Source organism: Novosphingobium sp. (assembly GCF_965228995.1).
Taxonomy (GTDB): domain Bacteria; phylum Pseudomonadota; class Alphaproteobacteria; order Sphingomonadales; family Sphingomonadaceae; genus Novosphingobium.
The window spans coordinates 1,077,123-1,189,197 of sequence record NZ_OZ245852.1 but is presented as its reverse complement, the minus strand read 5'-3'; the positions used below and the strand labels follow the sequence as shown (position 1 = coordinate 1,189,197).

Here is a 112,075-nt window from a genome sequence, read left to right as displayed (position 1 = left end):
CATGGCCTTCGCCAGCAGGCGCGGCGCGGTTGCATCATACAGGTGGCGGAATGCCCGATGATCGCCCCGGCAAACGCGCAGCATCAGCAACTCGATCGCTTCGGCCCGGGGAACCGGAGGCACAGCGCGCGCCGGTGGGGACGGCGGGCAGATACCATCTTCGGTCAGCGGCTCGCCTGGATTGGTCAAAGAAGTATCGTCAAACATGGCCTGCCCTCTGCGTTGACGTTGCGCTGCACGAAGGCCACCGACCGACTCATGCTGTAAGTGCAGCAAACTCTATGTAGGTTATACTAACATGAATTTAGACATGGTCAATCCGATTCTGTGAAGTGGGCCCAATCGCTTTTGGAATCCCGCTTGGCGCGCTATGGAGCGGCCGATGGGTTGGGATGTCTCGGCGGGGGGCTGGCCGAATGCCGCAGTTGGCGTTGCGTATTGGCCGCGTGGCATTGGCGTCCATTTGCGCCGTGGCCGCGCAGGGCACCGCGCTTGCCGGCACACCAACCACCGCCGCAGCGCCGGAAGCTGTCCCCCCTGCAGCCGAAGCTACGGCGGCCCAGGGCGAACTCGTCGTCACCGCGCGCAAACGGCCCGAACGTGCGGTCGATGTTCCCGTCGCCCTGTCGATTGTCACCGGCGATCTGCTCGAAAGCCGCCGCCTCTATCAGATCGAGGATCTGAAACAGCTCTCCCCCGGCCTCAACATCAGCTACTTCAATCCGCGCGGTAACTACGTCTCGATCCGCGGCATTGGCCGCAATCCGGCCAGCGACGGCCTTGAGCCTGCGGTCGGCATTTTCGTCGACGGCGTCTACCTCGGTCGACCGGGAATGGCCGTCTACGATCTGGCAGATATCGACACCGTCCAGATCCTGCGCGGGCCCCAGAGCACGCTGTTCGGCAAGAACACCACGGCAGGGGCCATCGTCATCACCACCCGCGCGCCGGACTTCCGCAGCGAAGGTGAGGCCGAAGCGACGATCGGCAGCAACGGTTATGTCCAGCTCCGCGGAAGCGCATCGGGCGCGCTGATCGACCAGCGGCTCGCGGTGCGGCTGTCCCTCTATCACACCGGGCAGGCCGGATGGGTCGCGCGGTTGGGCGGCGGCCCCAAACTGAACGGCAGCGATCGCACTGGCGGCCGCCTCCAGTTCCTGCTCGAACCCTCCGCGACCATAAAACTGCGGCTGAGCGCGGATTACCACGAAGAGAGCGACAGTTGCTGCACACTGGTGGCCGGTTCGTTCGGGCCAGCTTCGGCCACTTATCTCGCACGGGTGGCAGCGGCAGGCGGCGCGGCGGTGCTGGGCGGCCGCGATTATCTGACGACCGCCGATGCGCCGACGTTCCTGAAGGTTCAGCAAGGCGGGGCTGCCGCCAACCTCGTCGCCGACCTCGGCGCGGCCGAGCTGACCTCGATCACCGCCTACCGCAAGTGGCACTACCGCGCGGGCTTTGACGGCGATCTCTCAAGCGCGGATGCCTATGTCTCCGCCGCCGTCCCCACTGACGACTGGCAGTTCAGCGAGGAACTACGGCTCGCCAACCACAGCGGCAGCAGTGTCGATTGGACCGCCGGCGCCTATTATCTCCGCCAGTCGCTGGAATCGGCGCTCCGGCTGGCTTTCGGTGGGCAAGCGGCAAGCTTCCTCGGCAACACCTCCTCGCCCCCCGCCGGGCTGCGTGTGTTCAACAACACGGTCAGTTCAACCGGGTTCAACCTTAATGGCGAGACGCTGGCCGCGTTCGGGCAGCTCACCTGGCATATCGATCCGCGCCTTGCCTTCACCGTCGGCGCACGCGGGACGTATGAACGCAAATGGGGGATCATCGATCGCCCCTCCAACCCGGCGCAGCCCGCGTACCGGCAGGCGCTTTCGATCAGCGAGGTCGATCCGGCGGGAACGATTGCGCTGGCCTACGCAGCAAATGCCGATCTGCACTTCTATGGAAGCTTCTCGCGCGGGAGCAAGGCGGGCGGGATCAATCCGATCGTCGCAACGTCCACCGACGACCAGATTGTCCACCCCGAACATACCGACAGCTTCGAACTTGGGCTCAAATCAGCATTGCTGGGAGGGCGCGCGCATCTGGACCTCGGCCTGTTCTACACCCGCATCAGCGATTATCAGGCCACACTCAACCGGCTGTTCAGGGCGATCCTGACCAACGTCGGGCAGGTTTCGACACGCGGCGTCGAATTGCAGGCGGACTGGCAGCCGTCCCGCGGGCTCGGCTTCGCCTTCAATGGATCCTTCAGCGACGCCCACTACGATCGCTACCCGAACGCCCCCTGCCCTCCCGAGCGCACCGCAGCGCCCAGCTGCGATCTCAGCGGACAAGCGCTGGCCGATGCGCCGCGCTGGATCATCAACGCATCCGCGCGCTACCGGCACCGGCTGGGAACCATTGGCGACATCTCGCTGGCGGCGGACTACAGCTACAAGTCAGCCTATTTCGGCAATATCGACAACAGTTCCTATTCCCGCCTCGGCGATGTCGGGATCGTCAATGCGCAGCTGGGGCTGGATCTCAAACGCAGCGGCACAAGTCTTCTGCTCTGGGTCAAGAACCTCGGCGATGCGCGGTATCTCCAAAGCTACCCGCTAGGCGGGGGCACCATCTACGGCGCCTATTTCGGAACCATCGGCTTGCCGCGCGCATTCGGGCTGACTGTCAGCAACCGCTTCTTCTGAGGCGGCTTGCCGGGCGCGTGTTCACGCCAAACCAGCCGCCTTGATCCCGGCCAGCGCAGCGAGTTCGTCGTTGTCGCTGGTATCGCCGGTCACGCCCACTGCGCCGATCACCGTGCCCTCCGCATCCTTCACCAGCACGCCGCCTGCTGCAGGCACGATCCCTGCCGGATTGAGCCCGGCCGCCGCGTTGATGAAAGTCGGCCGCTCGATCGCCATCTCGCCAATCGTGCGCGAGGAAACCCCCAGCGCCAGCGCGCCGGAGGCCTTGGCCGTCGCGATCTGCGGGCGCAAGTTGGAAGACCCATCCTCGCGCGCAAAGGCGATCATGTGGCCGCCGGCATCGAGCACGGCAACGCTGATCGGCTTGAGGCCAAGCGCACGCGCTTCCTTGAGCGCGCCGGTAACGATGGCCTGGGCCTGATCGAGCGAGATACGGGTCATAGGTGTTACTCCTGGGGAAGATGACTGAGATTTGCCGGTTTCGGGCCGCCAGTGGCCCAATCGAGCAGTTCGATGGTGTGGACGACGGGCAGGCCCGAATGCCGCGCGATCTGCACCGCGCAGCCAACATTGCCGGTAGCGATCACGTCGGCTTCCAGCGCGCTGAGCTGCTCGGCCTTGCGCGCGCCGAGCTGGCCGGCAATCTCGCTCTGGAGGATATTGTACGTGCCCGCCGAACCGCAGCACAGATGCGCGTCCGCTGGCAGGCGGACGGTAAATCCAGCTTCCGCCAGCAGCCGTTTCGGCGCCTCGGTCACTTTCTGCCCGTGCTGCAAGGAGCAGGGCGGGTGATAGGCCACAGTAAGCCTTGGCGTAAGCCCGCGCGGCGTGGCCGTTGGCAGGCCCACCTTGGCCAGATACTCGCTCACATCCATCGCCAGCGCGCTCACCCGCGCCGCTTTCTCCGCATAGGCGGGATCGGCGCGCAGCATATGGCCATAGTCCTTGATCGTGGTGCCGCAGCCCGAGGTCGTGACGATCACCGCATCGAGGCCCTTCCCCTCGATCTCGGCCATCCACGCATCGACATTGCGCCGCGCCGCCTCCAGCGCATCGCCCTCGCGCCCCATATGGTGGACCAGCGCGCCGCAGCAGCCCTCGCCCTTTGCAAACACCACTTCATGCCGCGCGCGCTCCAGTAGCCGCACCGTCGCCGCGCGTACCTCAGGGCTCAGCACCGGCTCCGCGCAGCCCTGCAGCAACGCCACACGGCCCTTCGGCGCCGCCAACCGCTCCGGCTGCACCAGCACTGGCGCAGGCACCCGCGCCGGAGCGAGCGAGACCATCGCCGCCAGCGGCCGCAGCGCCTTGATTCGCTGCATCAGCGGGACAAACGGCCGCCCCAGCGGTGCCAGCTCCAACGCCAGCCGCATCCGCCCCGGATAGGGCAGCACCGCAGCGAGCAATGAACGGACCCAGCGCTCATGCCAGGGCCGCCGGTGATGTTCCTGGATGTAGGCCCGCGCGTGATCGACGAGGTGCATGTAGTTCACCCCCGAAGGACACGTCGTCATGCAGGCGAGGCACGATAGGCAGCGGTCAACGTGCTTGACCGTCTCCGGACCCGGCTTGCGCTGGTTTTCCAGCATGTCCTTGATCAGATAGATCCGCCCGCGCGGGCTGTCGTTTTCGTCGCCCAGCAGCACATAAGTCGGGCAGGTTGCGGTGCAGAATCCGCAGTGGACGCACTTGCGGATCACGCTTTCCGACGTCGCCATCGCCGGATCGGCGAGCGCGCCTGCGTCAAACCGCGTCTGCATGTGCATCCTCCGCGAACCGCCCGGTGGCGAACACGTCCTTGGGGTCGAACGCCCGTCGCACCCGCGCCTCCAGCGCCAGCACGCCCTGCGCGCGCGGCTGGAAGGCCGGAACCCGCGCCCGCATCGCCTCGGGCGCCAAGACCAGCCGCGCCTCGCCGCCCAGACTCGCCGCAGCCTCTCGCACGGCCTCGTCTTCGCGGTCCGTGCCGATCCAGAGCCGCCCGCCGCCCCAGTCCATCGCCCATTCGGCCCCCACAGGCAGCGCAGCAATCAGCTCCGGCGCGTGGCGCGGCGGCGTATGCACATCCCAGCGCACCGCCCCGCGCAAGGCCTCGCCCGTCATCGCCTGCCGCCACAAAGGCGCGGCTTCCTCCTCGGCCATGGCCTCCAGCGCGCAATGCCCCGCCAGCAACCCCGGCAAAACGGCACAACGCGCCGCCACCGAAGGCGCAAAGCCCGCCACGCGCAGCAGCACCGTCCCATCCGGCAAGGCAGCTGCGGCCGAGACATCCGCCCGGCTCCCCAGCGCACAAGCCATCGCCGCATGCGCCGCAGCTGGCGCGAGCCCACGCGCCGCCATCGTCACCACATCGCGCGGGGCGGGCAACACCTTCAGCGTCAGCTCGATCATCGCCCCGATCCGCCCCCACGATCCCGCCATCAGCTTGGGCAAGTCATAGCCGGTCACATTCTTGACGACTTTAGCGCCTGCGACAAACACCTCCCCGCGCCCGGAAACCGCCGTCAGCCCGAGCAGATGATCGCGCGCGCTCCCTGCTGTCACCCGGCGCGAACCGGCAACACCTGCCGCGACAGTCCCGCCAATGGTCGCGCCCGGATCGCCCCAGGGCTCGAAGGCCAGCATCTGCCCTTCGGACGCCACCAGCGCCTGCACATCGGCCAGCGGCGTTCCCGCCCGCACTGTCAGCACCAGCTCGGCAGGATCGTAATCCACCACGCCCGTCAGCCGCGCCAGCGACACCACCTCGGCCTCGCGAGGCGCACCAAACCCGGACTTCGTACCCCCGCCGCGCAGTTCCAGCTTGGCCCCCCGCGCCGCCGCATCAGCGACCATCGCGGCCAGCTCCGCCGCATTTCCGGGCTCCAGCATCAGAACCTCGGCAGCTCGGGATGCGGCAGCGCGCCGTGGTGGACATGCATCCGCCCCAGCTCCGCGCAGCGGTGCAGCACCGGAAACACCTTGCCCGGATTGAGCAACAGCTCCGGATCGAACGCGCATTTCACCCGCTGCTGCTGCTTGAGGTCTGCCTCGCTGAACATCTCGGGCATCAGATCGCGCTTCTCGATCCCGACGCCATGCTCGCCCGTCAGCACGCCGCCCACCGCCACGCAGAGCCGCAGGATATCCGCGCCAAACGCCTCCGCCTTGTCGAGCTCGCCCGGCACATTGGCATCGTAGAGGATCAGCGGATGGAGATTGCCATCACCTGCGTGAAAGACATTCGCCACCCGCAGGCCATATTCGCTCGATAGCTCCTCCATCCGCCGCAGCACATCGGGCAAGCGGCGGCGCGGGATCGTCCCGTCCATGCAGAGATAATCCGGCGAAATGCGCCCAACGGCCGGAAACGCCGCCTTGCGCCCCGCCCAGAACGCCATGCGCTCGGCCTCGTTTGCCGAAACCCGCGTCGTCACCGCGCCATTCGCATCGGCAATCCGCGCGATCTCGCCGATCAGGAAATCGCACTCCGCCGCCGGCCCATCGACCTCGACAATCAGCAGCGCCCCCACATCGAGTGGATAGCCGACCTGCACAAAGGCCTCCGCCGCATGGATCGCGGGCCGGTCCATCATTTCCATGCCCGCCGGAATGATCCCCTCGGCAATCACTTGCGCAACGCAGGCCCCCGCCTGTTCGGCATCGGGGAAGCCCACCAGCACCGCACGCGCCGTCTCGGGCTTGGGCAGGATGCGCACGGTCACTTCGGTGACCACGCCGAGCAGCCCCTCCGATCCGACCACGACACCCAACAGATCGAGCCCGCACGGATCAAGGTGCCGCCCGCCCAGCCGCAGGATCTCGCCGTCCATCATGACGATCTCGACCCCGAGCACGTTGTTGGTCGTCAGCCCGTATTTCAGGCAATGCACCCCGCCCGAATTCTCGGCGACATTGCCGCCGATCGTGCAGGCAATCTGGCTCGAAGGATCGGGTGCATAATAGAAGCCCCGGCCCTCCACCGCCTGTGTGATCGCAAGATTGGTGACGCCGGGCTGCACCACCGCCACGCGGTCCTCGTAGTCCACTTCAAGGATACGCTTGAACTTGCCCAGCCCCAGCAGCACCGCATCGGCCAGCGGCAGCGCCCCACCCGAAAGCGAGGTCCCCGCCCCGCGCGGCACGACCTTCACCCCCTCGGCATGGCACCACTTGAGCACGGCGGAAACCTGCGCCGTCGTCTCGGGCAGCACGACCATGAGCGGCGGCTGGCGATAGGCGGTCAGCCCGTCCGATTCCCATGGGCGCAGCGCCTCGGGCGCATCGATCACGCCCTCCCCCGGCACGATCACCCGCAGCGCCCGCGCGATCCGCTCGCGCTTGGCGAGCGTTTCGGCATCAGGCACCGGCATGGCAATCGTCATCGGGCGGTTCTCCGGCTCAGCCCGCCGCCTTCACCTTCTGGCGGAAGGCGTGCAGCAAGGGCTCGGTATAGCCGCTCGGCTGCGATACGCCATCGAACACCAGCGCGCGCGCCGCCTGAAACGCGAGGCTCCCTTCCGGATCGCTCGCCATCGGCTGATAGAGCGGATCGCCTGCATTCTGCGCATCGACCTTGGCCGCCATGCGCAGCAGTGCCGCGTCGACTTGGCTTGGCGTCACAACCCCGTGCAGCAGCCAGTTGGCGATATGCTGGCTCGAAATCCGCAGCGTGGCGCGGTCCTCCATCAAGCCGACGTCGTTGATATCGGGCACCTTGGAGCAGCCGATCCCCTGATCGACCCAGCGCACCACGTAGCCCAGGATGCCCTGCGCATTGTTGTCGATCTCGGCCTGAATGTCCGCCTCGGACCAATTCTGCCCCGCCGCCACCGGAATGGTCAGCAAGGCATCGAGGCTGGCGATCCCTTCCGCGCGCCGCTCGACCTGCCGGGCGAACACATCCACCTTGTGGTAATGCGTCGCGTGCAGCACCGCCGCCGTCGGCGAAGGCACCCATGCGGTGTTGGCGCCGGTCTTGGGATGGCCGATCTTCTGCACCAGCATGTCCGCCATGCGATCAGGCATCGCCCACATGCCCTTGCCGATCTGCGACTTGCCCGAAAGCCCGCAGGCAAGGCCGATCTGCACGTTGCGATCCTCATAGGAGATGATCCAGGGGCTCGTCTTCATGTCGCCCTTGCGAAGCATCGCGCCGGCCTGCATCGAGGTGTGCATCTCGTCGCCAGTGCGGTCGAGGAAGCCGGTGTTGATGAACATGATGCGGTCCTTCACCGCATGGATGCAGGCAGCCAGATTGGCGCTCGTGCGGCGCTCCTCATCCATCACCCCGATCTTCAGCGTATGGCGCGCAAGGCCCAGCACGTCCTCCACCGCATCGAACAGATCGTTGGCGAACGCGGCTTCTTCCGGCCCGTGCATCTTGGGCTTCACGATATAGACCGAACCTGCCCGGCTGTTGGCCCGCGCACCATTGATGTCGTGCATCGCGATCAGGCTGGTGACGATGCCATCCAGAATCCCCTCCGGCGCCTCGCCCCCACCCGGCAGCAGCACCGCGGGGTTGGTCATCAGGTGCCCCACATTGCGCACCAGCAGCAGCGAGCGCCCGGGCAGCGTCAGCGTCGAGCCATCGGGCGCGGTATAGACGCGGTCCGGATTGAGCCGCCGCGTCATCATCCGCCCAGCCTTCTCGAAGGTGTCCTCCAGATCGCCCCGCATCAGCCCGAGCCAGTTGGCATAAGCCGCCACCTTGTCTTCGGCATCGACCGCCGCAACCGAATCCTCGCAGTCGCAGATCGTCGAGATCGCCGCTTCGAGCATGACATCGGCGATCCCCGCCGGATCGTCCTTGCCGATGGGATGCGTGGGATCGATCACCACTTCGATATGGAGCCCGTTGTGCGCAAACAGCAGGTTCGCGCCGGCCCGGCCGGCCAGCTGGCCTGCGTCCTTCAGCGCCGGCTCGCCGCCGGTCCAGTCCGCCCACGAACCCGCCGCCAGCGGCACCGCCTCATCCAGAAACGCCTTGGCCCAGGCAATCACCTGCGCCCCGCGTACCGGATCATAACCCTTGCCCGCGGCCGCTCCCGGAATGGCATCGGTGCCATAAAGCGCATCATACAGGCTGCCCCAGCGCGCATTCGCGGCATTCAGCAGGAACCGCGCGTTGAGGATCGGCACGACGAGCTGCGGCCCGGCGACCAGCGCCAGCTCGCGGTCGACATTCTGCGGCGCAACCGTGAACGGCGCGGGCTCCGGCACCAGATAGCCGATCTCGCTCAGAAACGCCTTGTAGGCGGCCATGTCCTGCGGCTGCCCTGCACGCGCCTTGTGCCAGGCATCGATCTTCGCCTGCAGGTCCTCGCGCTTGTCGAGCAGCGCAGCATTGCGCGGCGCAAACCGGGCGAAAATGTCCGCCGCCCCGGCCCAGAAGGCCTCCGCCGAAAGTCCCGTCCCCGGCAGTGCGCGCGTCTCGATAAAGTCCGCGAGGACCTCCGCCACCTGCAGCCCCGAACGCTCGACATATCCGCTCATCGCAACCACTCCCAAAATCGGATGCCTCTCCCCTAGGCCCCCGCGCCGTCTTCCGGTAGAAGGAAATAATTCAACGCAGCTTCTCCCTCAGGGAAACAATGTTCGATCCCGATTACGATCTTTTCCTGGCCATCGTCGAAGCCGGCTCGATCTCCGCCGCCGCCCGCGCGGCTGGGGCGTCCACCGCCGCGCTCTCCAAGCGCCTGGCCCGCCTGGAGGAACGCCTTTCCGCCCGCCTCGTCCATCGCACCACGCGCCGCCTCGCGCTGACCCCGGCCGGGCAGGACCTGCACGATGCGCTGCTCCCGCTGCGCTCCACCCTCAAGGCTGCCGAGGAGCGCGTCAGCGGCCGCCACGCCCATGTGCGCGGGCCGCTGCGCCTCACGGCCCCCACTTCGTTCGGCCGCATGCATGTCGTCCCCCATGTCCCCACCTTCCTCGCCGCCCATCCGGACGTGCGCCTCCAGCTCGATCTCTCCGACGAATTCGCTGACCTGCTCGATGGCAGCTGCGATCTGGCCATCCGCATCGGCGCGCGGATCGGTGCCGGTCTGGTCGGCCACCGCCTCGGCACCAGCCACCGCGTGCTCTGCGCCGCGCCCGGCTATCTCGCCGCGTTCGGCACACCCGAGACACTGGCGGACCTCAAGCACCACCGCCTCCTCGCCACCACCAGCCAGCTCCCCTGGCAGCTCGACGGCCCCGAAGGCACCGTCACCCACCACGGCCAGAGCCACGTGCGCACCAATTCGAGCGAAGTCGTGCGCGAACTGGCGCTTGGCGGTTGCGGCATCGCGCTGCGCTCGTTGTGGGATGTGCATGAAGCGTTGGCTTCCGGCGCACTCGCCCGCGTGCTGCCGCAGTATCAGGGCTCGCAGGATGTCGGCATCTACGCCGTCCATGCCCCCACTCCGGCGCTTCCGGCGCGGATCGAGGCCTTTATCGCGCACCTTGGCGCGCATCTGCAGGCGGGCAGTGGCCTCGCCTAAGCGGTCACTTTGAGGCAGGCGATGCCCCGCGCCGTCAGGCGGGAACAGATTGCATGGGCATCCCGCCCCGAAGCGCGCAAGCGGTAGACCTGCATCTGCCGTACCACCGCCGGGATGATCACCGGCTCCAGCGATTGCAGTTCTGGTTGATTGGCGGAAAGCTCATGCCACAGTGCATCGGCGCCGGCGATGTTGGCCGCTGCCGCCAGCTGGATCGTCTGCACCGGCCCCTTCACGGGCACCGCGGGCGCCTGCGGAGGAGGAGGCGCATAGGCCTGCCGCACTGGCGCCGGCTGCTGAGGAACAGGCACGCCCAGCGCCGCGCTCTTCGCCGCATCGGCATAGTCCAGCGGCTGGCGCAGGATCACCACCGAGGTCGAGGCCGGATTGGTCAGCGCATAGAGTTGCCGCGCGAAATCCCACGGCAGGCGGATGCACCCGTGGGAGGCTGGCGCCCCCGTCACATGCCCCGCATGAAGCGCCACGCCGCCCCAGGTCAGCCGCTGCATATAGGGCATCGGCGCGTTGTCATACGTGCGCGAGCGGTGCTTCACCGCCTTCTGCAGGATCGTGAACGTCCCCGCCGGCGTGCCATGTCCGCGCCGCCCGGTCGAAATCGTGGTGGAGCCCCACTCCGCGCCGTCCTTGAACACAAAGAGCCGCTGCGATGAGATGCTCACCACGATCAGCACGCCCTTGTGCGCTGCCGATAGAGGCGTGGGCGGGGGCGGTCCTCGCGGCGCATCATCAAGCGCCGGATCGGGTCCGCATTGTGCTGCGGCCGAAGCCAGTTGCACCGGCGCGGGCGGCGGCGTGAACCGCTCCGCAAAGGCGCCGCGTGCCAGCACACCGCATCCCAGCAGCGCCACCAGCAATCCTGCCAAGACCGAGACTCGAACCCCAACCCTACCCATGCGGTATGGTTAACGGATCGTTACCTGACAGAACACCGCTTTCTGGTGCCCCATGTACAGCAATCGCAGTCCCTCAGCGGGACACCGCGAGCTGCGCTTCGCCCGATTGCCAGCCGCCGCCGAGCGCGCGGAAGGCGGCAACGCCCGCCCGCGCCGCTTCGGCCCGTGCAGCAATCGCCTCGTCCTCGGCATCGAGCCGCTGCCGCTCGATCCCGAGCGCCTCGACCCGGCTTACCGCACCGGCCTGAAATGCTGTCTCGATCCGCTGACGGCTGTCTGCCAGCCGCGCCGCGACGGTGCCTGCCGCATCGGCCTGCTCGCTGCGCTTGGTCAGCGCGAGCAAGGCGTCCTCGCTTTCCGCCGCCGCTTGCAGCGCGGTCTGCTGCCATGCCGCAACGGCCTCGCGCAGCCGGCCCTCGGCCGCGTTCTGCTGCGCGCGTAGCCGCCCGCCGGTGAACAAAGGCACGCTCAGCCCACCGCTCGCGCCCGTCTGCACTGCGCCGCCGGTGAAGAAATTGCTCATCCCGCTCGCGAGAAGCCCGGCAAAGCCAGAAATCGTGAACCGCGGATAGCGCACCGCGATCGCCTCGGCCACGCGCGCATCGCTGGCCGCAACGACCCGCTCCGCCGCAACGACATCGGGCCGCCGCGCCAGCAGCGACGCTGGACCATCCGGCACCGCCGGCGCGCGCACCGCAGGGATGGCGCCTGCCCCCATCTCGTTCGCAGCCTGCCCCGGCGCATGCCCCATCAGCACATCGAGCCGGTTGCGTTCGACTTCCAGTGCCGCTTCGAGCGCAGGCACCACTTGCGTGGCCCCGGCCAGTTCCGCGCCGCTGCGGTCGGTCTCGGTCAGTGCCGCCACGCCGCGCTCTGCGCGCTGGCGCAGCAGCCGGTCCGTATCGCGCGCCGCCTCGACCCGCGCCTTCGCCACCGCCAGCCGCGCCTCGAGCGCGCGCACATCGATGTAGGTGTTCACCACTTCCGCCGCGATCGTCAGCCGCGCACCGGCAAGCCCTGCATCCGCCGCCCCCGCCTCGGCCCGCGCAGCCCGGGCACCCGCTGAAAGCCGCCCGAACAGATCAAGCTCCCACGAAGCTGCGCCGTTGAGGCCATATTGCTCGACCGTCCGCTCAAAGCCGGGAAAGCGCGAAAAGGCACGGCCCTGCACATCCTCGAGCGATTGGCGCTTCACTGCCGCCGAACCATCGAGCGAAGCCTGCGGCAATAGCGCCCCCTTGGCGGCCTTGAGCCCAGCCGCGGCCTGTTCGAGCCGTGCTGCGGCCGCCGCAATATCGAGATTGCCCGCCAGCGCGGTCTCCACCATGCGATCGAGCACCGGATCGCCGAAGCTCTTCCACCAGCCATCGGCGAGCGGGACTGTATCGGCGGCCAGCGGCGCATTGCGGAAGTGATCGGAAAGGGCCGGCGGCGCGGGCCGCACGCGCGGCGCGGCTTCGGCGGCAGGCGTCGCTGCGCCAAGCAGCAGCGTGGCCGCAAGACCGAGAGCAAGCGGACGCATGGCATGGCTCCTTGACCTGTGAATGGTGAAAGAATATATCCTTTTTCATGAAAATCAACCCCGCCGTTTCAGAAAAGCGGAAGGCCGGGCGGCCCACGGTGGACCGGCGCGACGAGATTCTCGACGCGGCCGAGCGGCTTTATGACGCGCTGGGGTTCGAAAAAGTGACCGTGACCGATGTCGCCCGCGCGCTCGGCATGTCTCCCGCCAACCTCTATCGCAGCTTCGCCAATCGCCAGGCGATCGACGAAGCCGTCACCCGGCGATCGCTCTCCGTGATCGAGGATGCCGCCTGGCGGGTGGCGCGCACAGCACATGCCGATCCGCTTCAGACGTTTGAGCAGCTGTGCATGACAATTTCGCGCGAAACGCGCGATCTCCTGTTCAGCCGCGGCCGCGCGAGCGACTTGTGCCTCGCCGCCACGCGCGGCCACTGGCCGCCGGTGCGCGATTTCATGGATACGCTCCACGGGGTCATTCGCCATGTCATCGCCGAAGGCCAGCGCCAGGGCGTAATGCGCCCCGAACTCCCGCTCGAAGAAACGGCGGCCTCCGCCGTCTGCGCGATGGCCAAGGTCTGGCACCCGATCATGCTCGATACGTTCGGCGTCGAGGCGCTGGAGGAAGAGACCGCCGGGCTTGCTCGCCTCGTGCTGGAAGCCTTGCGAAGGAAAAACTGAAAACCGAAAAGTTTTTTCATCTTTCGGATAAATTTCGCTCAGCGTATAGACGAGTCGACTGTCCCCCGCGAAGGGGTTGGAGGCTCGCATGGAAGTTCCCGCCCGGTTCCTCATCGCCGCAACGCTTGTCGGCACCGCGCTGCTTGGCGGCTGCTCCGGGTCCGCGCCCAGCCAGCCTGCCGAACCGCTTGTCGCCACCGCACTGGCTCTGGGCGAAGCTGAGGGTGCCGGTGCAAACGCCGGCGATGCCTACACCGGCACCATCCACGCCCGCACCGAAAGCACGCTCGCTTTCCGCGTCCCCGGCAAGATCGTGGCCCGCCTCGTCGATGCCGGTGCGCATGTCCGCGCCGGGCAGCCCCTGTTCCGCCTCGATGCGCGCGATCTCGGCCTTGCTGCCTCCGCCGCTTCGGACAAGGTCCGCGCCACCGAAGCCGATGCCGCGCGCACTGCGGCAGACGAAGCCCGCCTGCGCCCACTCGTCGCCACCGGCGCCATTTCGCCTTCCGCCTACGACGGCGCCCGCGCCGCGCGCGATGCCGCTGCAGCCACGCTCTCCGCCGCCCGCGCCGCCGCCGCCAACGCCGCCAACGAACGCGGCTATGCCCTCCTCACCGCCGATGCGGACGGCGTGGTCACCGAAATCCTCGCCGAAGCCGGGCAGGTTGTCGGCGCCGGCACGCCCGTGCTGCGCCTTGCCCGCAGCGGAGCGCGCGAAGCGCTCGTCGCCGTGCCGGAAACGGCATTGGCCGCTCTCCCCAAGTCCGCGCAGGCCCTGGTCTACGGCCGCCCTGCGCCAGTCTCTGCCACCTTGCGCGAAGTTGCCGGCGCCGCCGATCCGCTGACCCGCACGTTCGCCGCGCGCTACGTCCTCGCCGGCGCACCGGATGAAGCGCCGCTCGGCGCCACCGTGACCGTGCGCCTGCCCGGCGCTGCTGCGGGCACCACCCGCGTCCCCCTCGGCGCACTGGTCGATCTCGGCGCAGGTCAGGGTGTCTGGGTGATCCAGCAAGACCGCAGCGTCCGCTTCCGGCCCGCGCGGCCCGTGCGCCTCACCGAAGAGGAAGCGTTCCTGCCCGCTTCCGCCCTGCCACCCGGCACCCGCGTGGTCGCGCTCGGCGGCCAGCTGCTCCATGCCGGCCAGAAAGTCCGCCTCGCCGAAAGCGCCGGCCGGTGAAGGGCCCCAATCTTTCCGCGATCGCGGTCAAGGAACCCTCGGTCACGCTGTTCCTGCTCCTCGCCGCGATGGCTGCAGGGATCTTCGCCTTCTTCCAGCTTGGCCGTGCTGAGGATCCCAGCTTCACGCTCAAGGTGCTCACCGTCACCGCCGCCTGGCCCGGCGCCACGGCGCAAGAAATGCAGGATCAGGTCGCCGACAGGCTCGAAAAGCGCCTCCAGGAGCTGCCGAGCTACGACCGGATCGATACGCAGGCCCGCCCCGGCCTCGTTACGCTGACGGTCATCTTCGGCGACAGGGCCTCGTCCAGGGACGTGCCCGAACTGTTCTATCAGGCGCGCAAGAAGATGAGCGACGAAGCGCTCAATCTCCCGCGCGGGGTGATCGGCCCGATCGTCAACGACGAGTATTCCGAGGTCTACTTCTCGCTCATCGCGGTACAGGCCAAAGGCCTCCCCCACCGCGCCCTGATCGAGCGCGCGGAAGCGATGCGGAGCGAACTCCAGCACGTCGAGGGCGTCAAGAAAGTCGCCCTGATCGGCGAACAGCGCCCGCGCATCTATGTGGAGCTGTCCAACCGCAAGCTTGCCACGCTGGGCATCGGCGCCGATGCCGTGCTCGGCGCGCTCGCCAACCAGAACCTGATCCAGCCCGCCGCCCAGTTTGAAACGTCCTCGCGCCTTGTACCCGTGCGCGTCACCGGCGGGTTTGACGATCTCGAGGCGGTGCGCGCCACGCCCATCGCCGCGGGCGGGCGCGTGCTGCGTCTGGGCGATATTGCCGATGTGAAGCGCGGCTACGAAGACCCGCCCAGCTATCAGGTGCGCCATCAGGGCAGCGAAGCGGTCATGCTTGGCGTCGTCATGCGCGAAAACTACAACGGCCTTGCACTCGGCAGTGCGCTGAGCACAAAGTTGGGCGAGATCCGCGCGCAATTGCCCCTCGGCGTGACTGTCGCCGAAGTCGCCGATCAGGCCGCCAACATCGCCGAGGCTTACGGCGAGTTCATGCTCAAGTTCGCCGTCGCGCTGAGCGTGGTCATGGTCGTCAGCCTCATCGCGCTCGGCTGGCGCGTCGGCATAGTCGTCGCGTTCTCGGTGCCGCTCACGCTCGCCGCCGTTTTCGTGATCATGCTGATGACCGGCCGCCAGTTCGACCGTATCACGCTGGGCGCGCTCATCCTCAGCCTCGGTCTCCTCGTCGACGATGCGATCATCGCGATCGAAATGATGGTGGTGAAGCTGGAAGAAGGCCTCACCCGCGCAGAATCCGCCACTTTCGCCTGGGGGGCGACTGCCGGGCCGATGCTGGCGGGCACGCTTGTCACCATCGTGGGCTTCCTCCCTGTCGGCTTTGCCCGCTCCACGGCGGGCGAATACGCCGGCAACATCTTCTGGATCGTCGGCTTTGCGCTGCTCGTCTCGTGGGTCGTTGCGGTCTATTTCACGCCCTATCTCGGCGTGAAACTGCTGCCCGAGATCAAGCCGGTCGAAGGCGGGCACGATGCGATCTACGATACCCCCCGCTACCGCCAGCTGCGCACATGGGTGACCCGCAGCGTGGCGCAGCGCGGCCGGCTCACCATCGGCGTTGTGATTGCCATGGTGCTGGCGGGTGTGCTGCTGGCCGTCGCCATCCCCAAGCAATTCTTCCCGGTGTCGGACCGCCCTGAGCTTCTGGTCGAGGTCTACAATCCCCACGGCTCCAGCATCGCCGCTACGCGCGCCGTGGTCGAGAAGATCGAGCAGGATCTCCTCACCCGGCCCGAGCTCAAGTCCGAAGTCCGCTATGTCGATAGCTACCTTGGCGGCGGCGCCCCGCGCTTCTTCCTTTCGCTCAATCCCGAACCGGCCGACCCGTCCTTCGCCAAGCTCATTGTGCTGACCCATGGTCCCGCCGCGCGCGAACGGCTGCGCCTCGCGCTGCAGAAGCTCGCCGCCGAAGGCCGCTATCCCGGCGCCCGGGTGCGCGCACTCAGCCTGCTGTTCGGCCCGCCCGTGCCCTACCCGGTTGCCTTCCGCGTCACCGGCCCTGATCCGGACCGCCTGCGCCGGATCTCCGCCGAAGTCGCCGAAGTGGTGCGCGCCAACCCCCATATCGTCGGCGTCAACACCGATTGGGGCGATCGCAGCCCGAATGTAACGCTCCAGTTCGACAATGACCGGCTGCGCCTCCTGGGCCTCGATCCCACCAGCGTTGCCCGGCAGGTTTCCGCGCTGATCTCGGGCACAACCGTTGCTCAGGCGCGCTACGGGGACCGCACCACCGATGTCGTCGTGCGCACGCCGGGAGCCGAACGCCACGCGCTCGGCGATCTCGGCAGCCTCGTCATCGGCACTGCGAACGGCAGCGCCGTCACCCTCGCGCAAGTCGCGAAGATCGTCCCCTCAAGCGAGGACCCGCTGCTCATCCGCCGCAACCGCGTGCCGACGATGACCGTGCGCGCCGATATCGTGAAAGGCGTTCAGGCGCCCGACGTCACCGGCGCGATCCTGCCCAAGCTCAAGCCGCTGATCGACAAGCTTCCCGCCGGTTATGCCATCATCACCGCTGGTTCGGTCGAGGAAGCCGGCAAGGCCAACAACGCCCTCGCTCCGCTGTTCCCGGTCATGATCGGGTTCATGTTGCTCGTGCTGATGCTGCAAACGCGCTCGTTCCGGATGACCGGCCTCGTCTTTGCAACAGCGCCGCTCGGCCTGCTCGGTGCGATCCCGGCACTCATAATCACCGGCTTTCCGTTCGGTTTCAACGCGATCCTTGGCCTGATTGGCCTTGCCGGGATCCTCATGCGCAACACGCTGATCCTCGTCGACCAGATCGATTCCGAACGCGCCCGCGGCCTCGGCCTCGAAGCCGCGGTGATCGAGGCGACAGTGCGCCGCGCACGGCCGGTGCTGCTCACCGCGCTCGCCGCCGTGCTCGCATTCCTGCCGCTTACGCTTTCCAGCTTCTGGGGGCCGCTGGCGGTGGTGCTCATCGGCGGCACCCTCGTCGGCACCGCGCTCACGCTGTTCTTCCTGCCGGCGCTCTATGCGCTGTGGATGGTGCGGCGGGAACGCGGTGCCTAGGGTCAGGACCTATTAACCGCGCCTTCGAGGCGCTGGAATGGCCCATTGCTTCGTCAGGAAGCCTTGAAATATTGACATATTCCTGCGGCTTCCTTCCTAGCACTGAGCCATTTTGCCTCAAACCTCGAAGGCGCGGTTAATAGGTCCTGACCCTAGAAAGCCCTCTCCCCCTTCGGAGAGAGGGGACTTCCTCACCAGGTTCCGGTGTTCTCCATGCTTGCCCACGGCTCGGCCGGTTCGAGATGGCCATCCTGCAGCAGCTCGATCGAGATGCCGTCCGGGCTCTTCACGAACGCCATATGCCCATCCCGCGGAGGGCGATGAACGACGTGGCCCGCCGCCATGATCTTTGCGCAAGTCTCGTAGATATTGCTCACCCGGTAGGCGAGGTGGCCGAAGTTGCGCCCGCCGGTATAGACTTCGCCCGCGCTGCCATCCTCGGGCGGCCAGTTGTAGGTCAGTTCGACTTCCGCGACGTCCTCCTGCCCCGGCGCTGCAAGGAAGATCAGCGTGAAGCGGCCCTTCTCGCTCGAGAAGCGGCGGACTTCCTTCACCCCGAACAGTTCGAAGAAGGCGATGGTCGCCTCGGGATCGGTCACGCGGATCATCGCGTGGAGAAACTTGGTCACGGGGAGCAACTCCTTTGGATGTTCAAACTCGGTTCATCGACAGAAATGCACAACTCACCGCAGGGTTGAACGCCCCTCAGGGAGACCATGCCGTGTCAGAATCCGATCTTGCTACCGATAGTGAGCCTGCCGCCAATTCCCAATCGTTTCTTTCCCGCCTCACCCCAACGGGCTGGCCCAAAGGATGGGTCGGCCCGATGCTCGCGACCGCCGGCGTCCTCGCGCTGGGCATGGTGGCTGGCGGCTACCTGCTCGGCGATGGCCTCAGGCGCAGCCGGGAAGCGGACCGCGCCGTCACCGTGCGCGGACTGGCCGAGCGCGAAGTGACCGCCGACCTCGCCACCTGGACGATCGCCTATTCCGCCACGGCTGAAGACATGGGCAGCGCGCAGGCCAGCGTCGATCACGATAGCCAGGAAATCCGCGCCTTCTTCGCCGGGCTCGGCTTCCCGGCTGAAACGCTGCAACCCACCGGCGTCAACGTGAGCACCAGCACCGACAACGGCGTGACGCGCTTCACTGTCCGCCAGCGCATGGCGCTGCGCACCACCGACATCAAGCGCGCGCAGGATGCGGTGCGCCGCCAGTTCGATCTGGTGCGCCGCGGCGTGATGCTCGAGGAAGGCTCAGGCATGGCCTATACCTTCACCGGTCTCGACAAGATCAAGCCGGCGATGGTGGCCGAAGCGACCAGGGATGCCCGCCGCTCGGCCGAACAGTTCGCGCAGGATAGCGGCACCGGCGTCGGCGGGATCAAGAGCGCGACGCAGGGCTACTTCGAAGTCACCGCCCGCGATGGTGATGGCGGCGGCGGCTGGGGTGTCTCAGACACGCCGTTCAAGAAAGTCCGCGTCGTCACCACGATCGACTTCTACTTGCGCTGAAGCCCAAACAGAAAGGGGCGCGCCGCAGTGCGGCACGCCCCCTCCCCCCTGCAACCGGGTCCGCTCAGAACGAGGCGGTCAGCGAAATAACGCCGACCGGCTTGGTCGTGCGGTAGAAGGCATTCGAGCAGACATCGATCGCACCGACCGAACCTGCTCCGCTGCACAGGCCGCTCTGCGCGAAGTCGCTGCGGGTCATATTGGTGCCGACTACTGAGGCATCGAGCGCAAGGTTCTTATACTTTGCGGTAATCCCGACGTTGTAATCAAGGTACGGCTTCGGAAGGTCGAAGCCGCCGCCGGTGTGCGCGAGGTGCGAATGGATGCTCAGCGGAGTGCCCGGAATTGCGCCGCCCAGCTCACCGTAGACATAGAGATTGCCGCGATGGGTCGAGGTGAAGTTGTAGTTGAACACCTTCTGCGCGGGCGCGAAGTTCGCGCCGAACTTGGCCGTGACCGGGCCCAGCGTCTTGGCGAGCGAGCCGTAGACTTCCCAGTAATTTCCGGTGGTTGCACCCGGATAGATGTAGCCGTAGAGGCCGCCGTCGATGACGAAGCCGGTCTTGCCGATGGCATGGGTGTAGCCGCCGTAGACGTCGATTTCGGTACCGCCGATGTTGATCGGGCTCTGGCCGGCCGAAGCGCTGGAGGCCCAGGTCGAGATATAGAAGCCCGAGCTGTGCGCGATGGTGAAGGTGCCCTGCACGACGGGCTTGTTGTCAGACTGCGCAACGCCGCGGAACCTGTACTGGCTGGCAATGGTTGCCCCGCCGGTGATGGTGATGTCGCTGGGCGGAGCGGCTTCGTCGGCAAACGCGGGTGCAGCAGCGGCGAAGCTCAAGGCGGCAAAAGTTGCGGCCACGAGGGCCTTGCTGGACGTACGCATGGGAAATCCTTTGTTATTGGGTTTGCGTCGTCCCACCTGCACAGACCGTGGCGACTCGATTTTTGCGGTCAGCCTTCGTTCTGTAACGTTTTGTTGCCGGATCATGCTGCGTTGCACAAGAGAGGGACAACGGCTGGTCGCGGCTTTCCCACGCTCTGTTGCAATTCCGCACCACGCGGGCCGGCAGCCTTGTATGGGGGCTCTGCAGGCCCATATAACTTTAGTCAGGCCAATTATTGATGCTCAAGCTGCTGCGTTCCCTTCTTGATGCCCGCCCCGAGCCCGAGGTTATTCCTACGGTGCCCGAGGGTCAGCGTGTTTATGCCATCGGCGATATCCATGGCCGTTACGACCTGCTGTGCCGGATGATCGCACGGATCGAGGCAGACGAAGTTAGCCGCCCTCCCGCCGACACCACCGTCATTCTGCTTGGCGATCTCGTCGACCGCGGGCCCGATAGTGCGCGCGTGATCGCCACCGCGCGCGAATGGGCCAAGCGCCGCCGCGTGCGCATCCTTGCCGGCAACCACGAGGAAATGTTCCTCGGCAGCTTCGAACGTGAAGACACGCTGCGCCATTTCCTGCGTCATGGCGGGCGCGAGACACTGCTGAGCTATCCCATCGAACCGGAGGTCTACAGCCGCGCCACGCTCGAAGAACTGCGCGTGATCATGAACGAGGCCGTGCCCGAAGAGGACATCGCCTTCATGCAGTCGATGGAAGACCGCATCCAGATCGGCGACTACGTCTTCGTCCATGCCGGCGTGCGCCCGGGCGTCCCGCTCGAGGAGCAGAAGGTCTCGGATCTGCGCTGGATCCGCGGCGAGTTCATCGAAGGCCCGGAAACCCGCAATTTCGCGGTCGTCCATGGCCACACGATCCTCGATGCCCCGCACGTCTCGGCGCTGCGCATCAGCCTCGATACCGGCGCTTATGCCTCGGGGCTGCTCACGGCCATCGGCCTTGAAGGGACAGGCCGCTGGCTGATTTCGGTGCAGGGCGAACCAGCCGCCGAAGCCGCTTAATCGTCGAACAGCACCGTCCGGATCGCGCCATCGGCGCGGTAGACCGGTGCCTCGCGGCTGACCTCGTACAACCGGTTCCACGTCGCCGTTGGCCCCAGGCCAACCAGAGCATCGCGCATTTGTGCGTAATACGTGTGCTGGAAGTGCGCGATGAGCGAGGCGTGGTCTTCCCACAACTCGTGCACCGTCACCCGATTGGCCACGCAAGGATCAGCGGCGAAACAGTATTCGAGGCAGCCCGGCTCCTCGCTCCGCGTCTTCCACTGGATCGGGCCGGTCAACCGCACCGCCTCGTCACGCGTGGCCTCGTCGGCGAATTCAAGATAGGCGTGGATGACCACCTGCGGCATGACGGGCTCTCCTTCAAGGGCCCCAATCAAGCACAGCGCGCGCGCCCCCGCCCCTATTGATAAACGCAGGTATCGTAGTCCGCGCGTACTGTGGTCACCCGCCGGGCGATAGCATTGCCGTGCCGCAAGGTGGAGCCAGTCGCCCCGGTCACTGCGCGCACCTTGGGCTGCGGAAAGGCCGCCGCGATTCGCGCTGCTTCGACCCGGCTCAATTGCGCCGCCGGCTTGTTGTAATAGCGCTGCGCCCCGGCCTCGACGCCATAAGTGCCGATCCCGGTCTCTGCGACGTTGAGATAGACTTCCATGATCCGCCGCTTCCCCCAGATCGCCTCGATCAGCACGGTGAACCAGGCCTCCAGCCCCTTGCGAATATAGCCGCCGCCCTGCCACAGGAACACGTTCTTGGCGGTCTGCTGGCTGATCGTGGAGCCGCCGCGGATGCGCCCGCCTTCCTGATTGCGCTCCCACGCTTTGAGGATCGCGTCCTGATCGAACCCATGGTGCTGGCAGAACTTGCCGTCCTCCCCGGCAATCGCGGCATCGACCATGTTGCGGTCGATCTTCGAAAGCGGCACCCATTCCTTGGTGATGCCGTTGGGATCGAAGATCATCGTCAGCGTCACCGGCACCGGCACGAACCGGTAGACCACGACCATGGACACGCTGAGGAACAGGAACGCCGCCACCAGCCGCGTCAGCAGCCAGCCAACCTGATGGAGCCGCCCGGGCTGGCGCGCGCGGGCGACTTGCGGGTTCTTGAGCTTGAGCAGTTCATCATCCATGCAAACAGGATATTACCCGCCGGGGCGCGGCTGGCAATCACCCCCGCGCGTCGAACGCAGCCATCACCCCCGCAAGCACAGGATTCGCCCCCATGAAGCCCTCAGGCAACACCATCCTTCTCTCTGGCGGCGGCACCGGCATCGGCCGCAGCCTCGCCCAGCGCTGGCACGACGCCGGCAATGTCGTGATCGTCACCGGCCGCACGCTCGCCAGCCTTGAGGAGACCATCGCCGGCCGCGCCAATCTCCACGCCCGCGTGCTCGACGTGACCGATCCCGCCGCCATCGCCGCCTTCGCCAGCAGCATCACTGCCGAGTTCCCCGCGCTCAACGTGCTGGTCAACAACGCGGGCATCATGCGCTTCGAGGACCTCACCGCCCCGCGCGACCTGGGCGATGTCGAGGCGACCATCGCCACCAACCTGCTCGCCCCGATCCGCCTTACCGATGCGCTGATCGCACACCTCAAGGCGCAGTCCGATGCCGCGGTGGTCATGGTCTCGTCCGGCCTTGCCTTCGTGCCGATGGCCGTGACCGCGACTTACAACGCCACCAAGGCCGCGATTCATTCCTACAGCCAGTCGCTGCGCCACCAGCTCGCAGGTTCGGTCGAAGTGATCGAACTCGCCCCGCCCGCGGTGCAAACAGACCTCACCCCCGGCCAGTCGACCCGCGCCAACTACCTGCCGCTCGAAACGTTCATCGACCAGGCCATGGCCCTGTTCGAGCAGCAGCCGACTCCGCCGGAGATCCTCGTCCCCAACGTGCTGTTCCTGCGCAATGCCGAAGCCGAAGGCCGCTACGCCGCCGTGTTCGAGATCCTGAACCGGGATTTCGGGCACAACTGAGGCCAGCCCGCGCGCTGCGCTCACACCCCCACCCCCTCGTCATCCCAGCGAAGGCAGGGAGCCAGAGCGGGCGCAGCGCTGCATGGCCCTGGATCCCCGCCTTCGCGGGGATGACGAATGCTGGTGCACGCGCGCAAAAACACAAACGGCCGGGGTCGCCCCCGGCCGCTTTTGCATTCAACGTTGCCCGCCCGATCAGGCCGGCAGCAACCGCCGCTCGCCGGCGATACGCTGCATCGCCTTCTGCAGCTTCTCGAAGGCGCGCACCTCGATCTGGCGCACGCGCTCGCGGCTGACATTGTAGACCTGGCTCAGTTCCTCGAGCGTCTTGGGCTCGTCGATCAGGCGCCGGTCGGTCAGGATATGCCGCTCGCGGTCCGAAAGGCCGTCCATCGCCTCGACCAGCAGAGCATGGCGCAGATGCGCTTCTTCGGCGTCGGCCACGGTTTCGTCCTGCAGCGGGCTGTCATCGACCAGCCAGTCCTGCCACGAACCCTCACCGTCCTCGCGGACCGACACGTTGAGGCTGGCATCGCCGCCCATCATCATGCGCCGGTTCATGTTGACGACTTCGGTCTCGGACACGCCGAGGTCGGTCGCGATCTTGCGCACGTCTTCGGGGTGCAGGTCCGAATCCTCGAACGCCTCGAGGTTCTTCTTCATCCGCCGCAGGTTGAAGAACAGCTTCTTCTGCGCCGCCGTGGTGCCCATCTTCACGAGGCTCCACGAGCGCAGGATGTACTCCTGGATCGAGGCCTTGATCCACCACATCGCATAAGTCGCCAGACGGAAGCCCCGATCGGGCTCGAACTTCTTGACGCCCTGCATGAGGCCGATGTTGCCTTCGGAGATCAGCTCGCTAACGGGCAGGCCATAGCCCCGGTAGCCCATGGCGATCTTGGCCACGAGCCGCAGGTGGCTCGTCACCAGCTGCGCGGCAGCCTGCGGATCGGCATGCTCCTGATAGCGCTTGGCGAGCATGTATTCCTGCTCGGCCGTCAGCACCGGGAACTTGCGGATCTCGGCGAGATAGCGATTGAGCCCGGCTTCACCGCCGCCAAGGGCAGGAACCAGTGCGCTCGATTTCTTCTCAGACACCTGAACACATCCTTTCGCCGCGCCCATCAAGAGGAGGCGCGAACCTCACAGGCCAAATCCTGCAATGGCTGTGTCGCGAAACGTTCGCGGCTTGTTCCGATATATCGGAGCCGCCCGAGTCTCGCCACACAGCAAAACTATTCGCCCGCGAAGCGCCATTCGATACAGCGCGTTTTTGGGGCATTGCACCTTTGAGCCATGGCGCGCGGTCAATCATTCCGCCCTCCCAGTTCGACGATAAGCGTCCTGAGATCGACCGGCGTCGGGCTGGCGAAACGCACCGCCTCGCCGCTGGCCGGGTGGATGAAGCCCAGTTCCGCAGCATGAAGCGCCTGCCGGCGAAAGCCGAGCCGGGCAAGCAGGGGCCGATGCTGGGAAGACGCGCGTCCATAGACTGGGTCTCCCATTAGCGCATGGCCGATTGATGCAAGGTGAACGCGCACCTGGTGGGTTCGCCCGGTCTCGAGCTGGCACTCGACCAGCGCGGCACCCTGCAGCACCTCGATCGTGCGGTAATGGGTCACCGCATGCTTGCCGCGTCCCTCGCTCACCATGGCCATCTTCTTGCGGTCGCGCTCGCTGCGCCCGATCGCGCCGCGAACCGTGCCCGCTGCGGGCACCGGCACGCCGGTGGTCACCGCCTGATAGACGCGGTGGATCGAATGATCGGCAAACTGCCGCGCCAGCCCTTCGTGCGCCGCATCGCTCTTGGCGACGACCAGCAGCCCCGAGGTATCCTTGTCGATCCGGTGCACGATCCCCGGCCGCGCCACCCCGCCGATGCCCGAAAGCTGGCCCCGGCAATGATGGAGCAGCGCGTTGACCAGCGTGCCGTCGAGATTACCCGCCGCCGGATGCACCACCAGCCCCGCCGGCTTGTCGACGACGATCAGATGCGCATCCTCGTAGACCACGCTGAGCGGAATATCCTGCGCCGCCGCAGCGGCCGGCACGGCTTCGGGCACACGAATGGTGAAGGGCGTGCCTTCCGCCGGCTTGAACGAAGCCTGCGCCGCCGGCTTCCCCGCTAGCGCCACGCGCCCATCGTCCATCAGCGCCTTGATCCGCTCGCGCGAGAGACCGGAGACATCGGCAAGCGCCCGGTCAAGCCGCAGCCCGCCGGCGGGAATGGTTCCCTCGATGATGGTCTCGCATGCCCCCATGGTTCGTCCGATATGGGAATTGCGAGGCAGGGCGGCAAGGGTGGGCCTGGATCGGTTGTGAACCGACTGCTGCGCACGCATCTTTCGACCGTTCGACAAGCTCAGGGCTCAGGGCTCAGGGCTCAGGGCTCAGGGCTCAGGGCTCAGGGCTCAGGATGAGTGGGGTGAGTACTATCCAGAACAAAACAAAACCCGCTCGTGCTGAGCTTGTCGAAGCACCCCGCACAGCGCTAGCCACACAGCATGGACTTTCACGCCTACCTCCTGCGCTGTTCGGATGGCTCCTACTACGCGGGCCACACCGACAATCTTGAACAGCGTATGGGGCAGCATCAGACAGGCATCCTCGGTGGCTATACTGCGCGCCGACGCCCGGTAACGCTGGTCTGGTCAGAGCGCTTCCCCACTCGGGATGAAGCCTTTGCAGCGGAACGGAAACTGAAGGGGTGGAGCAGGGCGAAGAAAGAAGCTCTGATTGCCGGGGATTGGGCGCTTGTGTCTGAGTTGGCCCGCAATCGGCAGGGTGATCGCGAGCGCGGCGCCAGCATCCTTCGACAAGCTCAGGATGAGCGGGGTAGGAGAGTGGACTCGGTTGAGTTGGCAACGCCGGATAAGGAAATAACCGCTCGTGGTGAGCTCATCCTGAGCCTGTCGAAGGGCGAACCACCGGTCGCAACACCAGCCAAATACTCGATCACACGCGCTGCCCACGCCGCCATTCTCGCCGCCGCCGCCACGGCCGCTCCCAACGAAGCCTGCGGCCTCCTCCTCGGCACCGCTGCGCACATCGAAACCGCGAAAGCCGCCGCCAACGTCCACCCCGAACCGCTGCGCCATTTCGAGATCGATCCCGCCGAGCTGATCGCCGCGCACAAGGCGGTGCGCGATGGCGGACCGAAGGTCATCGGCTATTTCCACTCGCATCCAAATGGCCTGCCTCGGCCTTCAGCCACCGATGCCGCAAGTGCCTCGGGCGATGGCCGGATCTGGGCGATTGCCGCAGCCGGCGCGGTCACCCTGTGGTGCGATGCCCCATCCGGGTTTGAACCGCTTTCCTACGGGATCAAGGAGGGTTAAGGCAGGGCTGTGACGTCACACCCGGCCCAACCTCGCACGCTTCCTACCGGACCTGCACGCGCCCCCGCCCGGGCCGCCGCCCGGGCCGCCGGAAGTCTGCTCAGGACTGTGTCAACTGTGTCAACTTCATTCATCTAAAAGGCCGATATCCTGAACATGACCGCCCCTAATCCAGCAGCCGTTCCCGATCTCGCCAGCCTGCTCTGCTCGCGCCTGTGCCACGACATGCTGTCCCCCGTCGGCGCACTCTCCAACGGCCTGGAACTCCTCGCCGAGGAGAAGGACCCCGAGATGCGCCAGAAGTGCTTCGAGCTGCTTGAACAGAGCGCCCGCATTTCCGCCGACAAGCTGCGCTTCTTCCGCCTCGCCTTCGGCGCTGCCGGCGGTTTTGGCGAAATGGTCCCGCTCGATGAACCGCGCGCGCTGATCGATGCGCTCGTCGGCAACAATGGCCGCATCCAGGCCAACTGGGCGCTCGCCGGCAACAGCCTGCCCAAGCCCGCGGTCAAGACGTTGCTCAACCTGGCGCTTATCGGGATCGAAGCGCTGGTGCGCGGCGGCACGCTCGATATCGCTGCCGAGCTCAGGACGGATGGCGCCACGCCCTGCAGCGAGATCGTGATCCGCGCGAGCGGCGCGCGCGTCGTGTTCGATCGCAACGTCGGGCTCGCGCTCGAAGGTGCGCTCCCTCCCGAGGAGCTCTCCAGCCGCACCGCGCCCGCCGCGATGCTGCACCAGCTCGTCGCTGGCCTTGGCGGCACGCTCCAGTATCACGCCGCGCCCGAAGCGCTGGTCATGGGGGCGATGCTGCCGGTCGCCGCCTGAGGAACCGAGAACGCACATGAACCGCTGGCTGGTCCACCGCGAGGTCCTCTCGCCCAACTGGAACGAGCGAAAGCTGCCTGTTTCCATGGTGGTCCTGCATTACACGGGCATGCGCACCGCCGATGAAGCGCTCGCGCGGCTCTGTGATCCGGCCGCTGAAGTCTCGGCGCACTACATGATCGACGAGGACGGCACCGTCATCCGCCTCGTCGATGAACGTAAGCGCACATGGCACGCCGGCCGTTCCTACTGGCGCGGAGTTACCGACGTGAATTCGGCCAGCGTCGGGATCGAGCTCGTCAATCCCGGGCACGAATTCGGCTATCGCCCCTTCCCCGAAGCGCAGATGGAAGCGCTTATCCCGCTCCTCGCCGATATCATGAAGCGCCACGACGTGCCGCGCGCCAATATCGTCGGCCATTCGGATATTGCCCCGGCGCGCAAGGAGGATCCGGGCGAGCTGTTCCCGTGGGATCTCCTCGCGCGCTACCGGCTGGCGCTGGCCAAGCCGCAGCTGTCCATGCGCCTCGTCTACGACAACCCGAGCGCCTTCTACCTCGCGCTCGAACGCTTCGGGTATGACATCACCGACCCCGTCGCCGCGGTCCGCGCCTTCCAGCGCCGCTGGCGCCCTTCGCGCATCGACGGCGAGATCGATGGACAAATCGGCGCGCTGCTGTTCGAGCTGCTGTTGGAACGCGATCTCGGGCGTGCTAGATGATGGATCGCCAGGGGGCCGGGCAGCCGCGTCCTTCGACAAGCTCAGGATGAGCGGACTCGAAGGCCGAGGAAAGTCCGGGCTCCACGAAACAAGGGTGGCGGGTAACGCCCGCCGGTCACGGACCTGGTCCGGGGCAAGGGAAAGTGCCACAGAGAGCAGACCGCTAAGCCCCGCGTGTTGCAAGACAAGCTGGGCCAGCAAGGGTGAAAGGGTGCGGCAAGAGCGCACCGCGCGACTGGCAACAGGAGCGGCATGGCAAACCCCACCCGGAGCAAGACCGAATAGGGACTGCACGCCCCCGAACCTCGCAAGAGCCAAGGGGCAGGCCTGTTTCGGGCCAGCAGTCCGGGTTGGTCGCTTGAGCGCGCCCGGCAACGGGCCGCCTAGAGGAATGGCTGCCGGCGGGGATACGGTCCACAAGTGGGATACCGTCCGCGTCACAGAACCCGGCTTACAGGCCCCCTGGCATTTCGGGCCCCTGCAATCAAAGCATTTTCCTAGTCGAGACGAAGGCGCTAGGAAGCAGCCCATGTCCGGCGCGCACCACCATCATCACGGCAACGATCATGGCCATGCCCATGGTCACCACCATCACGCGCCTGCCAGCTTCGGCCGCGCCTTTGCGATCGGCATCGCGCTCAACAGCGCCTTCGTGCTGATCGAGGCAGGCTACGGCATTGCCGCCGGCTCGATGGCGCTTGTCGCCGATGCCGGGCACAATCTTTCCGACGTGCTCAGCCTCGCCATTGCCTGGGCCGCCAGCGTGCTCACCGCGCGCCCGCCTTCGGCGCGGTTCACTTATGGCTACAAGTCGAGCTCGATCCTCGCCGCGCTGTTCAACGCCTCGCTGCTGATGGTCGCGCTCGGGGCGATCCTGGTCGAAACGATCCACCGCCTGATCGCGCCGCAGCCCGTCGCGGCCGGCCCTGTCATGGTCGTCGCGGGCATCGGCATCGTGATCAACACGCTCACCGCGCTCCTTTTCCTGCGCGGACGAGAGCATGACATCAACATCCGCGGTGCCTACCTCCACATGGCCGCAGACGCTGCGGTTTCCGCAGGCGTGGTCGCGTCCGGTGCACTGATCGCGCTGACCGGCGCCTGGTGGATCGATCCCGTCACCAGCCTTGTCATCGTGGCCGTGATCGCTGCGGGCACATGGGGCCTTGCCAAGGATTCGCTCAAGATGGGCCTCCACGGCGTTCCCGCCTCGGTCGATGCGAGCCGGGTCGAGCAATTCCTGAGCGGCCTCTCCGGAGTCAGCGCGGTGCACGATCTCCACATCTGGCCGATGAGCACCACCGAAACCGCGATGACCGCGCACCTCGTGGTGCCCGCCGGCCACCCCGGCGATGAATTCCTCTCCAGCCTGGCCCACGCGCTTGAGCATGATTTCAGCATCTGCCACGCCACCGTCCAGATCGAGACGACCGATCACGCTGGCCATGCCTGCGCCCCGGCCTGCCAACCCATCGGAGTCGCGGCGAAAAAAGCCGTCAGCCTGACCCTTTGACCTACCCGCCCGATGATCTTGCGCCGCTCGCGCGCGCCATCTTGCGCCTCGGCAGCGGCGATGATTCTGCACTGCCTGTGATCTACCGCGCAACTTCATCGAAGCTGTTCGGCATAATCCTGCGTATAGTAGGTGATCAGGCTGAGGCAGAGGACGTGTTGCAGGACGTTTATATCAATCTTTGGCAACAGGCCGCGCGCTTCGACAGCACGCGCGGAAGCCCGATGGGCTGGCTTGCCACTTTCGCGCGCAATCGCGCGGTCGATCGGCTGCGCCGCCTCAACACCGCGGGTGCAAGTAAACGCGCGCCGATGGAGGCGGCCGATCTGGTGCCGGACCCGACACCCGATGCCGAACATCAGCTGATCGGAGCCGGAGAAGCGCACGCCCTGCAACGCTGCATCGATACGCTTGGTTCGCACCAGCGCGAGGCAATCCGCGCCGCATGGTTCGATGGCCTCAGCTATCCCGAGCTCGCCGCTCGCGCCGAAGTCCCGCTCGGCACGATGAAGAGCTGGATCCGCCGCGGCATGCTCCAGCTCAGGGAGTGCCTGGAGCAATGACCGAGAGCGAACGTCTTGCCGCTGAACATGCGCTCGGCCTGCTTGAAGGCGAAGACCTCGCCGAAGCCCGGCGGCGCATGCTTGCCGACCCTGAATTTGCCCGCAGCGTGGCAGATTGGCAGGCGCGGCTCGCCCCCATGCTCGACGATGTCGAGCCGGTCGAGCCGGATCCCGCGGTCTGGTCACGGATCGAAGCAGCGGTCGCCACAAGCCCGCGCGGCGAAGTGATCCAGCTGCGCCGCGCCGTGCGGCGGTGGCAGATCGGCACCGGCTTCGCAGCAGCGGCGTCGGTGATCCTCGCGCTGCTTGCGATACGCCCGGCCCCGCCCACGCCCGCCATGAACCCGGGTCTGATCGCCGCAGGCAGCACGGCCGAAAGCAGCGCACAAGGCAAAGTCCTTGCCGTCACGCTCGCGCCGGGGCCGCAAAGCGGTCCGGTCATGCTGGTCTATATCCCCGCGCAGCGGCGCATGCTGGCGGTGGGCAGCGGCTTCGCCAAGAGCGCCGCACACGATTACCAGCTCTGGCTGATCCCGCCCGGCAGCAAGCCGCTCCCGCTCGGCATCTTGTCCGGAGACGGCGTGCAGACCATGGAACTGCCCAAGGCGCTCGTTCAGACGATCGACCACCGAGCCAGCATCGCGGTTTCGCTCGAACCCAAGGGCGGCTCGCCCACGGGCCTGCCAACCGGGCCGGTGCTGGCCAGCGGCAAGGTTACCGCGACCTGATCGAATGCGCCGGTCCGGGCAGGCCCGGTCTGGCGCAAGGGTCTGATTTGTGTGAGATTGCGCGCTCCCCGTTCTGGTAGGAAGAGACGCATGTCGATCGATCGCCGCACCGCCCTGACCGCCGCCCTGACTGCTGCTGCCGCCAGCGCATTGCCAGCAGCCGCGCAGACCGCCGCGCCCCCGGCACCGCAGGGCCCGGTATTCACCCCTGCCCCGGCCCCGTTGCCGTTCGATCCTGCCACAATCCCCGGCCTCTCCGCCAAGCTCCTCACCAGCCACCACGACAACAACTACGTCGGTGCGGTGAAGCGCATCGGCGCGATCAAGGGCGAACTCGCCAAGCTCGACATGGCGACCGCCCCCGGCTTCATGCTCAATGGCCTGAAGCGCGAGGAACTGCTCGCGTGGAACTCGATGATCCTGCACGAAGTCTACTTCTCGTGCCTCGGGAGCGGCGGCAAGCCAGGCGCCAGGCTCGGCGCGGCGATCGAGCGCGATTTCGGCAGCATGGCACGCTGGGCCGCCGAGTTTTCCGCGATGGGCAAGGCGCTCGGCGGGGGCTCGGGCTGGGTGCTGCTGCAATGGTCTCCCCACGATGGCCGCCTCACCAACCAGTGGGCGAACGACCACACGATGACGCTGGCGGGCGGCACCCCGATCCTCGCCATGGATATGTACGAGCACGCCTACGCGATGGACTACGGCGCAAAGGCTGCGGCCTATGTCGATGCCTTCATGGGTGCCGCAACGTGGACTGCCGCGGATGCGCGGTTTGCGAAGGTGGCGCGCTGACCAGAACCTCCCTATCTCGCAGGAATGGCGAGGGGCACACAACCAGTGAACTGGAACAGAACCCACATTTGTGGTACCACGCGGCTATGAGCAGACTGTCCATCGACCTCACCGAACAGCAGCACAAGAGCCTCAAGGCCATTGCTGCGCTGCAGGGCAAAACGATCCGGCAGTATGCTGTCGAGCGTCTGTTTCCCTCCGATAGCCCCGGCGCGGGTATGACCGAAGACGAAGCATGGACGGAGCTTTCGAACCTCCTGCAGGAACGGATCGCTGCAGGTCTGGCTGGAGAGGTATCGACGCGGACTGTCGCGGATATCATGAGGGCTGAAATCGAGCGCGACGAGGCCAATTGACCCGGCGCTACGTCCTCAGTCGGTCGGCCGATTCCGATCTTGAGAGCATTTTGCGCTACACGCGCCTACAATGGGGCCTCGAACAGGCTTCGCAGTATTCTACGTCCATCGAACGGGGCATCGAAAGACTTGCAGCCGGTGGGCCGGCGGTCAGAAACCTTGACCGGGTCTATGTCGGATTGCGGAGTTTGCGCTGCGAACGCCATTTCATTTTCGGGTTGCTGCGGTCGGATGCTCCGCTGCTTGTTGTAGCCATTCTCCATGAGCGCATGGACTTGCTCACTCGCGTCGCATCACGTTTGCAATAAAGTACAACGCCCGCTGAATGGCTCCAGCGGGCGTTCAAATCCTGGTCGTTCTGAAAGGTCGTCAGGCCGCCTGTTCCTTGCCCTTCAGCACCTGAACCGGCTCCTTGCGGCCGTCGACGACATCCTTGTCGACCACCACTTCGGTGACGCCTTCCAGCGTCGGCAGATCAAACATCGTATCGAGCAGCAGCCCTTCGACGATCGAGCGCAGGCCGCGCGCGCCGGTCTTGCGTTCGATGGCCTTCTTGGCAATCGCTTCCAGCGCCTCGTCAGTGAAGGTCAGCGCCACGTCTTCGAGGTCGAACAGCTTCTGGTACTGCTTGATCAGCGCGTTCTTGGGCTCGCGCAGGATCTTGACCAGAGCCTCTATGTCGAGGTCGTTCAAGGTCGCGATCACCGGCAGACGGCCGACGAATTCGGGGATCAGGCCGAACTTGAGGAGATCTTCCGGCTCCGCCTTCTGGAGCAGCTCGCCCACCTTGCGCTTGTCCGGATCGGCGACATGCGCACCGAAACCGATGGAACGCTTCTGCAGGCGGTCCGAGATGATCTTCTCGAGGCCCGCGAAAGCACCGCCGCAGATGAACAGGATGTTGGTCGTGTCCACCTGCAGGAATTCCTGCTGCGGATGCTTGCGCCCGCCCTGCGGCGGCACGCTTGCTGTCGTGCCTTCCATCAGCTTGAGCAGCGCCTGCTGCACGCCTTCACCAGACACGTCGCGCGTGATCGAGGGGTTCTCGGCCTTGCGGCTGATCTTGTCGATCTCGTCGATGTAGACGATGCCGTGCTGCGCTTTCTCGACGTTGTAGTCCGAGGCCTGCAGCAGCTTGAGGATGATGTTTTCGACGTCCTCGCCGACATAGCCCGCTTCGGTCAGCGTGGTCGCATCAGCCATGGTGAAGGGCACGTCGAAGGTCTTGGCCAGCGTCTGCGCCAGCAGCGTCTTGCCCGAGCCGGTCGGCCCGACGAGCAGGATGTTCGACTTCGAGAGCTCGACATCGCCGCCCTTGCCGCTGTGCTTGAGGCGCTTGTAGTGGTTGTGCACCGCCACCGAGAGCACGCGCTTCGCGCGGTCCTGCCCGATCACGTAATCGTTCAGCGTCGCGAAGATATCGCGCGGCGTGGGGACGCCGCCGTCCTTCTTTCCGGCGAGACCGGCCTTGGTCTCCTCGCGGATGATGTCGTTGCACAGCTCGACGCATTCATCGCAGATGAACACGGTGGGGCCGGCGATGAGCTTGCGCACTTCATGCTGCGATTTGCCGCAGAAACTGCAGTACAGCGTGCTCTTGGTATCCGATCCGGAAAGCTTGGTCATTCTTACATCCCAGACGCCCCTCCACGAGGGGCGGGCCCGGTTATCCTACTACCCGGAGGGCATTAATCAACCGGACACGAAAATAGCGAATAATCCCTGACCCAGCACCCTGTCATTTTTGTGCAAGATGCTGGGATCAGGCCGAAATTATGCCGAAGGGGCGCCGCCCGAACCTTCTTCGCCGCTGATCTGGTCACCAGCCGGACGTGATTCGTAGACCTTGTCGACGATTCCGAACTTAAGTGCCTCATCGGCTTCGAGGAAGGTGTCACGGTCCATCGCCTTCTCGATTTCCTCGAGCGTGCGGCCGGTGAACTTGACGTAGAGGTCGTTCATCCGCGCGCGCATGCGCAGGATTTCGCGGGCCTGGATCTCGATGTCGGAAGCCATGCCGCGCGCGCCGCCCGAGGGCTGGTGGACCATGATCCGCGCATTGGGCAGCGCGATGCGCATGCCCGGCTCGCCCGCCGCCAGCAGGAAGCTGCCCATCGAGGCGGCCTGGCCGATGCACACGGTCGAAACGCGCGGGCGGATGTATTGCATGGTATCGTAGATCGCGAGACCCGCCGTCACCACGCCGCCCGGCGAGTTGATGTACATGGCGATATCTTTCGAGGGGTTCTCGGATTCGAGGAACAGCAGCTGCGCCACGATGAGCGAGGCCATCTGGTCCTCGATCTCGCCCGTCACGAAAACGATGCGTTCGCGCAGCAGGCGCGAGAAGATATCGAAGCTGCGTTCACCCCGGCTGGTCTGCTCGACCACAACCGGCACGAGCGCCCCGGTAATGGGATCGCGGCCGAACTTGCCCTGATTGCCGTAAACCGATGCGCCGTGGGCGCCGTAAAGATCGAGCATAGAGTCCTCTTGGATGTGCAGGGCCTATGTCGCGTGCCACGACGGGATGTTCAAGGGCGTTAACCTCGCATCCGCGCTGTCCCACGCGAAAAGTGGTGCAAGATCGGGGAAATCCGCAAGTTTGCCCCTCGGTGCGCTTGCGCGGGGCCAAGCTTGGCCGCAGCTTCCGGCCCGATTCATGAGGGGTTGATCGATGTTCCGAGGTGCCGCCAAGACCATTTCTGCCGTTCTGCTCGCCGCGACCGCGCTCGGCGGCACCGCGCTTCACGCGCAGGAAACCGTCGCCACCTATCTTTCGCGGATCAAGGCGATCGACAAGGCCGGGCCGAAAATCAACGCCGTGATCGCGCTCAATCCCGATGCCGCCAAGGCTGAAGCGGCCGCGAAGGCGCTGACCGGGCCGCTCGCGGGCAAGGTCATCCTCGTCAAGGACAACGTCGAAACCGCCGATCCCATGCCGACAACCGCGGGCAGCCTGCTGCTCAAGGACAACCGTACCGGGCGCGATGCCCCCTTCATGATCGGCCTGCGCGCAGCGGGCGTGGTCGTGCTGGGCAAGACCAACCTCTCCGAATGGGCCAACATGCGCTCGAGCCAGTCCTCGAGCGGCTGGAGCGCGGTCGGCGGGCAGACGCGCAATCCCCATGCGCTTGATCGCTCGCCCTGCGGCTCCTCCTCGGGCAGCGGAGCGGGTGTGGCAGCGGGCCTTGCCTGGGCCGCGATCGGCAGCGAGACAGATGGCTCGATCACGTGCCCCGCCTCGCTCAACGGCATCGTCGGCTTCAAGCCTACGGTCGGCATGATCAGCCGCACCCATGTTGTGCCGATCAGCCACAGTCAGGATACCGTCGGCCCGATGACAACGAGCGTACGCGATGCCGCGCTCATGCTCAGCGCGATGGCCGGCAGCGATCCGGCGGACCCCGCCACTGCCGATGCCAATGCGCACAAGACCGATTTCGCTGCAGGGCTTGCCACTTCCAGCCTCAAGGGCGTGCGCCTCGGCGTGCTGCGCAAGGCGGTGGGGAGCAACCCCAAGGTTATCGCCCTGTTCGACAAGGCGCTGGCCGATCTCAAGGCGGCGGGCGCCACGCTTGTCGATATCGACTATACCCCGCCGTCCGAAATGGGCCGCGATGAATATACCGTGCTGCTCTACGAACTGCGCACCGATCTGGCCGCCTATCTCCAGTCGGTTCCGGCATCCTCGTTCAAGGATACACCGCCGGCGCGCACGCTGGCCGATGCCATCGCCTTCAACAAGGCGCATCCTGAAGAACTCAAGTGGTTCGGGCAGAACGAGTTCGAGGAAGCCGAGGCGATGACCGATACGGCGGTCTACCAGAAGGCGCGCGCAAACTCGCTCCGTCTCGCCGGGGTGGACGGGATCGACAAGTTGCTCGCCGATAACGCCGTTTCGTTTCTCATCGCTCCCACCGCGCCGCCGGCCTGGTCGATCGACCTCGTCACGGGCGACCACAGCATCGACGTCGGCATGGGCAGCCTTGCCGCCATCGCGGGCTATCCGCACCTCACCGTGCCGATGGGCGCGGTCGAAGGGCTGCCGATGGGCCTTTCGTTCATGGGCACCAAGTGGGACGACAAGCGCGTGCTCGAAGCCGGCGCAGCCTATGAACGCGCGCGGACGGTGGCCGTGCCCAAGCCCTCGCTGAAGCGCTGGGGGGAGTGACCCGCTAAACCTTCGCCCGCCTCAGCGCATCGAGCGCTTCCAGTTCGCGCTGAAGATTGATCTGCTGCGCCTCGGCCTGGCGCAGCGCAGCCTGCTCCGCGCGCGTCTGGTGCCGTCGCGCCGACCAGCGCGCAAGCCGCCGTCCCGAATCGCGCAGAAGGAAGGCGATCACGTCGACCAGCCCCTGACGCCGCACCGGGACCAGCGCCCGCGCGCGGGGCAGCGGCGCAACGGCGAGCGCGGTGGCCGGCTCCGGTTCGGCCGGTGCAGCAGGCAATTCCACCAGCGGCTCCGGCTTGGGCGGCAGCAGGAGCAGCGGCACTGGCGTCTCCACCGACGGTTCGAAACGCACCGGAAGCGCGAGCGCCGGCACCGGCCGTTCGGCAATCACTCTGACAGGCGGGCTATAAGTCCCCGAGACCAAGCTTGCCGCCGGAATCGAAGGGAGCTGCTGCGGCCCTGCAGCTTTGCGCCGGGTGGTCTTGCGCTGCGCCTTGGGCCTCGCGCCCCCCTTCTTCGCCGCCGGCTTCACGCTGCGCGGCGGTTCGGTGACTTCGCATGGGACCGGTTCCAGCGCCCGCGCCTCCCGCACCGCGGCCATCCGCGCCGCAGCCTTTCGCGCCTTTTTGCCCTTGGGATTGCGCCGCTTCTGCGGGCGCTCCTCGATCAGCCCGCTTTCGTCCGGAATGACAAGCGGTACGGCCATCGAGCCGCGCTGGAGGTAGGCCAATTCGTGCCGCGTGGCGGCGAGGTTCGGCGCCTTGCTGCCAGCCGCGATGGGCTTGGCAACCGGAGGCCGTGAAGCGAGGCGATTACGAACGGTATGCATCGGGTGTCCCTCCCAGGAACCGAGCCTGCCCGAATCTCTCACGCGCTGATTCGCATGGTCAATCCGCGCGAATACGGATGCCCTGCGCATGCGAAGAGGGGCGCCCCGTTACCGGAGCGCCCCTCTTGTTTTTCAATGCCTTGCGGCCAGAATCAGGCGTCAGCAGCCTTCTTCTTGGGGGCAGCTTTCTTCTTGGGAGCAGGCGCTTCCTCGGCCGGAGCAGCTTCGGCGGCAGGCGCTTCCTCGGCGGCCTTCTTCTTCGCCGGAGCCTTCTTGGCAGGCTTCGCTTCGGCTTCGACCGGAGCCGCTTCCTCGGCAGGAGCCTCTTCGGTGGCTTCAGCCTTCGCCTTCTTCGCGGCCTTCTTCGGCGCAGTTTTGGCAGGCTGCACTTCGGCGGGCTTGCCGGTCTCGTCGGCTTCGATCACCGCCTGCAGTTCCTCGCGGGTCACGTTGCGCTCGGTGACTTCGGCCTTGTCGAACAGGAAATCGACGACCTTGTCCTCATAGAGCGGCGCGCGCAGCTGTGCGGCGGCGAGCGCATCCGAACGGATGTAGTCGATGAAGCGCTGGCGGTCCTGCTCGCGGTACTGCTGCGCAGCCTGGCGCATCAGCATTTCCATTTCCTGGCTACTGACCTGCACGCCGTTGGCCTGGCCGATTTCCGAAAGCAGCAGGCCCAGACGCACGCGGCGCTCGGCGATCTTGCGGTAGTCGTCCTTCTCGCCCTCGATCTCGGCGAGCGCGGCGGCGGGATCTTCTTCCTTGGCGGCTTCGCTGGTCAGCTGCTGCCAGATCTGCGCGAACTCGGCTTCGACCATCGACGGCGGAACCGCGAAATCATGGCCTGCAGCCAGCTGGTCCAGCAGCGAGCGCTTCATCGCGGTGCGCGTAAGGCCACCGTTTTCCTGCTCGATCTGGCCCTTGATCAGGCCGCGCAGCTGCTCGATGCTCTCGAGGCCGAGCGACTTGGCGAACTCGTCGTCCGCGGTGAATTCGGCAGCCTGCTTGACCGCCTTCACGGTGCACGCGAACTGGGCTTCCTTGCCGGCAAGGTTCTCGGCCGGATAGTCAGCCGGGAACGTCACGGTGATCGTGCGCTCGTCGCCCGACTTGACGCCGACAAGCTGCTCCTCGAAGCCGGGGATGAAGCGGCCCGAGCCAAGCTCGAGCGGCTGGTCTTCGGCGGTGCCGCCATCGAAGGCAACGCCGTCGACCGAACCGGCGAAATCGATGATCAGCTGGTCGCCATCGGCAGCGACAGTGCCCTCGGGCGCGTCGTTGTAGCGCTTCTGGCCCTGGGCGATGCGACCGATGGCCTCATCGACTTCGGCATCGCTCACTTCGATGATCAGGCGTTCCAGCTTGATTCCGTCGATCGCAGGTGCGGCGATCTCGGGCAGCACTTCGAGCGCGACGGTGAGCTCGGCGTCCTTGCCTTCCTCATAACCCTCGGCGAGCGAGACATCGGGCTGAGTCGCGGGGCGCAGGCCCTTTGCAGCGACGAGCTTGTCCATCGCCTCGCGGATCGAGGTTTCCAGCGCCTGCTGGTGCAGCGCCGGGCCATGCATCTTGCGCACGAGATTGGCGGGAACCTTGCCGGGGCGGAAGCCGGGCATGCGGACCTGCGGCGTGATCTTCTTGACCTCACCCTCGACAAGCGCGGCGATATCGTTCGCGGCGATTGTCAGGGCGTAGGCGCGCTTGAGGCCCTCGTTGCTGGTTTCGACGATCTGCATCTGTGATCCAACTTTCTCGTACGACGTCGTGGTGCCCGTAGGGGCGTCATCAACAATTCTGGCCGCACCACGCAAATGGCACGGCCAAGCTGCCGGCCAGGCCGGGCGGGTCTGGTGCGGGCGAAGGGACTCGAACCCCCACATCTTGCGATACTGGAACCTAAATCCAGCGCGTCTACCAGTTCCGCCACGCCCGCGTCCGGCGAAAAGCGAGCGCCGCCCCTATCGCAGCGCCGGGCAAAGGGCAAGCCTTGCCAAAAGGGGCGACGGGCGAAGCGCTATCCCTGTCCGGCAATCCGCGCGAGCAGCGCGAGCCATGTGCTTGCGGGCGGCGTGGCCTGCGGCTCGGCAGGCGGGGTCAGCCCGGCGCATTCGAGGCAATAGACCTGCGCTCCCGCCCCGCCCAGCAGGCGCGAAAGATCGCCAACAAGCTGCTGGGCAAGCGCCCCTTGCCGCTGGGCTGCGAGCGCCGCGAAATCGCTGCTCCCGCCTTTCGCGCCAAGCACATGCGAGCTGTCCGCGCCGCCTTCGCTATCCGCCAGCTGATCGAGCAGCGCCCCGAACGGATCCGCATCCGCACCGAGGTAGACCGGATGCCAGGTCTTGGCACCCGCCGCCTTGGCCGCCCACGCCAGCGCCGCATCGATCCCGCCGAACTCATCGACAAGGCCCAGCTGCCGCGCGGTGCCGCCATCCCAGACGCGCCCTTGCGCGATCTTGTCGATCTCCGCCGGGGTCTTGTGCCGCGCTTCGGCCACGAGGCCGATGAAGCGCGCATAACCCGAATCAATCTGCTGCTGGATCACCGCCTCCGCGGTCGGCGAGAAGCCGCCGAACAGATCGGGCTGGCCCGAAAGCGGCGTGGTCCACACGCCGTCAGTCCCGATCCCGACTTTGCCCAGCGCTTCCTCGAAGCTCGGGATGATCGCGAAGATGCCGATCGAGCCGGTGATCGTCGCCGGTTCGGCAAACACCCGGTCCGCCGGCGTCGAGACCCAATAGCCGCCGCTCGCGGCAAGGCCGGCCATCGAAACGGCGACGGGGATCTTCTTCGCCTTCATCCGCGCGATCGCAGCGCGGATGCGCTCCGCCCCGGTCACCGATCCGCCCGGCGAATCGACCCTTACCACCAGTGCCGCGTAGTCTCCGCTTGCTGCCGCCTTGTCGACAAGCTCGGCGATCCGGTCGCCGCCCGCGCTGCCGGGCCCGGCATCGCCATCGACGATATCGCCCGCCACCGTCACCACGGCGATGGCCTTGCCATCGATTGAAGGCGTCTGATCGGCAAGATAGGTGCGCAGCGCCGTGCCCTTGAAAGCACCTTCGCCGCCTGTGGGATCGGCGCCGACGATCTCGGCCACGCGCTTGCCGAACGCCACCTTGTCGCCCACCCGGTCAACGAGCCCTGCTGCCACTGCCGCTTTGGCCGCATCGCCGCCCGATGCCGCGATCCACTTCACCGGATCGCTGGTCACCAGCTTGATATCCGCCTTGGGCCGGGCTTTCTTCACATCCGCCTGCCAGGCTTCCCACAGCGCGGAATAGACCGCGCCCAGCGCTTCCTTCGCCTCTGGCGAGGCGTTTTCGCGCGTAAAGGGCTCCACCGCGCTCTTGTAGGTGCCCACCTTGAACACGTGCGCCTTGATCTTGAGCCGGTCGAGCAGCGCCTTGAAATAGAGGTTGGTGCCCCCCGGACCCGCCACCAGCGCGCCGCCCAGCGGATCGACCCACGCCTCGCTCGCATGCGCCGCGATCTGCACGCTATCATCGGTATAAAGCCCCGCGCGGACCAGCACCGGCTTCTTCGCCGAGCGCACCTTGTCCATCGCGGCGCCGATATGCGTCATCGCCACCTGGCTGCCGCCGCCAAAGCCTTCGAGATCGAGCACGACGGCCTTGATCCGGCTATCCCCCGCTGCAGCTTCGATCGCGCGCACCAGATCGCGCTCCTGCACCGCCTTGGAGGGCCCGCTGCCCGAAAGCAGTTGCGAGGGCCGCAACCGCGCCCGTTCCTCCACCACCGGCCCATCGAGCGCAAGATAGAGCGCGCCGGGCTGCACCGAGCCGGGCGCAGGCCGCAGGGTGAGCAGCGCGTAAAGGCCCCCGAAGAACAGGAGCAGGAGGAGCAGCACGAGGCCGTCCTTGATAGCGACGAGGATCTTCCAGACCGAGCGGGCAAACTTCATGGGGGATATCTAGGTCTCACGAGGGGCGGATGCCAGCCGAAACACTTGAGCCGCCCAAAGAGGCGCACTAGAGCCTGTCCAGATGAGGTGGAAGCGTTGGCACGGAGCCGACTTTGGCCCAGCGCGAGGCGAGAGGAGGGAGCTATGCTTGCCCATAGTGACCGACGATCAACGCTGCGATGGGCCAAAAGCGGCCCGCCCCTTCGGGGTCGCCTCAGGAAGCCTCTCGGACAGCGTCGCGCCGCTTGCACGGGCTACCAGCCCGCACTGCGCGGTGCTCCTTGCCGAGAAGCTTCCTGAGGCGATGACAATGCTTCCACCTCATCTGGACAGGCTCTAAGGCATGGTTTCGATGACAGAATCGAACCAAGTGGCCGAAGGCCGGTACCCCGCAGGCGGTCTCGCCTTCCCGCACCGTGACCTTACCGGCATTTCGCACCTCGCGCGGCACGAGATCCTCTACCTGCTGGACGAGGCGGAGCAGTGGCTCGCGCTCAACCGCCAGCGCCACAAGCGCGCCGAAGTGCTCTCGGGCCTCACCATCATCAACGCCTTCTTCGAAAACTCCACGCGCACGCTGCTGTCGTTCGAGATCGCGGGCAAGCGCCTTGGCGCGGACGTCGTCAACATGCACGCCGCGACCAGCAGCGTGAAGAAGGGCGAAACGCTGATCGACACCGCAATGACGCTCAACGCCATGCGCGCCGATGCCATTGTCATCCGTCATGCCAGTTCGGGCGCGGTGCAGCTCATCGCCGACAAGGTCGATTGCCCGGTGCTCAACGCGGGAGACGGCAGCCACGAGCACCCGACCCAGGCGCTGCTCGATGCGCTCACCATCCGCCACGCGCTCGGCCTTGCCCCGGGGAGCGATCTCAACGGTCTCAAGGTCACGATCTGCGGTGATATCCTGCACAGCCGCGTTGCGCGCTCGAACATCCTTTCGCTGACGGCGCTGGGCGCTGACGTCACCGTCTGCGCCCCGCCCGCGCTGATGCCTGCGGAAATCACCGCAATGGGCGTGACGCCCACCCACGATTTCGATGCAGCGCTGCAGGGAGCGGAAGTCGTGATGATGCTGCGCCTCCAGCAGGAGCGCATGTCAGGCCAGTTCATCCCCAGCCCACGCGAATACCGCCATCTCTACGGGCTCACGCTCGAACGGTTCGGCAAGCTGCGCCCGGATGTTTTCGTCATGCACCCCGGCCCGATGAACCGCGGGATCGAGATCGACAGCCAGGTCGCAGATCATCCCACCCGCAGCCTCGTGACACGTCAGGTCGAAAGCGGCGTGGCGATCCGCATGGCCTGCCTCGATGTGCTCACCCGCCGTGCGCGGGGCGTGCCCGGTTGGGTCCCAGGTACCGGAACTCCGGAAGGAGCCGCGGCATGACCCCCCGTTCGCTCACGATCACCGGCGGCAAGCTGGTCCTCCCCACTGGCACACCGCAGGCGGGCGCGCTGCGCGTCGCCGATGGCCGCATCGTCGCGCTTGGCGACATCAGCCCCGAACACGGCGATGATGTGCTCGATGCAAAGGGCGCGCTGGTCACGCCCGGGCTCGTCGATCTTGGTGTCTTCGCCATCGACAAGCCGGCCTTCCACTTCGGCGGCATCACCCGCGCCGCGCTGATGCCCGATCAGGGCCCGCCGCTCGATCACCCGGCCCGCGTCCGCTTTGCTGCGCAATCGGGCAAGCCGGACATGTGGGTCCACCCGCTCGCCGCAGCGACGCGCGGGCTCGAAGGCACTGAGCTGGCCGAACTGGCGCTGATGCGCGATGCCGGGGCCAAAGCGGTCGCCACCGGGCGCCGGTGGATCGCCGATTCGGGTGTGATGCACCGCCTGATGGGCTACTGCGCGATGCTCGGCCTCGTGCTCGTGACCCATGCCGAGGATGCCGGAATCGCCGGAAGCGCCGTCGCCACCGCAAGCGAGATGGCGACAAGGCTCGGCCTCCCCTCGGCTCCTGCCGAGGCCGAAGCCCTCGCCGTCGCACGCGATATCGCGCTTGCCGAACTGACCGGCTGCCGCCTCCACTTGCGGCAGGTCACGACTGCCGCCGCGCTTGAACTGGTCCGCGCGGCCAAGGCCCGCGGGGTCAAGGTCACCGCGGGCGTCACCCCGGCGCACTTCATGCTCTCCGATCTGGAACTGGCGCATTTCCGCACCTTCTGCCGCCTTTCGCCGCCCTTGCGCAGCGATGCGGACCGGCAGGCGGTCATCGCGGCCATCGCCGACGGCACGATTGACGTCATCGCCTCGGGCCACGATCCGCGCGGCGCGGAAGACAAGCGGCTGCCCTTCGCCGATGCCGAACCCGGCATGGCCGGCGCTGAAACGCTGCTCCCGCTCACACTCACGCTCGTGCGGGATGGCCAGATCGATCTGCCGCGCGCCTTCGCGCTGCTTGCGGGCAATCCTGCAGCGCTGCTCGGAGTTCCGGCCGGAAAGCTTGCGCTCGGCCTCGAAGCCGATCTCGCGCTGGTCGAGCCCGAACGGCCGTGGATCGTCGACCGCAGCAAGATGGCGGCCACCGCGGGCAATACCCCGTTCGACCGCCGCCCGGTCGAAGGGCGCGTCACCGCGCTGTTCAAAGGCGGCGCACGAATCGCCTGAGCGCAAACGAAACCGGCCCGCCCCCCGGTCAGGGAGCGGGCCGATTGCACTTCTCGTTCGAAAAGCTCAGCGCTGCGCCATGCGCGTCGGTGTCGTACGGCCCTGGGGCGAAACCATCGCCGGGTCGGCCATCACGAGGCAGACGCCGCCCTTGGCCTTGACCGACTGGCACATCTGCCGCGCCGAAGCGAAGCCGCTGAAGCCCACCGCCTGAACGCGCCAGAACTGGCGGCCATTCACCGCTACTTGCGTGATCTGGCTGTGATAGCCGGCAAGGCTGCGGTTGCGGGCAGCAAAGTGCCGCCAGGCGCGCTGCGCGCCATCAGCCGAGGAGAACGAGCCGAGCTGGACCACATGGCTGCCATGCGCGGCGACCGGCGCCGCAGCGGCGGCCTTGCGCGCTTCATGCACCGGCTGGACCACCGGGTGCGAAACCATTTCCTGCTGCACGACCGGAGCCTGTACCAAAGCCGGAGCCGGTGCTGCCGGGGGCGGAGCGTCGAGCGCGGCAAGCTTGGCCGGAGCGGGCGCGGTCGAAGCATCGGCCAGCGCCGGCTGCGGCGTTGCAGGATCGGCTTGCGGCGCAGGGATCGCGGTCGCCGCGGCCTTGGCCAGTTCCGCCGCATCGCCGGTCGCGGTCTGCTGCGTCGCCGCCTTGGCAGCCGCTTCGTCGGCCAGCTTTGAAGGTTCGGGGAAATTCGCCAGCGCCAGCGCGGTCGGCTGGTCGCCATTGGCCTCAGCCGGCGCGCCGAGCAGGCTGGCGACGCGGCGGCGGGTATCTTCCGGCCGCGCCATGACGGCCCAGGTCTGCAGCCGCTCGTTGAGCTTGTCCGCCGGAACATCCTGCTGCGCCATCAGCTTGGCTTCACCCCAGCTGCCATCGAGCGCGTAGGCATAGGCGAGGTTCTGGCGCACCTTCGGGGTGTTTTCGCCATTGCGCAGAGCGTCGGTCAGCGTGGAGATACCGGTCTGGGTCTGCCCGGCCATCGCCATAGCAAGGCCATAGTCGGACGCGGGAAGGCTATCGCGATAGGTGTTGAGCGTATCGACCGCATCGTTGCCACGCCCCAGCGCGATATCGGCAAGCGCGAGGCTCAGCGCGGCCTTGCTGCCGTCCTCACCAAGCTGCATCGCTTCATCGAAAGCCTGACGCGCTGCCTCGAACCGGCCTGCGCGCAGATAGGCTGAGCCCAGCAGCGTGCGGTAGGCCGCATTGCGCGGGCTGGCGAGCACGGCCTGTTCGGCCAGAGCGACGGCCTTGTCCGGGCTGCCCTTGCCAAGCTCGGCCTGCGCGCTTGAGGCAAACTTCGCGTGGTTCGGTCCGCCCGTGGCGCAACCGGAAAGGAGGCCTGCCGCCAGCGCGGTGGTCAGGCAGATCCGGGCAAGGCGGTAAGCGGCCTTCCGGTCAGTCTTGCTGTCGTGTGCGGTGGTCATGGCGTGATGTCCCGGTTGAAAGGCGTCGTCAGGAGCGAAGGGCACGGCGGGCAAGGTCGTCGAGACCAGGCTTCGCTTCGAGGAAACGGTCGAGAGCCTCGACCACGAGTTGCTGGGCGCTGCGGTTGTCGATGGTGCAGGCAAGGCGCAGGCGCAGGTGGCGCGCCGCATCAAGCCGCAGCGTAAACGCAGCCTTGCGCCCTTCCTTGAGCGCAGTGCCGCGCTCGCGGCGGCGCGCGGAAGCCGCTGCGGCAGGAACACCCAGCACATCGGCCAGCGATTCGAGCCGCCGCAGCACTTCGGGCTGCGAAGGTTCGGGAACCGGATCCGCCGCAATCGCGACAACGTCGGCCGCCTGGGCAGGAGCTGCGGGGGCGAAATCCTCGCCGTGATCGTTCCAGCCGAGATCGTCTGCATCGGCAGCGGCAAGATCGGCGGGTTCGGCTGCCAGCGCGGCCGGACCGAAGCCCATGCGCTGGCGGTCTTCCTGAGTCATCGGCAGGAGCTGCGGGCGCATCGCCGGGCGCGCCGCACCCTTGCGGGCGAGCAGGCTCGGGCTCAGCGAGGCGAAGGGCTTGGGTTCGCTCATGATCGCCGTCCTTCGCTCAGGAGCCGATCACGCGGCGGCCGAAGCCACCAGCGGGACGGGACGCACCGGCCAGGCCAGGCCCGGCGTGGCCGGGCTGCGGCACCGCGAACACGGTGCGGCGGAAATTCTTCTCGAGCCGCTCGGAAACATAAGTCCACAGCGCCTCGACTTCGGCGGCGGACTTGCTCCTCGGATCGACTTCCATGACCGTCCGGCCATCGATCATCGAAGCGGCGAAATCGGTGCGGTGGTGCAACGTGATCGGTGCAACCGTGCCGTGCTGCGAAAGCGCGACGGCGGCTTCGGACGTGATCCGCGCCTTGGGCGTCGCGGCATTGACCACGAAGATCAGCGGCTTGCCCGCGCGCTCGCACAAGTCAACCGTAGCGCCCACGGCGCGCAAGTCGTGCGGGCTCGGGCGGGTCGGCACCACGATCAGCTCTGCCACCGAGATCACCGACTGGATCGCCATGGTGATCGCGGGCGGGGTATCGATCACCGCCAGCTTGAAGCCCTGCTGGCGCAGCACCACCAGATCGCTGGCGAGCCGGGCAACCGTGGTCTGCGCAAAGGCGGGGAACTCGGCCTCACGCTCGTTCCACCAATCGGACAGCGAACCTTGCGGATCGATGTCGATCAGAACGACGGGGCCAGCCCCGGCGCGCTGCGCCTGGACGGCAAGGTGACCGGACAAGGTCGTCTTGCCGGATCCACCTTTCTGCGATGCCAATGCCAGTACGCGCAAAGTAACCCCCCTATGGGCATGACGAAAAGACTGCATGGTCTCCCGCAGGGGGATCGCAGAAGACCCTCAAATTTTGGTTAACATCCGTTCGTCCGATGCAGGTGTTTTTGCGCAAGGCATCCCGGGATACTGCGCCAAGATCCTGTCTTTCCGGCATTAACCATCTGCGCTAATCTCCCGGGAGGTGATGACACGCCATGGGCATGCGCAGTTCAACTTGCGCTGCGCACGGCTGCACGGCATCGTTAACTCTGCTTTTCAGGCAACGGCTTTTGGGGAGATTCGACCGATCATGCGCGGATTTGCCCTCCTCACGGCAGCAGCCCTTGGCCTTGTGGGCCTTACCGCGCCCGCTTCGGCGGCTCCCAAGTCGTTGCCTACGCTTCCCCCGGCGCCCGATGCAGCCAGCGCTGCAGCCGTGCGCGCAGGCGTCGATGCGTGGTCGGCGGGTAACTATGAGACCGCGGTAAAGGCCTGGCAGGGCCCCGCTGCGAAAAACGATCCCGATGCGCTGTTCAACCTCGGGCAGGCCTACAAGCTCGGCCGGGGCGTGGACAAGGATCTGGTCAAGGCCGAAGCCTATTATGGCAAGGCCGCCCGCCTCGGCCATGTCGCGGCGGCGGACAACTACGGCATCCTGCTGTTCCAGACGAACCGCCAGCAGGCCGCGTTGCCCTGGCTCCAGTCGGCTGCGGATCGCGGTGAGCCCCGCGCCATGTATGTGCTCGGCATCGCGTCCTACAACGGCGACTATGCGCCCAAGGACTGGGTACGCGCCTATGCCCTGATCACGCGCGCCGCCGCTGCCGGCTTGCCGCAGGCAACCGCAAGCCTTGCCACGATGAACCAGACGATCCCGCTGGCGCAGCGCCAGATGGGCGTCAGCCTCGCCAGCGACCTCGATCAGAAAGCTGCCGATGCACGCGGCCGCGAACTGGCGGCGGCTGACCTTGGCGGACCCGCCGCACCCAAGCCGACGTCGCGTGCGCTCGAGACGGTCGATATTCCGCCCTCAGCGCCCGGCCAGCCCGCGCAAGGCTACCTGCCCCCGCCGCAAGTGGAACCTGCCCCTCCGCCGCAGCCAAAGCCGGTGGCGGTGAAGCCCGCCCCTGCCAAACCCGCGCCCCCCAAGGCTGATACGCCCAGGCTCGCTGCGCCCAAGCCTGCACCGCCAAAGCCTGCTGCTCCGCCGGTCGGCGGCGGCTACCGCATCCAGCTGGGCGCTTTCGGGGTCAAGTCCAATGCCGATGCGCTATGGGCGCGCGTGCGCAGCCGCCCGGAAATCGCCGGCCATGCCCGCCAGGACCTGCCGGGCACCGTCACGCGCCTGCTCGCCACCGGCTTCAGCGAAGCCGGGGCCGCGCGGGCCTGCGCTGCGCTCAAGGCCGAGGGTCTTGCCTGCCTCGTGGTCGCGCCCTGATTCCAATGCCTGAACGGATCGGCGCGCTCGATTTCGTGCGCGGGGTGGCCGTGCTCGGCATCCTCGCGATCAATGTCACCGGCTTCTGGGGGCCACTGCTCGCCACCTTCAACCCCGTGCTGCCCCATGCGGAGCCCGGCGGCGCGTTGTGGTTCAGCGCCGCCTACATCCTGTTCGAGGGCAAGATGCGCGGGCTGTTCACGCTGCTGTTCGGCGCGAGCATGATGCTGTTTGCAGATGCGGCCGAGCGGCGCGGCGCCAATCCGGACCTGATGCAAGTGCGCCGCCTGCTCTGGCTGATGCTGTTCGGCTATGCCCATTATGTGCTGCTGTGGTGGGGCGATATTCTCCTGCCCTATGCGGTTTGCGGCATGCTCGCCTTTGGCTTGCGCCGCCTTGCGCCAGAGCCGCTCGCCGCGGCCGCGCTGCTCCTTTTCCTCGTGAGCCACGGGTTTGAAATGGTAGGTGATATCGCCGGGATCGCCACCGAAAGCCGCGTGCTCGCAGGCCACGGCACGCCTTCCGAAGCGGCCGAACAAGCCGCGATGATGGGCCGCATCGCCGCCTCGATCGCCGCCGACGGCCGCGTGCTCCACGCCCCCTTCCTCGAGGCACTGCGCATCCGCCTCACGACCGCGCCCCTGCTTCCGCTCGAAAGTCTCGGCGCGACCTTTGTCGAGACTTTCCCCCTCATGCTGCTCGGCATGGCGCTGCTGCGCATGGGGCTGTTCACCGGCGAATGGGCCGATAGCACCCTGCGCCGCATGGCGGTGATCGGCATCGGCACAGGCGGCGCGACGAGCGCGGCACTGATCGGCTGGGCGGCCCTGCACCAGTTCCCCCCCGGCGCGATGTTTGCGATCATGGGCTCGCTTGCCGCGATCCCGCACCTTGCCATGACACTGGGTTATCTTGCCGCGCTGCTCCTGCTGTGGCCGCGCATCAAGGACAGCGCCGCCGGCAAGCGCCTTGCCGCTGCGGGCCGCTGTGCCTTCACCAACTACCTCGGCACCACCTTCGTGATGAGCGCGCTCTTCGCCGGCTGGGGGCTGGGACTTGGCGGCGTAATGCCCCGCGGCGCGCTGCCGCTGGTTGTCCTGAGCGGCTGGGCGCTGATGCTGGCCTGGCCGCAGTGGTGGCTGGCCCGCTTCGGACAGGGCCCGCTCGAAGCGTTCTGGCGCCGGCTTACCTGGTGGGGACCTGCTCGACCTGCGGCTTATGAGGGCTGAGGATCAGCACCCCGTCCTCCACCCGCCAGCCCTTGAGCCGCGTCAGGAAGTTCATTCCCAGCACATTCGGTCCGCCCTCGGCCGGGAGGACAATCGCATCGAGATCGCGCGCCACGATCGAACCGAAGCGCAATTCGTCGATCCGCGCCGGCGCGGCCGTGACGCTGCCGTTCGCGGTTTCCACGGTCGCTTCGGGCCGCATCATGTCGGGCTCGATCCCCGCCGCATCTGCCACATCGCCGGAGAGCGCCGTCACCGTGGCACCGGTATCGACCATCAGCCGCAGCGGCACACCGTTGAGCTTCGCCTTGATCCAGTAGTGCCCGTCGGCGGCCAGCGGAATGCGCGTCTCCCCGCCGGAAACGGTCTGCGCGGGCCCGCCAATGCTGTGGAGCGCTGCGTCGAAACTCGGGTCCATCTGCACGAAGCGCATAACCGCCAGGCCGAACACCGCCAGCATCAGCAGATTGCCGGCAAAGCGCACCGCCCCGCCGATCCGCCCCCCGCGTGAAGCGATTACGCCGCCAACAACGACCAGCAACAGCGCCAGGCAGGTCGCGGCAAACAGCGGCGATAGCTGCCCCAGCCAAGGGGCCCCGCGCTCCAGCCAGGCATAAATTTGCGTCATGAGGGAGCCTTTACCCATGCGAATCTTTCATGGTGCTGAAAGCCATCCTATTCCCCTATTCCAACCTTCTTCCTCAGGGGCCGTCATGGCCTCCGCCCAGGGCACCCCATGTACCTTTCCATCACGACCCGGCTCGGCTGGCACTGCGCAGAGCCAACCGACAGCCTTCTCCAGATCGAAGCCGCGGCGACGGCAGGCCAGCGCCTGCTGGCGAGTACGCTCGATAGCACACCCGCTGGCAAATTTGCCCGTGTGCCCGCGCAAGACGGGATTGGCGAGCGGATCTGGTTGCATCAGGAAGGCGATTGCACGGTGACCTATTCGGCAGAAGTCGAAGTGCTGGGCCAGCCGGTGCTGCTGGACACGCTCACCGCGCTGCCCCCGCACCACCTGCCGGGCGAGACTGTGGCGTACCTGATGGACTCGCACTATTGCCCGGCCAATCGCTTCTCCCCCTTCGTCGACGAGGAATTTGCCGCGTTCGAGGGCGGGGCGAAAGTAGCGGCGATGCGGGACTGGATCGCGGCGCACTATCGCTACGTGCCCGGGGTGAGCAATGCCTCGACCACCGCGATCGACAGCTTTGTCGAGCGCCGGGGGGTGTGCCGCGATTATGCACACACGCTGATCTGCTTCGCCCGCGCCGCCGCGATCCCGGCGCGCTTTGCCAGCGGATACGGGGCCAGAGTCAAGCCGCAGGATTTCCATGCAGTGGCCGAAGTTTGGCTGGCGAATGCGGAAGGGTCGGGCGGCTGGCATCTGGTCGATGCGACCGGCATGGCCGACGCCGCCTCGTTCGCCCGGATCGCTGTGGGGCGTGATGCGGCGGACACCAGTTTCCTCACCAGCTTCGGCCATGCCGATCTGCGCGAACTGGTGATCGAGGTGCGCGCGGGCCGCACCGGTTAACCAGGCTCGTTAAGCGCTGGAACCTGCGCCGTCCCTCGTCGGGACGCGGCGGTAATGCCGCTCGCCAACCCCTTCGTTTACGCTATCTTGCGAGGGGAAAGGAGCGCTGTTCATGTCCGGCCTGAAGTCCCCCCTCGATCTCGTCCGCACCCGCTGGGTGAGCGCGCCGTTGGGCTTCATCGCGATGTCGCTGGGCTGCCTGCTCGCATTCAATGTCGGCAAGGACGTCGCGCAGGTCCTGTTCGGCGGATCGCAGGCCGAAGCTCATGTCATCGCCGTGCCGCCCCGCGCGCCGATCGCCAGACCGATCGTGCACAGCCCCGCGCCCGCCCCCGCAAGCATGGCAGCCGCAAACAGCCCTTTCGTCGTCAAGTCGATCCTCAAGATCGATGAACCCATCAAGTTCGGCCAGTATTTCTGGGACGAAAGCGCCGCCGCCAGCGGGCCTGTCGTCGTCACCGTCGATCTCGAAGCGCGCACCATCTCGGTCTTCCGCGACGGGCACGAGATCGGCGCCGCCGCCATCCTCAAGGGCTATGGCACCAAGCCCACACCCACCGGCGTGTTCCCGATCAGCGAGAAAGACGCCGATCACGTTTCGAACATCTACGACGCGCCGATGCCGTGGATGCTGCGCCTCACCAGCGATGGCATTACCATCCATGGCAGCAAGGTTGAGCGCGGCTATGCCACCAATGGCTGCATCGGCGTGCCCGATGGCTTCGCCAAGCGGCTGTTCGGCGTCGCCAGCCTTGGCGACAGGGTGATCATCACCGATGGCAAGCGGCTCGGCGTCGGCCAGCCGATCATCGAGAATCAGGCCGCCGCGCCCACCGGCCCCACCGCCGTCGCCAGCCGCGATTCTTGATCCAGGTCCTTTTTCGCCTGTCCTTCCAGTGCCATGAAGGCCATGGACTGGATGAGGAGAAAACCGGATGCGCACCCACGATGAACGCCACCTCGTCAGCCGCATCGGCTGGCTGCGCGCCGCCGTGCTCGGCGCGAACGACGGGATCGTCTCCACCGCCAGCCTGATCCTCGGCGTTGCCGCCTCGGGCGCGGAACGACAAGCGCTGCTGGTCGCGGGCGCTGCCGGGCTGGTTGCGGGCGCGATGTCGATGGCGGCTGGCGAATATGTCTCGGTCTCCAGCCAGTCCGATACCGAAACCGCCGATCTCGCGCGCGAACGCGCCGAACTCGCCGCCGATCCGGTCCATGAGCACGCCGAACTCGCAGCGATCTACGAGGAACGCGGCGTCGATCCGGTAACCGCCAGGGAAGTCGCCCGCCAGATGATGGCGAAGGATGCCCTCGCCGCCCACGCGCGCGATGAGCTCCATCTCAACGAGACGACCGCCGCCCGCCCCGTCACCGCGGCGTTTGCCTCCGCGCTCATGTTCACCGGCGGCGCGTTCCTGCCGCTGCTGCTCGCCGCAATCCTGCCGATGGGTCTGATGGTCGCGGGTACGGCGACCGGCTCGATCCTCTTCCTCGCCCTCCTCGGCGCACTCGGCGCGCGCGCTGGCGGCGCGGCGATGGGGCGGCCCGTGCTGCGCGTTGTCGTCTGGGGCGCGCTTGCCATGGCCATCACTGCCGGGATCGGCCGAATGGTGGGCACGGCCGTCTAGGTGCCAGGCACGCTCAATCTCACCGGCTTTGCAGCTGCGGTCCTGCTCATAGAGCTGACCCCGGGCCCCAACATGGCGTGGCTCGCCGGCCTCGCCGCCACGGAAGGCAAGCGCAGCGGGCTGGGAGCCGTCGCAGGTGTGGCGCTCGGTCTGCTTGCCAACGGCATACTCGCCGCGCTGGGCTTGGCGACGATGCTCAGCGCCATGCCGGCGCTGCTCCATGGCTTGCGCATCGCGGGCGCGGCGATGATGGTCTGGCTCGCGATCGAGGCGTGGCGCGGCGCGGGAAAGGCACCGCCGCCCACCGCCACGCGCCGCGCCTTCGCCACCGGCGTGCTGCTTAATCTGCTGAACCCCAAGGCCTACCTGTTCTTCGTGGTAGTCGCGCCGGAGTTCCTGAATGACCGCACGCTAGGCCTCACCGAAGCGCTCACGCTCGCCCTCGTCAGCACGGCCATCGCCACCGCGATCCACCTCGCCATCGTGCTGGCAGGCAGCCACGCGCAGGCCTGGCTGGCAGACCCCGCCCGCACCAAATGGGTGCGCCGGGGCTTTGCCGTGGTCATGCTCGGCGTCGCCGCCTCGTTCCTCGCGATCAAGGCGGGTTAGAGCCTACTACACCGCCTCACCCCCAAACCCGCCTACCCTGAGCTTGTCGAAGGGCTGTTCTTCCTTTGCGGCGCTGCGCTTTGCCTCAAGAACAAGGGCAGCCCTTCGACAAGCTCAGGGCAGACGGAGTGGGTGGTGGAAAGGCCTCAACGCGGCGCCATTCTGATCCCGCCATCCAGCCGGATCGCCTGCGCGTTGAAGTAGGAGTTGCGCACCAGCTCCATCGCCAGGCTGGCAAACTCTTCCGGCAGACCGAGCCGCTTGGGGAACGGCACCGAAGCATTCAGCCCCGCGCGCACCTTCTCCGGCACGCGGCCCAAGAGCGGCGTATCGAAAATGCCCGGCAGAATCGCATTCACGCGGATGCCAAGGTCCATAAGATCGCGCGCCATCGGCAGCACGAGGCCAACCACGCCGGCCTTGAGCGAACCATAGGCCACCTGCCCGATCTGCGCATCCTGCGCCGCGACCGAACCCGTCAGGATGATCGTCCCGCGTTCGCCGTCGCCTTCCAGCGGCTCGGCATGCGCCATGCCCAGCGCCGAAAGGCTCGCCACGCGGTAGCTGGCGATCAGCACGCCGTTCGCGGCAAAGGCATAATCCTCGGTCGAAAGGCGGGTGAACTCGCCGGTTTCCTTGTTGCGGCCCACGGTCTTGCCCTTGCGGTGCACCACCGCGCAGTGGACGGTGATCCGCTCCTGCCCATGCGCGGCGCGGGCCTTGGCAAAGCCTTCGACCACCGACTCTTCGCTCGTGATATCGACATGGCAGAACAGCCCGCCAATCGCCTTGGCCACTTCCTCGCCGGCCTCAGCGTTCACATCAAAGATGGCAACCTTCGCGCCCGCCGCCGCCAGCGCATAAGCGGTCGCCCGCCCCAGCCCCGAAGCCGCGCCGGTCACGACGGCAGCCATACCCTGTTCGATCTTCATGGCATCGTTCTCCTTTAACCGCGCGATTAAGCGGGAGGAGACGCACACGCAAGTATCACTACCGCTAAAAGCCCTCTCCCCTTGGGGGAACGATGACGCACCGGATGCTGCTTTGCCGTAGAACAGGGCACCACTCCAAAATCCGCCAGTACCGATACGACCTGCGTTGCGGACATCCGGAAAGCAGCTATGCTCTCCGGCAAGGCGATTTGCGCCATTACGGAACGTACTACACTAAGGCCGGAGAATGATTTGTTACCATTGATTTTTCTAGCGTCGGCAGTCGTCGCGGTCCCGCAAAGCGACCCCAAAACTTGGATCACCGCTGATGATTATCCGGAAACACTTCTCACGTCTGACAAAGAGGGCGCGCTAGCGGTCGCACTCGAGATTGACGAGAAAGGGCAGCCATTCGCCTGCAAAGTCGTCGAGACATCGGGAGAGGCTGATCTGGATGCCACGACCTGTTCGCTCTTGACGAAGCGTGCCCGGTTTTCACCCGCAAGGGACAAGGCAGGACGCCCCATCAAATCAACGTACACACAAAGCGTCTCGTGGAAAATTCCGCGCGAAAAGCTGATTACGCAGGGTTTCAAGGTAACCTTCGCTGTTGAAAAGACAGGTGAATTGACGAACTGTCAGCTTGATAACTATGGATTTAACGACGATAGCATAAGATGCGATCCTGAAATGATCGACACGATCGCAGCAAAAATGCTCCCCAATCCCTTGGTCAGCTATAGAAGCCTATCATTGCTCTTAGCGGTAGAAGTCGATCAGGCTCAAATCTCTATTCCCCGTCGCAGCGATGACGAGCGCGTGATAATTTCTCGCGCATTGTTCGACGTTTCGCCGAACGGCGTCATTGCTTCATGCAAGTCCGATATAGCTCTTTCGTGGATGGGCAAACCCGTGGACCTCTGCCACGGCCCAATTGAAGTAGGCTCGAAGGATTTTGACCCTGCACCGGATGGCCGGAGACGTCAGGCAACCGTCACTTTCGAACTTGCCGGCACCAAGAGATAGCCACCCCCCCCCTAAAGCACATCAAACTCATCCCCCAGCGCCGCCCGCAGCTTATCCAGCGCCTGCGCCTTCAACTAATGCACGCGCGGCACGCTGACGGAGAGCACCTCCGCGATCTCCGCAAGGTTCAGTTCCTCCACGAAATAGAGCTGGATCACCCGCTGCAGCCGCTCCGGCAGCCCCGTGATCGCCGCGACAACCGAGGCGCGCGATTGCTCGTCCGCAATGATCTCGAAGCTGTCCGGCCGGTCGTCGGCGAAAGCCATGTCGCTGTCCGAATAGGTATCGTCGATGGGCTCGAAGCGCATCGGCTCGCTTGAAGCGCGCAGTTCGCCGAGTGCGGCAGTGGTCATGCCCATCGCTTCGGCCAGTTCCTCCTCGCTCGGCGGGCGGCCCAGCGTGGTCGTCAGCGCCTGCGCAGAGCCTGCCAGCAGGCGCCGCCGGTCGCTGGCGCTGCGCGAAAGGGGGGTGGAGCGCCGCACCAGATCGACCATCGCGCCGCGCACGCGCAGCTTGGCATAGGCGGCAAAGCCGTCCTCGGTCGGCGCGTTGTGCTTCTGCGCGCATTCGGTGAGCGCGACGAGCCCGGCCTGCACCAGGTCCTCGATCTCGATCCCGGCGCGGCCCGAGCCGTGGACGTGCCAGGCAAGGCGGCGCACCATCGGCAGGAAGCGGCGGATGCGGTCGGCCGTCCCGCCCTGATAGGCGCGCGCGGCGGCGAAGCTGCGGTGATCATGGTTCATGCGGCAAGATCCTGTGGCGGGTTGGCCATGGGGTCGGAGTCAGCTGCGCCGACCACCTCGATCACTTCGATCGGCTGGCTCGGCGGCAGTTCGGAAATCGAAAGCACCGCGCATTGCGGCGCGCGGGCGCGCAGCAGCGCGGATAGTGCGCGGCGCGCGCGCGGCTGAACGATGAGCGCAACGGGGGGCGCGGCAGGGCCGCGTGTCGCGATGATCGCGGCAATCCGCTCGCCGATGGAGCGCGCCAGATCGGGCTCGATCACCGGCTGCCCGGTGACGGGATCTTGCATCCCGCCCACGATCATCTGCTCGAGCGCGCCGTCCAGCGTCAGCACCGCCAGCCGCTCGCCCGGACCGCAAATGCGCGCCACGAGCAGCCCGCCAAGGTCCGCGCGGACAAGGTCCACCAGCCGCTCGTGATCGGTCGTCTGCAGCACCGCCTCGGCCAGCGCGGAAAGGATCGGCAGCGGATGTGCGATGCTCACGCCATCCTCGAGCAGCGCGTGCAGCAGCCGGGTCATCGCCCCCAGGGTGATCGGCGCGGGATGCACTGTCTCGACCAATCCCGGCGAGCGCTCTCGTACGCCCTCAAGGATCGCACGGACTTCATCCGGCCCGAGCAAGGCCTGCGGCCGTTCGCCCAGCAGCTGGTTGAGATGCGTCGCGACGACCGTGCTCGCATCGACGGTGAGGAACCCTTCGCCAATCGCATGATCGCGCTGTCCGGGCTCGATCCACAGCGCCGGGCAGCCGAAGCTGGGGTCGGTCGTCGGCTCGCCGCGCAGGGCATGATCGGGATTGGCCTCACCCGCATCGATGGCCAGCACTTTCTCGGCCTTGATGCTCGCCCCGCCGAGCGCCACCCCGCCGAGCACGATACGATAGGCATCGGGCATCAGGTCAAGGCTGTCGCGCACGCGGAACTGCGGCACCACGAAGCCGAAGCTCTGCGAAAGCTGCTTGCGCACCCCGGTGATGCGCGCCACCAGCGGCGCGCCGCGCTTCTCGTCGACCAGATGGACAAGTCCGTAGCCCAGCTCGATGGTCACCAGCGTGTGGTCGGAAACGTCCTCCAGCGTGATTTTCGCAGGATCGACCTGCTCCACCACCACCGGCGGCGGCACGGCAAGGCGCGCCTCGCGCTTCCTCAGGCTCCACCAGATCCACCCGGCCATGCCGGCGGCGGGCAGGAACACCATCTGCGGCATCGCCGGGATCATCCCGATTGCACCCAGGATCGCTGCGACCGGCAGCCAGGTGCCAGGGGCGGCAAACTGGCCGCCGATCTGCCCCGCAAGATCGCGCGTATCCGAAACACGCGTCACGATCACGGCGGCGGCGATGGACAGCAGCAAGGAAGGCACTTGCGCCACCAGCGCATCGCCCACCGCCAGCGTGATATAGCGCTGCGCCGCTTCCTGCGCGGTCAGCCCGTGGCTGAGCATACCAAGGCAGAAACCGGCGATGATATTGACGCCCAGAATGAGCAGCGCCGCCACCGCATCGCCCTTCACGAACTTGCTGGCACCGTCCATCGAGCCATAGAAATCGGCCTCGGTCGCCACTTCGCGGCGCCGGGCCTTGGCTTCGTCAGCGGTGAGCAGGCCTGCCGCGAGGTCCGCGTCGATCGCCATCTGCTTGCCGGGCAAGGCATCGAGGGTGAAGCGCGCCGAAACTTCCGAAACGCGCCCAGCACCCTTCGTCACCACCATCAGGTTGATGATCATCAGGATCATGAACACGAACAGACCGACCGCGAAATTGCCGCCGATCAGGAACGCGCCGAAGCTCTCGATCACATGCCCCGCCGCCGCGCCGCCTTCGTGGCCGCGCACCAGCACGATGCGGGTGGAGGCGACATTGAGCGCGAGGCGCAGCAGCGTCGCGAAGAGCAGCACCGAAGGGAACGAGGAGAAATCCAGCGGCTTCAGCGCGTTCATCGCCGCCATCAGGATCGCGACCGAAAGCGCGATATTGAGCACGAAGAACCCGTCGAGCATGAACGAGGGGATCGGCATGATCATCAGCGCGATCAGGATGAGGATGCCGCCGGGAAGCGCCATCGCGCCGGGCTGGCCGAAGCGTTTCAGCATGGCTCGTCAGATCCCCAGAGACCGCAGCTGGCCATAGGCCGCGCGAACATGCGCAGGGGCCGCGCCCGGCTGCGCAAGCGCAAACGCCTCACGCAGGGTATCGGCCATCGAGCGCGCTGGCGGCGTGTCGGGCGCTTGGGCTGCGGCGCGGAATGCCTGCTGGATCGGCCCGCCCTGCGCTTCCTCCGGCGGAGCGGCATAAGCGGGCAGCGGGCCATCGGGCGCGTTCATCGCCTGCCCCATCCGGCCGCGCAGCAGCTCCATGACTTCGCCCACCGAGCGCGCACCGGATTGCCCGAAGAACACGCCCCGGTTGGCCGCCGCCGCGCGTGGCAGCAGCGCCGCCGCGCTCTGCGCCGGGTTGCTCCCCAGCGCGCCAAGGAACCGCCCGGCCCCTTCCGCACCGAGGAAATGCGCAAGGTACAGCTCGCTCGCATCGGGATCGCGGCCGAGCACGCCCGAAAGGAAGTCGCGGTTGTCATTGGCAAGCTGCCCCGCCATCAGCGCGGAAAGTTCGGGATCGGAGCGCAGCGCCAGCAGCTGCGCGCGCGAGGCGGGGTTGCCCGCGCCCGAAACGCCAAATGCCGCGCCGTGCTTGTCCAGCATCGAAAGCCAGGTCTGGCCGGTGAACTGGTAAAGCCCCGCCGCGCTTGAGGTTGCTGCGCGTGCCTGCGGGTCGAGCCCGGATTCGAGCCGTGCCTGCGCCATGAGATAGGAAAAGTCGGTCCCGGTCGCCGCCGCCGCGCGCGCAATTGCGCCTCGCACGTCTGGCGCCGGACGCGGCTTGGCCGGTGCGGCAATCGTCGAAGGTTCGCTCACTTGGGTCCCTTTCCAGACTGCCGTCGCGCGGCAGCCGGAAAGGGTTCAGCAAACAGCGTGCCAAATGGATCTTGTTTGCGAAACGCGCGCGAGAGCGCGCTTCGCAGCGGTACCGGCCAGCTCCCCCGCCCGGCCACCCACAGAGTACAATTCCGTTGGGTGGCCGGGCGGGGGAGCGGGCCGGTACCGCAAGCCCTCCGCGGAGGCGGAGGGCGCACTTCAAACTAGCGCGCGCGGCTGATCCGGGCATGGGGCGCATGCGCACGATACAGCGCCGGTTGGCCGGTCAGCGCATCCAGACGCGCCGAAACATTGGCTGCAATCAGGTTGCGCACGCGGCGATTGGCCTCGTTCACGCGGCGCGCAGCCTCAAGCAGGCCGTGGCATTCCTCGTCGATTGCCTCGGGCGCGGTCGTGTCGAGGCGGCCGCACAGGGCGTTCTTGTCCACCGCGCAGCCCATGATCGCATCAACGTCGAGCCCGGCAAGCGCCTGCCGCTCGTCTTCCAGAACGGCCAGCATCTGCCGCAGCGTATCGCGCAGCTGGGTGGGGCGGCGGATCGGCTGAACCGTCTCGATAACTGCGCTCGCGTCAGGCGTCACTTGGGGCTCCTCAGCAGCATTCCGGCCGCGATCATCGCGTCGGCGATCTTGGCGGGGACGATGGGGTATTTGCCGGTCTCGACGGCGTGGCGGATCGTCTCGACCCGTTCCTGGTCGACCGGAGCCGCACCCGCCTTCACCGCATCGCTGGTTTCCACCTGCGGCGCAGCGGCAGCGGCCGGCACCTTGGGGGCATCACCGGCCGTTTCGGTCTGGACCGGCTTGCCGCCTGCCGCGACAGTGGTGACCGGCCCCGTATTTGGCACCGCGCTGACCGGGCGCGACGCACCGATTTCAAAGGATGACATGGTCCGCTCCTCGCGTTTCCTGCAAACCAGAACGGCCCTTGCAGGCAGAGTTTAAGCGGGGGCGGAAAAATTTTGCCGCGGGCGGCAGCAGCGCGCAGGATCTTGCCGGGTGCGGCCTCAATCCGCCGGTAGCTCGACCAACCCCGGACGCACCACCCGGGCGCGCAGCGGATCGGCCTTGGCCGCCGTCCGCACGCGGATCCACGCCCCCACCGCGCCCGCATCGAGCGCTTCCCCCGGCTGCGAGACGGTGAAGCCATCGCCCGCCACGGTCACCGTCACCCCTTCGCCGCGCGCGACGGCAATCGCTGCGGGCGCCTCTGGCGGCGCGGCCCGCGCCACGCTCACCGGCACGAACACGCGCCAGCCGCCCGCATCGGGGCAGCGCACCAGCACGCTCGTCTGCGCCGTGCCATACCAGGCCAGAGCCAGCGGCGCGCTGCACGCCGCCAGCCGGAGCCGCCGGTCGACGGGTTGGGCCGCACCGCCCGGAACGCCAATCTGCTGCCCGGTAAAGGCCGCAACCGCCCTGTCGATCACGGCAAGATCGGTAGGCGGCGAGGCCAGCGCCGGTAGCGGCACCAGCATCAGCGCCGTGACAAGAGCAGGACGGAAAGCTGCCATGGCAGAGGGCTTTCGCAAGAGGGGACAAGGCCCGCATCGCTGCAATCATCGTGCCACCTCACTGCGCATCATAGGCCAGCACGACGCTCGCGCCGTTCTCGCTGCCCGGTTCGATCACGATCCGTGCCCCCGCGCCGCGCGCACCTGCCCTCACCATGAGCTTCTCGGCCCGCGCCAGCGCAGCCTGCTCGTGCCCCGCCGCATCCCGCACGAGGATCGAGACCCTGAGCCGGGGATCACGCGCTTCCTGCGCCAGCCACGCGGCGAGCCCGGGCGAGCCCGGCCCATCACGCCAGACGCCGACCGGCTCTCCCCGCACCGATGGCACCGGCGGGGGTATTGGCCGGGGTGCTGGCGCTGGCACAGCCTTCGCCGCAAGCGGTGCGCTCGGCAGGAAGGGCCCATCGGGCGCATTGGCAAGCGCGGCCGCAGTCATCATGAACAGGATCAGCGCAAGGTCGGCCAGGATCGTCTGCCACGGCATCGCGATTGGCGCGCCATAGAGCCCGTGCGGCGGCGCGGTCATGGCACCTCGCGCAGATAGGCACGGCGGACGGACCCTCTCCCCGCCTGCACCGGCGGACAGGCCGGGGCGAGCTTTGCGATCAGCCAGTCGGCAATCTCGCGGCGCGCGGCTTCCTCGGCTTCCACCCGCCGCTCCACCGCGCGCGACAGCGGCGCGAGCAAGAGGTTGCCCAGCAGCAGACCATAGAGCGTGGTGAGCACCGCCATCGAGATCGCGCCCATGAAGGCCCCGCGCGCGAGGCCTTCTGCCGGCAGCTGGCTCAGTGAAACGAGCGTTCCCGCCAGCCCGAACACAGGCGAAAGCTCAGCCCCCAGCGCGAGCGTGCGCACGGCGCGCAGCGCACGCGCCACGCGGGCTTCACGCGCACCGTCGTCACTGCTCACGAACGCGCGAAGGTTGCGCGTCTGGATCAGCACGGAAAGCGCCGCATCGATGTCCGCATCGCCGCTCGGCCTCGGGCTTGTCCGCATCAGCCCCTCACGCTCCGCCTGCGTGACCAGCGGCGCGAGCGCGCCTCGTACCAGACCGCCGCGAAAGCGCGGGCGCCCCAGCGTGCCCAGCGCCGCCAGCACGGCGCGGCAATCCGCCACCCCGCTGCGCAGCGCGGTCGCGCCCAGCGTTCCGCCAATGACAATGCCCGCCGCCAGCGGATCGAGCATATGCGCCAAGTCCATCGATGCCTGCCTCGCTTCTTCGTCCCCCAAGAACGGCAGGCCGCGCCGGGAGTTCAGTGCCGCCGGCAGCAATGTGCGGCAGCGATTTGCCGCCGACCGGCACGCGCTTGCCGGTCTGGACCCGGCCGCACGCCCGAACCTCCCGCATTTGCGCGCTTGGCACGCCCCTTGCTGAACCGGGGCCAGGAAAAACCGTCTTCAAGGCCATCAACCATGAGCGACACTCTCTTTGGCATTCACGGCGCGGCGCTCGAATTGCGCTCGCAGCGCATGGGCCTCCTCGCCTCCAACCTCGCGAACGCGGGCACGCCCGGTTTCAAGGCCAAGGACATCGATTTCGCCGCCGCGCTGAAAGCCCGCACCGCCGGCGCGAGCGAGGCGCAGGCCCTGTCCGCCGCCACGCGCTACCGCCTGCCGGTCACGCTCGAGGTCCACGCCGTCGAAGACGTGATGGACCACGCGATGAAGACCCATTTCCACGAAATGAGCGAGCCCCAGCACGCGCTGCAAAACCTTGCCGATGCGCTGCCCGCGCTCGGCATCGTCGCGGCGGTGCTCGGCGTGGTGAAGACGATGGGCTCGATCGACAAGCCGCCCTCGATCCTCGGCGCGATGATCGGCTCGGCGCTCGTCGGCACGTTCATGGGCGTGCTGCTCGCCTATGGCATCGTCGCGCCCTTGGCGGGCCGGCTCAAGCAAGTGCTCGATCAGGATGAGATGATCTTCCAGGCGGTCAAGCAGGTGATCATCGCCAGCCTCCACGGCTGGCCCCAGCCCCTCGTCGTCGAAAGCGCGCGCTCGGGCCTTGGCCATTCGTTCCGCCCCGGCCTTTCCGAACTGCTCGACGCGCTGCGCGGAAGATAGCCCGTGGCGAAGTCTCCCAAGGGCAAGAATGAACCCGTCCGCCCGATCATCGTCAAGAAAGTCACCGTCGTTGCCGCCGGCCACCACGGCGGCGCGTGGAAGGTCGCCTATGCGGATTTCGTGACCGCGATGATGGCATTCTTCCTGCTGATGTGGCTGCTCGGCGCGACCACCGAAAAGCAGCGCAAGGGCATTGCCGATTACTTCACCCCCACGCTCGTCAAGATGAAGGAAGGCAGCGCCGGGTCCTACGGCCTCCTCGGCGGCTCCTCGCTAACCGATACCGACAGCTACCAGTACCGCGCCGGCCAGACCGGCACCAAGACGCTGACGATCCCGCGCGATGCCACCGGCGGCCCCAAGGACGGCGGCACCAAGGCCAAGCGGACCGCCAACCTGCAGCAGCGCCTCCAGCAGAAACTCACCGCGAACGCGACCTTGCGCAAGCTTGCGCATCAGGTTCACGTCTCGCAGACGCCCGAGGGCATCCGGCTCGATCTGATGGACGATGCCAAGTTCTCGATGTTCCGCCTCGGCACCACGATCCTCACCCCCGAAGCCGCCGAACTCGTCCGCGCCATCGGCCAGGCGATCGCCCCGGATGCCTCCGGCCTCTCCGTGCGCGGCCACACCGATGCGCTGCAATGGAGGCCGGGAGACCCCGCCAACAACTGGTCCCTCAGCGCAGGCCGAGCGGAGGCCACCCGCCTCGCCCTGATGAAAAGCGGCGTCACCGAAGGGCGCTTCCGCCGCATCGAAGGCGTCGCCGATCAGGAGCCCCTCGTCACAGGCAACCCGACGGACCCGCGGAACCGGCGGATGAGCATTCTGCTGATGGACTGAAATTCCTCCCCGGAACGGGGAGGGGGACCGCCGCGAAGCGGTGGTGGAGTGGTCGGCGCGGCTAAGACGGGGATGGCAGTTATGCGCCAGATTACAGCAAAAGCAGTCTTTCCGGAGACGACAACATTGCGGACATTGTCCGTAGTGAGATTTGTGGCATGGAGATGCATATGCGCCTGCTAATCTCCACCATCGCCTTATTGCTTTTTGCAAACCCAACGCGTGCTGACGAAAAGCAGTCTCTAACGGTTATGCCGGACCGGACTGCCGCACTTGCGTTAATCAATTCAATCAGTCAGCAAATCAAGCCGTTCTGGCTTGCGCCAAGTGGACCAGAAGGCGACAAACTGGTCACGACTTTGAGGTGGGACATTAATGGTGCGGGTGAAGTGGTCGGCCAACCACAAGTTGTCTCCGTGGAAGGCGTGACAGAGAAAAACCGAAAGCTGATTAAGCGACATATTGCTAATGCAATCAAGGCGGTATTGAGCGCAGCGCCTTTCCATCCACCACCGGAATACCGACACATACTAATGTGGAGAGGGATCACTGTGCGATTTGACAGAAAGATTCCAATTGAGAAAGAGCGTTCTGTTGATGATCCGATCGGCAGCTAGCCACCCAACTGCTGCCATCCACTCCAATCGCCTGGCTCCCCAAAACCCGCCATCACATTCCCACCCCCAAATCCCTTGCACCCGCGCCCCCACCCCGCCTAGCCTGCACCGGGGCTCAGCAGGGGGAACACGGCAATGCGGACAGGATTTGCAAGGACGGCCATCGCCGCCCTGCTGGCGCTCGCCACACCCGCCGCCGCCTCCACTCTCATCACCGGCGCGGCGGTCTATGATGGCACCGGCGCCCCCGCCCGCAAGGTCGCTGTCCGCATCGAGGGCGATCACATCCTCGCCGTCGGCACGCTGAAGCCGCGCAACGGCGAAACCGTCATCGCGGCCAAGGGCCTCGCCCTCGCGCCCGGTTTCATCGATGCACACAGCCATCACGATGCGGGCGACTACAAGGATCGCGGCATGCCCACGCTGCTGGCGCAGGGCGTCACCACCATCGTCGTCGGGCAGGACGGCGGCAGCGCGGGTCCCTTCGCCGAAGTCGCCGCGAAATATGCCGCTCGCCCCGCCGCCATCAATGTCGCGGCCTATACCGGCCACGGCTGGCTGCGCGATCAGACCATGGGCGCTGACTACAAGCGCCACTCCACCCCCGCCGAACTCGCGAAGATGCAGGCGCTCCTCGCCGCCGATATGAAGGCCGGCTCGCTCGGCCTGTCCAGCGGCCTCGAATACGATCCCGGCATCTATTCCGATCACGCCGAACTCGTCGATCTTGCCCGCACCGCAGCCCCGGGCGGCGGGCGCTATATCAGCCACATACGCAGCGAGGACGTCGCCTTCGATGCCGCGCTCGATGAACTGCTAGATATCGGCAAGCAGACCGGCATCCCGGTGCAGATCTCGCACATGAAGCTCAGCATCGCTGACCGCTGGGGCGAGGCCAAGGCCGTGCTCGCCAAGCTCGACGCCGCCCGTGCCAGCGGCATCAAGGTCACCGCCGATGTCTACCCCTACGAATACTGGCACTCGACGCTGACGGTGCTGTTCCCCAAGCGCGATTTCACCGATCTCGCCGCCGCCCGCTTCGCGCTCACCCACCTCACCACGCCCGAGGGGATGCTGCTCGATTACTATGCGCCCGAGCCCGCGTTCGAGGGCAAGACCATCGCCCAGATCGCCGCCCAGCGCGGCGAGGAACCTGCCGTCACCTATCTCTGGCTGATAGGCCGCGCGCAGGATTGGGAAAAGGCCCACCCGGACGCAGGCGAAGCGGAATCCGTCATCGGCACAGCGATGGCCCCCGCCGACATCGCCGCTTTCCTCGCGTGGAAGCACACGGTGGTCTGCTCCGACGGCGTCATCGGCTCCCGCCACCCGCGCGGCGCGGGCGCCATGGCCAAGATCCTGCGCTACTATGTCCGCGAGCAGCATCTCCTGACGCTGCCTGAAGCCATCCACAAGATGACCGGGCAGACCGCCGAGCAATTGGGCATCGCCGGGCGCGGCGTGATAAGGGCTGGCTACAAGGCTGATCTCGTGCTGTTCGATCCCGCCACGATCACCGATCACGCCAAAGTGGGCGATTCCGCCGCGCTTGCCACCGGCGTCTCGCGCGTCATCTTGAACGGCCAGACGGTTTATGCCGATGGCAAGCCCACCGGCACCTGGCCTGGCCGGTTCCTCAAGCGGGGTCAGCCGTGATGCAGCGGCGCGACTTTCTTGCCGCCGGAGCAGCCGGCACCGCGCTTGCCGCCACACGCGCCCTTGCCGCGCCGATCCTTTCGGCCGCCAATTTCGGCCTCACCCTCGCTCAGGCGCAGCGGCGCAACGGGTGGATCGAAGTCGATGCCGCAGCGTTTGAGGCAAACGTTGCCACCTTGCGCGGCATGATCGGCCAATCGCGGATCTGCGCGGTGATGAAGGCCGATGCGTATGGCAACGGCATCGGGCTGCTCATCCCGTCCGTGATCAAGGCCGGGATCACCGATGTCGCGATCACGTCCAACGACGAAGCCCGCGTCGCGCGCCAGCTCGGCTATCGCGGCCGGCTCTACCGCATCCGCCTCGCCGCGCCGGAGGAAATGGAAGACGCGATGGGCAGCGGCCTTGTCGAACTCATCGGCAATCCCGAAGCGGCCGTCCGGCTCGAAGCGCTCTGGCGCCAGCGCCGCCCGCGCTTTCCGCTCCCTGTCCACCTCGCGCTCAATGCGGGCGGCATGTCGCGCAACGGGGTCGAGCTTTCCACCGACTACGGCAAGGCCGATGCCCGCGCGATGCTCGCCCTGAAGGGCCTGCGCATCGCCGGCGCGATGACGCACTACCCCAGCGAGGAAGCGCCCGACATTCTCGGCCAGCTCGCCCGCTACAAGGAGGACCTCGCCTGGCTGCAGGGCGAAGGCCTCAAGACGGACAGCTTCACGCGCCACACCGCCAACACTTTCGCCACGCTGACCCAGCCCGACACCCGGCTCGACATGGTCCGCGTCGGCGGCGCGATCTATGGCGATCCCGGCTCGGTCAAGACGACTGCTTTCACCCCGGTGCAGACGATCAAGTCGCGCGTAGCGGCGGTGAACCACTACCCCGCCGGACAGACGGTCGCCTATGATCGCACCTTCCGACTGGAGCGCGAGAGCTGGCTGGCGAATGTCCCCATCGGCTATTCGGACGGCGTGCGGCGCGGCTTCAGCCATGCCAACCGGCCCGAGTTCCCGGCGGAAGGCAAGAACCACACCGAAGTCCTCATCCGCGGCCGCCGCGCGCCGGTCGTGGGCCGCGTCACCATGAATACGCTGATGGTCGATGTCACCGATCACCGCGATGTGGCGCTCGACGATGAGGTGGTACTGTTCGGTGCGCAAGGCTCCGATCGCATCACCCAGGCCGAATTCGAGGCCAATTCCAGCGGCTACGCTCCGGAAATGCTCGCCGTCCTCGGCGCCACGCTCCCCCGCGTCCTCAAACCCTAATTCCTCCCCGGAACGGGGAGGGGGACCACGAAGTGGTGGAGGGGCACCCTCGGCTGGAACACAACCGTTCTGCAACGCCGCACCTGCCCCTCCACCATCCTGCGGATGGTCCCCCTCCCCCGCCGGGGGAGGAATCAAAAACCCGGCGATCCACCAAAGGGATCGCCGGGCAAGATGCGCGCCCGGTGGAGAACGGGCTTGCGGGGGGAGCTCAAACCTAGCGCAGCAGCGAGAGCACGTTCTGCTGGCTCTGGTTGGCCTGCGCGATCATCGCGGTCGAGGCCTGGCTGAGGATCTGGGCCTTGGCCATCGCGGTCGTTTCGGCCGAGTAGTCGGTATCCTGAATGCGCGAACGGGCGTCCGACAGGTTGGTGATGTTGTCGTTGAGGTTGTTGACGGCCGATTCCAGACGGTTCTGGCCGGCACCGAACGTCGCACGGGTCGAGTTGACGTTGGCAAGCGCGGAATCGACGTTGTCGATCGTGGTGGAGGCAGCGGTGTCTGACGAGACGTCGAGGGCCTGCGTAGTCGAAGCCGAGTCGTAAGACGTGGCGGTACCGCCGAAGAGCTTGGTGCCGTCGAAAGCCTTCGAAACGATGTCGACCGTGTCGGCGCTGTTGGCGCCGGTCTGGATCGCGACCGTCTTGTCGTCCGAACCGTCCGTAGCCGGAGCCGCACCGACCACCGAGAACACCGCGTTGCCGTTGAACTTGGTGTTGTTCAGCACGTCCGAGATCTGCGCGTTGAGGTTGCCGACTTCCGACTGCATCGCATCGCGGTCAGACTGCTGGTAAGTGCCCGACTTCGACTGCACGGCCAGTTCGCGGACGCGCTGCAGCATGTTGGTCACTTCGTTGAGCGCGCCTTCCGCGGTCTGCGCCATGCTGATACCGTCGTTGGCGTTGCGCACGCCCTGGCTCATGCCCTTGATCTGCGAGGTCATCGTGGTCGCAATGGCAAGGCCCGCCGCGTCGTCCTTCGCACCGTTGATGCGCTTGCCGGTCGAAAGGCGCTCCATCGCCTGACCAGCCATCTTGGCCGCGCTGTTCGAAGCGTTCGCCGCCTTGATCGCGCTGATGTTGGTATTGATTACCGCCATGGTCTGTCTCCGTTAAGAGGGGTCGTTCCCCGGTTGACGCCGGTCGGGGATCGACGCGGCAGCCACGGCAAAGACCGGCAAAAGGCTGCCGGGTTTAAGGGGGCGCTCGGCAGCGGCCTGCCGCACCAACGTACTAGCCCTTAGGGTACGCCCGGAGCTTAAAGTTTCGGGGCGCTTGACGTTTTCGCGCGAAAAACAGCCTGTCTCGATGGTTAAGACGCTGCTTAGGACAGGGCTCAGAAAAATGAACATGGATCAGGCAGAGCGCAGGACCGGAGGAAGCGCCGCCGCCTTGGGAAGGCCCAGACCCTCGTCACGGCGCCCATCGCGAGCGAGACCACGCCCGTCGGCGCAGGTACGCTCACCTTGCGCTTCGGCTCTGTCAGCGGCGGCACGTTCACCGCCGATGCTGCGCGGGCGCAGGTCGATCTCGTGATCCCCACCGGCGCCACGCTCGCCACCGTCGCCAGCGCCATCAACGGCAGCGGCGCGGGCGTCACGGCCTATGTCGCCACCGGCACCGATGGCGCGCAGCTTGTGCTCAAGGGGCGGGACGGCGCGGCGAACGGCTTCGTCCTCGAGGCCGCCGAAAGCCCGACCGAACCGGGCCTTGCCGCCCTCGCCTGGGATCCATCGGGCGATGCCACCCGCCTCAAGGCTCCCGCAACCGATGCCGCCTTCCTCCTCGATGGCGTCGCGCGCACCGCGGGCACCAACACCGTCACCGATGCGGCTCCCGGCCTCTCGCTGAAACTCACCGGCACCAATCCCGGCGCACCGACCACGATCAGCTACGGCGATCCCGGCAGCGCGATCACCAGCGCGATGCAGGACCTCACCTCCGCGCTCAACGAGATGGTGTCCGAGCTCAACAAGGATACCGATCCCAACTCCGGCTCGCTGGGCAGCGACCCCGGCGCGCGCACGCTGCGGCGCCAGCTGACCACTCTGGCAAGCACGCAAGTCATGCCCTCGAACGCCAGCGGCGCGCCCACCACGCTCGCCGAGCTCGGCCTCAAGATCAACCGCGATGGCACCTTCACGCTCGACGACAAGCGCCTCACTGCCACGCTGAAGAGCGATCCCATCGGCACCGGCGCGATGTTCACCAATGGGCTCTACGGTGTCTACGCCACGTTCGACAAACTCGCCCGTACCGTCAGCTCGAGCAGCGATGCGTCCTCGCTCGGCGGCTCGATCGCGCGGCTCACCAAGCTGCAGACCACGCTCGGCACGCAGAAGAGCGATATCGCCACCAAGCAGGAAGACTTGCGCCAGCGCCTCCTTTCGCGCTTCGCCAAGCTCGATTCGAGCGTCAGCGATTCCAAGTCGACGCTGTCGTTCCTGCAGGCCCAGATCAGCGCGTGGAACGGGAAGAACTGATGCTGCTCAGCCGCGATCCCGGAGAAACCTACCGCCGCGTCGATTTCGATGCCCGCGTCAAGGGCGCCAGCTCGCTCCAGCTCGTCGCGCTATGCCTCGAACAGGCCGCCGGCTCGCTCGGCCGCGCGATCTATGCGCAGGAGCATGGCGACAATTCCGCCAAAAGCGCAGCGCTGACCCGCGCCGTAGCCGCGATCACCGCGCTTGAACTGGGCGTCGACAGTGCACACCCCGCCGGCCAGCCGCTCCTCCAGCTCTACCAGGCCGCGCGCCGCACCATCCTCGACAACGCCCTGCGGTTCGATGCAGCTCAGCTGGAAACGATCCGCACCGATCTCCTCGATATCCGCGAGGCGATGCTGGGCACGGCGGCGAGCTGACTCAAGCCCGGTCTGCCGGATCGGTATCACTGGTCGCCGGCAAGGCGGGATCGATCAGATCATCGAGAAACAGTGCAACCAGGGAGGAATGGCTGCTGACCCCGGACTTGGCATAAATCCGTGTGAGCTGCGCGCGCACCGTGCCCACGGCTGCGCCGCGCAGACGGGCGATTTCAGTTATGTCCGCGCCCTTGATCGCAAAGAGCGCCACATCAGCTTCAGCGGCGGTCAGTCGCCATTCGGCAAACCGCAGGCGGATCAGGTCTGCGACTGCGCGCCGCGCCAGTGCCACCGCCAGATTGTCCTGCCGGGCCTGCTCGATCAGGCCCCGCACCTGCAGCGCGCCGACTGTCACCGCCGCCACCAGCGCAATCGCCGCAGCGCCTTCGGCGATGAGGTGCCCGGTCCAGCCTTCGTCCGCCACATCCGCCATGAAGTCGATCAGGAACAGGCCCGCGGCGAGCGCCTGCAAGGTCACCACGATTGCCATCATGGCGGCCTTGCGATGCAGGCGCTCCTTGCGTTCCGAGACCATTGGCGAAACCTAACGGCCTCCCGGAAGCATGGCCAGTGCAAGGTTGCGGCGCTGCCGGCGGCTTTCGAACACCACCCCGCCGATGTGGAGCAGGATCAGGCCATAGAGCAGGTTGACCGCTGCTTCGTGCACTTCGCCCAGCGGACCTTCCTCGCGCTCACCATTTTCCGCGTCACCGGCTTCCCGCTCGCCAGCCTCTTCGCCCGCCAACATGCCAGCGGTCACAGCTGGGCGTTCACTGGCTCGGCCAGACGGTAGACCCGACATGCCGATGCCGGTGCCGATAATCACCAGCAAAGTCCCCCAGATGGCGTAGACCATCAGCGCGCCAAGCGGATTGTGCGATCGATGCGCGCCCGTCTTCCCTGCTGCAATCTCCCGCACATGGGCAACCGCACGCGCGGGGCTTGGCGGAAAGGAGCGAAACCGCGCCTCGACAGGGCCGACCAGCCCCCACAGCAAGCGCAGCGCCAGAATTCCCGCCAGCGCATAGCCGACCCAGACATGCGTGGAAGAGCCGCCTTCGGTGAACAGGGCATTGGCGAGAACGGCGAGCGCGACGGACCAGTGGGTGAGCTTCACCAGCGGATCCCAGCGGCGATGGGTGGTTGCGTCAGTCATCGCCGCGCTCCGAAACCTTTGGTGCTTCCTCACCGACCGGCGCCGCAGCCAAGGGCGGGGCGAGACCTGCCGCAAGGGCCATACCCAAAACAAATGCCTTCGTGATCATGATTGTCTCCTACGCATGGTTGGAGACATTGAGGTGGGCCGCCAGCAGGCCCTGCGCCATTGGCGCCGCGCTTAGCGGGCCGCCGATAAGCGGACGCTTATGCCTCGCGCTTGGCCAGAGTCAGACGGCAAATCGCGCCCACGCGCCGCCCCTTCAGTCCGCGATCTTCAGCGCGATCTCGTCAAACAGCTTTTGCGCCATCAGCACGGCCGCCGGAGCATTGGCCGCAGTGCCATCCGCGCCGACTTCGAGCGCGAGCGCGGGATCGGCGGTAAACAGCGGCCCGCCTACCATCACGCCGATCATCTGGTTGCGCGAATGCCGCCGGATCAGCCGGATCGTCTCCTCCAGCCGGGGCAGTGATCGCTCCGAGCCAACCGTCAGCCCCGCCACCGCAAACCACTGCGCATGAGCCGCCTGCGCGATGTCCTCGGCGCTGCGGTCAAACGCGGTCTCGACGCCCCAACCTGCTGCCGAGAGAAACCGCTCGACCATGCTTGCGCCGAAATAGTGCTGGTCCCCCGGCGTCACCGCCATCAGGACCTGCCGCCGCGTATCAAGCCCGGGCAGCAGGTGCGATCCGTTGAACGTCGCCAGCAGCTTCTGGAGCCGCGCCACGCCCAGCGTCACGTCGATGAAATCGCATTCGTCCTCGTCCCACAGCTGGCCGAGATAGCGCGCCGCCGGCTCGAGCAGTTCGAGGAACAGCGTCTCCATCGAAAGCCCGCGGTCGCGCAGGACCAGCACATAGGAGACCGCTGCCTCCAGATCGCTGCCCAGCACGATATGGGCGAGGGCGGAAATATCCGAACTGCTTGGCGCCAGCGCCTCGACCACGAGTTCGACCGGCGGTGCCTCGGGCAGGACCTCGGTGTGGAGCCGCAGTAGCTGCGGAATGATCCGCCCTGCCACCACTTCGGCAAGCCGCGCCTGACGCACGGCAACGTCATCACGGCGATAGAATTCCGGCGAAACGAAATGTGTTTCCAGCCGCTCAAGACCTCGCCGGTCCATCGCCGGCATTGCAACCCTTGCCGCCCGCACCATGGCGAAATTCCCCCAACACCCACAACTGCTTACGAGTCGCTAAGCATAAAGACACCACATTGGCCCGAAGCTGTCGAGTGCTGTTTCCGCCTATCCCCTGCCCTTACGTGTCAGGGCTTTGGTCACCGCATGCAGCGGCGTCCTTGCGATGGGGTGGAGGAGCCATCTGGCTCCTCCACCCGCGAAGTGCGCAGGCGGGGGGGGCTTGCCTGCGCTTCGCAAGGAATATCGAGCCAGATCAGAAGTTGATCGAGGCCTGGACGCCAAACGTGCGCGGCGGGTTGAAGTTCCCGTAATCGCCCAGCACGCCCGAATAGTTCAGCGAACCGTCGTTGTTGACCGTCGGCGAACTGTTGGCGTTCGAGCGGCGATAGATGTGGTCCTCGTTGAACAGATTGCGGGCCCACACGCTGAGCGTCGCCTTGGTGCCGTTTGCCGTCAGCGGAATATCGCCCAGCGCCAGCCGCGCGTTCACGATGAAGGCCGATTCGGTCTGCACGTTCTCGTTCTGGAAGCTGTAGGTGGGATCCGAATAGTTGGCGTCCAGGTGCAGCATGAGCGACATGCTGTTGGCCCCGATCGGCAGCTCGTAATCGATCGAGCCTGCCGCGGCGTTCTTGGGCGTGTAGACCGTGAACACCTGATAGGGGATGCCAAACAGCGGCCCCGCCAGCGGGTTCGGCGTCGCCGGCACCTTCACATCGGTATAGGCATAGCTCGCGCCGAGTGTCAGGCCCGCCATCGGCTTTACAGTCAGCTCGGCTTCCACGCCGCGGATCGGCGAATTGCCCGGGGCGTTCGCGGTTTCCTCGGTGTGCTTGTTGAAGAACGGGTTGGCCGTCACGCCATCGGCGAGGAAGCGGTTGGTATCGACGAAATCGAAGTCGATCTGGGTACCGCTGCGGTCCATGATGTACCCGGCAAGGTTCAGGCGCACGTGGTGATCGAAGAAGTCGGTCTTGGCGCCGATTTCGTAGGACTTCACCGCTTCAGGCGCGAACTGGCGGAACGATCCCGAGCGCGAGTTGGCGCCGCCGGCACGGAAGCCGGTCGAATACTTGGCGTAGAGATTGATGCCGTCGGCCGCATCCCACGCCAGCGTCACCATCGGATCGAAGCGGCTGTTCTTGTAATCGAGCGCACCGCCGAGGAACGGCGCATTGTTGATCAGCGTCAGCGCGCCCTTGCGGGTTTCGTGCGTATAGCGCCCGCCAACCGTCAGGTGCAGCATGTCGAAACTGGCCGGCGTCCAGGTGGCCTGGCCGAAAACGCCATAGCTCTTGCCCACGGCCTCGCTGTCACGCTGGATGAACCAGTAGGCCCGGTCCCAACCCTGATTGCCCGAAGTGATCGGCGCGTTGGGATTGGCGGGCACCTGATTGACGAAGGTGTAGGCGGTACCATCCGCGTTCCACTGCAGCGGGTTCGGCGTCGCCGCGCGTTCGTTGACATGCTCGTTGAAGTAGTACCCGCCGAGCACGAAATCGATCTGCGGGATGCTGCCAACCAGCTGCAGCTCCTGGCTGAACTGGTGCTGGAAAAGCTCGGAAAGGCTGTAACGGCCAAACTGGGCGTTGGGCGAGAACGTGCTGCGATGCGCGCCGGCCGAACCGTCCCACTGGTGCGTTTCCACCCCGCGCCATGCGGTGATCGAGCGCAGCTCGAGGTCGGGGGTCAGCTTGTACTTGATGTTCGCGCTGAAGCCGTGCGTCTGGTCGACGCTGGGCTGCTGTATCACGCCGAGATCGGCGACATCCATGCGGTGGTTCCCGCTGACCTGCACCAGCGGCGCCTTGGGGGCGATACACGGGCCGCTGCCCGGGCAAACCAGCTTGCTGCCGACGAACGTGCCCACGTCATAGCCGTTGGGGTTGTAGTTGAGCAGCTGGCTGTAGAACGGCGTATTCTCGTCCTTGGCCTGATCGTAAGTGAGGTCCACCGTCAGGCCCGAGATCGGCGTCCACCGCCCGGCGATGCGGCCGCCCACGCGGTTGTGGTAGTTCCAGCCATACTGGCCGCTGGCCGGGTTCCTGGTGGTGGCATCCTGATGATCGATCAGACCGTCCACCTTCACCGCGAAGTTGGCGAAGGCCGGCAGGTTGATGTGGAACGAGCCGTTGTAGGAACCATAATTGCCCACGCCCGCTTCGACCCGGCCGCCGAATTCGCCGGTGGGCGCCTTGGTCACGAGGCTCAGCGCGCCGCCTTCGGTGTTGCGGCCAAACAGGGTGCCCTGCGGCCCGCGCAGCACTTCGATCCGCTCGACATCGAACAGCGCGGCATTCAGGCCCTGCGAGCGGCCGAGGTACACGCCGTCGATGTAGACACCGACGCCCGGCTCGCGCGCGACCTGATTCTGGTCGAACGGCACGATGCCGCGGATGCCGACCGTCAGCGCCGACTGGCGGGCTTCGAACGTGGCCACGCGCAGCGAGGGAACGCCGCCGTCGGCGAGGTCCATCAGGCTCTGGACGTGGCGCTTCTCGACGATGTCGGCGCCGATCACCGAGATCGAGATCGGCGTCTTCTGGAGATTCGTTTCGCGCTTGGTCGCGGTCACCACGATCTCGGTCAGGCCCGATTGGCTAGTACCGGCAGCTGCCGCGCTATCGGCCGGTGCGGGCGCGGCAACTTCTGCAGCTTGCGCCGCTTCGGCGGCATGAGCGGAACTCGCCAGCGCCAGCCCGGAAGCGGCCAGCATCAGAGTCCAAGGCTTGGAAACAGTCATTCGTGGGGTCCTCCCTGGCAACGGGCAGGGCAGCGCTCTTCGCTGCCACCTGCACCGTCCGATGAGGGCGCAATTGACTTTGGTTAGTTACAGAACGGAGACAATTCCGTGGCGATAGCTAACTTTTGTAGAATGTGTGGCAGTCCGAACGTTTCGCGGTTGCCAGTCGCCCTGGCTGGACGGACCGCCCCGCCATCATCTCGGGCTGGTCTCTATCCGCGAGCGGCCCTTGGCCTTGGCGAGAAACAGCGCCAGTTCGGCATTCTTGACGGTATTGTCGGATGAGAGCGCAATTTCCGCGATCCCGACACTTGTCGAAACCGCGAAATTGCCGCCCAATGTGGCCCGCCCCGCCTGGGCGAAAGTTTCGACGATCGGCACGCAGGCTGCCGCTGCCGCCTCGGGCAGCAGTCCGGGCATGATCACCCCGAAGCGCTCGCCCGATACCCGCGAGATGATGTCGTCGCTCCGGGTCATGGCGCGCAGCAGCCCGGCGAAAGCGACCAGCAGGTCATCCCCCGCATGCTGCCCGAAGCGCATGTTGAGCTTCATGAAATGATCGATATCGAACAGCGCGAGCGCGGCCTGCTGGGGTGTCGCCACGAGGTGTTCGAGCATCGCGACAAACGCGATGCGGTTGGTCAGCCGAGTCAGTGGATCGGTGAATTCGGCAGCGAACAGGCGTTCTTCCAGCGATTTGCGCTCGGCGATGCAGCGCATGACCACCAGCGCGCCATAGATCTTGCCGAACTGGTCGAACATCGGGCGAATCTGACACTCGAACCATTGCCCGTTGCCACTCTCGTGCGCCGCGCGAAGTTCAAGCCAGGCGCCGTTGTCCTGACCGGCGATGGCGGCGCGGTGTTCATCCTCGATCAGATCGCGGTAGTCGGGGTGAATCAGATCGCGCAGGTGCGGCCCGATCAGCAGCGCCGGCAGCGCCAGCCCAAGCTGCCGGAGCCCCGGCGAGGCCGCGAGCACGAAGCCGCGGCGATCGGTCTTCAGGATGATATCCGTGGAATGGTCGGCAAGCAGACCATAGACTGCCAACCGTTCCCTCGTCGTGAACTCGACCCGCATTCGCCTTGCGCCCCTCAAGACCGCGCACCCGGTCACGCCGCCAAGTACCCTTGGCTGGCCCGGGCGAAACGATCGCCTTGCTCCATGATCCCCTCCCTGCCGGCGGGGTCGGCCAAAGTTAGGCGGGTTACTTAACCAGACTAAAATTTGGCTGTTAATTCAATGGAATAACCGCGAATCGGGGCGATGAAAAGTGGTTAATTCGGGGTGAAGCGATTCTCTGTTCGTTGTGCCGGATTCAGAGCTCGATCGAGACTTTCACACGGCTCGGATCCACGCCAAACGCCTTGGCGACGACGTTGCGCGCCTGGCTGAGCGCATTGGCCAGCGCCTCGCCGTCACGTCCGTTGATGAGTTCGTCTTCAGCCACGCCGAGCAGCTGCGCCAGCGCAGCAATACGCTCCTGAGTCGGCCTGCTCTTGCCTTGCTCCCACGCCCACACCGTCGGCTTGCTGACATTCACCAGCGCGGCCAAGGCCTCGAGTGTCAGGCCCTGCTCCTTGCGCAGCCGTGCGATACGAACCGGCAAGGTATCGCCCGGCTCGACCGGGACAGGAGCCGCCGCCGCCTGCGAATAGAGCTCCAGCGCGCCTAGCGCACCGGTGGATAGCGGTGTCTCAAACCGGCAACCGTAAAAGTTCTCGCTCATCCAGACGACATGCGCCGAGGCCGTGCCGATTTCGGGCAAGGCAATCTCGATCCGTTCGTCCGCAGTCAGCTCGACCGCGCTTTCGATGAGCAGACCGGTGACCGAGACGTTGTGGATCAGCACCCGTGCGGTCTGGCCGGTGGCCGTGGAACCTTCGGATTCAACCCGCAACTGGCGCCGTGCGGCGCGCGGGCGAAGCGGATCGACGGGGAGGTCTTCAAAGTGAGCGGGGATCGGCATGACGTTGGGCATTCTCCTCATGCCAACATCGCTGCCGAAGCCGTTAAGATCGCGTTACCGGCCAAGTTGCGGGTAAGGCTTCAGGTAAATATTCCGGTGAGCCCGTGCTCTCCCCGGCCACCCCGAAAAGAAAAGCCCGGAACCGCAGGGGGGCGGTTCCGGGCTCGAGTCAGGCGTTCCAGGGGGGATCAACGCCTCGGGGGAAACGCATCAAACGCCTCAACCGATGCCGCATGCCTTCAGCACTTCAGCGCCGAGGTCGCCGAGGCCGACTTCGCGGGCCGCGCCGCCGGCTTCGATGGCAGCCGTCGGCGCTTCGGCGACCATCGCGGTCGCGCGGTCCTGCACCAGGGTATCCTGCCCGGCGTCGCGCATCAGCCTGAGCCCGCGCGCACCGTCGGCGCCCATGCCGGTCAGCACCGTGCCCACCGCCGGCACCGCGCCGCGCGCAATCGAGCCGAACAGCAGGTTGGCCGAAGGCCGCGCGCCATCGACCGCATCGCGCTCCATCAGGCGGATCCGCCCGGGCTGGCCGGGTTCGACCACCACGTGGCGATCGGGATCGGCAGCGATGTGGATCGTGCCCTGCGCCAGGCTCGCGCCATCCTTGGCCGCGCGCACGTTGCACTTGAGATCGGTGTCGAGCCGCTTGATGAACGTTTCGACCACCATCGGCTCGGCCTGCAGGCACACCACCGTCGGCGGGCAATTGGCGGGAAACTGCGAAAGGATCGTCGTCAGCGCGTCGATCCCGCCCATCGAGGCGCTGAACGCGGCGATGCGGCCGTTCCACGTAAAGGGCACGTCGCCCGCGCTCTTGGGCTCGGCACGCGCCTTGCGGTCATGCACGTTGCTGTTGGCGGCAGCGAGCACGATCTTGCCGAGCTTGCCCACCGTCTTGCTGAACTGCTCCGGCGTCGCTTTCAGCGGCTTGGGAAAGCATTCCACCGCGCCCAGTTCATAGGCCTTGAGCGAGGTTTCCGTCCCCGCCTGCGTGAGGCTGGAGAGCATCACCACCGGCAGCGGATTGGTCTCCATGATCTCGGCGAGGAACTCGATCCCGCTCATTCCCGGCATCTCCACGTCGAGCGTGATGACGTTGGGCTTCAATTCGGCGATCTGTTCGCGCGCTGCGCCTGCGTTGGCGGCGACACCCACGACGCGGACATTCTTGGCCTCGTCGAGAATATCGGAGAAGAGCGCGCGCATCGCGGCGGAATCATCGACCACGAGGACCCGGGCTTCATGCATGGGGAGGCTGACCTTCCTGTTGGCGCGCCGCAAACCGGGCGCTGTCCCTTGCGTGATACCCGGCGGCCTCCCTGCAATTCCTCCTCACCGCGTTAGGTATCTCACCGTAAGCCCCGCGCAAGGCGACCTTTGCCGCTTCCCCTCTAAGCCATGATGGAAAGCGTGCCCCCTGATGCGGGGCCAGCGAGGGAAGCTGCCTCTATGCCGACGATCACCCTGCCCCCCCGGTGCGACCGCGCCGCAGCCGAAGCCCTGCTTCCCGAAATGGTGGCGGGGCTCGGTTCGGGCGTGCTTCATATCAATGCGCGCGATTGCACCCAGATCGGGCAGGCCATGCTCCAGCTCCTCGTCAGCGCGCGCCGCACCGGTGATGGCGCGGTGATCGAGCCATCCGGCCACTTGCTCGAAACCGCGCGCCAGCTCGGCCTCGAAGCCGAACTCTTCGATGGGGCTGCTGCATGACCTCCGAGGAAATCCAGGCCATCTTCTTCGCCGAGTGCGAGGAATCGCTGGCCGCTGCCGAATCGGGCCTCGCTGCCTGCAAGGCCGGCACGCAAGACGATGATACCGTCAACGCTGTGTTCCGCGGCGTCCATTCGATCAAGGGCGGCGCGGGCGCGTTCGGCTATGTCGCGCTGCAGGCCTTCACCCACACCTTTGAAACGCTGCTCTCCGATGTGCGCGAAGGCGCCGTCCCCGTTACCGAGCCGCTGGTCGACCTGCTCCTGCGCGCGCTCGATACGCTGAGCGACCACGTCGGCGCCGCACGCGGACTTGCCGATGTACCCGATGATGTCGGCCTCCTCGCCGAACTCACCGCAGCCCAGGCGGCCAATGCCGGAGCAGCGCCCGCCCCGGCCCCGGTTCCCGCACCCGCACCCGTCGCCACAGCCCCCGCTACACCTGTCGACGATACCGACGACGCCGGCGATCCCTTCGATCTCGACGCGATGCTCGATGACATCACCGGCGCGATGGATGGCCCAGCCCCCGCCGCCAGCTGGCACCTCAAGGTCCGCCCCCATGCCGGCGCCATGCGCAATGGCGGCGAACCGCTGCTCCTCCTGCGCGAACTCACCGCACTCGGCGCGCGCTGCATCGAATGCGATTGCGGCGCCGTGCCCCCGCTCGATACGCTCGATCCCGGCACCGGCTATCTCGGCTGGACCTTCTCGCTCGATGCCGAAGTCAGCGAAGCTTCCGCGCGCGATATCTTCGAATTCGTCGGCGACGATTGCGGCCTTGCCACTGGCAGTGATGCGCCGATGCCCGCCGTGCGCCTTGCCCCCGCTCCGGCCCCGGTCGCGTCCCCGGCCGCACCCGCCCCCGCCGCCGCGGCCGCGCAGACCGGCGCCGCGCCTGCCCCCGCAGCTGCCCCGCCCGCACCGCCTGCGCTCGGCCAGTCGATCCGCATCGAACTGGGCAAGCTCGACAAGCTGATCGACGCGGTCGGCGAACTCGTCATCGCGCAGGCGATGATGGCGCAGCGCCTCGCGGGTGATGGCCTCGCGGTGAAAGAAGAGCTCACCATCCTCGAAGGGCTCACCCGCGATATCCAGGAATCGGCCATGTCGATCCGCGCCCAGCCGATCGGCTCGGTGTTCAGCCGCGTGCCGCGCATCTTGCGCGAACTCACCACCTCGACCGGCAAGCACGTCCGCCTCGAAGTCTCGGGCGAAAGCACCGAGCTCGACAAGACCGTGATCGAGCGCCTCGGCGAACCGCTCACCCACCTCATCCGCAACGCAGTCGATCACGGCATCGAAAGCGCGGAAGTTCGCATCGCCGCCGGCAAGCCTGCCGAAGGCACGCTCACGCTTTCCGCCGAACACCGCTCGGGCCGCATCCTCATCCGCATCGCCGATGATGGCGCGGGCATCAACCGCGAACGCGTGTTCGCCAAGGCGGTCGAGAAAGGCCTCATCGCCCCCGATGCGCAGCTTTCCAAGGAAGAGATCGACCACCTGATCTTCGCCCCCGGCTTCTCCACTGCCGCCGCGATCACCAATGTCTCGGGCCGCGGCGTCGGCATGGACGTGGTCCGGCAGAACGTGAAGGAACTCGGCGGGCGCATCACCATCGATAGCGAACCCGGCTCCGGCACCACCTTCACGCTCACCCTGCCGCTCACCCTCGCCATTTCGGACGGCATGGTCGTCAACGTCGGCGATCAGACGCTTGTCGTGCCGCTCGCCAACGTCGTCGAAAGCCTGCGCCCCACCCAGACCGAAGTGCAGGGCCTCGGCGCGCACCGCGCGATGATCAACGTGCGCGGCAAGTTCATCCCGGTCCTGCCGCTCCACGCCGCGGTCGGCGCGCAAGGCGCGATCGAGCAGGCCCACGAGGGCGTGCTGATCGTGGTCGAAACCGAAGGTGCCGGCCGCGCCGCGCTGCTCGTCGATGCGATCTACGATCAGCGTCAGGTCGTGATCAAGAGCCTCGACACGCACTACCGCTCGGTCGAAGGCGTCTCGGGCGCCACCATCCTTGGCGATGGCATGGTCGCGCTCATCGTCGATGTCGACAGCCTCGTCGCGCGCAGCTTGTCCGGCCAGAGCCCCGGCCCCCTGCCCGGCCCCGTGATCGCAGAGGCCGCATGAGCGCGGCGCTCGCCCCTGCTGAAACGCTGCCCGGGATCAGCCCCGGTGTCTACAGCGCGGCGGACTTCGCCGCGGTGAGCGATATCGCGCACCGCGAGGCGGGGATCGTGCTGGCTGAAGGCAAGGCGATGCTGGTCTATTCGCGCCTCGCCCCGCTGGTGCGCGATTCGGGCTGCGCCACGTTCGGCGCCTATATCCTGCGCATCCGCGAGGACGCTGCCGAGCGCAACCGCGCGATCATGGCGCTCACCACCAACCACACTTTCTTCTACCGCGAATCGCATCACTTCGAGCATTTCGCCAGTGTCGTGCGCCCCGGCCTCATCGAAGACCTTGCGCGCGGCGACAAGGTGCGGCTGTGGTCGGCCGGCAGCTCGAGCGGCGAGGAAACCTGGTCGCTGCTGATGACCCTGCTGGGGCCCGACCGTACCGCCGGCGAACGCGTCGCGCGCGGCGACGTGCGCCTGCTCGCCAGCGATATTGCAGCACATGCGCTGCGCAAGGCTGAGGCCGCACGCTACCGCACCGAAGAGCTCAAAGCCGTGCCCGAGCAGCTCACCCGCGCCTGGACAGTGCCTGGGGGCGAGGAAACCGAGATCGCCCCCACAGTCCGCTCGCTTGCGCGCTTCCGCACGCTCAATCTGCTTGGCCGCTGGCCGATGCAGGGCAAGTTCGATGTGATCTTCTGCCGCAACGTCATGATCTACTTCGACAATCCCACCAAGGAGCGGCTCGTCGCGCGCTTTGCCGAGGCGCTCGCGCCCGGCGGCTGGCTCTATGTCGGCCATAGCGAACGCGTCACCGGCCCCGCCCTCCAGATGCTCGCCAATGCGGGCCCCACCATTTATCGTCGGAGCGAGGCATGAGCCGAGTGAGCAAGCCTATCCGCGTCGTGATCGTCGAGGATTCGCCGACGATGCGCGCCATCCTTCAGGCCCGCTTCGCGCGCGAGGACGATATCATCGTCGTCGGCGCGGCGGCCAATGCGCAGGAAGGCCGCCAGATGATCCGCGAGCTCGATCCCGACGTGGTCACGCTCGATGTCGAAATGCCGGGCATGAACGGGCTCGATTTCCTCGAGAAGATCATGGCGCTGCGCCCCACGCCCGTCATCGTCGTCTCCGGTTCGACGCACGAGGGGGCCGAAACCACAGCCCGAGCGCTGGCGATCGGCGCGGTGGGTTGCTACGCCAAGCACGAAGGTGCCGGCAGCTCCGCGTTCGACGATCAGGGCAAGCTCGCCGATCTGATCCGCGATGCCTCCAAGGTGCGCTTCGTCACCCGGCCCGCTGCCGCGCCTACTCCTCCCACGGCAGTCGTTGCCCCGCTTTCCTCCGTCCCGCCGCGCGCGGCCACTGCGCTGCGCAGCCCCGGGCCAGTCGAACGCCCGCGCCTGATCGCCATCGGTTCTTCGACCGGCGGGGTCGAAGCGCTGCAAGTGCTGCTCGGCGGCTTTCCGGCCGATTGCCCGCCCACGGTGGTCGTCCAGCACATTTCCGCGCGCTTTGCCCCCGCGGTTGCGCGCACGCTCGATCAGTCCTGCCCGCCGCGGATCGTGATCGCAGAGCCCGATCTGCCGCTGCTCGATGGCCATGTCTACATCGCGCCGGGCGATGACCGCCACTTCTCCGTCAGCGGCCGAAGCGACCAATTCTACCAGCGACTGCGCCGGGGCGAGCCGGTCTCCGGCCACATCCCCAGCGTCGATGTGCTGTTCCACTCGGTGGCCGAAGTGGTCGGCGCGGGTGCGGTCGGCATTCTCCTCACCGGCATGGGCACCGATGGCGCGGAAGGGCTGCTGGCTCTCGCCCGGTCCGGCGCACGCACCATTGCGCAGGATGAGGCGACCTCGACCGTCTTCGGCATGCCGCGCGCGGCGATCGCGCTCGGCGCCGCCGGGGTCGTCGCGCCGATCAGCACGATCGCCCGCCACGCCTTCAGCAAGGCAGCCTGATCCGATGTTCGAACGCCACATCCCCGGATCCGCCGACCGCCCGATCGAACGCGTGACCGTAATGCAGGGTCAGGCGCTGGTCAGCAGCGAGCCGCACATCGAATTCTCGACCGTGCTCGGCAGCTGCGTCGCTTCCTGCCTGTTTGATCCCGAAGCGCGGGTGGGGGGCATGAACCACTTCCTGCTCGCCGAGCCGCCCGCCGGCCTGGCCGCCGCGACCGCCATCGACGAGCACTACGGCGTCTACCTGATGGAATTGCTCGTCAACCAGATGCTCGGCTTCGGCGCGCGCAAAGCGCGGCTGCGGGCGCACCTCTATGGCGGCGCCAACGTCAACCGCAACATGATGCGCATCGGCACCGCCAATGCCGAATTTGCGCAGGCCTTCCTCCGGCGCGAAGGCATCATGGTGATGCGTGAGGATCTTGGCGGCACCAATGCCCGCCGTGTCGATTTCCGTCCGGCCTCCGGCCAGATCCGCTGCCGCACGGTCGAGGATCGCCTCGCTCCGCCGGTCAATCCCACCACTCGCCCGGACCGTGCGTCCGGCGATGTCGAACTGTTCTGATTGCAAAAAGCGAGCCCCAGCATGACCCAATCCACCCGAATTCTGACGGTAGACGACAGCCCGAGCATGCGGGCTCTTCTGAACCATGCCCTCAAGTCGCAAGGCTTCGAAGTGGCGCAGGCCGAGGACGGCCTTGCCGCGCTCGATTGGCTTGCGCTCAACGAGGTCGATGTCGTCATCACAGATATCAACATGCCGCGCCTCGATGGCTTCGGCCTGATCGAGCGCTTGCGTGAGGGCACCCGCCACCGTGACCGGCCGATCCTCGTGCTCACCACCGAAAGCTCGGACGAAAAGAAGGCCCGCGCCCGTGAAGCCGGTGCGACCGGCTGGATCGTCAAGCCCTTCGATGCCGCAAAGCTTGTCGCAGCGGTCCGCCGCGTCGCCCACTGACCCCTTCCGCACCCAAGGAACCCCCACGATGATCCGCGAACTCATCACTTTCGAGGTCGAGGGCCAGGTTTTCGGGCTCGACATCATGTCGATCCGCGAAATCCGCGCCTGGACGCCGACAACCCGCCTGCCGCGCGTGCCGCATTATGTCGCGGGCGTTGTCAACTTGCGCGGCACCGTGCTGCCGGTGGTCGATCTCGCCGCCCGCCTCGGCTGGCGCGCGACCGAGCCGACTCCGCGCCACGCGATCATCGTCACGCAGCTGGGCCAGCAGGTCGGCGGCTGGATCGTCGATTCGGTCAGCGACATCGTGACCGTGCCCGATCAGACCCTGCAGGCCCCGCCCCCGGGCGTCGGCAACGATAGCGTCGTCCCCTTCCTCGAAGGGTTGGCCGCGATCGAGGACAAGATGGTCATGGTCCTGAACCTCTTCGCGCTGAGCGATGGTGCGCACCTCGCCGCTGCCGCCTGATCCGGCCGTCCTCTCCCCGCTCGCGCCGCTGCTCAAGGAACCCGCGCCGATGGTCCCCGCCAACACCGCCTCGCACCGCCAGATCGCGCTGGTGCTTGAGGAACTGTCGCAGGAAGTCGAGGCACTCGGCGCCTCGCTTTGCGGCGATATGGACGTGGCCATGCGGCACATGGACAGCCTGCAGGCCATCGACCTGATCGCGCAGAAGCAGCGCAGCCTGGCCCGGCTGCTCCACGCCGATTGCCTCGAAACCGAAGTCGAGCAGATCGGCCTCGATATCCTGCGCGAACGGATGCGCATGCTGCGCTGAGCGGGCGCCGCACCCGCCGTCCCGCAGGGAGACGCCCCGCAAGGAGAGCGATTGCGATTTCCGCGCGGATGATCACAATACCCGCACACCACACGAATGGCGGGAACAATGGCGGTCATCGCAGTCTACAGCGTAAAGGGCGGCGTCGGGAAAACCACCCTTGCGGTCGACATGGCCTGGCGCTCGGCCGTCCACTCCCGGCATTCCACGCTGCTGTGGGATCTCGATCCGCAAGGCGGCGCGGGCTGGCTGCTCGGGCTTCCTGACGCCCACGAAAGCAATGCCGCCTCTGTGTTCCGCAAGGACGTGAGCCCCGCCGATCTCATCGTGCCCAGCCGCTATCCTGGTCTCTCCGTGCTCCAGGCCGATGAAAGCATGCGCACCCTGCCCACCACGCTCGCCCGCATCGGCAAGCGCAAACGCATGGCCCGCACCGCCGCCTTGCTCTCCGCCGATTACGCCCGGATCATCGTCGATTGCCCGCCGGTGCTCAATGAAATCAGCGAGCAGGTCTTCGCCGCCGCCGATCTCCTCATCGTGCCGCTGCCGCCCTCACCGCTTTCGGCACGCGCGCTGCCGATGATCCAGGCCGAGATTCTCACCCATCATCCGCGCCACCCGCCGATCCTGCCGGTGCTCTCGATGTACGACGGGCGGCGCAAGCTCCACCGCGATGTGCTGTCCGGCTTCGCTGCCGGCTGGCCAGTGATCCCCATGTCGAGCGTCATCGAGCAGACCGCCGCCCGCCGCGCCCCGATCGGCACGTTTGCCGCCTCAAGCGAGGTCAATGCCCGCCTCCAGCGCCTGTGGGAAGGCATCGAGGCCAAGCTTGCCCTGCAGCAGGTCGCCCTCAGTTCATGAAGGCATCCAGCGCCTCGCCCGCCTCGATCCAGCGCGCTTCCGCCGCCGCGAGCTGATCCGCCGCCTCGCGCCGCTTGCGCCCCAGTTCAGCCATGTTCAGCCCGGCGAGATCCGCCGCCGCCTTGCCCGAACCCGCCAGCGCCGCATCGATCGCCGCAAGCCGCGCTTCGGCCTTGCCGACCGCGCTTTCGGTCTCGCTCACCGCCTTCTGCAGCGCCTTCATTTCCTCGCGGTTCTTCGCCCCGCCCTTCACCTTTGCGCCGCCAGAGCCATTCTTGCCCGCATCGCCCTTGGGCTGGTTCCGCCCGAGCACGAAGTCGATGTAGTCCTCGATGCTCCCCGGATAGTCCTTCGCCGTCCCGCCATCGACGAGCACCAGCCGGTCCGCAGTCAGCTCTACCATGTGCCGGTCATGGCTGATCAGGATTACCGCGCCCGCATAATCATTCAGCGCCTGCACCAGCGCCTCGCGCGCGTCGACATCGAGGTGGTTGGTCGGCTCGTCGAGGATCAGCAGATGCGGCGCATCGCGCGTCACCAGCGCCAGCGCCAGCCGCGCCCGCTCCCCGCCTGAAAGCGTGGCTGTTTTCGATTCGGCGCGCGGGCCCGAAAAACCGAACCGCCCCAATTGCGCGCGCACTGCCGCCGGGGTCTTGCCCGGCATGGCCCGTGTCATCAGTTCGAGCGGCGTCGAATCCGAAGGCAGTTCCTCCACCTGATACTGCGTGAAATAGCCGATCTTGAGCTTGCCCGAAGCGGTCATCCCGCCCTCGCTCGCCGCCAGCTGCCCCGCCAGCAGCCGCGCGAGCGTCGTCTTGCCGTTGCCGTTGCGCCCCAGCATCGCGATCCGGTCATCGGGATCGATCCGCAAGTTCAGCCGCCGCAGGATGGGCTTCTCCGCGACATACCCCGTCGCCGCGAGATCGAGCGTGATCAGCGGCGGGCGCAGTTCTTCCGGATCGGGAAACCCGAAGCTCAGCGTCGGGTCTTCCATCATCGCCGTCACCGGCTGCATCTTCGCCAGCATCTTGGCACGCGATTGGGCCTGCTTGGCAGTCGAAGCCCGCGCCGAATTGCGCGCCACATAATCCGCCAGCTTCTTGCGCTGCGCATCCTGCGCCACCTTCGCGGCAGCGATCTGCGCCGCCCGCTCGGCCCGCTGCCGCTCGAACGCATCATAGCCGCCCGCATAGAGCGCGATCTTCCCGCCCTGCAGGTGCAGGATCGTATCGACGACGTTATTGAGCAGGTCCCTCTCGTGGCTGATCACCACGATGGTGCCGGAATAGCTCTGCAAAAAGCTCTCCAGCCACAAGGTCGCTTCCAGATCGAGGTGGTTGGAAGGCTCGTCGAGCAGCAGCAGGTCGGGTGCCGAAAACAGCAGCGAGGCCAGCGCCACGCGCATCTTCCACCCGCCCGAAAAGCTGTCGAGCGGCATGGCCTGCATTGCCTCGTCGAAGCCCAATCCGATCAGGATCCGCGCCGCCCGCGCGTCCGCCGTATAGGCATCGATCGCGATCAGCCGATCATAGAGCGCCCCCAGCCGGTCCGGATCCTCGCAGGTCTCGGCTTCCGCCATCAGCGCCGCGCGCTCGGTATCGGCGGCCAGCACGGTTTCAAACGGCGTTGCCGAACCCGCCGGCGCGGACTGCGCGATATAGCCCAGCCGCGTGCGCTTGGGCATCTCGATCCCGCCCTCGTCGGGCTCGAGCTCGCCGATGATCGCCTTCATCAGCGTTGATTTGCCCGCACCATTGCGGCCGATCAGCCCCACCTTGGAGCCCGGCTGGATCGTCGCACTGGCGCGGTCAAGAATGGTGCGCCCGCCCAGTCGAACGGTGAGGCCCTGAATTGTTAGCATTGCGCGCCCCTAGCAGGCAGGCGGCGTCGTTGGAACCCGGCGAGAAGGAAGAAGAAGGTGTTTCGCGCAGAGAGCGCAGAGGTCCGCAGAGACGCAGAGGCGTAGTGATCGCGGCGAAGCCGCTTTCGCATCCTGATGATGCGTGTGGCGCACCCTCAGCCAGAGGAGCGCGGCTTCGCCGCATCAGCGGCCTCTCTGCGTCTCTGCGGACCTCTGCGCTCTCTGCGCGAAACAGCTTAATCCCTTTCTCCGCGCCTCCGCGCCTCTGCGCGAAACCTCTTGTCCTTCTCAGCTATCCTCCGAAAATTCCACCACATCGCACCCGCCCGCACTGGACTTCGCCTCGCCCCCGCGTACATGCAAACGGATCATGTGGCAGATTTATCAATTCCCGCTGTGCCCGTTCAGCCGCAAGGTGCGCCTGCTCCTCGCCGAAAAGGGCGTGGCCTACGAACTCATCCGCGAAAACCCGTGGGAACAGCGCGAGGCGTTCCAGAACCTCAATCCGGCCGGCCGCACTCCGGTGCTGCACAACCCGGAAAAGCAGATCACCCTCGTCGATAGCCGCGCGATCTGCGAATATTTCGAAGAAACGGTCGACAAATCGCCGATGATCAACGGCACCGCCACCGGCCGCGCCGAAATCCGCCGCCTCGTCGCGATGTTCGATGAAAACTTCTACGCCGCCGTCACCCAGCCCCTGCTGGAGGAACGGATGAAGAAGCGCCTCGTCTACCGCCAGTCCCCGGATAGCCGCGTGCTGCGCGAAGCGATGCGCCTCGCCAACGATCACCTCTACTACATCGACTACCTGATCGATAACCGCCCCTGGCTCGCCGGCTCGACGATGAGCCTCGCCGATCTCACCGCCGCCGCGCAGATCTCGGTGGCCGATTACCTCGGCGGGATCGATTGGTCGCTCCACGAGCAGGCCGCCAGCTGGTACTCCGTGTTCAAGAGCCGCCCCAGCTTTCGCCCCCTTCTTACCGAGCGGATGGACGTGATCCAGCCTCCTTCGCACTACGCGGATGTGAACGCCTGATGAGGAGCCCGCGCTCCATGAAACTCCCATGGCTCTGCCTTGCCCTTGCTGTCTCCACAGCACTGCCGGCACAAGTCGGCGCACAAGCCGGTCCGCAGCCCGGCTCGATGAGCGTCGCCACGTTCCTCGCCAAGGCCGAAGCGCTCAAGGCCAAGGGCCTCATGGCGGCGTTCTCATCCGATATCGGCCTGCTCAAGGCCGAAGTCACCGGCTCTGCCCAGGCCTTTCGCCGCCAGCTCAAGGCAGAAGCTGCCAGCGGCAAGCCCAGCGCCTGCCCGCCAGAACGCGCCGCGCTGACCAGCGACGAACTCATCGCGCATATGCAAAGCTATCCTGTGGCGACCCGGCCCCGCATTCCGGTTTCGGCAGCGGTCAGCGATCTGTTCCGCAAGCGCTTCCCCTGCCCTGCGCGTTGACGGTTCACCCCCTCACGGCGCAAACCCGTAGGGCGTGAACCGGTCCGCGATCTCCGCGTCGTTCTCCTTGGCGGCCGCGAAGTCCGCTTCCGCAAGCTTCAGTTGTGCCGCATCCCCTTTGGCGTTCGCCCGCCGCGCCCAGCCCCGCATATAGAGCGATGCGGCCTGCTTCGGCTCCTTGGCGAGGACATCGTCATAGTCGGCCACCGCTCCGGCCAGATCGCCCATCCGCACTTTCACCATGGCCCGGCTGTCAATGATCGCCGGAATGGGGCCCAGACGCTTGATCGCGCCGGTGCAATCGGCCAGCGCCTTTGTGAGCTCGATGTTGGCCAGCGCCCGGCTATAGCAGCGCGTGTTGAGCAAGCTGCCCAGTTCGTTGTCGTTCTTGTGCAGCGCAATGATCGGATCGATCAGCGCCAGCACCCGGTCCGTGCGGTGCAGGCGATCGTAGAGCGCGACCACGGCCAGCCGATCGAGCGACCCTTCATGATACCCGGCCAGCGCCGTTTCGGCATCGGCCAGCGCGCCTTTCTCGTCGCCTTCCTTCAGGCGCACGAACCCGCGCCGGATAACGAGGTCCGGGTTGTTCGGCGTCAGCGTGATTGCCTTGTCGAAGTCGGCGCGCGCGCCCTTGGCATCGCCGGTGCGCTCCCGCGCGTCGGCGCGGCCGAGCCAGTATTCCGCCTTGCCAGCCTCCAGCCTGATCGCCTCGTCGTAGTCGGCCACCGCCGCCTTCCAGTCGCGGCGCGCGGCAAAGCCGCTCGCGCGCCGGGCAAAGCCCGCGGCATCCTTGGGCGTCTCGGTGTTGCTGACGGCCCAGTCGCCCTCGGTCCGCGTCTTGCGCGCGCCGATCTCACCGTCCGTCGTCAGCGAAAAGATCGGCCCGCCGTTGTAGGTCAGGAACATGTGCCCGGTGGCCGGAGAGACAAACAAGCGGTGCGAGAGGAAGAAATCGGCCCCGACGAGCACGTCTTCGTCATGGTCGTCGCCCTTGTCCTCCCGCACGCGGATCGGCGTGTTGCGGATCTCCTCGCCGCCAACCTCGAAGCTCTTGAGAGTCACGATCCAGGTCCGGCGGAATTTCGTGCCAATGCCCGAGGTGCGCTCGGAGGCGACCACGCCAGGCCCCGAAAGATCGATTCCGAGCCGCGCAGCCGCCGTGCTTGTGAGCGTGGTGGCCGGCGCGCCGGTATCGAACATCAGCTTCACCGGTTTACCATTGATGGTGCCCTTGGCGAAGATGTGCTTCGTCAATTCGTTCTCGGGCGGGATCAGATCGGCCATGCCCGCAGCCTTGCCATCTGCCCAGTAAGCCAGGTTCACGCCGCGGCAGTCCTTTGTCTTGACAAGGTTCACGTGGCCATTGGCAAGGTCGTACTCGGTATCGAAAATGGCGAGGATGTTCTGCCCGATGACAGCGGTGCCGAAATCGCTGCCGCCCACCAGGAACTGCAGGTTCTTGAGCTCTTGTCCCACGATCTTGAATGATTTGATCGTGGCGAGTTCTGCGCTCGCATTGCCGCCGATGCCGGTGATGTAGAAGCCGGGCGGCAGGCTTGTCGTCTGTAGGTCCAGCGCTGCGGCCTGTGCTTTCGACATGAGGCTGAAGAACGCCCCGCTATCGAGCCAGAAGATCGTCTTCTTTCCGTTGACCTCGACCGGAACCGTCGCGCGCAACCCGTCCATCGTCACCGGCAGACGCGCCGCCATGCCGATCGTGCACTTCGCCGCGGCCGGCTGCGCCAGACTGCAAAGAGCCAGGATCACCAAGCCCCCAAATACACGCCAGATCCGCCGCACTGCCGTCCCCCCGACAAAGTTCACTGAGTCATCAGTTCATCCTGAGCCAAAGCTGCCACATTCGGCCAGCGGGTATAAGGGGCTTCCTGTCCAGGATGGGCGTATCGCCGGCCCGCCGCACTTTCCTACCTTGCGCAAATCTGCGATTCGTCCCGGCCCTGCCTCGTTCGCCGGAACCAAGCCGCCATGCCAGCAGACACTTGCGCACGTCCGCAGCCCCTTGATCGACTGGAGCGATCAAAAGCGCGCAACTGATCGATTGGAATTATTCCTCAGGACAGTGTCAACTGTGTCAACCGTAAGGAATCCCGACAGGTCCGGGCACCTTCCTCAGGCTGGCGCTTCAGGCCGCCGTGGTCCGCGTCCCGAATCGGCCATGCTTGCGGAAACGGGTCATCCAGCGGTCGAGGAACAGCCCGAGCGGCCGCGCCTGCACGCCAAGCTCGGCAAGGCCCGGCAGCGTGCCGCTCGCCACGTTGCCCTGGCGGAGCAAGGTCCATTGGTCGCGGCTCATCGGCGCGCCGGGCAGCCAGCCGGTCAGCGTGGCGAACGCGGCCGAGATGCCATCCGGCAGTTCGATAAACCGCGTCGCGCGGCCCGCCGCCTTGGCGATGCGGCGGTTGAGATCGCCGATGGTGATCACTTCGGGCCCGCCCAGCTCGAACGTCTTGCCGGCAAAGTCTGCCGGCGCGGCGATCGCATTGGCCACGGCATCGGCAACATCGTCCACGAACACCGGCTGGAAGCGCGAATCGGGTGCGAACACCGGCATCACCGGCGCGCTGGCGATCAACCCCGCAAAGAGATTGATGAAGGCGTCATCCTCACCGAACACGACCGAGGGACGCAGCACAATGGCCTCGGGGAACGCCGCGAGCACCGCTGCCTCACCCGCAGCCTTGGTGCTGGCATAAGCCACGGAAGAACCTGCATCGGCACCGATCGCGGAAACATGGACGAAAGCCTTGGCACCCTTGGCGCGCGCAATGGCGGCAAGCTGCCCGGCGCCCGAACCCTGCACCGCATCGAGCTTGCCGGTGAACGCTCCGACAAGGTTCACCACCGCGTCGCAGCCCGTCAGCGCCACTTCGAGCGTGTGCGGCTTGGTCACGTCGACCGCAACGAGCTGGATCTTGCCAAGCCCACTGAGCGTCTTCAGCCGGTACCCGCGCTCGGGATGGCGGCTGCACACCCGCAGCCGCGCACCGCGCGCCAGCAGCGCCTGCGCCGCATGCGTGCCGATGAAGCCGCTCCCGCCCACCAGAGCGATCAGCTGCCCTTCGAGATCGTGCGCCATGTCCTTGCTCATGCGTCCGGTTCCATTTCCAGTTCGCGCGCCCCTTGCCACACCCGCGCCCCCCGGTTCAATGGTTTACGCCGCCTCATCGGTGCAAATGCAGACCGCGGTTGACAAGGGGGCAGACCGTGCCCTATCGGCGCGCTCCTACCCGGCGGTTGGCGCAGATGCCTCCCGCTACCGTGCCCAGATGGCGGAATTGGTAGACGCACCAGCTTCAGGTGCTGGCGCTCGCAAGGGCGTGGAGGTTCGAGTCCTCTTCTGGGCACCATTTTTTCGTAATTTCAATGATATAACCGGCCTTGCCGGAAGCGGTCACGGATCCGGAGAGATCAGGGTCAGGCGCGTCTCGCGTCCATCGATGAAGCGGACGGACTTGCCGTCGAAGAACGCATTCTCCTCGGCGCGGAAATCGACGCGCTGGTCGCCCCATTCGGGCACGGGTGCATATGTTGTCAGCTCGATCGACCATGCCGTGCTCGCATGGATCGCCGCCTCACCGCGCGGATCCGCGTTCTGGTTGTCCCAGAAGCCGATCGAAGGCCCCGCGCCGTGGCCGTGGAGGCCGATGGGATGCGAATAGATCGAAGGGTCAAGCCCGGCAGCCTTGGCCTCCACCAGCGCCCGGGCCAGCACCTCGTTGCCGCTGCGCCCGACCGCGAATTGGCGAAGGAGGATGTCCTGCAGGCGGTTGCTGTTCGCAAGGCCCTGCCTCAAGCCCGCCGGCGCCTCGGTCTCGCCCGGCTTCAGGACGTAGGCGAGGTGCTGGGTATCGGTGTTGAGCCTGAGGTAGGTGATCCCGAAATCAGTCCACAAGAGGTCACCGGGCCGGATCACCTCCGCGCCTTCGAGCATGCCCTTCACGCCCTGGCGCTGGATGCCAATGGATGGATGGAACCATGCATCGAGACCGAGTTGCAGCAGCCGGTCGCGATACCACCATTGCACGTCTTCAGCGGTCGTGACGCCGGGCGTGATGACCTTGCGCGAGAAAGCCTCGCCGATCACTGCGTGGGCCGTGCGCTCGATCACGGGATAGAGCGCCATCTCGGTGGGGGTGCGCGTCTCCAGCCAGCGGATGGCAAGCCCCTCGCCGCTGACGATCCGCTGGCGCATCGCGGACGGAAGGGCGGCGGTGAACTTGTCGTGCTGGCTCACCGTCATGCCATCGGCAAACTGGTGCAGGTCCGAAATGTTGACCGCGATCTTAGCCGGATTTTTCGCGGTGATGATGTCTGCCGCCGCCTGCCACTGGTCGGGCTGCTTCGCCGGATCCCATGCGGGCGCGAAAAGTCCGCCAAGGCCATAGCGGCTGACGGTGAGCCGCTCGACGGGCTTGCCGCCGCCCGGATCGTGGAAGATCAGGATCGTCCGCCGCCGCGCGTGCATGTTCTCGGCATCGAGCATCGAGGCGACGACCGGTTCCTCGAAATACTCGCGCGCGACCAGCAGCCACAGGTCGATGCCTTCCGCGCGCATGATCGCCGGGATCACCGTATCGAGCCGCTCGGCGAGGATGCGGTTCTCGGTCGCGGCCCGTTCGCGCGCAGACAGGATTGGGGGCACGGCGGGCGCCTGCTGTTCCGTCTCGCTCATGCCAATCGGAGCGGGCGCGCCAAGCGCCGGGACAGCAAGGAGCGCTGCCGCGGCTGCGGCGAGCAGAACCTTCACCCGGCCCGCTCCAGCGCGGCGCGGATCGTCTCGGCAATGCGGCCCATATGATCAGGCTCGATGATCAGCGGCGGGGAGAGCGCGATGATGTCACCCGTGACACGGATGAGCAGGCCCGCGCGGAAGCAATCGGTGAACACGTCGTAGGCGCGCGCGCCCGGCGCACCATCGCGCGAGGCCAGCTCGATCCCGCCGACGAGGCCGATGGTGCGCACGTCGATCACATGCGGCGCATCGCGCAGTCCGTGGAGCGTATCGGCCCAAAGCGGCGCCAGTTCCGCGCCGCGGGTCAGCAGGCCTTCGCGGGCATAGATATCGAGCGTGGCGATACCCGCCGCGCAGGCGACCGGGTGGCCGGAATAGGTATAGCCGTGGAACAGCTCGATGAGGTTTTCCGGCCCCTGCATCATCGCATCATGCACCGCGCGGCTGGCGAAAACGGCGCCCATCGGCAGGGTGCCGTTGGTGATGCCCTTGGCAGTGGTGATGAGATCGGGTGTCACGCCGAAGTAGTCCGCGCCGAACGGGGTGCCGAGGCGGCCGAAGCCGGTGATGACTTCATCGAAGATGAGCAGGATGCCGTGCCGCGTCGCAATTTCGCGCAGGCGTTCGAGATAGCCCTTGGGCGGCGGCAGCACGCCGGTGGAGCCCGCGACCGGTTCGACGATCACCGCCGCGATGGTCTCCGCGCCGTGGAGCTGGACCAGCCGTTCGAGATCGTCTGCCAGCTCCGCGCCGTGTTCGGGCAGGTCGCGGGTGAAGCGGTTGCGCGCCGGATCGTGGGTGTGGCGCATGTGATCGGTGCCGGGCAGGCTGGTGAACACGCGCCGGTTATTGAGAATGCCGCCGACCGAAACGCCGCCGAAGCCGACGCCGTGATAGCCCCGCTCGCGCCCGATGAAGCGGGTGCGGGTGCCCTGTCCGATCGCGCGCTGGTAGGCGAGCGCGATCTTGAGCGCGGTATCGACCGACTCAGAACCCGAGCCGGTGAAGAACACGCGGTCGAGCCCGGCGGGGGCGATTTCGGCAAGGCGGGTTGCGAAATCGAAGCCGATGGGATGGCCCATCTGGAAGGCCGGCGCGAAGTCCATCGTGCGGATCTGGTGCGAGACGGCGTCGGCGATCTCCTCCCGCCCGTGCCCGGCGTTGACGCACCACAGGCCCGCGGTGCCGTCCAGAATCTCGCGGTCGTCTGCCGAACGGTAGAACATCCCGCGCGCTTCGGCGAGGAGGCGGGGGCTGGACTTGAACTGGCGGTTGGCGGTGAAGGGCATCCACCAGGCGGCAAGGTCGGGCGTGTTCATCTGGGAGGGCTTTCCGGACGCGGTAAAACAAACCGGTGCACGGTGGCACGTTCCGCGGCAGTGTGGAAGCCTCAGACCAGTTTGTAGATCGCGAGCCGCACCGACGGCGGCTTGCTCTCCCCGGGCGCGACCGTTCCGGCAAAGATCAGCTGGTTGAGCCAGCCGTACTTGCCCATCGGTGCCTCGTAGCGCGGCGTGGTCATGGCATAGCGCTTGCCGTCCGCGCCCGGCACGGTCTGGATCAGGCCGCGGTTGGTGACCTTGATCTGGACCTTGTCGTCAGTCTCCATGCAGTAATCGGCGACGAGTTCGAGATAGCCATCGGCGCGCAGGAGCTGCCAGTCCGCGCCGCCGGGGAGGATGCGGCCGCGCAAGTCCTGCCCTTCGAAGCTGCCGCCGATGATCGGCACGAGGAACCGTTCGCCATAAGGCGTGGTGCCGTGGGAGACGCGCTCTTCAAGCAAGGCGACGGCGGTATAGACGAGGACCGCGCGCGGGCCGGCCGGGAGGTCTGCCGCCCGGGCAGCAGCGCCGCCTGCCAGAGCCGCGCCGCCCGCCGCCAGCCCGCCGAGCAGACCGCGCCGGTTCATCAAGCCACTTCGCGCAGCGCCGGCAGAGCGCAGACCGCATCGAGACCGAGCACATGGGCAACGCGCCCCAGCCCCATCCACACCGCGACGCAGAAGGCGAGATCGACGATCTCTTCATCGCTGAGCGCGGCCTTGTAGCGCGCCCAGAAGTCTTCATCCGCGGCGAGGCCCTGCGGATCGAGGCCGACTTTCTCGGCATATTCGATGGCGAGCTTCTCACGCTCCGAAAGGACGGCCGAGGTGCGCCATTCGTGCACGGCGGCGTAGAATGCCTCGTCCGGCGCGGGGCCGTTTGTGCGCTCGATATCGGGCCGATCGCGCAGCACGCGGAAGTTCTGGCAGAGCTGGCACCCGTTGATCAGCGCCGTGCGCATCCGCGCGCCTTCGAACAGGCGGGTGGGCAGCTTCGACATGCGGTAGGTGACATCGGAAAAGCCGAAAGCGGCGTTCACGATCTCGGGCGCATAATGCTCGGACAAGTGGCCGAGCGGGTTCTGGTGGTGGGCCTCGGGCAGAGCAACACGCATGGCATTCTCCTTATCTTATCGCCGCCATGAAACGCTGCGACGCGCCTCGCGACCACTCCTCAATCTGACAGGCGGCGCGGGGCCAAGTTGACACAGTTGACACAGTCCTGAGGAATAATTGCAATCGATCAGTGCGGAGGCATTGATCGATTGCAGCGATCACTGGGCGGCGGGATTGGGCGAAAAAGTGCGGCAAAGCGGGCGATTCCGGCTGCGGGGGACGGGCGGGCAGGATCATGCCGCAAGGGGGTGGCTGTAGGACAGCGATTTATAAATAACAGACGCGTCTGTTATTTATTTTCGGAAAAGTGCTTGTCTGTGGGGTTGATGGTTTGAGAATGGGGGTCGGAATGCACGGAATTGGGTTGGGCGAACAACATGGAGTGGTGGTGCTTATGGGATTTGCACGTGTATTGAAGGGCAAACGCAATCTGATGGCGGAGCGTGATCGACATGGCCAAGGGTGTTTTCGTTCATCGAACTGACTCGATCTATGACGACAGCCCTGCCGAGCGATATCAGTTCCCCCGTCAATATCTCAGCCGAGCCAGCGCCTGCATTGGCGACTGGATTATCTACTACGAGCCGAGCAAAGTTCGCGATACGCGCGGATACTTTGCAGCGGCGAAGGTAGCAAATGTTGTAGCGGATCCAACCGGCAAGGATATGTTCCTCGCCCTGATCGAACCCGGCACTTATCTCGATTTCCCAAACCACGTCCCCTTCAACGGTTCGCTAGGGCTCGTCGAACGCGGCGTCTTGAACGATCAAGGCAAGATTTCTGGCAGAGCTCAGTCTGCGGTCCGCCCGCTATCGGCGGCAGACTTCAACCTCATCATCGATATTGGGCTTGCTGAAGATGAGGACTTCCTGCCGAGGATCGACGAAACTGTCGACAACGTACTGCACGAAGAACGCGCACCGTTTGAGTTCGAGATCGAACGTTCTCGTGTAGCCAATTTAGGTTCGCGGCTGGTCCGAGACCGATTGTTCCGCCGACGCGTGGTCGAAGCTTACGATGCACGCTGTGCCTTGACCGGATTGAAGCTGATTAACGGAGGTGGTCGCGCGGAGGTAGAAGCAGCGCATATCCGGCCGGTAGATCGGGGTGGGCCCGATATTGTTACCAACGGGATTGCACTTTCAGGAACCGTGCATTGGATGTTTGATCGGGGGCTAATTGGTCTCTCGGACGATCTGCAGATTCTTGTGAGCCGCCAAGTGAACGACCCGCACGGTATCAGTTCCTTACTCAACAAATCCGGCTTTGCGATCCAGCCAAAGCGTCCGCTCGATCGACCGCATCCGGCATTCCTCGCGTGGCATCGCGAATATTGCTTCAAGCACTGACCTCGCTGCATCAGTGCGTCTAGGGTCAGGACCTATAAAGCGCGCCTTCGAGGCGCTGGAATGGCGAACATATCAGGCGGAAATTCACGCCGGGAAGGCTGGTTGCCTTTCCAAGTGAATTTCCGTCTGAGATGGAAGCCATTCCAGCGTCCTGCAGGATTTGACCAAAATGGCCCATTGCTTCGTCAGGAAGCCTTGAAATATTGACATATTCCTGCGGCTTCCTTCCTAGCACTGAGCCATTTTGCCTCAAACCTCGAAGGCGCGGTTAATAGGTCCTGACTCTAGCTTTGCGCTCCCTTGCCCCCCCTTCGTCAATGGAATGACGGGGTGGTTTTGTGAGGCCTCAGAAAGGACTGGGGTTGCAAAGGCAATCGCTCTTGCCAGCTGAAGGTTCTCTTTCTGGCTTTGGCTGGGAGCTCACCGGGCTCGCTCCTCTGACCTTCAATATGTTCACAATGAGCGGGTGCCATCCCCTTGGCCGGGAAGAGATCACCCCTCCGTCATCGGCTGCGCCGATGCCACCTCCCCATTTGTGCGTTCCGCAAAAATGGAGAGGATCTGTTGGGCGGCGCAAGCCGATTAGCGCAATTCCAACCCCGCCTTCGCCGCCAGCCTGCGCGATCTTCAGGTTTGCAAGGCTTCATTAGCCATACCTTAGTGACATCCAGCTACCACTGCGGCGGTAGACCACCGGTGGAATGAGGGCCTAGTGTAGTGAGAGACGTCAGCACCGGGGGCAATGTCGCGGCATTGCGGGATGGCGCGCCGCATACCGCTGCGAGCTGGCCCTGGCTTGTGCTTGCGGTGTGGCTGGTGATGGCGGTTCTGCTGCTCATCGTCAGTGCCGGGGCCATTGCGGCGGTGCGGTTTACCGATCCCGACGATGCGCTGCGGCTGGTGCAAGTGCGCGACTGGCTGGGTGGGCAAAGCTGGTTCGATGTGCATCAGTACCGCATTGCCGCGCCCGAAGGCGTGCTGATGCATTGGTCGCGGCTGGTCGATGTGCCGCTGGCCGCGATGATCGTGCTCCTGCGGCCGCTGGTGGGCACGGCGCAGGCCGAGCTGATCACGCTGGTCACGGTGCCGCTGCTCACCCTGCTGATTACCTTGATGCTGGTCGGGCGGCTGACGGCGCGATTCTACAATGGCGAAGCGGTTGTCATGGTCTGCCTTGTCACCAGCTTCGGATTGCAGCTGCTGTTTCAGATGACCCCGCTGCGGATCGATCATCATGGCTGGCAAGTGGTGCTGGCGCTGGTCGCCGTGAACGGGCTGGCGGCGCGCGATGCGGTGCGTGGCGGGCTGATCATCGGCATCGCGCTGGCGGCGCTGCTGGCCGTCTCGATCGAGGGCCTGCCGATCACTGCGGTGTTTCTGGGCGTGCTGGCCTTGCGCGGGCTGTTTGAACCGGCGCGGCGCCCGTTCGCCGGTTTTGCGGCGGCGGCTTCCGCGCTGGCACTGGCCAGTGGCGCGATCTTCCTCGGCACGCGCGGCATGGCCGATCTCGTCACGCATTGCGATCAGATTTCACCGGTGCATCTGGCGCTGCTTGCGATCGTTGCGCTGGGCGGCGCGGGGCTGGCGCTGAAGGCGCCGCAGCGCTGGCCCGCGGTGCTGGGAGCGTTCGCGGTGATTGGCGGGGTGACACTGGCGAGCGCCTGGCTCAGCCTGCCGCAATGCCGCGGCGGGGCTTTCTCCATGCTCGATCCGCTGGTTTACCGGTTGTGGTACGGACATGTGACCGAGGGCCTGCCGGTCTGGGAACTGCCGCTGCCGATGGCGCTCGAAACCGTGGGTTTGCCGCTGGTGGGCCTGTTTGCCTCGGCGCTGTTGTGGCGTGATGCGGCCAGCGCCGCCGAGAAGGCGTGGTGGCGCGATCACGCGCTGCTGGTGGCCGGGGCGCTGGCGATCGCGATCCTGTTTCAGCGCGCATCGGCCACGGCTTCGGGCATTGCCGCCTTGTCGACCGGGGTGCTGATCATGCGTTGGCTGATTGCCTTGCGCACGCAGCGGCCGCTGCGCCGCGGTGCGGGCTATCTGGTCATTCTGGCGATGCTGTTGCCGCCGATGCCGCTGCTGGCGTGGACTTTGCTCTCCGCCCCGTTTGCGCCGGCCGCCGGACCAGCCGCGCGGCAAGCGCCCGGGGGCAAATGCGACTATGCGATGGCGGGGCGCGCGCTCGACACGCTGCCTGCGACCGATATCCTGATGCCGCTCGATATCGGCGCGTTCATTCTGGCCCGCTCACACCAGCGGGTGGTTGCCACCGACCACCATCGCGGCGCGGCTGCCATGCACGATGTGGTGAGCGCGTTCGTGGGCAGTGCCGACGAGGCCCATGCGATGATCCGCCGCCGCCAGGTCACGCTGATCGTGGTCTGCCCCAATGTGGGCGAACCGGCGACGTACCGGCTCTACGCCCCGCACGGCTTCATGGCGCAATTGCTGGATAACCAGACCCCGGACTGGCTGCAGAAGGTTGATCTGGCACCGGGCAGCAACATGCTGTTCTGGAAAGTGCGCGGTTGAGGATCGAACGGATCAGCCCCGCGTCTTGAGGCGGAGGCTGTCCCAGCTGATATCGCCCGTCCAGCCGCCGTCTACGGGGAGGCTGACGCCGTTGATGAAGGCGGCGGCGCCTGAGGCGAGGAAGGTGATGGCCTCCGCCACATCTTCGGGCATGGCGAAGCGGGCCATCGGCACACGGTTCACGATATCGGTATCGTCATAGGCGCCCGAGCCCATGTCCTTGACGTCCATCTCGGTCTTGATCCAGCCGGGGCAGACCGCGTTGACGCGCACGCCCCGGCCGCCCCATTCGCCCGCGAGAGTGCGGGTGAGGCCGATGAGGCCGTGCTTGGAGGTGTTGTAGGCCGAGCGGTGGATCACGCCGCCAAGGCCCGCGACCGAGGCGACGTTGACGATGGAGCCCTTGCCCGCGGAGAGCATCTGGCGGCCGAACGCGCGGCAGAGGAGGAAGGGGCCCTGCAAGTTCACCGCCATCATCTTCTGCCACTGATCGAGCGTGGTATCTTCCGCCGGCTGAATCAGGCTGATGCCGGCGTTGTTGACGAGGACCTGCGCGCCGCCGAAATCGGCGGCGACGCGGGCGGCCATGTCTTCGACGAAGGCTTCGCTGGAGACATCACCGCTGATGCCGATGGCCGCCGCGCCGATGGCGGCGGCCTGCGCGGACACGTCCTGCATATCGGTAAGGACGACGCGGTAGCCTGCAGCGGCGAGGCGGCGGGCGGTAACAAGGCCGAGGCCCTGCGCGGCGCCGGTGACGATGGCGGTGTTCATTTGGATTCCTTTGTCGAGAAGAAGGCGGGATATTCCGAGCGCCAGAAATCGCAACGGTACTCGGCCCAGGCATCGACCGGGCGGACGGCGCCGGGTTCGAAGCGCATGACCTGGCCGGACGGCCAATCGGCGGCGGGCGGTTTGCCGCGCATGAAGGCGGCCCATGTCGTGACGATGGCATCTGCCAGCGCCTGCGAGGCGGGGGCGAGATCGGGGGCAGTCACGGCGGCGGTGTTGGAGAAATTGGGGAACAGGGCGTTGAGCTCGGCCGAATGGACGGCGCCGAGGTTGAAACCGGGTTCGGGGAGGATCGGGATCGAAACGCCGCGCACGGGGGCAGTGCGATCCGCATATTCCCACTGGAACGCGCCAAGCAGGCGGCCGCTTTCGATTTCGAGGCAATGGGTGATGCCGAGGCCGGGCATGAAGTCCGTCATCAGCGAGCCCAAGGTTTCGGCGGGGTGTTCGCCGGGTTTGAGGGGGTAGCGCGCGAGGACCCTGTCCGCCTTGTCGCCATAGATGGCGCGGACGGCAGACGGGTAGGTTTCGGGGGTGATCTTTGCGCCGCCCTGCACATCATAGCCGACGTAGAGGCGCATTTCGTCGCGGGTGAAGCCGTTGAGGACGGGGACGCGGAGGAATTGGCCCGCCTGCAGGGCAGCGAGGGTGGGACGCGGGACAGTGGGGTTGCCGGTGAAGGGGGCGAAGGCGAGGAGTTCGCCGCTCGCCGCGCGGGCACCGGCAGCGATCAGGGCCTGCGCGTCGATGGCCTTGAGGCAGGTGAGCGCTGTGGCGGAATCGGGGCAGCCGGCTTCCTTCGCGACTTTGGCGGCGAAGGCTTCGGCCTCGGGAAGCGTGCGCAGGGGTGTGCCGCAAGCGCCGCTCTGGATGATGGCGCGGTGGAACAGGCCACGCGTTTGCTCCGGCGCCATGAGCTGCATGCAAACCGAAGCGGCACCGGCGGATTCGCCCGCGAGCGTGATGTTCTCAGGGTCGCCGCCGAAGGCCGCGATGTTGGCCTTGATCCAGCGCAGGGCAAGGCGCTGGTCTTCAAGGCCGAGGACATGGCCCGCGCCCGATGTCCCAGCAGGCGGGGCCATGAAACCGAACACGCCGAGGCGGTAGTTCACGCTGACGACGACGGCATCCAGCCCACGCGCGAGCCGGTCCAGCCGGTACAGCGAGGCAGCGCCGCCGACAAAGGCGCCGCCGTGGAGCCACACCAGCACCGGGCGCGGGGCGGCGGTTTTGGCGGTGGGCAGGCTCACGTTGAGCGTGAGGCAGTTTTCCGCATCGCTGCGTTCGGTAATGCCGTAGCGTGCGGCCTGCGGACAGGCACCGCCGAAGTGCATGGCGGGGAGGACATTGGTCCAGGGGGCGGCAGGTTGTGGCAGGCTCCAGCGGGCATCGCCGGAAACGGGGCCGGCATAGGGGATGCCGCGAAATTCGAGCGCGCCATTGCGGACGAAGCCTTCGACCTTGCCCGAGGCGGTGCTGACAATCTCGCCCTGCGGCGCGGACTGGGCAGCGAGCGGGGCAGCGCCAAGCAGAAGCACAGCGAGAGCGACAAGGGCGCAGCCAAGTTTCCGGATCATATTCCCCCCACGCGTTTCGCGCCTGTTGGTACGCACGGGGGCCGGAGTTGCAACCCTTGCCGATTGCGCTGTCATTTTTGAGGGCCGCCAATTTGAGGCAGGTCAAAGCCTGCGCGGGGCACGGTGCGTCATCATCCACATCGGAAGAGGAGACGGCACATGGTCGAGACGCTGACGGGGACGAACCGGTCCAAGGGCATCACGTATGACGCGCTGCTGGACATGGATACCCACGCGGTGCCGGCGCGGCTGCGCGAGGAGAGCCCGCTGCCGCCGGGGCCGACGATTGTCGATCCGAGCATCTACCATTCGCGCGATTTCTTCGATCTCGAGGTCGAGCGGCTGTGGAAGCGGGTGTGGCAAATGGCCTGCCACGAGGACGATATCCCGAACGTGGGGGACAGCCATGTCTATGACATTGCGCATCTTTCCTACATCGTGGTGCGCACCGGGCCGGACGAGATCAAGGCCTTCCCCAACGCCTGCCTCCACCGCGGGCGCGCGCTGCTGACGGAGAACAGCGCCGGGATGCACGAGTTCCGCTGCCCGTTCCACGGCTGGGCGTGGAAGATCGACGGCGCGCTCAAGGAAGTGCCGTGCCAGTGGGACTTCCCCTCGGTCAGCGCGAAAACGCACAGCCTGCCGCCAGTGCGGGTGGGGCGCTGGGGCGGCTGGGTGTTCATCAACCCGGATGACAACGCACAGCCCTTCGCGGACTTCCTCGGCGATATCGACCGGCACTTCCAGCCGATCCCGTTCGAGCGGCGCTACAAGGCGGTGCACGTGGCGAAGAAGCTGCGCTGCAACTGGAAGGTGGCGCAGGAGGCGTTCATGGAGGCCTACCACGTGGTGGCGACGCACCCGACGCTGCTCGACGTGATGGGTGATGCCAATTCGAAGTACGATGTGTTCGGCAACATGTCGCGCGCGATCTCGCCCAATGGCCTGCTCAGCCCCCACGTGAACCCCGCGCTGGTGGCAGACCCGCTGGAGGGCGCCAAGACGTACGCCAAGGTGCGCCATGCGCTTTCCGGCGATGTCTATGAACGGCTGGGCGAGGACCGTGTGCAAGTGACGGCGCGCGACGGGCGCGTCGGGATCTTCGACCATCAGGCGCACCATATCGAAGGCGCGCTCGATCATGCCGATGTGCAGCTGTGCGACTGGGTCGGCGGGCGGCTGCCGGAAGGGTGGGAGCTGCAGGAGGACCACACGACGTCCGGCCCGGTGCCCGACCGCCGCAAGGCCATGGCGGACGCGGCGCGCGAGCATTGGCGGGGGGTGCTGGGCGACGAGGTCGACACGCTTTCGGACGCCGAGTTCGTCGATACGATCTACTACAACCTCTTCCCCAACATCAGCCCGTGGGGGTGCCTCAATCCGATCTTCTACCGGTTCCGCCCGCTGGGCGACAATCCGGAGGAATGCATCCACGAGACGATGTTCATGATGCCGGTGAAGTTGGGCGAGGCGCGCCCGGCCCCGGCGAAAGTGCACTGGCTCGATTTCGACGACGACTATTGCGACGCCGAGGAGCTGGGCATGCTGGCCAAGGTGTTCAACCAGGACGTGGTCAACCTGCCGCACGTGCAGCGGGGCATGAAATCGATCAAATCGAAGGAGATCGTGTTCGCGAATTATGGCGAAACGAAGATTCGGCATTTCCACATGCTGCTGAACGAGCAATTGGCGAGATAAGCCGCGACAAGCAAAAATGACAATTGCAGGCAGGGCTGCCGGAGATCACTCTGACACGGAAAATGCCTGCCCCGGGATTCGAGGATAAGACCATGTCACGTGAACAGCTGATCGAAATGACCCGTTCGCTTATCGCCCATGGCGATGCCGGGACGATGGAACTCGCAGACGAAGTCGTGCGCATTCCCGCCTCGACCTACACCGATGAGGCGCTGTTCGAGCGCGAGAAGAAGCAGATTTTCCGCCGCCTGCCGCTGATGGTCGCGCCTTCGTGCGAGATCCCCAATCCGGGCGACTACAAGGCGATGGACATTGCCGGCGTGCCGCTGCTGCTCACCCGCCAGCGCGATGGCAGCGTCGGCGCGTTCCTCAACATGTGCACGCACCGCGGCAACCCGGTTGCTTCGGGCAGCGGCAATGCCAACCGGTTCACTTGCGGTTACCACGGCTGGACCTTCAAGAACGACGGCGACCTGATCGGCGTCGCCAGCCCGCAGGACTTCGGCGCGGTGGACAAGGCAGCGCTCTGCCTCACCCGCTTCCCGGTCTACGAAAGCGCAGGCCTGATCTGGGCGACGCTTGATCCGGGTTCCAAGCTTTCGATTGCCGACTACCTGTGCGGCTATGACGAGCTGCTGAAAGCCTTCGGATTCGACGACTGGTACCTGTTCAGCCAGCGCACGCTTTCGGGGCCGAACTGGAAGACCGCCTATGACGGCTACCTCGATTTCTACCACCTGCCGGTGCTCCATGCGAACACGTTCGGTTCGGATTTCTACAACCGCGCCAACTACTTCGAGTTCGGGCCGCACCAGCGCCTCTCGACTCCTTCGAAGTTCGCGATCAAGGTTTCCTCGGGCGATGACCGCCAGATCGACCTCAGCCAGCTGAACGACGACGAGATTTCCGACGACGTGCTGGTACAGGGCGTGTGGACGATCTTCCCGCACATCTCGATCGCCAGCTTCTACGGCGGCGGCCTGCGCGGCGCGATGATCAGCCAGCTGTTCCCGGGCGACAAGGTGGGCGAGAGCTACACCACCCAGTTCTACGTGATGGAGAAGAAGCCTTCGGACGAAGTGGCGATCAAGGCGGCGCACGAACAGTTCGACTTCCTCGAGATCGTGGTGCGCGACGAGGACTACAAGACCGGCAAGCGCCAGCACGAGGCGCTGCAGAGCGGGCTGATGAAGGAAGTGCTGTTTGGCCGCAACGAGCGGGGCGGCCAGGTCTTCCACACCTGGGCGGCAAAGCTGCTGGATGCCAGCGACGATGACCTGGTGGAGATCTTCGCCCGCGAAGCGCAGCGCGAAGCAGCGGAATGATCCTGATGGCTGCGGCGATTGCGCCGCAGCCGCCGCTGCCATAGGCTGACCCTCCTCGGGGCACGAGGGGGGACATCATGCGCATCTATCGAATACTTGGGCTGGCGCTGCTGGCAGGTGGAGCGGCCACGGCGGCGACCACGCTGCACCGCGTGCCCGCCTCTGACGCGGCTGCGCTTGCCATGCTCGATCCCTCGCGGCTCGCGGCGGCGGCTTGTGCGGAGCGGGCTCGGTCCAGCCCTCCGATCCTGCTGCGGCGATTGCAGCAGGCGGCAGCGCTGATAGGGCCAGAATCGAAAGCGGTCGTGCCGGGCAAGTTCCCGCTCTATGGCGGGGTGCCGCGGTCTGCGCTGGAGCCGGGCGGGCTGACCGCCGAGGCGCGGCCGTGGTTCGATCAGGGCATCGAGATGGCCTACAACTTCAACCATGCGGCAGCGGTCGCCTCGTTCCGCAAGGCGCAGGCGCTCGCGCCGGGCTGCGCGCTGTGCTTCTGGGGCGAGGCACTGGTCCAGGGGCCGAACATCAACGCGCCGATGGAAGCCAAGGCGCTGGCGCCGACGCTGAATGCGCTGGCCAAGGCGCAGGCTTTGGCCGGGAATGCTCCGCCGCTGGACCGGGCGCTGATCGGGGCGCTGGCGGCGCGCTATTCGGCTGATCCCAAGGCCGACCGCGCTGCGATGGATGCGGCTTATGCCGATGCCATGCTGGGCCTTGCGGCGGCGCATCCGGGCAATGACGAGATCGCCGTGCTCGCGGCCGAGGCGGCGATGGACACGAGCCCGTGGAACTATTGGCAGCCGGGCCGCAGCGAACCGCGCACGCGGATCGACAAGGCGGTTGCGCTGGTCGAGGATGTGCTGGCGCGGCATCCCGGCCATCAGGAAGCGGCGCATCTCTATATCCACCTGATGGAAAACTACGTCAGCCCCGCGCGCGCGGAAAAGGCGGCGGATGCGCTGGCGATGAGTGCGATGCCCGAGGCGGGGCACCTCGTGCACATGCCGGGGCACATCTACTACCGGATCGGGCGCTACAAGGATTCGATCCGCGCAAACGTGGCCGCGGCGAAATCGGACGAGGCCTATCTGGCGCGGGTGCCGGACGACGGGATGTATCGCTACGGATACTACCCGCACAACGTCCACTTCATCGTGACGTCGGCGCAGCAGGCGGGGGATCTCGGGCTGGCGGTGGCGCAGGCGCGCAAGCTGATGCGGATCATCCCCGAGGACAAGGCGGTCGAGCTCGGCTGGATCCAGGCCGTGGTCGCCGCGTCTTCCTTCGCCTTCGCGCAAGGGGGAACTCCGGCGCAGATCCTGGGCCTGCCCAAGCCCACGCCGCGCCTGCCCTATGTGCTGGCGATGTGGCACTACGCGCGCGGGGTGGCCTATGCGCGGCTGAACCGTCCGGCGGCTCTGGAGGCGGAACTGGCGGCGATGGACCGGCTGACCGCCGATCCGGGGATCAAGGTGCTGGAAGGCACGGGCGTGCCGGGGACGGACCTCATCCATCTGGCGCAGCACGTGATGCGCGGACGGCTGGCCTTTGCCCGCAAGGATTTCGGCAAGGCCGCCGAGGAATACCGCGCCGCGCAGGCGATCGAGGGGACGATCCCGTATCAGGAGCCGCCTTACTGGTACTATCCGGTGGGCCAGTCGCTGGGGGCGGCGCTGCTGGCGGGCGGCAAGGCAGCCGAGGCGCGCGATGCGTTTCATCAGGCTCTGCTGGTGGCGCCGGGCAATGGCTGGGCGCTGTGGGGTCTGGCGCAGAGCGAATTGGCGTTGGGGCACAAGCTGGAAGCGCGCGCGGCGGAAGCGGCGCTGGACAGGGCGTGGCTGGGGGACCGGCGGTTGCTGACGCTCGAGCGGCTATAGGCCCCTCCGACCCGCCTGCGGCGAGGATCTGAGTGCGCAAACGGTTCGTCACCCCTGCGAAGGGGGGGGGGGCCAGAGCAGAAGGACGCAGGTGTTGCGACTGGCCGCTCTGGATTCCCGCCTGCGCGGGAATGACGAAGTTGATGGGGTTTGGTCGGGGCTCAGTCCGTCCTAGCCGTCCTTGTAGTAGTAGCTGTAGCCGTTGATCGCGGGCGCGCCGCCGAGGTGAGCATAGAGCACCCGGCTGCCTTCGGGGAAGAAGCCCTTGCGCGTCAGGTCGATCATGCCCTGCATCGATTTGCCCTCGTAGACCGGATCGGTGATCATGGCTTCGGTGCGGGCGGCGAGGCGGATGGCCGCGTTGGTTTCTTCGGAAGGGACACCGTAGGCCGGGTAGGCGTAGTCCGGGTTGATGACGATCTCGTCCTCGCGGATGGGGCGGCCGAGGCCGACCAGTTCGGCGGTGGTGTCCACGATGGAGCGGACCTGATCGCGGGTCTGCTCGAGCGTGCCGGACGCATCGATGCCGATGACGGTGTGGGCGCGGTCCTGCGCCGCGAAGCCGACGATCATGCCGCCTTGTGTGGAGCCGGTGACGACGCAGACGACGATGTAATCGAACCGGAAGCCAAGCGCCGCCTCTTGCGCCGCGACTTCCTCGGCAAAGCCGACGTAGCCGAGTGCGCCGAACTTGTGGACCGAGGCGCCGGCGGGGATCGGATAGGGCTTGCCGCCTGCCGCCTTGACGCTTTCGATCGCGTCCTCCCAGCTCTGGCGGATGCCGATGTCGAACCCGTCTTCCACCAGCCGGCTGTCCGCGCCCATCAGGCGCGTGAGCAGGATATTGCCGACGCGGTCGTAGACGGCGTCATAATGCGGCACCCACTTTTCCTGCACGACGACGCACTTCATACCGAGTTTGGCGGCGGTGGCGGCGACCATGCGGGTGTGGTTCGATTGCACGCCGCCGATGGAAACCAGCGTGTCCGCGCCCGAGGCGATGGCATCGGGGACGATGTATTCAAGCTTGCGCAGCTTGTTGCCGCCGAACGCGAGGCCGGAATTGCAATCATCGCGCTTGGCCCAGATCTCGACCTTGCCGCCGAGTGCCTCGCTGAGGCGGGGGAGATGCTCGATGGGGGTGGGGCCATAAGTGAGCGGGTAGCGTTCGAATTTGGCGAGGAGGGACATGGTGGCTCCGGGTGGCGTTTGATTCGGACCGGAAGCTAATGCAAAGTCTGCGGAAGGTGCTTGCAATCTTGGGGACTTGATTGACTTCAATCGGGATTGATTACCTGTTTGTTTCGCAATTTATCCGCTATCAGCACATATCATGAAAGAACCTTCCATTGAGCTTGACCGGATCGACCGCAACCTGCTGCGTCTGCTGCAGGCGGACGGGCGGCGGTCCAACCAGGAACTGGCCGAGGCGGCCAACGTGAGCCCGGCGACCTGCCACCGGCGCGTGGCGCGGCTGGTGGAAGCGGGCGCGATCACCGGGTTCCGGGGCGCGGTCGATCCGGGCGTGGTGGGGCTCGGCACGCTGGTTATGGTGGGCGTGGTGCTGGATCGTTCGACGCCGGAAAGCTTCGCCGCGTTCGAGGGCGCGGTGGTGGGGATGAAGGAAGTGCTCGATTGCAATCTGGTGGCGGGGGACTTCGACTATCTGCTGAAGATCAGGGTGCGCGATATCGCCGATTTCAACGCGCTCCACGGCCAGCGGCTGCTGACACTGCCGGGGGTGCGCCAGACGCGCACGTTCTTCGTGATGAAGGAAGTGAAGGAGAATGCGCCGCTGGGGTTTTAAGGGGGGGTGCCTGCGCTGTGCGGAGAGCCACCACCCCCAACCCCCTCCTCTGAAGAGGAGGGGGCTCTCTTGTGAAACACGGCATTTGACAGCACGGCAGCGCCGCTTATCCCTATGCGGGGTTCAACCGAGGGGATTTTCGTGGGCGCAGTAGGGATCGCAGAGGCCACTCCGGCGGGGGGTGTCGAGCTCAGCCGCACTTTGCTGCCGCGCCATGTTTCGATGATCGCGATCGGGGGGATCATCGGCGCGGGGTTGTTCGTCGGTTCCTCGACCACGATTTCGCTGACCGGGCCGGCGGCGGTGATTTCCTATCTCATCGCCGGGCTGCTGATCCTGCTGGTGATGCGGATGATCGCCGAAATGGCGATCGTGCTGGAGGGCGTATCGAGCTTTCCCGATTTTGCGCGGGCGGGGCTCGGGCACCTTTCCGGGTTCCTTTCGGGCTGGCTCTACTGGTATTTCTGGGTCGTGGTGGTGGCGGTCGAGGCGATTGCCGGGGCCAAGATCATTCATGGCTGGCTGCCAGGCGTGCCGGAATGGGCCATCGGCGGCGCGCTGACCGCGCTGATGACCGGGGTGAACCTCCTTTCGACGCGCAGCTACGGCGAGTTCGAATTCTGGTTTTCCTCGATCAAGGTGGCCGCGATCCTCGTGTTCAGCCTGATCTGCGGGATGTGGGTGATGGGGATCACCGCACCGCAGGGCGCCTCGATCAGCAACCTGACCGCGCACGGCGGATTTGCGCCGCATGGCTGGGGGCCGGTGCTGGCGGGTGTCGCCTCGACCATCTTCTCGCTCTGCGGGGCGGAGATCGCGACGATTGCGGCGGCGGAATCGCCTGACCCTGCCAAAGTGATCGCGAAGATGACCGTCTCGGTCGCGTTCCGGATCGTGGTGTTCTATGTGCTCGCCATCGGCCTGATCGTGGCGGTGGTGCCGTGGACCGACATCGTGCCGGGCCATTCGCCCTTCGCGACGACGCTGGCCGCGATGCACATTCCGGGCGGCGAGACGATCATGAGCGCGGTGGTGCTTGTGGCGGTGCTCTCGTGCCTCAACAGCGGTCTCTACGTGACGAGCCGCGCGCTGTTCGGCCTCGCCCGCTTTGGCGATGCGCCGGACTGGCTGGTGCATGTGAACGGGCGCGGGGTGCCGGCGCGGGCGATCATTGCGGCCAGCCTGTTTGCCTATGGCGCGCTGGCGGCGCAGTGGCTTTCGCCGGGCACGGTGTTCAGCTTCCTCGTCAACTCCTCGGGCGTGACGATGATCCTGCTCTACATGCTGGTGGCGGTAGCGCAGCTCAAGGAGCGCTTCCGCATGGAGCGCGAGGCGCCCGAGCGGCTGACCCTGAAGATGTGGTTCCACCCCTACGGCACGCTGATCGCCATCGGCGCGATGCTCAACGTTCTGGTGTTCATGGGGCTGCAGCCGGATCTCGCCTCGCAGCTGTGGATGAGCCTTCTGGTCGCAGGGCTGTTTGCGGCGGCATACTGGCTGCTGCGGACGGGAAAGCGCGCCTGAGATGCCGCAGGTTGTAACGGCGGAGGAAGCGGCCGCGCTGGTGAGATCCGGCATGTGGCTCGATTACGGGTTCGGCGCGACGCAGACCGAGGCGTTCGACAAGGCATTGGCCGCGCGCGTGCACGAGCTTTCCGGCGTGAAGGTACGCAGCTGCCTGACGACGCGGCCGCGCGCGTTTCAGGAAGCCGACCCCGAGGGCGCGCGCATGCTTTCGGCAAGCTGGCATTTCAGCGGCTATGACCGGCGGCAGTTCGATGCGGGGCGCTGCACCTATATCCCGCTCAATCTGGGCGAATGGCCCGATCTCTACCGGCGGTTCGTGGAGCGGGTGGATATCGCGGTGTTCCAGGTCTGCCCGAAGGATGCGGACGGCAATTACAACTTCTCGATTTCCGCCTCCTACATGCGCGCACTGGTGGAAAAGGCGGATGTGGTGATCGTCGAGGTCAACGCGGCGCTGCCCTATTGCTTCGGCCCAGATAACGCGGTGCACGAAAGCGAGGTGGACTTCGTGATCGAGGTGCCCGCCCTGTCCGCCCCGGAATTGCCGAGCGCGGTCTCGAGCGAGGTGGACCTTGCCATTGCGCGGCTGGTGGCGGCGGAAATCCGCGATGGGGACTGCCTGCAGCTGGGCATCGGCGGCCTCCCCAATGCGGTGGGTCGCGCAGTGGCGGGCGCGGGCGTGAAGGACCTTGGCGTCCATACCGAAATGATGGTCGAGGGGCTGGTCGCGCTGGTCAAGGCAGGCGTGGCCAATGGCGCGCGCAAGCAGGTCGATCTGGGCAAGGCGGTCTATGCCTTCGCCATCGGCACGGCGGATATCTACGCCGCGCTTGATCGCAATCCTGCCTTCGTGGCGCGGCAGGTGGATTACACCAACCTGCCCAGGTTCGTGGCGCGCAACGACAATGTGGTGGCGGTCAACAGCACCGGGCAGATGGACCTGCAGGGGCAAGCCGCATCGGAAGCCGATGGCTACCGCCATTTCAGCGGCACCGGCGGCCAGCTCGGCTTCGTGCGGGCGGCGTACGAATCGAACGGCGGGCGCGCGTTCCTGTGCATGCCATCGACTTACGAGAAGCATGGAGTGCGCAAGAGCCGCGTGGTGGCGGGGCTGGCGCCGGGCACCATCGTGACCGTGCCGCGCACCGACGTGATGTATGCGGCGACCGAGTACGGGATGGTCTGCCTCAAGGGCCTCACCGTCGCCGAGCGGGCCAGGGCGATGATCACACTCGCGCACCCCGATTTCCGCGAAGAGCTGGAGCGCGAGGCCTATGCCAAGGGGCTGATCCCGCGAGCGTATTTCTGAACAGGCGCCGCGCCGGCAAGACGGGGAGGGACGCGTGAAAGCGGTGCTCAAATGGGTCGGCCTGATCGCCCTTGGTCTCGTGCTGGGCAGCGGCTTTGCGGTCTGGCAGATCAGGGGCAGCGGCCTCGGCAATGATGTGCGCGTGGGGCCATGGAGCACCGGACGCGACATTGGCACCGCCCATGCCGATATGAAGACACGCGCGATCGTCGCGCTGCGCGGGCTGCTGGCGCTTCCCGCGCAGGAGGCGCGCTATTTCACCGCGTCAACCGATAGCGCCGATGCGCCGCTATCGGGCAAGTGCAGCTATGCGCTGACAGGCGGCGCCATCGAGGCACGTTGGTGGAGTATCACCCTATACGACCGCGGAGGCTGGCTGATCCCCAATCGCTGGAGCCGGCATTCGATTGGCAGCGCGCGCATTCCGGCTGGCGCGGCCGATCAATGGACGGTGCAGATCGGCCCGTCGGAGCAATCAGGCCTGTGGGTGCCCACCGGCACGGATGGCCTGTTCGAACTGACCCTCAGAGCCTATCGGCCGCACGGAACAATGGCGCGCGATCCGGCGCGGATAACCCTGCCGACCATCACCAGAGGGGAGTGCCGCAGATGATCCGCCGCCTCGCTCCGCTGGTCGTGGTCGCAGGCGTTGCCATTGCCAGCTATTACGCGACGCTCGCCGCCGCGCCCTTTGGCTTGATGCGGCTTGCCGAGGCGAAGATCGCCAGAAACGCGCCAATCAACCGCTTCACCCATTTGCCCCCGGTGCGCGCGGAGCGGCAATTCGTCGTGCGGCCAAGCCCGGACCTGCTCTACTCCACCTGCCCCTACGATCTGACGGCAGGACCGCTGGAGATTACGGCTGTGCCGGTACCTGGCCGATACAGTTCGATCAGCGTGTTTGACGCGCGGACCGATAACGCCTTCGTGCGCAATGACGAGCAAATGGCCGGGCGGCCAATGCGCGTGGTGCTTGCGCTGGAAGGACAGCGGGTGCCAGCGGGGACCGAGACGATCCGGGTGCGCTATGCAACGGGAGTTGTCCTGCAACGCGTATTGCTGGCCGATCCATCCGAGGCGGCAAAGGTCGACCCGATCCGCAGCAAGGCGCAGTGCCGGACGCTGACCGTATAAACCTGACCAGCGAGGAACTATGCTACAGCCACCACCACCTCCCCGGCGGCGTGTTCCAGCTTGGGCGGGAGGGTCCTCCACAGGCCCGATCTGCACACGGCTAGCGGCAGCGCGGTCGCTGTCGCTTTCGCGTCCATTTCTGCGGTCTGTATGCGATCTTGAATTCAGGCTTTTGAGGGCGGTCCGGACCGGTTCGATCCGGGCCAGTCCGGCCGTTCAGTCGATCGTCGATGCGCCGTCGACCACCAAACTGCTGCCAACGG

Annotated in this window: 105 protein-coding genes, 2 tRNA genes, 1 other RNA gene and 2 pseudogenes (2 of these 110 only partly in view); 58 read left to right on the top strand and 52 right to left on the bottom strand. The window is 66.3% G+C overall.

All coding sequences use genetic code 11. From position 1 onward, the window contains the following. A protein-coding gene (locus ACO056_RS05515) for an RNA polymerase sigma factor (RefSeq protein WP_421853003.1) crosses the window boundary here: on the bottom strand, nt 1-207 show its 5' end (the start). The gene continues 462 nt to the left of window position 1, outside the view; only the first 207 of its 669 coding nucleotides appear in the window; the start codon lies at nt 205-207; the stop codon falls past the left edge of the window. Nucleotides 208-416: 209 nt separating this feature from the next. On the opposite strand from ACO056_RS05515, the gene ACO056_RS05510 reads away from it, so the two are divergent. Then, nucleotides 417-2,699: a TonB-dependent receptor gene (locus ACO056_RS05510; RefSeq protein WP_421853000.1), complete on the top strand. Its 2,283-nt coding sequence runs from the start codon at nt 417-419 to the stop codon at nt 2,697-2,699. A gap of 21 nt (nt 2,700-2,720) precedes the next feature. Here the strand turns inward: ACO056_RS05510 and ACO056_RS05505 are convergent, their stop codons facing one another. Genes ACO056_RS05505 through ACO056_RS05485 form a run of 5 tightly spaced genes read right to left on the bottom strand, consistent with a single transcriptional unit; the run spans nt 2,721 to nt 9,176 of the window. Beyond that, nucleotides 2,721-3,140, bottom strand: coding sequence for a GlcG/HbpS family heme-binding protein (locus ACO056_RS05505; RefSeq protein ID WP_421852997.1), 420 nt, complete (start codon nt 3,138-3,140; stop codon nt 2,721-2,723). Nucleotides 3,141-3,145: 5 nt separating this feature from the next. Beyond that, nucleotides 3,146-4,459: a glycolate oxidase subunit GlcF gene (gene glcF, locus ACO056_RS05500; RefSeq protein WP_421852994.1), complete on the bottom strand. Its 1,314-nt coding sequence runs from the start codon at nt 4,457-4,459 to the stop codon at nt 3,146-3,148. Continuing rightward, complete coding sequence (locus ACO056_RS05495) at nt 4,443-5,570, bottom strand: FAD-binding protein (RefSeq protein ID WP_421852991.1); 1,128 nt, start codon at nt 5,568-5,570, stop codon at nt 4,443-4,445. The genes glcF and ACO056_RS05495 overlap by 17 nt, the downstream gene beginning before the upstream one ends. Continuing rightward, nucleotides 5,570-7,063: an FAD-linked oxidase C-terminal domain-containing protein gene (locus ACO056_RS05490; protein ID WP_421852988.1), complete on the bottom strand. Its 1,494-nt coding sequence runs from the start codon at nt 7,061-7,063 to the stop codon at nt 5,570-5,572. The genes ACO056_RS05495 and ACO056_RS05490 overlap by 1 nt, the downstream gene beginning before the upstream one ends. Before the next feature lie 16 nt (nt 7,064-7,079). Then, nucleotides 7,080-9,176, bottom strand: a complete 2,097-nt coding sequence (locus ACO056_RS05485) for a malate synthase G (RefSeq protein ID WP_421852985.1) — start codon at nt 9,174-9,176, stop codon at nt 7,080-7,082. Nucleotides 9,177-9,274: 98 nt separating this feature from the next. On the opposite strand from ACO056_RS05485, the gene ACO056_RS05480 reads away from it, so the two are divergent. Then, nucleotides 9,275-10,165, top strand: coding sequence for a LysR family transcriptional regulator (locus tag ACO056_RS05480; protein ID WP_421852982.1), 891 nt, complete (start codon nt 9,275-9,277; stop codon nt 10,163-10,165). On the opposite strand, the gene ACO056_RS05475 is transcribed toward ACO056_RS05480, so the two are convergent. Together ACO056_RS05475 and ACO056_RS05470 are read right to left on the bottom strand one after the other, a co-directional pair. Next, entirely contained in the window at nt 10,162-11,034 is an 873-nt protein-coding gene (locus ACO056_RS05475; protein ID WP_421852979.1) for a L,D-transpeptidase family protein, read from the bottom strand. The two genes, ACO056_RS05480 and ACO056_RS05475, sit on opposite strands and share 4 nt — an antisense overlap. Before the next feature lie 118 nt (nt 11,035-11,152). Further along, a complete protein-coding gene (locus tag ACO056_RS05470; RefSeq protein WP_421852977.1) occupies nt 11,153-12,601 on the bottom strand; it encodes an efflux transporter outer membrane subunit in 1,449 nt (482 codons plus the stop codon). A gap of 47 nt (nt 12,602-12,648) precedes the next feature. On the opposite strand from ACO056_RS05470, the gene ACO056_RS05465 reads away from it, so the two are divergent. The 3 genes from ACO056_RS05465 (at nt 12,649) to ACO056_RS05455 (ending at nt 17,526) form a co-directional block, all read left to right on the top strand. Beyond that, nucleotides 12,649-13,281: a TetR/AcrR family transcriptional regulator gene (locus ACO056_RS05465; protein WP_421852975.1), complete on the top strand. Its 633-nt coding sequence runs from the start codon at nt 12,649-12,651 to the stop codon at nt 13,279-13,281. Between the two features lie 88 nt (nt 13,282-13,369). Continuing rightward, on the top strand, nt 13,370-14,458 hold the full coding sequence (locus ACO056_RS05460; protein ID WP_421852972.1) for an efflux RND transporter periplasmic adaptor subunit: 1,089 nt from the start codon (nt 13,370-13,372) through the stop codon (nt 14,456-14,458). Then, complete coding sequence (locus tag ACO056_RS05455) at nt 14,455-17,526, top strand: efflux RND transporter permease subunit (RefSeq protein ID WP_421852969.1); 3,072 nt, start codon at nt 14,455-14,457, stop codon at nt 17,524-17,526. Before ACO056_RS05460 ends, ACO056_RS05455 begins: the two co-directional genes overlap by 4 nt. 191 nt (nt 17,527-17,717) lie before the next feature. Here the strand turns inward: ACO056_RS05455 and ACO056_RS05450 are convergent, their stop codons facing one another. Further along, a complete protein-coding gene (locus ACO056_RS05450) occupies nt 17,718-18,155 on the bottom strand; it encodes a VOC family protein (RefSeq protein ID WP_421852966.1) in 438 nt (145 codons plus the stop codon). 197 nt (nt 18,156-18,352) lie between these two features. Between ACO056_RS05450 and ACO056_RS05445 the strand changes: the two genes are divergently transcribed. Beyond that, nucleotides 18,353-19,039, top strand: a complete 687-nt coding sequence (locus tag ACO056_RS05445; protein WP_421852963.1) for an SIMPL domain-containing protein — start codon at nt 18,353-18,355, stop codon at nt 19,037-19,039. A gap of 64 nt (nt 19,040-19,103) precedes the next feature. Here the strand turns inward: ACO056_RS05445 and ACO056_RS05440 are convergent, their stop codons facing one another. After that, on the bottom strand, nt 19,104-19,925 hold the full coding sequence (locus ACO056_RS05440; RefSeq protein WP_421852960.1) for a TorF family putative porin: 822 nt from the start codon (nt 19,923-19,925) through the stop codon (nt 19,104-19,106). Nucleotides 19,926-20,164: 239 nt separating this feature from the next. Here ACO056_RS05440 and ACO056_RS05435 point away from each other — a divergent pair, with 239 nt between their 5' ends. Beyond that, on the top strand, nt 20,165-20,950 hold the full coding sequence (locus tag ACO056_RS05435; protein WP_421852957.1) for a metallophosphoesterase family protein: 786 nt from the start codon (nt 20,165-20,167) through the stop codon (nt 20,948-20,950). On the opposite strand, the gene ACO056_RS05430 is transcribed toward ACO056_RS05435, so the two are convergent. Then, entirely contained in the window at nt 20,947-21,300 is a 354-nt protein-coding gene (locus tag ACO056_RS05430; RefSeq protein WP_421852954.1) for a putative quinol monooxygenase, read from the bottom strand. The genes ACO056_RS05435 and ACO056_RS05430 overlap by 4 nt on opposite strands. Before the next feature lie 53 nt (nt 21,301-21,353). Further along, nucleotides 21,354-22,082 carry a monofunctional biosynthetic peptidoglycan transglycosylase gene (mtgA, locus tag ACO056_RS05425; RefSeq protein WP_421852950.1) on the bottom strand — a complete coding sequence of 243 codons (729 nt, stop codon included), beginning with the start codon at nt 22,080-22,082 and terminating at the stop codon, nt 21,354-21,356. 92 nt (nt 22,083-22,174) lie between these two features. Here mtgA and ACO056_RS05420 point away from each other — a divergent pair, with 92 nt between their 5' ends. Next, nucleotides 22,175-22,930: an SDR family oxidoreductase gene (locus tag ACO056_RS05420; RefSeq protein ID WP_421852947.1), complete on the top strand. Its 756-nt coding sequence runs from the start codon at nt 22,175-22,177 to the stop codon at nt 22,928-22,930. Nucleotides 22,931-23,125: 195 nt separating this feature from the next. On the opposite strand, the gene rpoH is transcribed toward ACO056_RS05420, so the two are convergent. Next, nucleotides 23,126-24,028 (bottom strand): RNA polymerase sigma factor RpoH, encoded by a 903-nt coding sequence (gene rpoH, locus ACO056_RS05415; protein ID WP_421852944.1) that lies wholly within the window; start codon nt 24,026-24,028, stop codon nt 23,126-23,128. A gap of 209 nt (nt 24,029-24,237) precedes the next feature. Continuing rightward, nucleotides 24,238-25,191 (bottom strand): RluA family pseudouridine synthase, encoded by a 954-nt coding sequence (locus ACO056_RS05410; protein ID WP_421852941.1) that lies wholly within the window; start codon nt 25,189-25,191, stop codon nt 24,238-24,240. A 243-nt stretch (nt 25,192-25,434) separates the two neighbouring features. Between ACO056_RS05410 and ACO056_RS05405 the strand changes: the two genes are divergently transcribed. The 10 genes from ACO056_RS05405 (at nt 25,435) to ACO056_RS05360 (ending at nt 32,074) form a co-directional block, all read left to right on the top strand. Further along, the gene (locus tag ACO056_RS05405; RefSeq protein WP_421852938.1) at nt 25,435-26,268 is read left to right on the top strand and encodes a Mov34/MPN/PAD-1 family protein; all 834 of its coding nucleotides are present in this window, start codon (nt 25,435-25,437) and stop codon (nt 26,266-26,268) included. Nucleotides 26,269-26,424: 156 nt separating this feature from the next. Beyond that, entirely contained in the window at nt 26,425-27,093 is a 669-nt protein-coding gene (locus tag ACO056_RS05400) for a histidine phosphotransferase family protein (RefSeq protein WP_421852935.1), read from the top strand. A 16-nt stretch (nt 27,094-27,109) separates the two neighbouring features. Further along, nucleotides 27,110-27,814 (top strand): N-acetylmuramoyl-L-alanine amidase, encoded by a 705-nt coding sequence (locus ACO056_RS05395; protein ID WP_421852932.1) that lies wholly within the window; start codon nt 27,110-27,112, stop codon nt 27,812-27,814. 7 nt (nt 27,815-27,821) lie between these two features. Continuing rightward, nucleotides 27,822-28,284, top strand: an RNA gene (gene rnpB, locus ACO056_RS05390) — RNase P RNA component class A. A 59-nt stretch (nt 28,285-28,343) separates the two neighbouring features. Continuing rightward, nucleotides 28,344-29,327 (top strand): cation diffusion facilitator family transporter, encoded by a 984-nt coding sequence (locus tag ACO056_RS05385; protein ID WP_421852929.1) that lies wholly within the window; start codon nt 28,344-28,346, stop codon nt 29,325-29,327. Further along, on the top strand, nt 29,324-29,890 hold the full coding sequence (locus ACO056_RS05380; RefSeq protein ID WP_421852926.1) for a sigma-70 family RNA polymerase sigma factor: 567 nt from the start codon (nt 29,324-29,326) through the stop codon (nt 29,888-29,890). The genes ACO056_RS05385 and ACO056_RS05380 overlap by 4 nt, the downstream gene beginning before the upstream one ends. Next, the gene (locus tag ACO056_RS05375; RefSeq protein WP_421852923.1) at nt 29,887-30,618 is read left to right on the top strand and encodes an anti-sigma factor; all 732 of its coding nucleotides are present in this window, start codon (nt 29,887-29,889) and stop codon (nt 30,616-30,618) included. The genes ACO056_RS05380 and ACO056_RS05375 overlap by 4 nt, the downstream gene beginning before the upstream one ends. Nucleotides 30,619-30,708: 90 nt before the next feature. Beyond that, a complete protein-coding gene (locus ACO056_RS05370) occupies nt 30,709-31,410 on the top strand; it encodes a superoxide dismutase (RefSeq protein ID WP_421852920.1) in 702 nt (233 codons plus the stop codon). Nucleotides 31,411-31,496: 86 nt separating this feature from the next. Beyond that, nucleotides 31,497-31,766 carry an antitoxin gene (locus tag ACO056_RS05365; RefSeq protein WP_421852917.1) on the top strand — a complete coding sequence of 90 codons (270 nt, stop codon included), beginning with the start codon at nt 31,497-31,499 and terminating at the stop codon, nt 31,764-31,766. Next, on the top strand, nt 31,763-32,074 hold the full coding sequence (locus tag ACO056_RS05360; RefSeq protein WP_421852914.1) for a type II toxin-antitoxin system RelE/ParE family toxin: 312 nt from the start codon (nt 31,763-31,765) through the stop codon (nt 32,072-32,074). Before ACO056_RS05365 ends, ACO056_RS05360 begins: the two co-directional genes overlap by 4 nt. Before the next feature lie 61 nt (nt 32,075-32,135). Here the strand turns inward: ACO056_RS05360 and clpX are convergent, their stop codons facing one another. Next, nucleotides 32,136-33,392: an ATP-dependent Clp protease ATP-binding subunit ClpX gene (gene clpX / locus ACO056_RS05355; RefSeq protein ID WP_421852911.1), complete on the bottom strand. Its 1,257-nt coding sequence runs from the start codon at nt 33,390-33,392 to the stop codon at nt 32,136-32,138. 147 nt (nt 33,393-33,539) lie between these two features. After that, nucleotides 33,540-34,250 carry an ATP-dependent Clp endopeptidase proteolytic subunit ClpP gene (gene clpP, locus ACO056_RS05350; protein WP_421852908.1) on the bottom strand — a complete coding sequence of 237 codons (711 nt, stop codon included), beginning with the start codon at nt 34,248-34,250 and terminating at the stop codon, nt 33,540-33,542. A 193-nt stretch (nt 34,251-34,443) separates the two neighbouring features. Here clpP and ACO056_RS05345 point away from each other — a divergent pair, with 193 nt between their 5' ends. Further along, nucleotides 34,444-35,940 carry an amidase gene (locus tag ACO056_RS05345; RefSeq protein ID WP_421852905.1) on the top strand — a complete coding sequence of 499 codons (1,497 nt, stop codon included), beginning with the start codon at nt 34,444-34,446 and terminating at the stop codon, nt 35,938-35,940. A gap of 4 nt (nt 35,941-35,944) precedes the next feature. On the opposite strand, the gene ACO056_RS05340 is transcribed toward ACO056_RS05345, so the two are convergent. From ACO056_RS05340 to sppA, 4 genes are all read right to left on the bottom strand, one after another. Next, entirely contained in the window at nt 35,945-36,769 is an 825-nt protein-coding gene (locus tag ACO056_RS05340; RefSeq protein ID WP_421852902.1) for a hypothetical protein, read from the bottom strand. A gap of 152 nt (nt 36,770-36,921) precedes the next feature. Beyond that, nucleotides 36,922-38,505, bottom strand: a complete 1,584-nt coding sequence (gene tig, locus ACO056_RS05335) for a trigger factor (protein WP_421852899.1) — start codon at nt 38,503-38,505, stop codon at nt 36,922-36,924. A gap of 112 nt (nt 38,506-38,617) precedes the next feature. Beyond that, a tRNA-Leu gene (locus ACO056_RS05330) sits at nt 38,618-38,702 on the bottom strand. An 81-nt stretch (nt 38,703-38,783) separates the two neighbouring features. Then, nucleotides 38,784-40,691 carry a signal peptide peptidase SppA gene (sppA, locus tag ACO056_RS05325; RefSeq protein WP_421852896.1) on the bottom strand — a complete coding sequence of 636 codons (1,908 nt, stop codon included), beginning with the start codon at nt 40,689-40,691 and terminating at the stop codon, nt 38,784-38,786. Nucleotides 40,692-41,043: 352 nt separating this feature from the next. Here sppA and ACO056_RS05320 point away from each other — a divergent pair, with 352 nt between their 5' ends. Both ACO056_RS05320 and ACO056_RS05315 read left to right on the top strand, forming a co-directional pair. Next, entirely contained in the window at nt 41,044-42,084 is a 1,041-nt protein-coding gene (locus ACO056_RS05320) for an aspartate carbamoyltransferase catalytic subunit (RefSeq protein WP_421852893.1), read from the top strand. Continuing rightward, entirely contained in the window at nt 42,081-43,310 is a 1,230-nt protein-coding gene (locus ACO056_RS05315; RefSeq protein WP_421852890.1) for a dihydroorotase, read from the top strand. The genes ACO056_RS05320 and ACO056_RS05315 overlap by 4 nt, the downstream gene beginning before the upstream one ends. Before the next feature lie 66 nt (nt 43,311-43,376). On the opposite strand, the gene ACO056_RS05310 is transcribed toward ACO056_RS05315, so the two are convergent. The 3 genes from ACO056_RS05310 to ACO056_RS05300 are packed head-to-tail and all read right to left on the bottom strand — an operon-like array spanning nt 43,377 to nt 46,078. Next, on the bottom strand, nt 43,377-44,744 hold the full coding sequence (locus tag ACO056_RS05310; protein WP_421852887.1) for a tetratricopeptide repeat protein: 1,368 nt from the start codon (nt 44,742-44,744) through the stop codon (nt 43,377-43,379). A 28-nt stretch (nt 44,745-44,772) separates the two neighbouring features. After that, entirely contained in the window at nt 44,773-45,333 is a 561-nt protein-coding gene (locus tag ACO056_RS05305) for a hypothetical protein (protein WP_421852884.1), read from the bottom strand. Between the two features lie 16 nt (nt 45,334-45,349). Continuing rightward, nucleotides 45,350-46,078, bottom strand: coding sequence for an AAA family ATPase (locus tag ACO056_RS05300; protein ID WP_421852881.1), 729 nt, complete (start codon nt 46,076-46,078; stop codon nt 45,350-45,352). Between the two features lie 292 nt (nt 46,079-46,370). On the opposite strand from ACO056_RS05300, the gene ACO056_RS05295 reads away from it, so the two are divergent. Together ACO056_RS05295 and ACO056_RS05290 are read left to right on the top strand one after the other, a co-directional pair. After that, nucleotides 46,371-47,498 carry an SPOR domain-containing protein gene (locus tag ACO056_RS05295; protein ID WP_421852878.1) on the top strand — a complete coding sequence of 376 codons (1,128 nt, stop codon included), beginning with the start codon at nt 46,371-46,373 and terminating at the stop codon, nt 47,496-47,498. Between the two features lie 5 nt (nt 47,499-47,503). Continuing rightward, on the top strand, nt 47,504-48,727 hold the full coding sequence (locus ACO056_RS05290; protein ID WP_421852875.1) for a DUF418 domain-containing protein: 1,224 nt from the start codon (nt 47,504-47,506) through the stop codon (nt 48,725-48,727). Here the strand turns inward: ACO056_RS05290 and ACO056_RS05285 are convergent. After that, entirely contained in the window at nt 48,684-49,355 is a 672-nt protein-coding gene (locus ACO056_RS05285) for a retropepsin-like aspartic protease family protein (protein ID WP_421852872.1), read from the bottom strand. The genes ACO056_RS05290 and ACO056_RS05285 overlap by 44 nt on opposite strands. Before the next feature lie 108 nt (nt 49,356-49,463). On the opposite strand from ACO056_RS05285, the gene ACO056_RS05280 reads away from it, so the two are divergent. The 4 genes from ACO056_RS05280 (at nt 49,464) to ACO056_RS05265 (ending at nt 52,501) form a co-directional block, all read left to right on the top strand. Next, nucleotides 49,464-50,264, top strand: a complete 801-nt coding sequence (locus tag ACO056_RS05280; RefSeq protein ID WP_421852869.1) for a transglutaminase-like domain-containing protein — start codon at nt 49,464-49,466, stop codon at nt 50,262-50,264. A gap of 112 nt (nt 50,265-50,376) precedes the next feature. Next, nucleotides 50,377-51,132, top strand: coding sequence for a L,D-transpeptidase family protein (locus tag ACO056_RS05275; RefSeq protein WP_421852866.1), 756 nt, complete (start codon nt 50,377-50,379; stop codon nt 51,130-51,132). 67 nt (nt 51,133-51,199) lie between these two features. Beyond that, nucleotides 51,200-51,892: a VIT1/CCC1 transporter family protein gene (locus ACO056_RS05270; RefSeq protein ID WP_421852863.1), complete on the top strand. Its 693-nt coding sequence runs from the start codon at nt 51,200-51,202 to the stop codon at nt 51,890-51,892. Beyond that, nucleotides 51,893-52,501 carry a LysE family translocator gene (locus tag ACO056_RS05265; protein ID WP_421852860.1) on the top strand — a complete coding sequence of 203 codons (609 nt, stop codon included), beginning with the start codon at nt 51,893-51,895 and terminating at the stop codon, nt 52,499-52,501. Nucleotides 52,502-52,647: 146 nt separating this feature from the next. Here ACO056_RS05265 and ACO056_RS05260 read toward each other — a convergent pair whose 3' ends face one another. Next, nucleotides 52,648-53,433, bottom strand: coding sequence for an SDR family oxidoreductase (locus tag ACO056_RS05260; protein ID WP_298193428.1), 786 nt, complete (start codon nt 53,431-53,433; stop codon nt 52,648-52,650). A gap of 189 nt (nt 53,434-53,622) precedes the next feature. Between ACO056_RS05260 and ACO056_RS05255 the strand changes: the two genes are divergently transcribed. Then, nucleotides 53,623-54,459, top strand: a complete 837-nt coding sequence (locus tag ACO056_RS05255) for an energy transducer TonB (protein WP_421852856.1) — start codon at nt 53,623-53,625, stop codon at nt 54,457-54,459. Nucleotides 54,460-54,533: 74 nt separating this feature from the next. Here the strand turns inward: ACO056_RS05255 and ACO056_RS05250 are convergent, their stop codons facing one another. From ACO056_RS05250 to ACO056_RS05215, 8 genes are all read right to left on the bottom strand, one after another. Beyond that, a complete protein-coding gene (locus ACO056_RS05250; RefSeq protein WP_421852853.1) occupies nt 54,534-55,202 on the bottom strand; it encodes a sigma-70 family RNA polymerase sigma factor in 669 nt (222 codons plus the stop codon). Beyond that, nucleotides 55,199-57,295 carry a flagellar biosynthesis protein FlhA gene (locus ACO056_RS05245; protein WP_421852850.1) on the bottom strand — a complete coding sequence of 699 codons (2,097 nt, stop codon included), beginning with the start codon at nt 57,293-57,295 and terminating at the stop codon, nt 55,199-55,201. The genes ACO056_RS05250 and ACO056_RS05245 overlap by 4 nt, the downstream gene beginning before the upstream one ends. Nucleotides 57,296-57,301: 6 nt before the next feature. Then, complete coding sequence (locus ACO056_RS05240) at nt 57,302-58,114, bottom strand: lytic transglycosylase domain-containing protein (protein ID WP_421852847.1); 813 nt, start codon at nt 58,112-58,114, stop codon at nt 57,302-57,304. 224 nt (nt 58,115-58,338) lie between these two features. Continuing rightward, nucleotides 58,339-58,716 carry a flagellar protein FlgN gene (locus tag ACO056_RS05235; RefSeq protein ID WP_421852845.1) on the bottom strand — a complete coding sequence of 126 codons (378 nt, stop codon included), beginning with the start codon at nt 58,714-58,716 and terminating at the stop codon, nt 58,339-58,341. Next, nucleotides 58,713-59,024 carry a flagellar biosynthesis anti-sigma factor FlgM gene (flgM, locus tag ACO056_RS05230; RefSeq protein WP_421852842.1) on the bottom strand — a complete coding sequence of 104 codons (312 nt, stop codon included), beginning with the start codon at nt 59,022-59,024 and terminating at the stop codon, nt 58,713-58,715. The genes ACO056_RS05235 and flgM overlap by 4 nt, the downstream gene beginning before the upstream one ends. A gap of 117 nt (nt 59,025-59,141) precedes the next feature. After that, the gene (locus ACO056_RS05225) at nt 59,142-59,648 is read right to left on the bottom strand and encodes a flagella basal body P-ring formation protein FlgA (protein WP_421852839.1); all 507 of its coding nucleotides are present in this window, start codon (nt 59,646-59,648) and stop codon (nt 59,142-59,144) included. Between the two features lie 58 nt (nt 59,649-59,706). Next, nucleotides 59,707-60,174 (bottom strand): hypothetical protein, encoded by a 468-nt coding sequence (locus ACO056_RS05220; protein WP_421852836.1) that lies wholly within the window; start codon nt 60,172-60,174, stop codon nt 59,707-59,709. After that, a complete protein-coding gene (locus tag ACO056_RS05215) occupies nt 60,171-60,848 on the bottom strand; it encodes a MotA/TolQ/ExbB proton channel family protein (protein ID WP_421852833.1) in 678 nt (225 codons plus the stop codon). The genes ACO056_RS05220 and ACO056_RS05215 overlap by 4 nt, the downstream gene beginning before the upstream one ends. On the opposite strand from ACO056_RS05215, the pseudogene ACO056_RS05210 reads away from it, so the two are divergent. The 6 genes and pseudogenes from ACO056_RS05210 to alr all read left to right on the top strand — a co-directional run. Beyond that, a pseudogene (locus ACO056_RS05210) lies at nt 60,834-61,157 on the top strand (hypothetical protein); the annotation flags it as partial. The gene ACO056_RS05215 and the pseudogene ACO056_RS05210 sit on opposite strands and share 15 nt — an antisense overlap. Nucleotides 61,158-61,268: 111 nt before the next feature. Beyond that, a pseudogene (locus ACO056_RS05205) lies at nt 61,269-61,712 on the top strand (MotA/TolQ/ExbB proton channel family protein); the annotation flags it as partial. A gap of 3 nt (nt 61,713-61,715) precedes the next feature. Next, on the top strand, nt 61,716-62,555 hold the full coding sequence (locus ACO056_RS05200) for a flagellar motor protein MotB (protein WP_421852830.1): 840 nt from the start codon (nt 61,716-61,718) through the stop codon (nt 62,553-62,555). Between the two features lie 158 nt (nt 62,556-62,713). Continuing rightward, nucleotides 62,714-63,172 (top strand): hypothetical protein, encoded by a 459-nt coding sequence (locus ACO056_RS05195; protein ID WP_421852827.1) that lies wholly within the window; start codon nt 62,714-62,716, stop codon nt 63,170-63,172. Between the two features lie 135 nt (nt 63,173-63,307). Then, nucleotides 63,308-64,828 (top strand): N-acyl-D-amino-acid deacylase family protein, encoded by a 1,521-nt coding sequence (locus ACO056_RS05190; protein ID WP_421852824.1) that lies wholly within the window; start codon nt 63,308-63,310, stop codon nt 64,826-64,828. After that, a complete protein-coding gene (gene alr / locus ACO056_RS05185) occupies nt 64,828-66,096 on the top strand; it encodes an alanine racemase (RefSeq protein ID WP_421855309.1) in 1,269 nt (422 codons plus the stop codon). The genes ACO056_RS05190 and alr overlap by 1 nt, the downstream gene beginning before the upstream one ends. Nucleotides 66,097-66,313: 217 nt before the next feature. Here alr and ACO056_RS05180 read toward each other — a convergent pair whose 3' ends face one another. Continuing rightward, nucleotides 66,314-67,195, bottom strand: a complete 882-nt coding sequence (locus ACO056_RS05180) for a flagellin (protein WP_421852821.1) — start codon at nt 67,193-67,195, stop codon at nt 66,314-66,316. A 366-nt stretch (nt 67,196-67,561) separates the two neighbouring features. On the opposite strand from ACO056_RS05180, the gene fliD reads away from it, so the two are divergent. Beyond that, the gene (gene fliD / locus ACO056_RS05175; RefSeq protein WP_421852816.1) at nt 67,562-68,578 is read left to right on the top strand and encodes a flagellar filament capping protein FliD; all 1,017 of its coding nucleotides are present in this window, start codon (nt 67,562-67,564) and stop codon (nt 68,576-68,578) included. Beyond that, nucleotides 68,578-68,958: a flagellar export chaperone FliS gene (gene fliS, locus ACO056_RS05170; protein ID WP_421852813.1), complete on the top strand. Its 381-nt coding sequence runs from the start codon at nt 68,578-68,580 to the stop codon at nt 68,956-68,958. The genes fliD and fliS overlap by 1 nt, the downstream gene beginning before the upstream one ends. 1 nt (nt 68,959) lies before the next feature. On the opposite strand, the gene ACO056_RS05165 is transcribed toward fliS, so the two are convergent. The 7 genes from ACO056_RS05165 to ACO056_RS05135 form a co-directional block, all read right to left on the bottom strand. Then, entirely contained in the window at nt 68,960-69,493 is a 534-nt protein-coding gene (locus ACO056_RS05165) for a helix-turn-helix transcriptional regulator (RefSeq protein ID WP_421852810.1), read from the bottom strand. Between the two features lie 9 nt (nt 69,494-69,502). Further along, nucleotides 69,503-70,114: a cytochrome b/b6 domain-containing protein gene (locus ACO056_RS05160; RefSeq protein ID WP_421852807.1), complete on the bottom strand. Its 612-nt coding sequence runs from the start codon at nt 70,112-70,114 to the stop codon at nt 69,503-69,505. Nucleotides 70,115-70,376: 262 nt separating this feature from the next. Further along, on the bottom strand, nt 70,377-71,246 hold the full coding sequence (locus ACO056_RS05155) for a cobalamin B12-binding domain-containing protein (RefSeq protein WP_421852804.1): 870 nt from the start codon (nt 71,244-71,246) through the stop codon (nt 70,377-70,379). A 262-nt stretch (nt 71,247-71,508) separates the two neighbouring features. Then, nucleotides 71,509-73,998 (bottom strand): TonB-dependent receptor, encoded by a 2,490-nt coding sequence (locus ACO056_RS05150; RefSeq protein ID WP_421852801.1) that lies wholly within the window; start codon nt 73,996-73,998, stop codon nt 71,509-71,511. Between the two features lie 195 nt (nt 73,999-74,193). Then, on the bottom strand, nt 74,194-75,078 hold the full coding sequence (locus tag ACO056_RS05145; protein ID WP_421852798.1) for a GGDEF domain-containing protein: 885 nt from the start codon (nt 75,076-75,078) through the stop codon (nt 74,194-74,196). Nucleotides 75,079-75,316: 238 nt separating this feature from the next. Then, a complete protein-coding gene (locus tag ACO056_RS05140) occupies nt 75,317-75,967 on the bottom strand; it encodes a helix-turn-helix domain-containing protein (protein ID WP_421852795.1) in 651 nt (216 codons plus the stop codon). Between the two features lie 219 nt (nt 75,968-76,186). Next, the gene (locus ACO056_RS05135; RefSeq protein WP_421852792.1) at nt 76,187-77,218 is read right to left on the bottom strand and encodes a chemotaxis protein CheB; all 1,032 of its coding nucleotides are present in this window, start codon (nt 77,216-77,218) and stop codon (nt 76,187-76,189) included. A gap of 201 nt (nt 77,219-77,419) precedes the next feature. Here ACO056_RS05135 and ACO056_RS05130 point away from each other — a divergent pair, with 201 nt between their 5' ends. The 9 genes from ACO056_RS05130 (at nt 77,420) to ACO056_RS05090 (ending at nt 84,376) form a co-directional block, all read left to right on the top strand. Beyond that, a complete protein-coding gene (locus ACO056_RS05130) occupies nt 77,420-77,680 on the top strand; it encodes a chemotaxis protein CheX (RefSeq protein WP_421852789.1) in 261 nt (86 codons plus the stop codon). Then, nucleotides 77,677-79,818, top strand: a complete 2,142-nt coding sequence (locus ACO056_RS05125) for a chemotaxis protein CheA (RefSeq protein WP_421852786.1) — start codon at nt 77,677-77,679, stop codon at nt 79,816-79,818. The genes ACO056_RS05130 and ACO056_RS05125 overlap by 4 nt, the downstream gene beginning before the upstream one ends. After that, entirely contained in the window at nt 79,815-80,684 is an 870-nt protein-coding gene (locus ACO056_RS05120; RefSeq protein WP_421852783.1) for a CheR family methyltransferase, read from the top strand. The genes ACO056_RS05125 and ACO056_RS05120 overlap by 4 nt, the downstream gene beginning before the upstream one ends. Before the next feature lie 5 nt (nt 80,685-80,689). Continuing rightward, complete coding sequence (locus ACO056_RS05115) at nt 80,690-81,772, top strand: protein-glutamate methylesterase/protein-glutamine glutaminase (protein WP_421852780.1); 1,083 nt, start codon at nt 80,690-80,692, stop codon at nt 81,770-81,772. Nucleotides 81,773-81,776: 4 nt separating this feature from the next. Continuing rightward, nucleotides 81,777-82,340: a chemotaxis protein CheD gene (locus ACO056_RS05110; RefSeq protein ID WP_421852777.1), complete on the top strand. Its 564-nt coding sequence runs from the start codon at nt 81,777-81,779 to the stop codon at nt 82,338-82,340. 21 nt (nt 82,341-82,361) lie between these two features. Next, on the top strand, nt 82,362-82,733 hold the full coding sequence (locus ACO056_RS05105) for a response regulator (protein WP_421852774.1): 372 nt from the start codon (nt 82,362-82,364) through the stop codon (nt 82,731-82,733). A gap of 28 nt (nt 82,734-82,761) precedes the next feature. Continuing rightward, entirely contained in the window at nt 82,762-83,205 is a 444-nt protein-coding gene (locus ACO056_RS05100) for a chemotaxis protein CheW (protein WP_298193306.1), read from the top strand. After that, nucleotides 83,177-83,515 carry a hypothetical protein gene (locus tag ACO056_RS05095; RefSeq protein ID WP_421852771.1) on the top strand — a complete coding sequence of 113 codons (339 nt, stop codon included), beginning with the start codon at nt 83,177-83,179 and terminating at the stop codon, nt 83,513-83,515. Before ACO056_RS05100 ends, ACO056_RS05095 begins: the two co-directional genes overlap by 29 nt. A 108-nt stretch (nt 83,516-83,623) precedes the next feature. Then, a complete protein-coding gene (locus ACO056_RS05090; protein WP_421852768.1) occupies nt 83,624-84,376 on the top strand; it encodes a ParA family protein in 753 nt (250 codons plus the stop codon). Here the strand turns inward: ACO056_RS05090 and ACO056_RS05085 are convergent. After that, on the bottom strand, nt 84,366-86,237 hold the full coding sequence (locus ACO056_RS05085; RefSeq protein WP_421852765.1) for an ABC-F family ATP-binding cassette domain-containing protein: 1,872 nt from the start codon (nt 86,235-86,237) through the stop codon (nt 84,366-84,368). The two genes, ACO056_RS05090 and ACO056_RS05085, sit on opposite strands and share 11 nt — an antisense overlap. Nucleotides 86,238-86,607: 370 nt before the next feature. Between ACO056_RS05085 and ACO056_RS05080 the strand changes: the two genes are divergently transcribed. Both ACO056_RS05080 and ACO056_RS05075 read left to right on the top strand, forming a co-directional pair. Further along, complete coding sequence (locus ACO056_RS05080; protein ID WP_421852762.1) at nt 86,608-87,279, top strand: glutathione S-transferase family protein; 672 nt, start codon at nt 86,608-86,610, stop codon at nt 87,277-87,279. Nucleotides 87,280-87,296: 17 nt separating this feature from the next. Continuing rightward, nucleotides 87,297-87,695 carry a hypothetical protein gene (locus ACO056_RS05075; RefSeq protein WP_421852759.1) on the top strand — a complete coding sequence of 133 codons (399 nt, stop codon included), beginning with the start codon at nt 87,297-87,299 and terminating at the stop codon, nt 87,693-87,695. Nucleotides 87,696-87,707: 12 nt separating this feature from the next. Here ACO056_RS05075 and ACO056_RS05070 read toward each other — a convergent pair whose 3' ends face one another. Beyond that, nucleotides 87,708-89,465, bottom strand: a complete 1,758-nt coding sequence (locus ACO056_RS05070) for an aspartyl protease family protein (protein WP_421852756.1) — start codon at nt 89,463-89,465, stop codon at nt 87,708-87,710. A gap of 376 nt (nt 89,466-89,841) precedes the next feature. Then, the gene (locus tag ACO056_RS05065) at nt 89,842-90,807 is read right to left on the bottom strand and encodes a complex I NDUFA9 subunit family protein (protein WP_421852753.1); all 966 of its coding nucleotides are present in this window, start codon (nt 90,805-90,807) and stop codon (nt 89,842-89,844) included. A 172-nt stretch (nt 90,808-90,979) separates the two neighbouring features. On the opposite strand from ACO056_RS05065, the gene ACO056_RS05060 reads away from it, so the two are divergent. Then, nucleotides 90,980-91,066 (top strand) — tRNA-Leu (locus ACO056_RS05060). Between the two features lie 44 nt (nt 91,067-91,110). Here the strand turns inward: ACO056_RS05060 and ACO056_RS05055 are convergent. The 4 genes from ACO056_RS05055 to ACO056_RS05040 all read right to left on the bottom strand — a co-directional run bounded on the left by ACO056_RS05055 (nt 91,111) and on the right by ACO056_RS05040 (nt 94,887). Beyond that, complete coding sequence (locus ACO056_RS05055) at nt 91,111-92,466, bottom strand: M24 family metallopeptidase (RefSeq protein ID WP_421852750.1); 1,356 nt, start codon at nt 92,464-92,466, stop codon at nt 91,111-91,113. After that, nucleotides 92,463-93,770, bottom strand: coding sequence for an aspartate aminotransferase family protein (locus ACO056_RS05050; protein ID WP_421852747.1), 1,308 nt, complete (start codon nt 93,768-93,770; stop codon nt 92,463-92,465). The genes ACO056_RS05055 and ACO056_RS05050 overlap by 4 nt, the downstream gene beginning before the upstream one ends. A 71-nt stretch (nt 93,771-93,841) precedes the next feature. After that, nucleotides 93,842-94,360, bottom strand: coding sequence for a DUF3237 family protein (locus ACO056_RS05045; protein WP_421852744.1), 519 nt, complete (start codon nt 94,358-94,360; stop codon nt 93,842-93,844). Next, the gene (locus ACO056_RS05040) at nt 94,360-94,887 is read right to left on the bottom strand and encodes a carboxymuconolactone decarboxylase family protein (protein ID WP_421852741.1); all 528 of its coding nucleotides are present in this window, start codon (nt 94,885-94,887) and stop codon (nt 94,360-94,362) included. The genes ACO056_RS05045 and ACO056_RS05040 overlap by 1 nt, the downstream gene beginning before the upstream one ends. Nucleotides 94,888-95,340: 453 nt before the next feature. Here ACO056_RS05040 and ACO056_RS05035 point away from each other — a divergent pair, with 453 nt between their 5' ends. Then, the gene (locus tag ACO056_RS05035) at nt 95,341-96,237 is read left to right on the top strand and encodes an HNH endonuclease (RefSeq protein ID WP_421852738.1); all 897 of its coding nucleotides are present in this window, start codon (nt 95,341-95,343) and stop codon (nt 96,235-96,237) included. A 717-nt stretch (nt 96,238-96,954) separates the two neighbouring features. Further along, on the top strand, nt 96,955-98,769 hold the full coding sequence (locus ACO056_RS05030; protein WP_421852735.1) for a hypothetical protein: 1,815 nt from the start codon (nt 96,955-96,957) through the stop codon (nt 98,767-98,769). Nucleotides 98,770-98,781: 12 nt separating this feature from the next. Here ACO056_RS05030 and ACO056_RS05025 read toward each other — a convergent pair whose 3' ends face one another. Together ACO056_RS05025 and ACO056_RS05020 are read right to left on the bottom strand one after the other, a co-directional pair. Continuing rightward, nucleotides 98,782-99,543 carry an SDR family NAD(P)-dependent oxidoreductase gene (locus ACO056_RS05025; RefSeq protein ID WP_421852732.1) on the bottom strand — a complete coding sequence of 254 codons (762 nt, stop codon included), beginning with the start codon at nt 99,541-99,543 and terminating at the stop codon, nt 98,782-98,784. After that, a complete protein-coding gene (locus ACO056_RS05020) occupies nt 99,540-101,138 on the bottom strand; it encodes a carboxylesterase/lipase family protein (RefSeq protein WP_421852729.1) in 1,599 nt (532 codons plus the stop codon). Before ACO056_RS05020 ends, ACO056_RS05025 begins: the two co-directional genes overlap by 4 nt. 159 nt (nt 101,139-101,297) lie before the next feature. On the opposite strand from ACO056_RS05020, the gene ACO056_RS05015 reads away from it, so the two are divergent. The 3 genes from ACO056_RS05015 (at nt 101,298) to ACO056_RS05005 (ending at nt 106,035) form a co-directional block, all read left to right on the top strand. Then, on the top strand, nt 101,298-102,836 hold the full coding sequence (locus tag ACO056_RS05015) for an aromatic ring-hydroxylating oxygenase subunit alpha (RefSeq protein ID WP_421852726.1): 1,539 nt from the start codon (nt 101,298-101,300) through the stop codon (nt 102,834-102,836). Nucleotides 102,837-102,928: 92 nt separating this feature from the next. Continuing rightward, the gene (locus tag ACO056_RS05010) at nt 102,929-104,161 is read left to right on the top strand and encodes an aromatic ring-hydroxylating oxygenase subunit alpha (protein ID WP_421852723.1); all 1,233 of its coding nucleotides are present in this window, start codon (nt 102,929-102,931) and stop codon (nt 104,159-104,161) included. 77 nt (nt 104,162-104,238) lie between these two features. Further along, nucleotides 104,239-106,035, top strand: a complete 1,797-nt coding sequence (locus ACO056_RS05005; RefSeq protein WP_421852720.1) for a hypothetical protein — start codon at nt 104,239-104,241, stop codon at nt 106,033-106,035. Nucleotides 106,036-106,206: 171 nt separating this feature from the next. On the opposite strand, the gene ACO056_RS05000 is transcribed toward ACO056_RS05005, so the two are convergent. After that, nucleotides 106,207-107,226, bottom strand: coding sequence for a 1-aminocyclopropane-1-carboxylate deaminase (locus ACO056_RS05000; RefSeq protein ID WP_421852717.1), 1,020 nt, complete (start codon nt 107,224-107,226; stop codon nt 106,207-106,209). Nucleotides 107,227-107,368: 142 nt separating this feature from the next. On the opposite strand from ACO056_RS05000, the gene ACO056_RS04995 reads away from it, so the two are divergent. The 5 genes from ACO056_RS04995 (at nt 107,369) to ACO056_RS04975 (ending at nt 111,812) form a co-directional block, all read left to right on the top strand. Then, nucleotides 107,369-107,842, top strand: a complete 474-nt coding sequence (locus tag ACO056_RS04995) for an Lrp/AsnC family transcriptional regulator (protein ID WP_421852714.1) — start codon at nt 107,369-107,371, stop codon at nt 107,840-107,842. Nucleotides 107,843-107,983: 141 nt separating this feature from the next. Beyond that, on the top strand, nt 107,984-109,366 hold the full coding sequence (locus ACO056_RS04990; protein ID WP_421852711.1) for an amino acid permease: 1,383 nt from the start codon (nt 107,984-107,986) through the stop codon (nt 109,364-109,366). A gap of 1 nt (nt 109,367) precedes the next feature. Beyond that, a complete protein-coding gene (locus ACO056_RS04985; protein WP_421852708.1) occupies nt 109,368-110,678 on the top strand; it encodes an acetyl-CoA hydrolase/transferase family protein in 1,311 nt (436 codons plus the stop codon). A 34-nt stretch (nt 110,679-110,712) separates the two neighbouring features. Next, nucleotides 110,713-111,291, top strand: coding sequence for a DUF1214 domain-containing protein (locus ACO056_RS04980; protein WP_421852705.1), 579 nt, complete (start codon nt 110,713-110,715; stop codon nt 111,289-111,291). Next, the gene (locus ACO056_RS04975) at nt 111,288-111,812 is read left to right on the top strand and encodes a DUF1254 domain-containing protein (protein ID WP_421852702.1); all 525 of its coding nucleotides are present in this window, start codon (nt 111,288-111,290) and stop codon (nt 111,810-111,812) included. The genes ACO056_RS04980 and ACO056_RS04975 overlap by 4 nt, the downstream gene beginning before the upstream one ends. A 216-nt stretch (nt 111,813-112,028) precedes the next feature. Here ACO056_RS04975 and ACO056_RS04970 read toward each other — a convergent pair whose 3' ends face one another. Continuing rightward, a protein-coding gene (locus tag ACO056_RS04970; protein WP_421852699.1) for an SDR family NAD(P)-dependent oxidoreductase crosses the window boundary here: on the bottom strand, nt 112,029-112,075 show its final stretch. The gene runs 733 nt beyond the window's last position; only the last 47 of its 780 coding nucleotides appear in the window; its start codon lies beyond the right edge, outside the window; its stop codon occupies nt 112,029-112,031.

Excerpts from the sequence above, each read along its gene's own strand:
- ACO056_RS05510 (WP_421853000.1), top strand. The coding sequence starts at position 417 with ATGCCGCAGTTGGCGTTGCGTATTGGCCGCGTGGCATTGGCGTCCATT.
- ACO056_RS05505 (WP_421852997.1), bottom strand. The coding sequence starts at position 3,140 with ATGACCCGTATCTCGCTCGATCAGGCCCAGGCCATCGTTACCGGCGCG.
- glcF (WP_421852994.1), bottom strand. The coding sequence starts at position 4,459 with ATGCAGACGCGGTTTGACGCAGGCGCGCTCGCCGATCCGGCGATGGCG.
- ACO056_RS05495 (WP_421852991.1), bottom strand. The coding sequence starts at position 5,570 with ATGCTGGAGCCCGGAAATGCGGCGGAGCTGGCCGCGATGGTCGCTGAT.
- ACO056_RS05490 (WP_421852988.1), bottom strand. The coding sequence starts at position 7,063 with ATGACGATTGCCATGCCGGTGCCTGATGCCGAAACGCTCGCCAAGCGC.
- ACO056_RS05485 (WP_421852985.1), bottom strand. The coding sequence starts at position 9,176 with ATGAGCGGATATGTCGAGCGTTCGGGGCTGCAGGTGGCGGAGGTCCTC.
- ACO056_RS05480 (WP_421852982.1), top strand. The coding sequence starts at position 9,275 with ATGTTCGATCCCGATTACGATCTTTTCCTGGCCATCGTCGAAGCCGGC.
- ACO056_RS05470 (WP_421852977.1), bottom strand. The coding sequence starts at position 12,601 with ATGCGTCCGCTTGCTCTCGGTCTTGCGGCCACGCTGCTGCTTGGCGCA.
- ACO056_RS05465 (WP_421852975.1), top strand. The coding sequence starts at position 12,649 with ATGAAAATCAACCCCGCCGTTTCAGAAAAGCGGAAGGCCGGGCGGCCC.
- ACO056_RS05460 (WP_421852972.1), top strand. The coding sequence starts at position 13,370 with ATGGAAGTTCCCGCCCGGTTCCTCATCGCCGCAACGCTTGTCGGCACC.
- ACO056_RS05445 (WP_421852963.1), top strand. The coding sequence starts at position 18,353 with ATGCTCGCGACCGCCGGCGTCCTCGCGCTGGGCATGGTGGCTGGCGGC.
- ACO056_RS05440 (WP_421852960.1), bottom strand. The coding sequence starts at position 19,925 with ATGCGTACGTCCAGCAAGGCCCTCGTGGCCGCAACTTTTGCCGCCTTG.
- ACO056_RS05435 (WP_421852957.1), top strand. The coding sequence starts at position 20,165 with ATGCTCAAGCTGCTGCGTTCCCTTCTTGATGCCCGCCCCGAGCCCGAG.
- ACO056_RS05430 (WP_421852954.1), bottom strand. The coding sequence starts at position 21,300 with ATGCCGCAGGTGGTCATCCACGCCTATCTTGAATTCGCCGACGAGGCC.
- mtgA (WP_421852950.1), bottom strand. The coding sequence starts at position 22,082 with ATGGATGATGAACTGCTCAAGCTCAAGAACCCGCAAGTCGCCCGCGCG.
- ACO056_RS05420 (WP_421852947.1), top strand. The coding sequence starts at position 22,175 with ATGAAGCCCTCAGGCAACACCATCCTTCTCTCTGGCGGCGGCACCGGC.
- ACO056_RS05410 (WP_421852941.1), bottom strand. The coding sequence starts at position 25,191 with ATGGGGGCATGCGAGACCATCATCGAGGGAACCATTCCCGCCGGCGGG.
- ACO056_RS05405 (WP_421852938.1), top strand. The coding sequence starts at position 25,435 with ATGGACTTTCACGCCTACCTCCTGCGCTGTTCGGATGGCTCCTACTAC.
- ACO056_RS05400 (WP_421852935.1), top strand. The coding sequence starts at position 26,425 with ATGACCGCCCCTAATCCAGCAGCCGTTCCCGATCTCGCCAGCCTGCTC.
- ACO056_RS05395 (WP_421852932.1), top strand. The coding sequence starts at position 27,110 with ATGAACCGCTGGCTGGTCCACCGCGAGGTCCTCTCGCCCAACTGGAAC.
- ACO056_RS05385 (WP_421852929.1), top strand. The coding sequence starts at position 28,344 with ATGTCCGGCGCGCACCACCATCATCACGGCAACGATCATGGCCATGCC.
- ACO056_RS05375 (WP_421852923.1), top strand. The coding sequence starts at position 29,887 with ATGACCGAGAGCGAACGTCTTGCCGCTGAACATGCGCTCGGCCTGCTT.
- ACO056_RS05370 (WP_421852920.1), top strand. The coding sequence starts at position 30,709 with ATGTCGATCGATCGCCGCACCGCCCTGACCGCCGCCCTGACTGCTGCT.
- ACO056_RS05365 (WP_421852917.1), top strand. The coding sequence starts at position 31,497 with ATGAGCAGACTGTCCATCGACCTCACCGAACAGCAGCACAAGAGCCTC.
- clpX (WP_421852911.1), bottom strand. The coding sequence starts at position 33,392 with ATGACCAAGCTTTCCGGATCGGATACCAAGAGCACGCTGTACTGCAGT.
- clpP (WP_421852908.1), bottom strand. The coding sequence starts at position 34,250 with ATGCTCGATCTTTACGGCGCCCACGGCGCATCGGTTTACGGCAATCAG.
- ACO056_RS05345 (WP_421852905.1), top strand. The coding sequence starts at position 34,444 with ATGTTCCGAGGTGCCGCCAAGACCATTTCTGCCGTTCTGCTCGCCGCG.
- ACO056_RS05340 (WP_421852902.1), bottom strand. The coding sequence starts at position 36,769 with ATGCATACCGTTCGTAATCGCCTCGCTTCACGGCCTCCGGTTGCCAAG.
- tig (WP_421852899.1), bottom strand. The coding sequence starts at position 38,505 with ATGCAGATCGTCGAAACCAGCAACGAGGGCCTCAAGCGCGCCTACGCC.
- sppA (WP_421852896.1), bottom strand. The coding sequence starts at position 40,691 with ATGAAGTTTGCCCGCTCGGTCTGGAAGATCCTCGTCGCTATCAAGGAC.
- ACO056_RS05320 (WP_421852893.1), top strand. The coding sequence starts at position 41,044 with ATGACAGAATCGAACCAAGTGGCCGAAGGCCGGTACCCCGCAGGCGGT.
- ACO056_RS05315 (WP_421852890.1), top strand. The coding sequence starts at position 42,081 with ATGACCCCCCGTTCGCTCACGATCACCGGCGGCAAGCTGGTCCTCCCC.
- ACO056_RS05310 (WP_421852887.1), bottom strand. The coding sequence starts at position 44,744 with ATGACCACCGCACACGACAGCAAGACTGACCGGAAGGCCGCTTACCGC.
- ACO056_RS05305 (WP_421852884.1), bottom strand. The coding sequence starts at position 45,333 with ATGAGCGAACCCAAGCCCTTCGCCTCGCTGAGCCCGAGCCTGCTCGCC.
- ACO056_RS05295 (WP_421852878.1), top strand. The coding sequence starts at position 46,371 with ATGCGCGGATTTGCCCTCCTCACGGCAGCAGCCCTTGGCCTTGTGGGC.
- ACO056_RS05290 (WP_421852875.1), top strand. The coding sequence starts at position 47,504 with ATGCCTGAACGGATCGGCGCGCTCGATTTCGTGCGCGGGGTGGCCGTG.
- ACO056_RS05285 (WP_421852872.1), bottom strand. The coding sequence starts at position 49,355 with ATGACGCAAATTTATGCCTGGCTGGAGCGCGGGGCCCCTTGGCTGGGG.
- ACO056_RS05280 (WP_421852869.1), top strand. The coding sequence starts at position 49,464 with ATGTACCTTTCCATCACGACCCGGCTCGGCTGGCACTGCGCAGAGCCA.
- ACO056_RS05275 (WP_421852866.1), top strand. The coding sequence starts at position 50,377 with ATGTCCGGCCTGAAGTCCCCCCTCGATCTCGTCCGCACCCGCTGGGTG.
- ACO056_RS05270 (WP_421852863.1), top strand. The coding sequence starts at position 51,200 with ATGCGCACCCACGATGAACGCCACCTCGTCAGCCGCATCGGCTGGCTG.
- ACO056_RS05260 (WP_298193428.1), bottom strand. The coding sequence starts at position 53,433 with ATGAAGATCGAACAGGGTATGGCTGCCGTCGTGACCGGCGCGGCTTCG.
- ACO056_RS05255 (WP_421852856.1), top strand. The coding sequence starts at position 53,623 with ATGCTCTCCGGCAAGGCGATTTGCGCCATTACGGAACGTACTACACTA.
- ACO056_RS05250 (WP_421852853.1), bottom strand. The coding sequence starts at position 55,202 with ATGAACCATGATCACCGCAGCTTCGCCGCCGCGCGCGCCTATCAGGGC.
- ACO056_RS05245 (WP_421852850.1), bottom strand. The coding sequence starts at position 57,295 with ATGCTGAAACGCTTCGGCCAGCCCGGCGCGATGGCGCTTCCCGGCGGC.
- flgM (WP_421852842.1), bottom strand. The coding sequence starts at position 59,024 with ATGTCATCCTTTGAAATCGGTGCGTCGCGCCCGGTCAGCGCGGTGCCA.
- ACO056_RS05225 (WP_421852839.1), bottom strand. The coding sequence starts at position 59,648 with ATGGCAGCTTTCCGTCCTGCTCTTGTCACGGCGCTGATGCTGGTGCCG.
- ACO056_RS05220 (WP_421852836.1), bottom strand. The coding sequence starts at position 60,174 with ATGACCGCGCCGCCGCACGGGCTCTATGGCGCGCCAATCGCGATGCCG.
- ACO056_RS05215 (WP_421852833.1), bottom strand. The coding sequence starts at position 60,848 with ATGGACTTGGCGCATATGCTCGATCCGCTGGCGGCGGGCATTGTCATT.
- ACO056_RS05195 (WP_421852827.1), top strand. The coding sequence starts at position 62,714 with ATGGAGATGCATATGCGCCTGCTAATCTCCACCATCGCCTTATTGCTT.
- ACO056_RS05190 (WP_421852824.1), top strand. The coding sequence starts at position 63,308 with ATGCGGACAGGATTTGCAAGGACGGCCATCGCCGCCCTGCTGGCGCTC.
- alr (WP_421855309.1), top strand. The coding sequence starts at position 64,828 with ATGCAGCGGCGCGACTTTCTTGCCGCCGGAGCAGCCGGCACCGCGCTT.
- ACO056_RS05180 (WP_421852821.1), bottom strand. The coding sequence starts at position 67,195 with ATGGCGGTAATCAATACCAACATCAGCGCGATCAAGGCGGCGAACGCT.
- fliS (WP_421852813.1), top strand. The coding sequence starts at position 68,578 with ATGCTGCTCAGCCGCGATCCCGGAGAAACCTACCGCCGCGTCGATTTC.
- ACO056_RS05165 (WP_421852810.1), bottom strand. The coding sequence starts at position 69,493 with ATGGTCTCGGAACGCAAGGAGCGCCTGCATCGCAAGGCCGCCATGATG.
- ACO056_RS05160 (WP_421852807.1), bottom strand. The coding sequence starts at position 70,114 with ATGACTGACGCAACCACCCATCGCCGCTGGGATCCGCTGGTGAAGCTC.
- ACO056_RS05155 (WP_421852804.1), bottom strand. The coding sequence starts at position 71,246 with ATGCCGGCGATGGACCGGCGAGGTCTTGAGCGGCTGGAAACACATTTC.
- ACO056_RS05150 (WP_421852801.1), bottom strand. The coding sequence starts at position 73,998 with ATGACTGTTTCCAAGCCTTGGACTCTGATGCTGGCCGCTTCCGGGCTG.
- ACO056_RS05145 (WP_421852798.1), bottom strand. The coding sequence starts at position 75,078 with ATGCGGGTCGAGTTCACGACGAGGGAACGGTTGGCAGTCTATGGTCTG.
- ACO056_RS05140 (WP_421852795.1), bottom strand. The coding sequence starts at position 75,967 with ATGCCGATCCCCGCTCACTTTGAAGACCTCCCCGTCGATCCGCTTCGC.
- ACO056_RS05135 (WP_421852792.1), bottom strand. The coding sequence starts at position 77,218 with ATGCATGAAGCCCGGGTCCTCGTGGTCGATGATTCCGCCGCGATGCGC.
- ACO056_RS05130 (WP_421852789.1), top strand. The coding sequence starts at position 77,420 with ATGCCGACGATCACCCTGCCCCCCCGGTGCGACCGCGCCGCAGCCGAA.
- ACO056_RS05125 (WP_421852786.1), top strand. The coding sequence starts at position 77,677 with ATGACCTCCGAGGAAATCCAGGCCATCTTCTTCGCCGAGTGCGAGGAA.
- ACO056_RS05120 (WP_421852783.1), top strand. The coding sequence starts at position 79,815 with ATGAGCGCGGCGCTCGCCCCTGCTGAAACGCTGCCCGGGATCAGCCCC.
- ACO056_RS05110 (WP_421852777.1), top strand. The coding sequence starts at position 81,777 with ATGTTCGAACGCCACATCCCCGGATCCGCCGACCGCCCGATCGAACGC.
- ACO056_RS05105 (WP_421852774.1), top strand. The coding sequence starts at position 82,362 with ATGACCCAATCCACCCGAATTCTGACGGTAGACGACAGCCCGAGCATG.
- ACO056_RS05100 (WP_298193306.1), top strand. The coding sequence starts at position 82,762 with ATGATCCGCGAACTCATCACTTTCGAGGTCGAGGGCCAGGTTTTCGGG.
- ACO056_RS05095 (WP_421852771.1), top strand. The coding sequence starts at position 83,177 with ATGGTGCGCACCTCGCCGCTGCCGCCTGATCCGGCCGTCCTCTCCCCG.
- ACO056_RS05090 (WP_421852768.1), top strand. The coding sequence starts at position 83,624 with ATGGCGGTCATCGCAGTCTACAGCGTAAAGGGCGGCGTCGGGAAAACC.
- ACO056_RS05085 (WP_421852765.1), bottom strand. The coding sequence starts at position 86,237 with ATGCTAACAATTCAGGGCCTCACCGTTCGACTGGGCGGGCGCACCATT.
- ACO056_RS05080 (WP_421852762.1), top strand. The coding sequence starts at position 86,608 with ATGTGGCAGATTTATCAATTCCCGCTGTGCCCGTTCAGCCGCAAGGTG.
- ACO056_RS05075 (WP_421852759.1), top strand. The coding sequence starts at position 87,297 with ATGAAACTCCCATGGCTCTGCCTTGCCCTTGCTGTCTCCACAGCACTG.
- ACO056_RS05065 (WP_421852753.1), bottom strand. The coding sequence starts at position 90,807 with ATGAGCAAGGACATGGCGCACGATCTCGAAGGGCAGCTGATCGCTCTG.
- ACO056_RS05050 (WP_421852747.1), bottom strand. The coding sequence starts at position 93,770 with ATGAACACGCCCGACCTTGCCGCCTGGTGGATGCCCTTCACCGCCAAC.
- ACO056_RS05045 (WP_421852744.1), bottom strand. The coding sequence starts at position 94,360 with ATGAACCGGCGCGGTCTGCTCGGCGGGCTGGCGGCGGGCGGCGCGGCT.
- ACO056_RS05040 (WP_421852741.1), bottom strand. The coding sequence starts at position 94,887 with ATGCGTGTTGCTCTGCCCGAGGCCCACCACCAGAACCCGCTCGGCCAC.
- ACO056_RS05035 (WP_421852738.1), top strand. The coding sequence starts at position 95,341 with ATGGCCAAGGGTGTTTTCGTTCATCGAACTGACTCGATCTATGACGAC.
- ACO056_RS05025 (WP_421852732.1), bottom strand. The coding sequence starts at position 99,543 with ATGAACACCGCCATCGTCACCGGCGCCGCGCAGGGCCTCGGCCTTGTT.
- ACO056_RS05020 (WP_421852729.1), bottom strand. The coding sequence starts at position 101,138 with ATGATCCGGAAACTTGGCTGCGCCCTTGTCGCTCTCGCTGTGCTTCTG.
- ACO056_RS05015 (WP_421852726.1), top strand. The coding sequence starts at position 101,298 with ATGGTCGAGACGCTGACGGGGACGAACCGGTCCAAGGGCATCACGTAT.
- ACO056_RS05010 (WP_421852723.1), top strand. The coding sequence starts at position 102,929 with ATGTCACGTGAACAGCTGATCGAAATGACCCGTTCGCTTATCGCCCAT.
- ACO056_RS05005 (WP_421852720.1), top strand. The coding sequence starts at position 104,239 with ATGCGCATCTATCGAATACTTGGGCTGGCGCTGCTGGCAGGTGGAGCG.
- ACO056_RS05000 (WP_421852717.1), bottom strand. The coding sequence starts at position 107,226 with ATGTCCCTCCTCGCCAAATTCGAACGCTACCCGCTCACTTATGGCCCC.
- ACO056_RS04995 (WP_421852714.1), top strand. The coding sequence starts at position 107,369 with ATGAAAGAACCTTCCATTGAGCTTGACCGGATCGACCGCAACCTGCTG.
- ACO056_RS04985 (WP_421852708.1), top strand. The coding sequence starts at position 109,368 with ATGCCGCAGGTTGTAACGGCGGAGGAAGCGGCCGCGCTGGTGAGATCC.
- ACO056_RS04975 (WP_421852702.1), top strand. The coding sequence starts at position 111,288 with ATGATCCGCCGCCTCGCTCCGCTGGTCGTGGTCGCAGGCGTTGCCATT.